This window comes from Mycobacterium basiliense (assembly GCF_900292015.1).
In the GTDB taxonomy this organism is placed as follows: Bacteria; Actinomycetota; Actinomycetes; order Mycobacteriales; family Mycobacteriaceae; genus Mycobacterium; species Mycobacterium basiliense.
In genome coordinates this window covers 402556-517898 of the sequence record NZ_LR130759.1, presented here as the reverse complement: position 1 = coordinate 517898, position 115343 = coordinate 402556, and the positions used below count along the sequence as shown (strand labels likewise).

Genomic DNA, 115343 nt, shown 5'->3' with positions numbered 1-115343 from the left:
ATGACCGCGCCTGTAGGGGGTAACGGCGTCGGCGGGTGCCGGTGGCGTGTAGTCGGCGCAGAATGCGCAGGTGCCGTCAGTGCGGTCTGTCGGGACGGTGCAGAGCGTGCACTCGGTGGTGGTGGTCATGGTGCTGTACGCTACCGGCGAAATATGTTGTGCCACAACCGATTTTGTAGACCGGTCTACACCCAAGTGGCTGTATTGGCTGGTCACGGGCCTACCCAATATGCGACACGCCGCGCGGGCGGTGAGCCTCGGTATCACGTGAGTATCACAACTCGACCTGAACTCACGCCAAACAGATGCGGACACACTTGGACGCACCGAGGATGTTTGCGCAGTTCAACGCTCCTCCCGCCTCGAGTTGCAGGACGGGCATGGACCCGCTTGGACCTATCGAATCGACTTCCCAAGCTGATTACGGGGGTTCGATTCCCGTCGTCGGCTCCACGGACCGTTGGCGTCGACGTACCTTAGCTACCGCATGTCTTCGGAAAGTTCACCGATCGACCGAGTTGCTTCATGCCGGTGCGGTACTGCTCGGTTCCGGGCAGGTCGGTGGTGGCGGCCGACCAGATCGTCGTTGCACACCGGGAGGCGTCGCAGCCGCCCCCAAAGGTCTTGGACGCGCTGTCGGTCACCGTCTGGCACATGCATTGTGCCCGTGCGGGATTCGCGGCATCGACCTCACACACCATGTCCAGGCAATTGGCCCACGGCACTCCCGACGGACAGGACATGATGCCGAAGTTCTCGTTGACGTTGTCGGTGGAGAACGTCGAAATCACCTTCCGGCCCGAAGGCGTGCGCTGATCGCAGGTCGTAAAGCCCATCGAATAGCCGTTCAGCACAACACAATCACAGACCGAGATGCCCGGGTCGGTGTCGGAGCGCACGCACGGCGCCGACGTGCACAGCGCATAGGTCTGATCACATAGCCAGACATCGCCGACCTGAAGCGGGCCACCGGTGGGCGAAGCGCTGGCCTTGTTGGCGGCACCAAACGTGGACGCGACGCCAGGCACCGCAGCGGCCGACGCCAGGCCGGCCATCGCTCGGCCCAGGGCTCGGCGGCGGGTAAACCGCCGTTCGTCGGCAAGGCTGCGCGCTTGGTCAACGAGGGCTCGGATCGCGCCCGCCCCGCGCGCAGGTGCGGCAACCAGTTTTCGTTCGCCGACGATGAGCACCGCGCTGGGGGTGGCGGTGATGCCGTAGCCGGCCAACGTGGCCCGGTACTCGTCGACCAGCACCCTTGACGGGCCCTGCGGGTCGAGTGCGTCGTCTACCGGACCACCGTTGACCACCACGACTGTCAGGAGATCGTCGATGTCACGCTGCCATTCGGCTATCTCGGGCAGCAGGGCATCGCAGGCGCTGCAACCGGTCTGACTGAAAACCAGAACCAGCGGACGCTGCGGCTCTAGTAACGCCTCGAGCGTCCAGGTTCGACCGTCGGTGTCCGGCAGTACAAAGCCCGGAGCCTCAGCGCCCGCTCGCGCGCGCCAGTTCCGCCGCACTCTGGGCCCGATCCACAGCCCCAGCAGCGTGATCGTGAGCACCGAGAACCCCCAACCGAATTGACCTTCCAGCGCCACGAACGCGGCCGCCGCCGCGATGCACCCGTTGCGCGCCACCGTCGTCCACCCGATGGGCGCCGAAGAGAACCGCCCGAAACAGTGACAGGCAGGCCGTCGGTCACGCGCGAGGTTGACCACCACCGCCACGCTGAACGCCGCGGCCAGCACCATTACAGTCAGGGCGCCGACTCGGATAAACGGTCCCACGAGCAGCATCAGTCCGGCAGCCAGCTCCGCCAGTACCAAGGCCCACCCCAGCGGTCCGGCCAGAGCTTGGGGCACGCCGAATCCGGCGACCGCCCGACGATGATCGCCGCGGTCTGCCAGCTTGGTAGCGGCAGCCACAGTGAAGATCACACCCAGAAGCACTCGTGCGACGAAAACCACCAAAGCAGACACCTCCGTTTCGGACGCCAAGGCCGCTGGGTCGCGGACAAGCAAGCGCCAAATCAAGACGAATTGGCGGCCTGCGAAGCGCAATTCGAGGATGTCAAACAGCTAGAAGCCGCGCACGCGTTCCGGGCAAGATCGTCGACGGTGTTCTCCTATGACGTCCCCACGCGTGACGCCACCGAAGATGCTCGGCTTGGCCGGCATCAACGCGACCGCGCCGCTTGTGGCTTTGCGTGCTTGATGCCGACACGCTCGGCTACATCCGAACCCAGACCGGAACGTTGTCGCGGTTGCGCCGAGCCGCTAGGAAATCCAATCCACATGGCGACCGCTTGCTGCGGCCATTCGATCAGGACTGAGCCCGCGGTGCGCAACGCATCGTCTGGCCGTGGACCGAATTAGCCGGCGGGCGCGGTCTAGGATGCCCGCCGCCGGTGGAGGTACCACCACCACTGGAGACCCCACCACCACTGGAGATACCGCCACCACTGGAGACCCCACCACCGCTCGACACACCTCCGCCGCCGATGCCAAAGCCGCCGCCCCCACCGCTCGGGACACCACCGTCACCGCCGAGGCTGGGCGCTCCGCCACCGCCGGTGACACTTCCACCGCCACCGCCAGAGATGCCTCCCCCACCAAGGCTGGCCGATGGCTCCTGCGCCGGCACCGTAACTGTCTGCGGAATCTGGGGCACGGTCAGCGGCAAGTCGGGGGCCGGTGGAGCTTCGATGCCCGGTGAACCAGGAACGGGTGCACCGCCGGAGCCGGTCAGACCAGGAGCAGGTGGAACGTCCAGACCGGGCAAGCCGGCGATCGGCGGCGCATCCAACGCGGGCAAGTCATCCGGGGATTGAGGCTGCACAACGGGGGCCGGTGGCTGCGACACCTCAGCGGGAATAGGTGGGTGTGCTACGGGGACATGCGTCGGCGCCTGCGACACCGGAACCGGCGACGGCGACACCACCACAGGCGACCGCGACACCGGAACCGGCGACGGCGACACCACCACAGGCGACCGCGACACCGGAACCGGAACCGGAACCGGCGACGGCAAAGGCGACACCGGAAGGGGAACCGGCCATGGGAACCCCGAAACACGCGCAGGACGTTGCGGCGTGAGAAGAGCTAGCCAAGACAGCGCCAACGGTGGCGATTCGGTGTGCAGCGCAGGGCTGGTGGCCGGCACGAAGATCGGTACCCAAGAGTCCGGCGCGGGCGCCACTACCGGAACCAGCGCCGGTGGATCGGTCGGAACCGCTGCCGCGGGCGGCAGAGTGGGAGAGAAAGCGTCCACCGTTGAGGGCGTGCCGGCCTGGACCGGCTGACGAACGGGTCTCGGCTGGGGAGCGGAGGCCACAGCCGGTGGCACCGGAACTCGCTGCGTTGGGACGATCAGATGTTGGCCCGGCGTTGGCCACAAAGCGATGCTGCTAGAGCGCATCCCGATCGCCAACGAAATTTCCATCGCGATCACCGCGCTAATGACTGCCACCGCAGCCGCGCTGCCGAACAGCAGCGCGGGCCTGCGCTGCCCGCGCTCACCGTCCGTCGTGTCCATCACCGAGGTGAGGGCGTCGGCGTCCTCGTCCGGTACCGCACTGTAGGCCAGCTCCTCCGCACCGGCCGCGGCACCGGCCGAAGCGGCAACACCGGAATAAACACTGCAATAGCGGGGTGACACCGGGTCGGTCTCGGAATTCTGCAGGTAGGCAAGCGGGGCGGTGGACGAGTTGAACACCGCAGTGTTGGCAGCTGCCAGCGCCGCCCCGCGGGCCAGCGCTGTCTCCGGCTCCTCGGGCGTGCTGATCACAAGCGTTGTCGCGGCCTCCAACTGCGGTTTGCTCGCACCGATGTCGACGCCCGAGCCGATCAAGACCAGCCCATCGGGTCGCGCTTCCAGCCCATCCACGCCCGAGACCAACGCGATCAGCTCAGCTGCGGCGTCGGTACCGCCAAGTGGTTCTTTGTGCACGTCGGCAACAGATCCGTCGATGGCATCGATCATGGCTAGCGTCGCTCTGCCGGGCTCTACCAGAAGCATCGCGATGCGCTCGTAGCCAATAGCTTGTCCGACCGCCTGGGCCATCGCCACCGCCGCCAAGAACGCCGAAACCAGCATGACGTTGTCGACTTTGCGCGCCGCCAATGCCTTCCGCAGCTCGTCCGCATCGAGCTGATCGGTCCAGGTCACCCCGATCGACGTCAGCTGATGACCGGCCTGGTCCGCGCCCTCCCGGGTACCCAGGATGGCGGCCACCAACTGGTCAGTTGCGCTCGGTTTTGCCGCGTCCCCGGTGGGCGTCAGCGTGAAGTCGTCTTCTTCGACGGTGGCACCGTCCGCGCTGTCCCCTTCGACAAGCGGGCCGTCGGCCTGGTTCCGCTGGCGGCGATCACGGTCGCCAAGAAGCCGCCGGCAGCCGAAGCCTACCGCCGGCCCGGTGCCGCACGTGCTACGCCACTACACCGAGGTGCGTGACCTGACCGAGGGGTTTGTTTAGTCGCTGGGAAGCGGTCGGAAGACCGCAAGAATCCGGTATTGCGCTGCGAAGCTGGCTTTTTCGTATCGGTCGCCGACCTCGCCGTCATGGGCGACCACAGTCGGGCCGTCGACTGCGGTGAAACTGAATTCGGGTACCTGCAGTTCATGGTAGAGCGGACTGCGCTCCAATCGCCCCAGCGCCAGCGCGGCCAGTATGCGCGCCTTCGCCAGCCGAGGACCGGTTTCCAGGATGCGCACGTCGATCAGGCCGTCATCCATCCGAGTGCGACGGGATGGAGCGAAGCCGGTCGGCAAGTACACCGAGTTACCCAGAAAAAACAACGACGTCTGCACAGTCTTGTTGTCGTAGCTGATCCGGACCGGCTGGTCCTTGCGCAGCGTCTGCAGCATCGCGTAGATGCTGGCCAGTGGCTTGCCAATGCGTTTCTCCAGCTTTTCTCGCCGCTGGACGAACTTGGGGTATGCACCGATGCTGGCATTGTTGACCACCATCCGACTTTGGTTGAGGCACACCAGGTCAACGCGGGCCACGGTGCCGCGTCGAATCGCTTGGATGGTCTTGGCCACGGTGTCGCAGCCGATGTCCTTGGCGAAATGGTTGAACGTTCCGGCGGGAAAGACGGCCAACGGCAGCCCCGCGTCGGTGGCGACCGCCGCGGCGGTGGACACGGTGCCGTCACCGCCGCCGACCGCGAGCACCTCGGCGCGAGCGGCAACGCCACGTAAGACCTGCTGCGGGTCCTGGTCGGGAGCCAGCTCGACGATCTCCGCCTGGGGCAGCCCTGCACGTACTTCCTCGATGACGCGGGCCCCGTTTCCGCTACCCGACGCCGGGTTGATCACCAGCACCACCCCGGCGCCATTCGGGCGTTGCGGCGTACTTACCCGCAGCGGTTCCGTTGCGGGTAAGTCGGTTTCGACAATGGGCGGTACCAGCCGGCCGCCCAGCACGGCTATGCCGGCACCAATGCCGAATCCGGCGACGACGTCGCCCGGGTAATGCGCACCGGTCGCCACCCGAGACAATCCGACCAAACCTGCCAGCAGCGCCAGTCCGAAGCCCAGCGGCGGACTCTCCAAGCCCACCCCGACCGCGAACGCAGCTGCGCTGGCCGAATGACCGGACGGCAGCGAATTGGAGGTGGGCCGCCGCCGGACCTGCCTGAGCAGCGGAACCGCGTCATATCCGGGACGAGGGCGCTGGCGGATTCGCTTGGCGACCTGGTTGGTTAACAAGCTGGTGACTCCCAGCGTTATCACCCCGCGGATCGCGCCGCGCTGGGCAGAACTCTTCCCCGAGGCGAACAATGCCCCGGCGATGCCGAACCACAGCTTGGAATGGTCGGCCGCTCGAGTCAACGGCGGCATGAAGGTGTCCAGCAACGGCGTCGGGCTCGCAGCGATAGCGTCGAACAGTTCGCGGTCCAGGGAGCCCAGTCCCCGGGTGATCTGTTTAATGCTGCGCGTGCGTTGCCAGCGCCGGCCCTTCATTCGCTCTACCCTAGCCACCGGGCGTCGTTCTCCAGGTCGCCAGCGACTGGGCTGCGAGTTAGTGCAGGCGGATCGGATCGTTGGGATGCGGGCTCAACAGCGTGGTTTCGATGGTCATCCAGCCCGAGAGCGGAAGCGATTCCAGGATCGCCATCAGCTCGCCAGGATCACGGGCTCGCCATAGGCCCAAGGTGCGGGCGTCCGGTCCGTCCGGTAACACCCAAAGCCGCACCAGGTGTCCAGCTTCAGCCAGCTGTCGCGCACGGTGGGCCTCCCGCGTGTTGGCGTCGTCGAGTGCGCGCTCCGAGGTACCTGCCGGCACGGTAACGGTCATGGTGATCAGGAACTCGGGTCCCTTGCCGGGTCGGGGGATGACGCCCGCGCCCGCCGGGTCGTTGGGGTGCGGGCCCAACGCCGTGATCTCGTCAGTACGCCAGCCCCGCAACGGCATCGACTCCAGCACCCGCCGCAGCCGGGCACTGTCATCGGCCGCAAAAAGCCCGAGAGTTCGCCATTCACCCGGCCGCAGGGGCGGACGCCACAGGCGAAGCAGATATCCCTGGGTTGCTAGCTCCCGGGAGTGCGCGGCCTCGCGGGCACGGACTTTGTCGATGTCGTCGTTTGCTGTGCCATCGGGAACGTGGGTGGTCATGTCGACCAAGAACTCCATGCTGCCTCCCGGGGCAAGCCGTCAGACCCGCGCGGCGCAGGCGGCGATCCGGAAGCAGCGCCGCACAGTCCGGAGAGCAGGACCTGCACAACACCGTCTCTCCGTCGGAAAAACGCTTCCCGCTGTGGGAATCGCCCCTAGAAGACGCGCACCCAGTCGACGAGCATCTCCTGCGGGTACGAACCCGCCCCGGGGTCGCCACCACCGGAACCACCAACCGCAAGATTCAGCACCGGGAACACCGTGTATCCGGGGTCATTGAACGGCCATTCGCGAATCGGCTCGTTCAAATCCTCGATGCCGGTGGCGGGAACCGAGAAATACGGTTCCATCCCGTCGGCGTAGTCGAGCCAGAAATACATGCCGCTGGGATTCCACGTGACCCGCCAGTTGTGCCAGGCGCCGTCCACACCGATCGGGCATGTCTCGAATGCGGTACCGTCCGGATTTGCGTGCACCGTGGTGCCCGACGGCCATGTCCCGTTGCCGTACCACTCGATCAAGTCGATTTCGCCGCTGCGACCGGGGTCATCATTGGACAGCCACCAGGCGGGCCACATGCCGGGCGCCAGGCAGTTGAACTTGATTCGGGCCTCCCACGTGGTCCCGATACCGCCCCGCCACAGACCGTGGACTAGGCCGCCGAAGTAGTGATTGCCGTCCCGGGTGGCGCGCAGAACCAAGTTGGAGTTGCCATCGAGGAACACGTTTTGGCGACTGTCGCGGTACTGCCCCCAAAACTCGGGCCGGTCAAACCCGACCGGGTTCCTGATCGGCGTGCGGTGGCTGGACACCTGCCACTTCGACGGGTCTGGAGCCGAGCCGGCCGGACCGTCAAACTCGTCATGCCACAAAAACCCCGGTGTCGCTCCCGCGGGCGGTGCGGCCGGAGCGGGCACCGGGCCCGCCGGCGCGGCCGGTAGGGAGGGGCTAGCTGCGGCTTTAGGTGCCGGGATCGCGGCCGCCAGCGCGCCGAATCCCGCCATCATGATCATTCGGCGACGGTCAATCTCTGGCATAAGCAAGGGACGATAGCAGTTCATGCGGCACTACGTTGACTCCGGCGAGTGCCTCCGCGGTCGCACCAGTTCAGCAGTGGTGGCCGCTCACGGCCCCCCGGGATGCCGCGCTGCGCGTCGCGCTACCCGCTGCCAGGTTCGCTGAGCTTGACCAGCGTCTTGCCGATGTTGGCCCCGGTGAACAATCCGTTGAGCGCGACGACGCACGACTCGATGCCGTCATAGATGGTCTGACGGTGCCGGAGGCGTCCTTCGGCCTCCCATTTGCGCAGGTTGGCGAAGGCCTCGTCGAACCGGCCCCACTGGTCGAGCGCGTTGAATCCCTGCATGAGCGCGGTCTTGGACAGCAGGTTGACGTAATTGGCCGGCCCGGGATGTTCGCCGGTCAGATAGCTGGAGATGACCCCGCACAGCACCACCCGAGCCTTGGGCGCCAGCCGGCCCAGCACGGCGTCGAGGATCGGCCCGCCGACGTTATCGAAGTACACGTCGACGCGCCGGGGACAGTGTGCCTTGAGCGCCGCCGACAGATCGTCGTTTTTGTAGTCGATGCACGCATCGAAACCGAAGTTTTCGACCACAGCCCGGCATTTGTCCGGTCCACCGGCGATGCCGATCACGCGAGCTCCGGCGATTTTGGCGATCTGACCGGCAACCGACCCGGTGGCGCCCGCCGCGGCCGAAACCACCACCGTCTCACCGGGCTGCGGGCGGCCGATGTCGGTCATGCCAAAGTAGGCGGTGGCCCCGGTCGGGCCGTACACCGACATGATCGCCAACTGGTCGTCCTCGCCCGGAATCGGCGTGCTGAACACGTCGTCGCGGATAATCACGTACTCCTGGAAGCCCGTCAGTGTGGTCACCACGTCGCCGACGGCGTAAGCGTCGCAACGTGATTCGACCACCTCACCGATCCCCGCGGCCCGGATAACCTCGCCGAGGCGCACCGGGGGAAGGTAGCCGGGCTGGTCATCGAGCCAGGTCCGGGCGGCGGCATCGATGCCAACGTAGGTGGTACGCAGCAGTGCCTCGCCGTCCGCCGGCTCGGGCGCTTCCATGGCGACCAGCACCGTGTCGTCGGGCTGGACAAGCCCAGTTGGGCGGCGGCGCAACACGATCTGGTGATTCAACAAGTCCGACACGTACCGAAAGTACCTAAGGAACTTGGCCTATTCGGCGCGATTTCGGTATGGGACCATCGGTGCATGAACCCAGAGGACGACCCCGAAGCCCGGATCCGGCAGCTGGAGCAGCCGCTGGCCGACGCGGCGCGCGCCTCCGAGCTAGGGAGTGCACCGGCACCGGGTGGCTTTGATTACCAGCCCTACCCGCCGCCGCCCTCCGGAACCGTGCCGCCGCCACCGCCGGTAGGGCCGCCATCGTATGGGTACCAACCCCCATTTCCCGGGGCAACACCACGATCGTCGACGGGCAACAGGGCGTTTTGGATTGTGGCCGCCTGCTTCGTGGTGGGCATCCTTGCGGTGGTGGGCATCGTCGCTCTCTACGCCGCACGCCACATCTCCCACACGTTAGCCACGCTGTCACCCACGACTTCGGCGATCAGCGTCCCGCACAGCCCGCCTCCCCGGGGCAACCTGACCCAAACGCCGACCGCCGAGGCGCCAGCGACACCCAGCCCACCTGCCGGCAGCAGTCTTAGCGTGGTCGGAGTCAACGAACACAAGACGATTACCTGTAACGACAGCATCGTCAGCGTCAGCGGGGTGTCCAACACGGTTGTCATCAGCGGCCACTGCACAAGCCTCACCGTGTCCGGATTCGACAACAACGTCACGGTCGACTCCGCGGACATCATCGATGCCTCCGGCCTCAACAACGAGGTCACGTATCACTCGGGCTCGCCGAAGGTCAGCAAGTCCGGCAGCGGGAATCAGGTCGGCCAGGGCTAGCCACCGGGAGCGCAAAGTCCGTCTACGCCGGCTCTTCGGACGGATCGTCGAGGACGCTGACCGCGATGCCGTACGGCAAGAATCGGACCCTGCGCTTGGGGTCGGTGTTGTCCTTGTTCGCACGTAGGGCATCGAGTTCGGTTGCATAAACCTGTTCCACCCGGGCACCACCGTCGGTATCGACGGTGTAGATGGCCCATACGCCGTCGCCGGCCTCGCCGGTGGTCTCCGGCGCCGGACGCGTGCGACGCGCCAGGTCGTCGAAAATTATCGACCATCCCGACCGGTCGCCCGGGGCGCTGAAGAACCTGCCGATCCGCTCGAACGCATCGCGCAGACCGTCGCTGCCCTCCCTGATCACCCGATCAAAGTCGTCTGGGTCAAAGCCAAACGCACCATTGTCGCCCACACCATCTCCTCGCAAATCAAGCGTGCTAATGCCCAGTCTGCGCGCAGTCGACCAGATGTGCCACGCCGCTACGGCGCCGGCTCCGGCGGCGGCCCGGCCGGCGGCGGCTCCGGCGGTGGTGGCGGCGGTGGCGGGTTGATCGGAATGGGAATCGAGACGAACGGAAGGTGCAGGTACATCGTCATCGGCGCCTGCGTGGGCATCGCGGGCGCCGGCGTAGCGGGCGCGGGCTCGGCGACCGGTGGTGGAACCGCAGGTGCCGGGGCCTGCACCGGGGTCGGCGCGGGCGCCTGGGGGGTGGGTGCGCGCCGGGGCTGTGTCACCGGCGCCATGTTCTGCGGCGGTGGTTTGGCTACCGTTTGCCGTGGTGCCTGCACCACCGGCGGCGGCTGAACCACCGTGGCCGGGCTGGCGACCTCCACCGGCGCCGCGGGCGGTGGCGAACTCAGCGCCGGCAATTGCACTGGAGCCGTTGTGGCCGGTACCTGAGGCACTTGAGTGGGCGGCTGAACTGGCACTTCGGCGGGGGTGACCACGCCCTGGGGCGGGCTGGGCTGCGCGACGGCCGCCGGCCGGACGTCCGACGTCAGGGAAACCACCAGCAATCCGGCCGCGAAAGCCGCGACCCCCACCATCGCGCTGCCGGCCAGTACCAACGGCCTGCGCCTGCCCTGAGCATCGTCGTCGCCCTCATCGGCTAGGGCGCTGTACGCCAGGGAGCCCTGGCCGCGGTCCGCTCCGACGCAGACGTCGAGGTAGTTCGCGGCGAGCGCGCGGGCATTCATTTCACCGGTGCCCGGATCCAGTGCGTACGCCAGCGCCGAGGTTGATGATGCAAATAGTGGCGCATTGGCCGATGCCAGCGCCGCGCCGCGGGCCAGCGCGCTTTCCGGCTCCTCCGGAGCGCTCACCACCAGCGATGTCGCCGCTTCCAGCACAGGCTTGATCGGCACAATGTCGACCCCACAGCCAATGACGAACACCCCGCCCGGTCGCGATCCGGGCGCATCGAGGGTCGCGACCATCGCCGCAAGCTGGGCATCGCTTGCCCCCTCGCCCAGACCCTGGTCCAGGGACTGCCGGTGCAGATCAACGATCGAACCATCACCGATGTCCACGACCGCCAGCGTCGAACTGCGGGCCTCGACGAACAACATTGCGATGTACTCGTAGTCGAGCGAATAGCCCACCGTCTGCGCCAACGCGGCCGCAGCCAGCAGTGGCGAGACCAGCATGACGCTTCCGGCGTCGCGCGCGGCAAGCTCGGCTCGTAGCGCCGCCACCCGTGACGGGTCGGTCCACGTCACCCCGGTCGATGTCAGGTGGTGGCCAGTTTCAGCCGCACCCTCGCGGGTTCCGATCAGCGCGGCCATCACCTGCGCGGGGGCTCCAGATGTTGCCGGAGCGCCGTCATCAGTGACCTCGAAAGTGGCTTCCTCGACGGTGACACCGTCCGCGTTGACGCCTTCGATCAGCACTAAACGGACAGCCGAGGATTCCATCGATACCCCAAGCACGATGTCCATAGCCCCTCCAAGCCATTTGCTAGCTAGCCATGGGGTCTGGGCGGACAGGCGCACCGCGCGGGCCGCCGTCGACAATTCTCAAATTCTCACGCAAATTAGCTGGCGCTTATGCAGTTCTGCCAGCTCGAAGACTACTCGCGTACGACGGCAGGCGGACCAGTTCTGACCAAGCTCAAATTGGGCTGCTACCCCTGCCACCAGCTCACTGAATGCCCGGGCTGAGAAAAGGGTTCTGTGGGCCCGGATTCTGCGAGACGGGATTCTGCGGAGCCTGACTTGCCGGCACCTGGATCGGAATCGGCACCGGTAGCAGGGGGACGTGCAGCCACTCGGTGGTCATCTTCACCGTCGATGTGGTGGTCACCGGCTCGGTCGTGGTGGCGGCGGGCTGGGTCGTCGTCGGCGTTGTGGTTGTGGTGGTCGTCGGTGTTGTGCTGCTAGGCGCTCGGGTAGTTGTGGTGGTAGTCGCCGCCGGCGCCTTTGTGGTTGTCACCGGAGCAGGCGGTGATGACGGTGATGGCGGCGGCGCCACACTGGTTGGTGTGGGGGCAGCACTGGGCGCCGGAGCCGCGCTGGCGGACGGTCGAACCGAACTGGGCACCACGGGGCTGGGCGCGATGGACTTGGACGGCGCGGGCAGCGGCGCAACACTGGGCACCACCGGGGTGTTTCGCCGCTCGATGGCCGTCAGGGTGAACGCCACACCACCGATTGCGGTCATCGCCACCACCGCAGAAATCCCAATAAGCAACTGCGATACGCGGAATCGCCGCCACGGCGGGTCCTTTGGCGGCTCGACCACGTTCAACCGCATCGACCAGCAGGGACCATCTTCGTTGTAAGAATCGCCGTCAAACCGCGGCAGACCTTCGCTGGGGAAGTCGGTTTGCGACCAGGCCAACTCGCGATCGGTTGCCGCATCCTGGTCGATCACCATCACGTCACCGGCGGGCAGTTCCACCACGCTGGTCCCGGCGGCGGCTGCCGCCGCCATCAACCCGATGGTTGTCCGGTTCCTAAAATCGAGCTCCCGGCCGCGGCCGGCCAACAGCGATGCACCGGTCGCTGCCGCCGTGCCGGGCTGGGCCACGGTCAGTACAGGTAACCGGGTATGAAATGAAAGACGTTGAGTAACAAGCGGAATGCTGGCACCACCACCCACGGTGACCACCGCCGAAAGATCCGCCCAACTCGCCTTGTTGCGAGCAAGCATGTCGTCGAACGCGTAAATGAACCCGGTCAGCTGATCCTGGATCAGGTCTTCGAACTTCTCGCGACTCAGTTGCATCGTCGTGCCGGATCCGGAGAGCTCAGCGGCCAGTTCGGTGACGGCTTCCGTGGACAACCGTTCTTTGGCTTCGCGGCAGTGCTCCCGGAGCAATCCGAGCTGACCGACGGCCGCGGTACTGGCCGTATCAAGGCCATCGTGACCAAGCTCCTCAATGACATACATCAGCAACGCCTGGTCGATCTGATTTCCGGAGAAATCCTCGTAACGCATTGTGGTGCTTACCGGCTCGAAATCCGAAGTGGTCTCCACCAACGTGACGTAGGAGCCGCTACTACCGAAATCGAGCAGGCCGACGACGCCGCCAGCGGCCAGGCCCAACTCCGAATTCGCTGCCGTCATAGCGGCGATGGCATCTGGCACCAGGCGCGGCGCCATACCACTACGCACAAAGCCGACGTGCGTCCGCAAGGCATTTCGCAACGCCTGCACGGCCGTTGGTTTCCAATGCGACGGTACCGCGATCGCGATATCAGACGAACTTGCGTCGGCGCCGCCAGCGACCACCATTGCATCCAAGGCCTCCACCATGAGAAGGTCCGGATCGTGCGCAGACCCGTCGGGGGACACCAGCGCAACCGAGTCACCGATACGCTCCACAAAGCCACTGATCAACATGCCGGGCTCGGCCAGGTTCGGATTCTCACCGAGCACACCAATTTTCGGGGCGCAATGCGGGTACAGGGTGAGCACGGCGCGACGCACGACCGGAGGCTTTCCGGTGGACGCCGCAACCAAGTTCATGGTCCCGATCGACAACCCCAGTGGGTCGTACATAGAACAGATACTTTCGCCGATTGGGTCGATGGCCAGCGTTAACCATAGCGGCGGGCCAACCCTATGTAGCTCGTTCCCAACCTCATTGGTATGCGGTCGAAGCCGTGTCGTCACCAAAAAGGTATCGTCGCCGACTTGACAGCCGGCGCCGGTTCAGACCACCGTGAGCGGTAGCGAACGTCTCGGCTCGAACTGGAACTCAGACCCATGACTTACCTTGGCTACCAACACCTCCGGCAGCTCGTCGGCCGGGTTTTCGGTGGCCAGCAGTTGCGCTGTCCAGTCGGTGTCGGTCCCCGTTACCCGAACCTGAACGTGCGGATCGATGGCGGTGGCAATCGCCTGTAATGGCTGCACCGACTCGGGTGTGCACAGCGAAATCCATGCCCCGTCCTCGTGCGCCGGCGAGCGGTGTACCAGCAGCTGGTCTGCAACCGTCTCGGCCGCAACGTAACCGGCGGGATTAAACAGCGGATGCAGTTCGAATACCCGCAGTACCCCGGCGGCCCCGCCGGGGAGCGCCAGTGCCCGATGAATGCGTTCGGCGGCCAATCCGGCCACGCCGATCAACTGGCGGGTGCCCACGGACTGCGCCAGCTCTGCGTCTGCACCGGCACGCTGACGCACCGCGATGCCGAACGACAGATTGAGCAGGTGCATCTGCAGGCACACCTCGTCGGCCATCCGCACCAGCGCAGAGTGCGAGAAGGCCGTGAAGTCCAGGTCGGAAAGCAGTGGGCCCGAGTAGTCCGCCAGACCGTTCTCAATGCGATCAATTGCACCTAATTGCCAAGTAGCGGCCTTGGTTTTACGGACCATGTCCAGCGCCGGGATGCCTTGTGCCTCGGGATATGACTCGTCGATGATGACCGTCCATGCGCAGTGTGGATGCCGGTCCGCCGGGGTGCGGGGTGGGCGATGAATGGGACGCACCTGAGCACGCGGGTTGGTGGCGATGGCGGTGGCGTCAAACGTCGGGTCTTCGATGGTGTGGCACATGCCGAAGACGTATTCGTCACCCATCGGTTCGACGTCGAGCAGCGCGCCACAGTGGTCCAGATGGAATTCGCCGTGCCAGCGATCGTGGAGGGTATAGCGAAAGTCCATGAACTGTGGCGGAGCCCCGATGTCCAGCTGCAGGCCCTTGAAGATGGTGGGCACGTCGTCGCCCTCGAAGTTGAGTGCCTGTTGCATGCGCTTGGTGTAGATCGGACTGGCGCCCGCCCACTCTTCGATGGCGATCTGCAGCATCTCCTCGCGGCCGAACGCCTGAATACACCAGGCCATCCCCGACCGGTCGATCAACTGGCCGATCAGCAACAACTCGGGTACCAGGATTGCCAGCTCATCGCGGGACAACCCCGCGTACCGGGATTGGCTCATCCCTCAAAGGTAGCCAGTCCGGACTCCAACCGCCGCCCCGGGCCGACCCGGCAGCGGCCCGCCGTTCCGCCGTACCGACGACGCGGCCCGATGTGCTGCAATGGCGTAATGAGCCCTACCGATGTCACCGCCGACATAGCTGCGATCAAACGGGTCAAATACCGGTACCTACGGGCGCTGGACACCAAGCATTGGGACGACTTCGCCGACACGCTGACCGAAGATGTCGTCGGGGACTACGGGGCGTCGGTGGGCGCCGAGCTGCACTTCACCAATCGCACCGATTTGGTGGACTATATGCGCTCAGCGCTGGGGCCGGCCATCATCACCGAACATCGGGTCACCCATCCGGAAATCGCGGTGTCCGGTGATACGGCAACCGGCAGCTGGTATCTGCAGGACCGGGTCATCGTCGCCGAAGCCGACTTCATGCTCATCGGTGCGGCGTTCTACCGCGACCAATACCGGCGTACGCCGGACGGTTGGCGGATCAGCGCCACCGGCTACGACCGCACCTACGAGGCGACGATGTCGTTGGCGAATCTCGGTTTCACGGTGAAACCCGGTCGCGCGCTGGCCGATTGAGAGCGGGTTATTTGGCTATTGCGATCACCGCCCCCGGCCGCAGCCAGCGGATGATCTGCACCAGGGTGGCATCGTCTATGGCCACGCAACCCGCGGTGGGGCCGCCGTCAGTGGTGTGAAAGAAGAACGCGGAGCCACCTCCAGGCACCTTGTTCTTGTTGACGCCCATCACAACCGAGTGTTTGTACTGTGGGATCTGCAGGTTCTCACTCTCGGACGTGTTGAACGGGCACTGAGCCTTCTGACACACCTGCATGCTGTTGAAGGTGGCGCTATGGTCGTCTCCGCTCCACCAATGGTTGGGCCCCACCTGCGTATACGGCAGTCCCCCACCGGGATTCGGCGCGGTGCCGAAGGCCGAGTCGAGGCTATAGACGCCCATCGGCGTGGCCGGGTAGCCGCTCTTGGCCTGTGCCGCCATGCCCGCTGAACCGACATGCGTCGGGATGCCGGTCTTAAGCGGTTGCCAACCCGCCGCGGTGCGCTGATAGATGTCCATTTTCGCGTTGGAGCCACCGGTGGACACCACCGAAACCACCTGCGTCGCATTGCCAACCGAGTTCGCAAACCACGCGTTGCCCGCGGCAGCGGTCAGCGGCGCGAGCCCAACGGCGGCACCGGCCACGCATAGTCCGGCAATCAGTACAGCTCCCAGGCGGTGCACTGTTTCATCGTCGGGGGCCTCAAAGCTCAGGGTCAAGTAAAGCTTTAGTCGCGGTTGGATCACCTCGCCGAGACCAACGAAAACCCCAGCACAATAAGGCCTTACCCAGGACTGGCCACCCGCGCCGGTTCGTCAACGCCCAGCGGTACCGGCCGCAATATCCATAGACAGAACAAGAAATACACGTATCCCAACGCCCAGCCGGCGATCACGTCGGACGGGTGATGAACATTCAATGCGACCCGGGAAGCACCGACGATCACCACACTTAGGGCAGCCACCGCGACGGCCGAGACGCGCATCCACTGGGCCCTCATCATCGGCAGCAGGAACGTCAGCAGCGCCAGCGCACTGGCCGTTAACTCGAGTGCATGCCCGGACGGAAAGGAGGTGGAATACGCGTCGACCAGCCTGGTCACCGGCCGCGGCCGCGCCGCCAGATTCTTCGCGACCAGCGTCACCAACGCGTTGAGTGGCACACAGAACAACACCAACAGCGCCATCCGCATCTTGCGCTGCACGACCGCAATCACCACGACCGCCATGCCCACCACCCTGGTGGGGATCGGGCCCAGCACGAACGACACCACAAACCAGAAATGCACCCAGAAGGGGTGCTTGATCCCAATATCGTGGGCAGAGTTCAGCGACCACCAGTCCATGCTGTGCAACCAGCCCCAGTCCTGGCGGTGCCCCACCCACATCACGACGTAGACGACGATGGCCGCCAGGGCCAGCAGCAGTGCCAGGTTGGTCCGTGGACGGGTCATGCTCAACGGATACCAGCATCGGTGCAGCACCGACGAAACACCCCCATACTGGCGTCATGGCCGTGTTCATTCGCAGGCTGTTCGGTATCGGCAAGCTGCCCACCGACTTGCGGACTCAGATCGACGCCGAAGGCCTCATCTACCTCGAGGAGTACGTGGCGGTCACCAGGCGGTTCACCGGAGCCATCCCGGGTGTACGCGCCTCGCACAGCATCGCCAGCTATCCCGGTGCGCTGGCGTTCAGCACCCAGCGGGTACTGGGCACGCTTTCGTCGCTGCCCAAGCTGGCCGGTCGTGCCATCGACGTGCGCTGGGACGCGCCGCAGGTCGGCGCCGCAAAGGGCGAAATCTCCGCGACAGGTCTACAGCTGGATCTCAATGTTGCCAACGTGGACCCGAGATTTCACGGCGAACTCTCGCTGCACTTCAAGACCGACATCCCCGACGACGTGCTGGCCCGGTTGCCGCTGCGTTCACTGGCCTTCGATGTGCCGCCCGAATACGTCTTCCGGGCGGTCGGCGTCACCTACAGCCCGTGACCCTGGGGTCGCTTACCAGGGTCGCCGACGGGACCTGCACCGGGCGCTCTATTTCCTACGATGAGCGTGTGAACGATCATGCGTATGCCGCACCCGAGCGACAGGCGGTGTATCGCGTTATCTCCGAACGGCGTGACATGCGCCGCTTCATCCCGGGCAGCGTAGTGCCTGAGGATGTGCTGGCACGCCTCCTGCACGCCGCGCACGCCGCGCCCAGCGTCGGTCTGATGCAGCCGTGGCGCTTCATCCGGATCACCGACGAGCTGCTCCGAAAGACAATCCATGCCTTGGTCGACGAGGAGCGCGCGCTGACCGCCCGAGCCCTCGGCGAACGCGCGGAAGAGTTTCTCGCACTCAAGGTCGAGGGCATCCGCGAGTGCGCCGAGCTGATGGTGGTTGCGCTATGCGATGACCGCGACCAGCACATTTTCGGCCGGCGGACGCTGCCGCAGATGGATCTGGCATCGGTGTCCTGCGCCATCCAAAATCTGTGGTTGGCGGCTCGCTCGGAGGGTCTCGGCATGGGCTGGGTGTCCCTCTTCGATCCCCAGCGATTGGCGGATCTGCTGCACATGCCCGCCGGCGCCGAACCGGTGGCAATCCTGTGCCTGGGACCGGTGCCCGAGTTCCCCGACCGGCCGGCGCTGGAGCTAGACGGTTGGGCGGTCGCGCGGCCGCTGCCCGAATTCGTCACCGAGAACCGATGGGGTCGGAATTGAACTTCGCCAGCATCGGCGCAACGGGGTATCGTCGCCGCCGCAAGGATGCTGGAGGTAGCGGACGATGATAGACGGTAAAGACGATGACAGACGGTAAAGACAACGTACTGATCGTGCACTGGCACGACCTGGGGCGCTACCTCGGCGTGTACGGTCACCGTGACGTCGCGAGTCCGCGACTGGACCAGCTTGCCGCCGAGGGCATCCTGCTCACCAGGGCACACGCCACCGCGCCGCTGTGCTCGCCGTCACGCGGATCCTTGTTCACCGGCCGCTACCCGCAGAGCAATGGCCTGGTCGGGTTGGCGCACCACGGCTGGGAGTACCGCACCGGGGTCCGCACACTTCCTCAGGTGCTAGGCGAACAGGGTTGGTACTCGGCTCTTTTCGGGATGCAGCACGAAACGTCCTACCCCGCTCGACTGGGTTTCGACGAGTTCGATGTCTCGAACTCCTACTGCGACTATGTGGTTGACAAAGTTCAGGACTGGCTCCGGAGCAGCGGGCCGGCGCTTGGCGGCCAACCATTTTTACTTACCGCCGGGTTCTTCGAGACCCATCGCCCATACCCGCACGAACGGTACGAACCGGCGGACAGCGCAGCCGTCGAGGTACCCGACTATCTGCCGGACACACCCGAGGTACGTCAGGACTTGGCCGATTTCTACGGGGCCATCACCAGCGCGGATGCGGCCGTAGGCCGTATCTTGGACGCGCTCGGCGAAACCGGATTGGACGCCAGCACCTGGGTGGTGTTTGTGACCGACCATGGTCCGGCGTTCCCACGCGCGAAATCCACGCTCTACGAAGCCGGAACCGGCATAGCGATGATCGTGCGTCCGCCCACCCGCAGATCGGTGGCGCCGCGTGTGTACGACGAACTGTTCAGCGGCGTAGATCTGATGCCGACCCTGCTGGACCTGCTGGGCGTCGCCATCCCGGCAGATATCGAAGGCCTATCGCACGCACACGCCCTGATCGCCCCAGAAGTGCACGGCGAACCGGTCCGCGAGCATGTGTACACCACAAAGACCTATCACGACTCGTTCGACCCGATTCGGGCCGTCCGCACAAAGGAATACAGCTACATCGAGAACTACGTCCCCCGCCCACTGCTGGACCTGCCGTGGGATATCGAAGAAAGCCCGTCCGGGCTGGCGGTGGCACCGTTGGTCACGGAGCCGCGCCCCCAACGAGAGCTATACGATCTGCGCGCCGACCCTACCGAAAGCACGAATCTGCTGACCGGCGACGAAACCGGGACACTGGCCGCAGTCGCTACGGATCTTGCGGTGCAACTGCATGATTGGCGTGAGCGAACCGGCGACGTGATCCCGTCCGACTTCGCCGGTACCCGCATCGCGGAGCGCTATACCGAAACGTATTTGCACATCCACCGGACGCCCCCCAGTAGCAGGTCGGCGAGCGCCGTTGACCGCGGAGTCGCAGAAACGGCCGCTCCGGCTAATCAGTAAAGCTACCCACCGCTGCGGCGGGCCCCACCGACCTCCGCGACGACGAACAACCGCCGGAACGGGAAGACCGTCGTACCGTCGGAGCGGGGTGGGTAGGCGTCTTCCAGCAGCGGGATGAGTTCCTGGCGGAACCGGTCCCAATGCTCGTCATCCAGCCTCTCGCGCACCGGGACGAGCGCGGTGCCGGTGATCCATTCCAGTACCGGGTGCTCTCCGCTGAGCTGGTGCAGATACGTGGTCTCCCAGGCATCGACTTTACATCCGGCATCCATCAACAGATTGGCGTAATGGGCCGGTGAGTGGACCACGGCACCCACCCGAAACGGTATATCGCGCATCAGCTTTGCGTACGGTTCGCGCCGCGCCAGCGCGCGTACAACGGCGTGCGAGGGTGTTTCGAAGTTACCCGGAACCTGAATCGCGAGCCATGAGCCGGCGGGCAACTCATCGACCCACCGGACCAGCAGGTCGGAGTGCTCAGGTACCCAGTGCAGCGCCGCGTTGCTGATCACAACGTCGGTGTCGGGCTGGGGAGTCCAGTTCCGCAAGTCACCGGTGGTGGCGTCAATTCCACGTTCGCGGGCGGCGGCCACCATCTGGGGTGAGCTGTCCCATGCCTCGATGGTGGCACTCGGCCAGCGCCGCGACAGGTGTCGGGTCAGGTTGCCCGGTCCGCAACCGAGATCAACCACCCGGCGCGGCCGATCGGCGCCCACCCGCGACATCAAGTCGTAGAACGGACGGCTCCGATCGTCAGCAAAGGCCAGGTAGACGTCCGGATCCCACATTTCGGTCCTCCCTCAACACCGGCGCAAGTCGGGTGTCATAGGACAAACCTATTACTCATGACGTTCCGAACGCCTTCCCGACGGGCGAAAAATTGACGATACTGTCGAAACCTTCACCGCTCGGTGATATCGCCGGGATACCATCAAAGGGATGTCTGAGATTTCGGGGGTGTCGGGGACGTCGAAAGCCGATCCAATCGATCCACCAGTCCCGATTCCCGATGTGCCCGGCGGCGACGCCGGTACCGAGGGTCTACCGCCAAGCTCTGCGCTATCGTTGCGGCAACGCATAGTCGTGGACGCATCAGCAGTCAGCGATATCGCACTGCGCACCGCGGTGTCATCGGCGCTCTCTACGACGGTGGCACCGGCCGTCGTCGCAACCGCGCTCTGCCGGGTCGACTCCGGCAGCGAACGTAGCAATCTGATGTTTTATGCCGAACTCGGCGCCGAACATGATCCGGCGAAGTCGTTTCCGGCGCCAACCGAATTGCCGCACGTCTCGTCGCGCCCTGCCAGCCCGCTCGCCGAGTGGATCGCCCACGGTACCGTCGACAACATCGCGTTCGCCAGCAGTTTCCGTGCGATCAACCCCGGTATGCGCAAGCGTTGGAGCACACTGACGGCCAACAACATCGTGCGCGCCCAGCACTGGCGCCACCATGACGGGCCACGCCCCACGCTGTGCGTGATCCACGGCTTCATGGGGTCGTCATACCTGCTTAACGGGTTGTTTTTTTCGCTGCCGTGGTATTACCGAGCCGGCTACGACGTCCTGTTGTACACCTTGCCGTTTCACGGCAAACGAGCCGAGAAATTCTCCCCGTTCAGCGGGTACGGCTACTTCTCCAGCGGGTTGAGTGGGTTCGCCGAGTCGATGGCCCAGGCCGTACACGACTTTCGGTCAATTCTGGACTACCTGCAGCACACCGGAGTGCAACGCATCGCGCTGACCGGCATATCGCTGGGCGGCTACACCTCCGCGCTGGTGGCGTCTGTCGAAAACCGGCTCGAAGCCGTCATCCCCAACTGTCCCGTCGTCACCCCCGCGGACCTGTTCGACCAGTGGTTCCCGGCCAGCAAACTCGTCAGGCTGGGCCTGCTGCTTTCGAAGATCAGTCGCGAAGAATTGAACGCCGGGCTGGCCTACCACGGCCCCCTGAACTACCGACCGCTGCTGCCCGTGCAACGCCGGATGATCATCACCGGTCTCGGTGATCGCATGGCACCGCCGGATCACGCCGTTACGCTCTGGGAGCATTGGGACCGTTGCGCTCTGCACTGGTTCCCCGGCAGCCACGTCGTGCACGTGAGCCAGCTGGACTATTTGCGCCGGATGACCGCGTTCCTCAACGGCCTCATGCTTGACTAGCTGCCTGCGTTGCCGCCGAAGTGAGCTGCTCGCGGTGTGCCCCAGCGGCCGGGTTGGGCCACACCACTCGCGTGAGCAGACCTGCCGGCGCATCGGTGTGTCCGTCAAGTCGCTGCGTCGATGATGGCCACAATGCCATGAGCGCCGGCAACTGACTTCCGCGTTGCAGCGTCAGGCCATTCAGCGGTGCCGCCCCATCGGGTGGTGTGTCGGTCCGAAATGCGCACGCCGCCGCCACCGTGTAGCGGGTTCCCGACCGGCTGGGATCAGCGATCTCCAGCGCCGTCCAAGTCTCGAGGGCCGGATTCGACCGGACCTCATCCAGCCTTTCAGCCAACGCATCATCCACGCTAACGCGGTATGCCGCAACAAAATCCGAATCGCCTTGCCGGACCGCGCGCCACGTTTCGCGGGATTCGGCGACAACCACCTGTGGCACGTCATCGGCAGCGACCGTGGTGACCTCCCAGCCGATTTCGCGCAGGTGATCAGCGAGCCGACGGGCGGTCACCTGAGCGGTGTCGTGCAACGGGATGCGTGCTGAGCGTGCCCGCAACGCGGCCAGGTTGTCGGCCGCCGACATGGTCAACCCGATCCAGGTTGAAAGTTCGCCTGATCCGTTGGTACGGCTGGTGATTCGGACCGTGTCGGCCCGGATGCCATAACAATGCAGGTACCGGGCCAGCAACGGCAGCGGAAGCACGTCACGGTCGGAGGCCAACGGCTCGACCCTGAGTACCACCGCGGTGCGCACGTCGGTAGCCGAGCCGGGGGTGGACGGCTTTCGGCGCATCATCGCCAGGCGGCGCCGCAGGATCGTGGTGAAGTACAGTCCGCGCCACCAGCCGAACAACAGGATCGCCACCGCGGCGGCGATGCCGATCAGCCAATAGCTGCGGGCGGAGTGCCACGGATAGGCCATCACCGCCGGTACCACCGCCAGCAACGCCAGGGTGATTCTTCCTGTGCCTGGCCAGGGAATTGATCGATTTGAGCTCACACCGGCTCCTTTCGTCGGCGCACTATCGCCACACTCGCTGCCGTGATCACGACCAATAACGTCAGCGCGGCGGCTCCGGCGAATGCGACAGTTCTTCCGGTGGTGTCCTGCGGTGCCGGCTTCGGCGGAACCGCAACCGGTTTCGCTTGTGCCGCATCAGGATCGGCCCCTGTCTTCGGACCGGGCAACTGCCAGGTGAGTGCGGCCACCGGATCCAGGTTGCCGGCACCGACCACGTTGGACGGGTCCCTGGCACCATTGTGGGCGGTGGCGACGATGCGGTGTACCACCTCGGTCGCGGACAGCTCGGGGTATTTGCTGCGGAGTAGCGCCGCGACGCCGGAGACATAGCCGGCGGCGTAGCTGGTGCCGCTGAGCGGAACCAGCTGCTGGTGATCGTCGGGCAGGCCGTTGGCCAGCCCGCCTCCGTCCGCATTGCTCACCGAAACAATGTTTTCACCGGGTGCAGCGATGCCGACCCAGGGCCCGGCCATGGTGAACTTCGACGGCTGCCCGTCGGGTGTCAGCGAGGCCACCGACAGCACGTAGGGCTGCCACCAGGACGGGATGGAAACCGACGTAACACCCGCCCAGTTTCGTGGATCGTCCGGGTGGCTCAGATCGGTTAGCGGATTGGACTCGCACGAGCCACCGGCGACCGAGCCGGTGGCCCCGCTGTTCCCGGCCGCAGCCACGATCACCGCGTCCTTCTGCACGGCCGCATACCGGATCGCCGCGCCGAGCGCGGTCTGGTCGATGGACCGATCAGCGGGCAGACAGGTTATCGCGGAAATGTTGATCACCCGGGCACCCAGGTCGGCCGCACGCACGACCGCGCGACCCAGCGCGGCGACGTCCACAGATGCCCGCGCCAGCATGGGATCACCACCCGGCGTGCGCGCAGAGAACTTTGCCGAGGTCACCCTGATGGACAGCAACCGCGCCGCGGGCGCAACTCCGGAGAAGCCGTCGTCGCCGGGCTGCCCCGCGACCACCCCGGCGACCAGCGTGCCGTGTCCGTCGCAATCGGTCAGGCCGTCCGTCGAATCCACGAAGTCACCGCCGGGATCGACATTCGGCAACCGCGGACCCGGCTGCACCCCGGTGTCGATGATTGCTACCAGCTGGCCCTCGCCTCTGGAAAAGCGCCATGCTGCAGGCAAATTCAGCATCGCCTGGCTGGGCGACGCCACGTTGGTGTCGGTACCCGCAATGAGTCCGGAAACGCTGCATGCACCGCGTTGCTCCATCGGTTGCACCGGACCCGGTGCTCCGCTCGGCGGTTCTGCGGCATCGTCTACCACCGGTGGGGTGATCGCCAGCGCCGACGGAACCGACCAGCTGGTGCCCGTCCCGAAAGCAGTCAGAGCTGCGGTGAGGCAGGCCGCTACGGCACGGTTCATCGATTGAGCACCCAGCTGAACAGACCGACCAGATAGGCCATGACGGGGATAAGCGACGCGTCCAGGCCGGCGGCGACAAACCCCAGCAGGCGGCGCAGCGGCAACGAATAGCTGTCCGGCGAGGCGATCTGCGGGTTCAGCGCTACCACCACCCAGGCCAGCATGAGCACGACGAGCACCGCCAGCACGCCGAATGCCGCACCGTAGCGTCCGGTGGCAGTGTAGAGCCCCAGCAGCACACCGGTCACCAGGTAGGGCTGAGCAAGCAACCATGCCTTACACGCGGCCGAATCCCAGATCCGGGCCCGTAGCGTGGCGGTGGCCGCCGTGGCCGCCACCACATACCAGCCCGCAGCGCTCAAGGTCTCGGGGCGCAACGCGATGGCCACTGATCCCAAGACACTAAGCAGCACAGCGGCAGCAACGAAGCCGCTTTGATGGGCGTCGCTGACCCGCACCCGGCGCGGCAGGTCTTCGAGCACTCGCAGCGACGGGGCCGACGGAGTGGGATCACCCGGGGCCGGGATCACCGGCAACGGGAACCGCGCCCACAGCGCCGACAACTGAGCCGCCTGAATGGTAACCAGCAAGGCGGCCACAATCAGCCCACAGCCCAGACTCAGTATCGGTAATTGCCAAAGCAATTCGGCACCGGCCGCCAGCAAAATCCCCGCCCCGACCACCGCGGTCGCGGTGAAGAAGGCGACGACGCGCTCTCGTTCCGCGCTGGGCACCATCAGCGAGATCAGCGACCAGGCGGTTACCCCCGCGGCCGCAAGCATCACCTGCGCAGCTCCGAACGTACCGGGAACCGCCAACGCCAACGCGGCGGCGACGGGCGCCAGTGCGGCAATCGACAGTGCGGTGCCCGTTCGTGCCGAACGGGTGGTGGCCAGCAGACCGGCCACCGCCAGCGCGGCCGCGATCGCGCCGACGGTAATCACCCCCGCCAACGCGCCGGTGACCGCTCGATAGGTAACCGCCAGGCCGGACGCCACGAGCGCCACACCGATCACCGCAGCCAGCGCTCCGCGCTGGATATGGGGTGTGTCCCAGGGCTTGAGCCTAGAGCTCGAGAAAATCATGGCGGCATCGGCGATGTCCTCGACGATTCCCGGCGCGGCCGGACCCACGGGCACCGGCTGCAATGCCAGCAGATCACCATCGACGACTCCGACGGTGTCCAGGCTGGCATCCAGGCTGAACGGCGCTCCACCGATTGGCGCCAAGCTCAGGTGCGCGGCCGCACCGAAGTCGGATTCTCCGATATCGCCGCCGTCCGCCGCGGGAATCACCAAACGCTGTACCGCTGGCAGGATTTCACGCAGCGGCAGCCCCGCGGGTAAGGCCATTTCCGTCAACCGGCTCTCCGCGAGAATGGCGACGCGGACGATCGGCATCACAGTGCCCGACATCACTGGACCCTCCAAGCACGCTGGTGCCGTTGCTGGGACATCATGTTCTCTTTCTGGTTGTAATGAGGTCGCTATAAGGATTGTCCGGAGAAGTCCCGGGACAGCCGCTGGTTGGGAAACCATTGCCCATCCGGCAGGTTGGCGGTGAGTTGCTCGATCGCGACCGCCGTCGCAAATGCTGTCCCCGGGCTAAACGTGGACACCCACTCGCCGTCGAATGCCCGCGACGGACTGACGAGCACCCGACCGGCTGTGCTGTCGACAATGCTCAAACCGACCTCGGTGGTGGCGTGCTGACCGTCGCGGTTGCAGCCGGCGACGATCTCGACGTAGCTGCGCGGCCCAGAGAAGACCGCCTCCACCACCGGGCGGGCCGAGGCGGGGATCCCCAAGTAGTCCAGCACCTCCGGTAGCGGCGTACCGGCCCGCAACCGATCATCGGCGCGCGCACCGACCCGCATCGGCATGTTGAACTCCTCGAACTGTGCCGGCGGTCGATGCGAAAGCCCAACGCCAAGAACCGGAACCAGCGCCCTTGGGTCGTCGATATCCATTGCCGTAAAGGTGATCAGCTGGGCGCTGCGCAGCGCAACCACGGTATTGAAGGCCCGGCCAGCATTGCCAGCCGTCCCGGCGCGTTGCGCAACGATGCCCCGCAGCAGATTGTCCGTCCCGTCGGCCGAGCCAGGACCCACGTAACGCAGATCCAGCCATCGGTCGGGGAAGCACACCACCTTGATCCAGTCGGCGACCGCCGCGTTAACGGCACCATCTGGCGACAACAGACCCAGCTGGATCAACTCGTCTCGCTGCCGGTCGAGGAACGCACCTCGTTGTGCACCATCGGAATAGGGTGTGGTGATCGCCAACACCCACGGAAAACTGCCCGCTCCAATGGTTTCGGCGATAAACCAGGCGTTATCGACCGTCAGTTCGACAGCGTTTGGCTCGGAACGCATTTAACGGACTAGCCGCCCCATTTGGCGGCTTCGGCCTGGTCACGTCCCATCATTGCCACCGTGTTGGCTTCATGGGTAGTGGCCATCGACTGATAGGCGCGCACCAAGTCTTCCATGGCCTGGTTCCATTGCGCCTGCCACGCTTGGTATGTCATTCCGGTGTCACCCTGCCAGGCGCTCGACAATGCGGCCTGCTCGGCGGAGATATCTGCGCCTAGCCCCTGCATGGTGCCGGCGTATCCCGCCATGTCTCCGGCGTGCGCCAGCATCGCCGGGTAGTTGTACATAATCTGCGACATCACAAAGCCTTTCGGTTGTCCGTGCGGGTCAGAACGCGGTGTAGGTCGATGCGGCTGCGGAATCGGCGGCGACGTAGGTGCCGGCAGCGTCGCCCAAGTTCGCCTGTGCAATATCCAGCAACGCGTTGACCCTGGCCGCTACCTCCACGAAACGCGCGTGGGAGGCTTGAAAGGCCGCCGACGATTCACCCTGATGAAATGCCTGAGCCGACATCGCCGCCTGCTCGGCCTGGCCGATCGTGTGCCGCATCAGCCCCGCTTTGGCGGCAAACGCCGACTGCGAGGCCACCAATTGCGGAATGTGCGCGTCCAATAGGCTCATAACAAACCCTTTCTCCTTTGATTCGAATTTCGGCTACTCACTGGCATGGTCTGAACCGTCGTCGCCCCCCTCCTGTAGGCCGTCCCAGGTACCCGGCACCATCGGCATCCGTGGACCGCCGCCGAACTCGTCACCGGCCATTGCCGTCAAACCCGCCGCCTGCAACAGGGTTTCGCTGGGTGCGGTCCCGGCAAAACCGAGCCGGCCGGCGCCGTGCGCTGAAGCCTGCGCGCGGTCGTCGGTCGCCGTTGGGCCGATGCCGTTGTCGAAGTCCATATCCAGGTACTCGTCGGCGTAGTCATGGATCTCGGTACGTCGCCGCCGCCGCGCCCGCGCCGAGGCGCGGCTTGCCGTCGCCGCGCCAGCGGCCGGAATTGTTGCCGCCGGCGCCTTGACTCCCGTACGCCCCCCCACCGTCGGGCCCAAGCTGGGTCCCCAATCGCCGCCCCCACCAACGGCATAGGCAACAACGTTTGCGGTAACGGGCGCGGTCGATGCCGGCGCACCGCCGGCCGGAGCACCCGCACCCGCCGATGCCGGTGTCGCTGCGGAGCCAGGCGCGGTGGATGCAATGCTGGCGGCCGGCCAGGAGGATTGCGCGGCGACGGCGGCCACGGCCACCGGCGCTCCCGCAGCCGGCACGGCGGCAACCGCGACCTGGATGGGCGCGAACGCTATGGCACTCAAGCCCAGGCCGAGCGCGGCCGGGAACAAGAACGGCGAACTCAAGACCATGCCCCAGGTGGGCCAACCCACCAGGTTGAAGAACACCTGATAGCCGAGCGCAAACAGCAGTGGCCCGTACGTGATGATCGCCGCCTCCGGGTTGGTAAGGAAGGCGATGATGATCTTTATTGACATGCCGATGGGATCCTGCAGGAACGTCGCTATCTCTTTGAACATCCACCCGTAAAAACCGGTATAGGCATTCCACAGGTCCTGAAGCAACTGCCACAGGAATTGCCACGGATCGAACGTCGCCGCGGCGGCTTGCGCTTGGACTGTGCCGGCGGCGATACCGCCGGGCTCACCGGCACCCGGAATCACAATTGTCGGCGGCGGGGCCGTGCGCGGTGTCGACGCCAGCGCGGCACCGGCTGTCGCCTGGTAAAGACCCATCGTGGTAGCGGCCTGTATCCACATCCGTGCGTAGTCGGCTTCGTTGAGTGCGATCGGAATCGTGTTGATCCCGAAGAAGTTTGTCGCCACCAACACGCCATGTATGACGTGATTGGTGGCGAGTTCGGCCAACGTTGGCATTGCCGCCACTGCCGCCGTATACGCCGCCGCAGCAACCTCATGCTGCGCCGCTATCGCTGCGGCGTCCGCGCTAGCCTGCATCAGCCACGCCACATACGGCAGGTGCGCAACCACATACCGCTCGGCACTTGGCCCTTGCCACGCCCCCTCCTGAACCGACCCCACCAGCCCGGTGAGTTCCGCTGCCGTGGCCGCATATTCGGCGCTGAGCGTGCTCCACGCCCCCGCAGCTCCAAGAAGTGACGCCGGTCCGGACCCACTGCTCAGCAACGCCGAGTGCACCTCCGGCGGCGAAGCAATCCAGATGGGTCCAACAACCATGGTCAGGCGCCTGCGATCCCGTAGGTAGCGGCGGCCGCCGAGTCGCCGGCAAGGTAGCTTGCCCCGGATTCGCCCACCCCAACACCCGCGCGCCCCAGCTCTTCAACACCTTGAGCCGCCACGACTGCGTGTTCTTGGCCTTGGGCGCTGAACCCGGCCGCGGTCTGCAGCGACACGGGATCCGCCGCGGGCGGTACCACTGCGGTGATCATCGGGGCCGCGGCCGCATGTGCGGCCGCCAGCCGCGCCGTTAGCGCCTCGACCGCCGCGCTGGCCGCGGCCAGGCCTTCAGGAACCACTCGCAAGGTCATGACCAACTCCCCTTCTACTGTGTTTCACCAAATGTCGCGGTCTCACCGACGAGCGGGTTGACCAACTGCACATAGGTCGGATATTCACTGTCGCCCAACAACATGGCTCGTCCGGCGGGCAACCGGTCAAAGCGCTGACCCCGAATCTTGCCGCTGTCTTGCGGATTACCCGCCAGCATCAGGGTGGTCGCCTGCAGATCGTTGAAGCGGCGGAGCAGCTGGCTGGTCATCAGTGCATGCGCCGATCCGGAAGCGCGCGCGGTGATGATCACCCGCAGCCCCAAATCTCCCGCCTGAGCAAGCAGACCGATAAGCGGGGTCCATGGTCGCTGCCCGACGTGGGGACCGCTCATCGCCCCCGCATCCGGTATCTGGTCGACGTCATCGATGATCAGGTAGTGGGTGTGGCCCTGGTATGTCCAACGGGCCAATTCGGCAGGAGACAAGCCGGCCGGCGGCCGCCGCGCCTCGATGAGGTTTGCCAGACCGAGCATTGCCGGAATGATCCGATCGATGTTGGCCGTGTATTCGTTGTCCGGGAACAACGGCTCGTCGACGAGATGTAGCCGGCGATCCAACACGGTGAAGGCCACCTGATCGGCGGTGGAGTGCTCGCGGATAGTGCGGATGATGTGGCGCAGCAACGTGGTCTTTCCTGACTTGCTGTCACCGAACACCATCAGCAGCGGGTTCTCGGCAAAGTCCAATACCACTGAGGCCAGGTCTTGTTCGCGCTGACCGATGACCACCTGATCCGGGCCCCGGTACGCTGCGCCAACCGTCTCGGGCGCGAGGTTGGTGGGCAACAACCGCACCGGCGGCGCGGCCAAGCCGGGGTAGCGGGCGTTGATCGCGGGCACCTGGTCCAGTTCTGGGGCCGCGAATAGGAAGTGCTCGGCCGCCATGGTCAATCCACGCCCGGGCTGGTCATACGGGACGGCCTCCGCCGGCCGGCGCAGTGCCCCCACCACACGCACGTTGGAATCCCGCGCGTCGTGCAGTCGCAACTCCAGACGTAACCCGAGGCCGTCTCGCATGGCCAGCGGCACTTCCAGCCAGCTCGGGGTGGTGATGATCACGTGGATGCCGTATGCCAAGCCCACATTGACGAGTTCTGCAACCTTTGCCAGCAAGGGGTTGCGAGTGTTGAACTGGTCGGTGTTGTCGCGGCCAAACGCGTAGAGGTTGTCGATGACGAGGAACACCTCGCCGAAGCCGTCGTCCGGAGCGGAACCGTTACCCTGACCATTTCCTGACCGTTCCCGGAAGACTTCCCGTTGCTGCCGGGACAACAGTAGCTGCTCCAGCTCACCAAAGGTGCGCCGGATGCGCTCGGGCTCCAACGCCGACGCGACGCTGCCGACATGCGCCAGACCCTCCAGCGCGCGCAGTTGTCCACCCCCGTAGTCCAGGCAGTAGAAGGTGACGTCATGCGGTGAGTGCAGGTTGGCGGCCGAAAGGATAAATGTCTGCAAGGCAGTCGATTTACCGGACTTGGGACCGCCATGGATCACCATGTTCCCGGCCGCCGAGGTGGCATCGAACTCCAGCGGATCGCGTCGCATCTCAAACGGCTTATCGATCTCACCAAGCGGCCACCGCCAGTGACGCTGCGGCGTCCCGGCACGGGCCAGCAAGGTGGACAACGGGATCGGTTCGTCCAGCGGCGGCAGCCACAACTGCGGCGCCTGCGGTCCGTACCGAGCCAACTGTTCGCCGATGGTCGCTATCAGCTTGCGCGGCGGACCGGCCGGCGGTTCCTCGTCAGCGTCGAAGATCACCGTGCTCGGGTCGGCTTCTACCGCTGCCGCAGTGAACAATTTCGGCTCCGGAATAGAGTGCAAAACAGCGGCTTTGGGCGTGTGCGGGGGCTCGTATATTCCGTCTACGTAGGTGCTGCGGAACTTGATCGGAGTGGCACCGGGTGCCGGCACCAAGAAGCCGATGCCCTTGTGTTCTTTGCCCGACTCGATGTGATAGGCGTCCTCTACGCCGATGATCTGGCGGGAAACGCTGGGGCTGGCCACTTTCAGCCCAATCCGGTAGGAGGTGTTCTTGTCGATGTCTTTGATCTTGCCGACATCCAGCGTCTGGGATGCGAACAGGATGTGGATGCGGAACGAGCGGCCCTTGCGTGCCACGTAGTCGAACAGCTCCGCATATTCCGGATGGTCGGCCAGCATCAGCGTGAACTCGTCTGCCACTACGAAAAGCGTTGGTATCGGCGGCAGATCAAGGGCAGCCGCCGCGCCCGACTCGCGAGCGTTCTCGTATTCCAGCACCGAATTGAACGCGCTGCCCTGAATGGTGCGGCCGGCTTCACGTAACAACATCTCGCGGCGGGCCACCTCACCACGCAGCGTGTCAGCGAACCGATCGGCCAGCGACTTCTTCTCCGCCATGTTCGAGATCACGGCAACAACCTGCGGGAAGTTCCGGAAGCTGTCGGCACCGGCCTCACCCTTGAAATCGGCATAGATGACGATCAGTCGGTCCGCCGAGTGGGTTGTCAACAGGGACAGCAGAATCGACATCAGGGTCTGCGACTTCCCAGAACCGGTCATGCCGATCATCAGCCCGTGCGGACCCATACCGCCTTCGGCCTCATCTTTGAGGTCGAACATCAGCGGCTCACCGGTGGCGGTAACACCGATCGGGACGCGCAGTTCTTCGTCCCGTCGGCGCCGAGCCCAAACCGCGGGTACATCCAGTCGCGATGCATCCGGAATGCCCAGCAGCGTCGTGAAATTCGCACCGCTGGTGGCCGCGGATCGCAGACCGGCATGCGTCGGGTTGGAATCCCAGCGCGCCAGCCGGCGGGCCAGATGCGCGGCCTCGTCGGTGCCAAATTCGTCCGCTTGGTCGATGTAGGGCTGCCACCCACCGGTCTGCCAGCGTTGGATGGCACCGTCGACGATCCGCAGGATGGGTCGTTCGGGGTCCGAGTACTGTTCGCGGTGCGGTGGCGTGGTCGAGAGATAGACCACTGTGACACCAGCGCGGCCTGCCGCCAGCACCGAGGAATCGATGTCGTATTCGGGATCATCGATGATGATCAATAAGTGCCGCAACGCATCTGCCGCTACGCCGGTGAACGCGGGACGATCCAGGAGGACCGGACCCAGCGATTCGACCAGTGCGTCGGCGTCGGTTGCCAGGTAGCGCGCGGGGCCTACCCCATCAACCTGACCGGGAATATCGACGTGCGGCAACCACTTCAGCCAGGACCAGTCGTCATTCTCCAGCTTGCGGGTCGCCAGCGCCAGTCCGAGCACCGTCGGGTCATGCCAGGTGATCGCCTGAGCAATCCAGGCACGCAACGCGCCCCGGACCTCATCGGGTTCACCGAGCACGGTGATCCGCGCGACCTTGGTCAAATCGATTCCGGTCGGCACATCTCGCACCGTACGTTGAGTATCGAGCACGCCACGTAATGCGCTGTGCGACACAGGTTCCAGGTCGATTTCGGCAGCGGTATCGCTAACCCGCAGCGCGGTTGCCAGTGGCGCGGAATGCCGGCCGGCCCGCAGCACTAGAAAGTCGGGGTCGTGTGGGTCGCGTTCCCACTGGCGACGCGACCCGGGCACGGCGGCCAGGGCTTGTGGTTCGGGATGAGACCACTCGGCGGCGGCGCGCTGCTGCGCGGCCTGGGCCCGGATGTTGTCCCGGACCACCGACAGATAACGCAGATAGTCGGCGCGTTCCGCGTCGACTTCCTCAGTGCGCATCTTGTTGTCGTTGCCGCGATAGAGCGCGGTGGCTGCCAACAGGAGCACGAACGGGAAAAACAGCGTCTGAGGGGAAACCAGCCGCATCCCCGTCGCGACCAGCGCTACGATCATGCCAACAATGAGGATCACGATCAGGTAAGGCATCGCACGTCGCAACAGCGACGGCGGAATCACCCGGGGCAGCTCGGGTGGCGCCTCGATGGTGATGGTGCCCTTGCGCGTGTTCGGCGGTGCAAGCCGTCTACGTGCCTCGAATATCAGTCTGCTCATCGGGGCTCCCCTTCGGCCGTCACCGGACGCCCGGGCCTACGGTCGGGCGGCAGGCTATCGTGCGCGAGCAGCGCATCCGCACGCGACAGCGTCGGACCGGCCGCAAAAAGTGACAGGATTGCCCACGGGATAGGCAGCGGGGGTGCTTGCAGACCCAGGGCCGCAACCGTTTTGCCCTGGCCGGCCGCGTCCGATCTGCCGTCGGACTCGGTGTCGATGCCGTAGCGCACCCCGGTGTCGGAAATCCAAAACAGGGATCCATCCGCGGGCGCGGATGCGCCACCGCTCGCGGTCTGGGTGAAGTAGCCGGTTCCCGGCGCCAGTGCGACCCGGGCCGCCGAGGCGCCTCCCGGCGGCGAGCCACCGCCTACCAGCGCGACGGTGCGCATCCCTTCGGGCACCGGCAGTGCCGCACCTGACAACAGGCTCAGTGAGCTGGTAGCCGCGCCGGCCGGCCGGCTCCAATGCACGCAGGTGATGGGGTTGGGTTCAGCGTCGACCAGGGTCACCCGTTGGGCCGGGTAGCGCGCGGTGTCCAGCAGCCGAGACACGGGCAGTCTGGCAACCTCATCGGCGCCCAGGCGCGGCGGCTGCTGCAGCCCATAGGAGTTGGAATTGCGCAGGATCGCCGCCAGCACGGGCGAAATCGGTTGTAGACCGTCCGACAACACCGCGTAGTACTGAACGGCATTGGCGCTCAGCGGATACGACTCGACCACCGCGCCGATCGGAGCGGACAGCTGGTAGGCCGGCGGGCTACCCGCCTCCGAGATCGCGGGGGCGGCCAACGGTGCCCCTTCTGGGATCGCATTGAACAGCCCGGGTGCGATGGGCCGTGCCGCGGGCACCTCGGTGCCGAGGCCCAGCGCATTAGTAATGGCGTGATCTGCCAGGTCGATCCGGCTACGTTTGCCCTGCCAAAGCAGCCAGTCGCCGGTGCCGTTATCGACCAGAACCGCCTGGCTAGGGCCGAGCGCCGCCGCCCGGGCACCGCCATTGTCGGGCGGACCGCCGATCACCGTGACTCCCATGCTGTGGCTGGCGCGCCCGCCCTGGGACAAGCCACCGACGGTGTCGCACACAATCCAGTCCGAGTCGGGCACGGCGCTTTGCACCATTCGCTCGGGCGCACCTGGGATACCGATCAGGTTCCCGCGCGGAAATCGGTCTAGCTCAGCGCTTTTCACCGTCGTCGGATTTACTGGCCGGCCGACGATCAGCCGGGCCGACGTCAAGTTGAGCACCGGGTGCAGCGCGTCACCAACGCGCACGTACAGCGCGGCCGTGGATCGATCGGCGAGCACCGCGTTATCGCCCGCCTGTCCGTTCGGCCGGATCAGCGAGAACACGAAGCAACCGACCAATCCGGTGATCAGGATGAGCACGCCCATCAGGACCGCCCGCGACTGCGTGCGCAGCGGGTCCACCAACATCCGAGTGTCGTGCAACGCGATGCCGGAGGCGATCCGCCGCATCACGAATCGCCAGCCACTTACCTGGTGGCGCGTGACGAAGCCACGGCGGTATTCCACCTTGTCTGGATTGTCGTTGACCGGCGTACGCGAAGTGAACGAACGCCGCGCCCCCGCCCATTCGCCCTCGGGCTCATTGGTCGTCATGCGGGCACCGAGAGCCCCAAGCCACGCAGCAGCGGCTCAACCGATTTGCCCACGTCACCAGCGGTGATCGTCATCAGCTCCTCATCACTGAATTCGCCATTTCCGGCATGCTCGGAGTGGTCCAGCCGGAATTCACGTTCTTCTTCTGAACGTTCAACGATGTTCCGGACGAACCGGCCGTTGCCCGCTATGTCAAGACTGCGTCGCGAAATTCCGTTGGCATCCGGCGTCGATCCGGCCGCCAATTTGGCGAACAACGCCTCCATGTCCTCAAGGGCAGACCCTTCGAAGATGCTGTCTCGCTGTTCGGCCATCTTGTGCGCGATCTCCACCAACTCGTGCGATGTGTACGACGGAAAGTCGATGCTGCGGGTGAACCGGGAACGCAGGCCCTCGTTGGTATCCAGAAACTTGTCCAGGTCCGCTCGGTAACCGGCGATGATCACGACCAGCCGGTCACGATCGTTTTCCATCCGGGCCAGCAGAGTGTCGATGGCCACCAGCCCAAAGTCATTCTTTGCGCCAGTAGCCACTAGGGCGTAGGCCTCGTCGAGGAACAACACCCCGTCCAGAGCGCTATCGATGATCGCGTTGGTCTTGGCCTCAGTCTCGCCGATGTGTTGGCCGATGAGGTCGGCGCGGTGCACCTCTTTTATGTTCTCGCGCTTCAAAAGCCCTAGACCACAGTAAATTTTGGCCACTACACGAGCAATTGTGGTCTTACCGGTTCCGGGTGGCCCGGCGAAGATGAGGTGGTGCGTGCGCTGCGCTACGGCCAGCCCACGCTGCTTGCGCACCAGTTCCATGGCAACCGAGCTTTTCAGCCGCGATACCTGGTTCTTAACCTCATCGAGTCCGATGAATTCGGCGAGCTGACGTTCGGCCTCATGAAGGAGCACGGCCTTGCGTTCGTGAGCGGCGGGGTCGATGAAATCGTCTGCGCTGGGTTCGGTTTCGGGATCCCACGGATCGGTTCGGGCCTCGATCCGACCAGCTGTGGTGGTGACAATCCCGAAGCTGGTGTCGGACAGGGCGTGCTCGATCTCTTCGTTCTCGGGGTGCGCCGCATACAAATCCTGCAGCACCTCGTTCGCCGATTCTTCATCGACGTGGGCACGCAGCACCAGCGCCTTCGCCAGCGCACCGTCCACCGCAGCGACAGGGACGGGCCCCTCGGGCTCCTCAAGGTAGGACAATGCCGGAGCGAACATGCCCAACCTCGCGAGCGCGGTGCCCAGAGCAATCTTGGCGGCGTGCGAGTAGGTCTCGTCGAGATCGGGGTCGTTGACAATCGGCGTCAGCAACTTGACCACATCCGACCAGCGTTCGGTGCGGTAGTTGAGGACGACGTTGATCCAGCGCGCCTCGCGCCAGCTCGGCCGGCGCTCGGTGATACCCGCGACCAAGTCGTGGGCCGCGGCGGCGGCTCTGACCTCACCCGTTGAAACCAGCGCCGCCGCGTATGCGAGATGGAAATCGTCGGGATCGGTTGCGCGAAAACGCAAGTAAAGGCCAGTGTCATAGTGAAAACCCAACGCACCGGGCGTCAGTTCCACATGGCGCTGCAGCACACCGGCGGTGCCCGCCGTCCGCGAAACGGCCTCCAGCACCCCGATCGACTGGTCACCCGCGGCCGCCAACCCAGTCCACGCGTCGCATTGGTCATCGGCGACGCGGGCGAGTGCGGCAAATCCGGTCCGAGCGGCACTCAGGTCGGCCGGACGTCGACGCTCGTAAACCGCGATGCCGAGCGCCCGGCAACAGGTGGCGAACCGGCTGACAACATCGGCGTCCACCCTGCCATTTACCCGGGATGCGGCGGACTGAGTAGCAAGCATGCTGATGTCACTGCGTTTCACGCTCGCGCCGTCTCCTGAACCTCGCGTTGCCATTGGCTAAATCCGGCCGAAAGTAGCCCCGAAGCTAGCTCTGAAACCAGCCCTGAAGTTAGCATTGCATAAGCTAACTGTCGAGGCGATCGCGAGGGTTGGGTTCATCCCTGAACTCCGTTGCCGATCCCGCTGACCAGGCATTTGTGTGCGCCGACCAAATCGTCGGCGCTACTCGCATTCGCATCACTGGCATCTCTTCCATGAGGAGCTCGCTAAGCAATGTAGCTTAGTGAACATGATTTTCATTATCAAACCGGGGGTGTCATGGACTCGATTCGCCCGCGCCGCGCACCGTCGGGCCGATGGTTCCTCGGCCGATGCTCCCGCAGGCGCCACCGGCTCGGGTCGGTCGTCGGCTACCGGGCCGCACACACAGCAGGTCGCTTAGTAGTCGGGCGGAAGCGGGCGATAGTTCCGGCCCGGGCAACTCAGGCCATCGTCGTGACCTGGGAGCATCGATCAGGGTTTGGTCGCACTCACCAGCGTGTTGCGGGCGAACATCGGAGCGGCCTCGGATTCGGGGCCCGGCACCGGCCGGCCGACCTCGCGTAGGTAATCGGTCAGCGGCGTGCCGATGGCCGTCCAGCCTCGCTCACTGAACCAGTCTGTGGCCGGCGCGCACCGCTCGTTGTACACCAGCTGAAAAAACGGAAGGGCGTCGCCGGCGTCAACGGCCGCGCGTTCCTCGGCCACTTTGGCCGCGAATTCTTCGTCGGGCAGCGGCGCGCCGTCCTCCACGGCGACGTGACTACCAAGACAGGCCAGCTCATTGATGCCCGTGAAAAGCTTCTGCTGCGCGTCGGCCGGCAGATAGATCAGCAGTCCCTCGGCAATCCATGCCGACGGCTCGGCGGCAACAAAACCGCTTTCCTGCAGCGCCGCTGGCCAGTCGTCCCGCAGATCAACGGCGATCTCGCGGCGCTTTGCGATGGGTTGGACGCCGTGCCCGGCAAGGACCTCACGCTTGAAATCGAGGACCTGCGGACGGTCCAGCTCAAAGACGGTCGTCCCGTCCGGCCAGGGCAGCCGGTACGCACGCGAGTCCAGGCCGGCCGCCAGCACCACCACCTGTCGCACACCCACGTCGGCGGCGCGTCCGAAATAGGCGTCGAAATACTTGGTGCGGGCCCCCTGGAAGTTGACGAAATGCTGGCCGAAGTCCTCGCTCGTCAGGTCGTGGTCGGGAGCATTGCCGTCGAGCACGTCGGCCCAGGAACCGCCGACGGCGCGGCAGAACAACTCCGCGTACGGATCAACGGCCAGTGAGTCGGGTTTTTGCGCCTCCAAGGCGCGTGCCGTCGCGACGAACAGGGCCGTCGATCCGACACTTGTGGTGATGTCCCAGGTATCGCCATCGCTACGCACCCCAACGACACTACGCGGCTAGTCGCATGCCGCTTCCGGGTCCGAGTCCCAGGTGCCCGGAAGCAGCGGCATTTGCGCGCCGCCGCCGAACTCATCCGCGGCCAGCGTGGTCAAACCCGTTGCCGCACCAGCCGTTTCCTTGTGCAATGCGCCTGCAAATCCCACCTGCGCCGCACCGTGCTCCGAGGCCACCGTCGGCTGGACCGGATCCTCCGGGGGTGGAGCGCCCCAGTCGGGGTCGACCTCGACATCCATGAACTCCTCGCCGTACCCGCGTAGCGTCTTGCGCCGGCGTCGGCGGCGGCGCGCCTGCTCCCGTGCGGCTGCGGCGGCCGCCGCGGCGGCGGAATCGGGCTCCGGTACCTTCCTCTTGGCGCTGGCGGCGGCGCTGGCGCTCATGCCCTCGCCAAATCCGATGCCGGGACCGCCGCCGACCAAGAACGGGTAGCCAAAGCCCCCGGCGGCCGGGGCCGGTGGCGGCGCCGGTGCGCTGCTAACGACGGTGCTCGCGGTGGAGACGGGCGCAGACGGTGACGCGGGCGCCGCGGCCGACGTGGCGACGGTCGGAGCCATCCCGGCGACCGGCAACATGGGCACCGCCGCAACCGGTGGACCGACCGCGGGGATGACGGCGGGATGAATCCCAGCCAGCCCCGACAACCCGGCAAAGCCGGTCACCGCCCCCAGGTTGGAGATAACACCACCGAGCGCGACCGCCAGCAACTGGGGCGACTGAGCCAGCGCCTGCACGATCTGCGCTATGTGGGTCGGCCAGTCGAACAAGACAAGCTCGACAAGGAACTGAAACGCCTCGACCGGATTGGTAAAAAGATCCTTGACGAAGGTTTGAAAGTCCTGACTCAGTTCGAGAGCGCGAACTAGCCACCAGATCGGTTGGGCCGCATTCGTGTAGTCGTCGTACGGGATTCCGTTGACGGTGCCTTCGGCCGGATCCCAGATCACCCTGCCCCCGGTGATGATGCGCAGGATCTCGGCCACGATGTAGTCGATCGGGCTGGGGTCTCCCCCGTGGTCATGATCGTGGTCATCGCCGACGGCCTCGGCCGCCAGGATTTGCGGTGCGACGGTGGTTTGCGGCGTCGATGCCAGTGCCGCGTCGGACACCGCTTCGTAGGTGGCCATTGTCGTTGCCGCTTGAATCCACATCCGCACGTAGTCGGCCTCGTTGAGCGCGATCGGGATGGTGTTGATCCCGAAGAAGTTGGTCGCTATCAGCACTCCGTGGATGGCGTGGTTGGCGGCCAACTCGGGCAACGTCGGCATGGCCGCCAACGCGGCGGTGTAGGCGGCGGCCGCGGCATCATGCTGGGCGGCCGCTTGCACGCTGGTGGCGCTGGCACGCATCAACCACATCAGGTAAGGCACATGGGCAGTCACGTACCGCTCCGCGGTTGGCCCCTGCCATGCCCCGCCCTGGACCGCGCCCAGCACGGAAATGAGTTCGTCTGCCACCGCCGTGTATTCGGCGCCCAGCGCTGACCATGCCGCGGCCGCCGACAGCAAAGACCCGGGCCCGGGGCCACTACTGAGCAGCGCGGAATGCACCTCAGGCGGGGACGCCATCCATACCGGGGCGACCACGGCTAGCCCCGCCACCAGATGAACATGATTTTCATTATCGACATTTGACACCACCAATGGCCGCATTGCAAGCAGAACCAATGCAGCGCCGGTTCCCGCCGACGCGGCTGCTTGAAAATACCTGGGAGCATTCTGGGAAACTTCACAGATTTCTTGCTCTCGGCGGATATATTCTGTATCATGCCGATTTTTTCCTGGTGACTGGGGACCCCAGGTCGGCCTGACACCGTAGTCATGTCGTTTGGGAGGTCTCTCATGTCGTATGTAATCGTGTCGCCGGACGCGCTGGTGGCGGCGGTAGCGGATCTGGGCAGTCTCGGATCGAATCTCGGCGCCGCTAACTTCGCCGCAGCGGCCAATACCACGCAGCTACTAGCCGCGGGCGCCGACGAAGTATCGGCGGCGATCGCCGGCATGTTCGGCACCTACGGCCAGGCTTATCAGGCGGCGAGTGCGCAGGCGGCTGCGTTCCATGCCCAGTTTGTGCAGGCATTGAGCGCGGGCGGAGGAGCATACGCGGCAGCCGAGGCCGCCGCCCTGTCGGCGCTGCTTGATCCAATAAACGCACAGTTTGTGGCGGCTACCGGGCGCCCATTGATCGGCAACGGCGCAAACGGCGCCCCGGGAACCGGGGCCAATGGCGGCGACGCCGGCTGGTTGATCGGCAACGGCGGCGCCGGTGGATCCGGAGCAATCGGCGCCAGCGGCGGGGCCGGCGGGAACGGCGGCGCCGCTGGGCTCATCGGCAGCGGTGGTGCTGGCGGCGCAGGCGGGGTCGCCACCGCCGCCGCCGGCACCGGCGGCGCCGGCGGGGCCGGCGGCAACGCCGTGCTGATAGGCGCCGGCGGCGCGGGCGGCACCGGCGGGGCATCAACGGAACTCACCGGCGGGAACGCCGGGGCCGGCGGAGCCGGCGGGAACGCCGGCATGCTCTTCGGCGCTGCCGGGCCCGGCGGCGCCGGCGGGTACTCATTCGCCAGCGCGGCCACCGGCGGGGTTGGTGGGGCCGGCGGCGCCGGCGGGCTCTTCGCCGACGGCGGCGTCGGCGGCGTCGGCGGACAAGGCGGAACCGGCGCTGCCGGCGGGGCTGGCGGGGCCGGTGGGCTATTCGGCGCCGGCGGCACGGGTGGGGCCGGCGGCACCGGTGGTTCCACCGGTGGGGTTGGTGGTGCCGGCGGCGCCGGTGGATCCGGTGGGCTGATGGGCGCTGGCGGCACCGGCGGCAGCGGCGGCAGCGGCGGCTCGACCATAGGCCTTGCCGCCGGGAACGGCGGGGACGGCGGGGACGCCGGTCTGCTGTCACTCGGCCAAGCCGGCGGCGCGGGCGGTGCTGGCGGCGAAGGCCTCGGCAAGGCGGCCCCCGGTGGGGCCGGCGGCACCGGCGGCAACGCCGGTATGTTCTTCGGCACCGGCGGGGCCGGTGGGGCCGGCGGCTTTGGCACCGCCGCGGGCGGCGCGGGCGGCGCCGGCGGCAACGCCGGCCTGCTCAACGGGTCCGGCGGCGCTGGCGGCAACGGCGGCGCCGGTGTGACTCTGGGCGGCAGCGGGGGGGTCGGCGGCACTCCCGGCCTGGTCGGCAACGGCGGTAACGGCGGTAACGGCGGCGCCAGCTCCGCCGGTGCCGGCGCCGCTGGCGGCGCTGGCGGCAACGGCGTGCTGATTGGCAACGGCGGCAATGGCGGCAGTGGTGGAATCGGCGTGACCACCGGCAAGGCCGGTGTCGGCGGCATCGGCGCGCTGCTGTTAGGTGCGGACGGATTCAACGCTCCAACCAACATTTCGCCGGTGCACACGCTGCAGCAAGATGTGCTCGCCATCGTGAATGAACCGTTCCAGACACTCACCGGGCGCCCGCTGATCGGTAACGGCGCCAACGGGACTCCCGGGACCGGGACCGCCGGCGGCGACGGTGGGTGGCTGTTCGGTAACGGTGGCAACGGCGGGCACGGGGCGACCAACACCGCCGTCGGCGGCACCGGTGGGGCCGGTGGGGCCGGTGGGGCCGGCGGGATCTTGTTCGGCAGCGGCGGCACCGGGGGAACCGGAGGGATTGCCACCAACACCAACGGCGTCGGCGGGGCTGGCGGCACCGGCGGCAACGCCTTGCTGATCGGCTCCGGCGGCACCGGCGGCACTGGCGGGAACTCCATCACCAGCGGAAAGGGAGGCGCCGGAGGCAATGGCGGCAACGCCGGCCTCTTCTACGGCGCCGCCGGGACCGGTGGCCACGGTGCCGCGCCCGGCAACCCGAATGGCGTCGGCGGCGCCGGCGGCAACGGCGGGCTGTTCTCCAACGGCGGAGTCGGCGGGGCGGGCGGTTTCGGCGCCGGCGGCGGAGCCGGCGGGAATGGCGGCCTGTTTGGGTCCGGCGGTACCGGAGGCGCCGGCGTGTCCGGCGGAGCCGGCGGAGCCGGCGGGAACGGCGGCCTGTTCGGCGCCGGCGGCACCGGCGGCACCGGGGGCTCTGGCGCCAATGTTGGCGGTGCCGGCGGGGCCGGCGGCAGCGCCGGCCTGCTATCCCTCGGCGGCTCCGGTGGTGCCGGCGGCAGCGGCGGTGCGGGCACCCTCACCGGTGGAGCCGGCGGGGCTGGCGGTGGCGCCGGCGCGCTGTTCGGCTCCGGCGGGGCGGGCGGCGCCGGCGGGCACGGCGGCGCGGGTGGGAGTACGACCCAGCAAGGCGGCGCCGGCGGGGCCGGCGGCACCGCCGGCTTGCTCATCGGCTCCGGCGGCGCCGGCGGGGCCGGCGGCACCGGCGCCAACGCAGGAGTGGCGGGCACCGGCGGTAGCGGCGGTATCGGCGGCAAGGCCGGGGTGTTCGGTAACGGCGGTGACGGTGGCGCGGGTGGAAACGCGATCACCACCGGCGGTAACGGCGGTACCGGGGGCAACGCCGTTCTGATCGGCGACGGCGGTAACGGCGGGAACGGCGGCAAGGCCGCGGCCAATGGCACGCCTGGCACCGGCGGCACCGGCGGGCTGCTCATCGGCGAGGACGGTCTGAATGGAGTGATCTAGTCCGCGGGCCCGTGGCAGCGGCGCCACACCAGGACTACACCAAGGGACGCCCGGTTCTCATTCGCCGGTCCAGATCCCAGAGCATCAGGTTGAACGGGAACTGCCGAATGACTCGCGGCATCACCCGATTCACCGCGCCCACTAGGGCCATCAACCGATCGAACCGTCGTTGTTTGTCAGCGTCCCAAGGCAACCGCATCTCGTCGCGAAACCGTTGCGGCAAGAAGCCGGTCGTGATGAGCAGCGCGATCCCCTCCGAGAGGCGCCGCAGCGGTCCGGGCAGGTTGACCCCTCGCACTCGGGACACCGCGATCGGATAGAGGTATTCGCGGACCGTGTCATCGATGTGGATCTTGGCAAGTGACTCCTGCCAATACCGGTCAAAGGCGGCCCGATCGGCCGGCCACAACTCCGGGGGCACCTGCAATGTGGTGCCGATCGACATTCCCTCGCGATAATGGCGATCGGCCTCCTCGTCGTCCATCTCACCGACAAAAGTCCGGTAGACATCGACGCCGCCCTTGTACAGGCAGGCCGCCACCCACAGCTGTAGGTCGACATCGAAAGCGTTGTACTGCACCGGGCTTTCCGGTGTCGAGTACACCTGGGCGTGGACCCGGTTGACGGCCCGCCGGAAGGCCGCCTTCTGCTCATCGCTGCCCGCGGCCGCCACCGCAACGTAGGTGAAGGTGGTCCGCGCCCGCTTGATCGGGTGGCGATCAATTCGCCCACTTTCGACCCGGCTTTCCGCAACGCCGTATCCGACCCCGGGTCGCGCCAGCTCCATGATCACGTTGGCCGGGCCGGCCAGCAGCGCCACCCCCATCAGGCCCTCGACAAAGCCGCCGGACCGGCGCGCTTTGACCGGCCGAGGGGGGTCGGATAGCGGACGCTCGACATGGGGAAGGGGTCGGTCGAGCGCCTCGTGAACGGCCACTGCATTTCCTCCTGGCCCGCTAATTGTGGTAACACGCGTTTCCTGATAGTGTCGCGCTCCTGACCGGGTGTCAAGATGGTGCCGATGACTAGTGACTCCGGGTCGACTTCCGGGTCGACCCACGCCTCCACCGACGCCTCCACCATGCGTCCCTACCGTGGCGTTGAGGCGGCCGCCCGGCTGGCCGCGCGCCGACGGCAGTTGCTGGACGCCGGCCTGGACCTGCTGGGCTCCGACGAACGCGACATCGCCGAACTGACCGTCCGCAGCGTCTGCCGCCGGGCCGGCCTATCTGCCCGCTACTTTTACGAAAGCTTCACCGACAAAGACGAATTCGTTGGTGGGGTGTTCGATTGGGTGGTAGCTGAGCTGGCCGCCACCACCCAGGCCGCGGTGGCAGCGGTACCGCAGCACGAGCAGACCCGCGCCGGGATGGCCAACGTGGTGCGCACCATCGCCGGTGACGCCCGCATCGGACGCCTGCTGTTCAACACACAACTCGCGAACCCGATTGTGGTGCGCAAGCGCGCCGAATCCAGCGCGCTGTTCGCCATGTTGTACGGCCAGCACGCCATTGACATGCTGCGCACGCCGGCAAACGAGCGCGGCAAAGCCGCGGCACACTTCGCCGTAGGTGGTGTCGGACAGACCATCAGCGCCTGGCTGGCCGGCGATATGCGATTGGAACCGGATGAGCTCGTCGATCAGCTGGCTTCACTGCTCGACGAACTTACCGACCCAGCCTTGTACCGTCCCCATACAACGGCAGCAGCGGCAGCTGCCAAAGGCGGGTCCCGGAATCCAGCAGCCAGAGCCGTGCCAAGGTAAGTCGCATGATCCGCTGGGCACCGGTGATCATGATGATCGCCACCGGGAGTTCGAACACCAGCGCGGATATCACCGACCACCAACGCTCGGCGGGCCCGGCGGTCATCAGGTCGAACCACGCATCACAGATCAGCAGCACCCCGGTGGTGAACGCGGTGAGGAGGAGCAGTTGGCGACGCAGGTAGCCGAGCACGGCGGTGGCCGCCATGAAACCGACCAACAGAATGTCGAAGCCGACCCAGGTGGCCGGCCAATTGTGGGCAACATAGTTCGCCGGCAGCGTCCAGGCCAGGAACACCGTCCATGGGATCAGCGCCACTGCCCCGCCCACTATCAAGGCCAGCCGAAGACGCCGAGCGCGCGCGAACGTTGCCGGGTCCAGCAGGTCGGTCAGCGGCCGCTCCAGCCGAACAATCAGATCACGCCGTTGCTCTGGACTTAGCGCCGCGATCTGATCGTCGGTCAAAATGGCGTCAGTCACGATCGTGTTAGCGACCCGCAGTCACCGGAGGCCGCCGGTCCGCAGCGGTCTTCGGCACCGCAGGCGTATCGCTGTCATCGAATTCCTTTACCCAGCAAGCGAATTCCAGCGTGACGCCATCAGGATCCTGGAAGTAGAACGAGCGCACGTACACGCCCGGATGCACCGTCGCGGACACCTGCCGTGCACTTTCGTCATGGTTGAGCACCGGGCCGACCCGCACTCCCTTGTCCTTCAGCCGCTGCCGGTAGGCGTCGAACTTTTCCGCGGGAACATGAAACGCCAAGTGATTCATGCTGCTCACCGCGCTGGTGATGTCGCCAATGCCCGGGATGGCACCGGGCGACGAGATGCCCGGAACCCGATCTGGCGCGTCGGCGAACCAAAAGAACGCGACACAGTCGCCATTTCCGGCGTCGAAGAAGAAGTGTTGCCCCTGCCCGCCGGGTAGGTCGAGCGACTTGATCAGCGGCATACCGAGGATGTTGCTGTAAAAGTCCACGGTGCGAGCCATATCCGAACAGACCAACGCGACGTGGTTGATGCCGCCGAGTTCGAACTCGTCGTTGATGTTGTGCGGCTTGATCATCTTCCGACTCCGATCGGTCCTCGGGTCCATACTCTGGCCGAGATTCGAATCTGAATCTAACATCAGATTCAGATTCGCTCCAGAGGAGGTGCACCAGGTGCCGGAGTTCCCGACGCACCGCGGACGACAGACGCAGGCCGCAATCGACGCCGCCGCGCGAAGGGTCATCGCCCGCAAAGGAATCCTTGCGACAACTATTGCCGACATCGCCGCCGAAGCCGGCCGTTCAGCGGCATCGTTCTACAACTACTACGACTCCAAGCAAGCGATGGTCCGTCAATGGGCGCTGCGGTTCCGTGACGAAGTAAACGAGCGGGCACTGACGGTGACCCAGCACGGTCTCTCCAATCGCGAACGGACGTACGAAGCTGCGGCCGCTCACTGGTACACCTACCGCCACCGACTGGCGGAAATGATCGGCGTGTCGCAGTTGGCGATGATCAACGACGACTTTGCCCAGCACTGGGCCGAAATGTGCGAGTTGCCAATATCTTTTATCAACGAGACGGTCAAGCGTGCTCAATCGCAGGGATACTGCCCGGGCGATGACCCACGGCTGATCGCCGAGGCAATCGTGGCCATGTTCAACCAGTTCTGCTATATCCAGCTCAGCGGACCACGGACCAAGGAACCCGACGATCAGGCCTGCATCCAGACCCTGGCCAACATCTACTATCGCGCCATCTACGGCGAGGAGGTTTGCTGAATTGTCCAATGTCATCCGCGAGTTCGTCGGGCTACCGTCCCCGACTGCCGGTCGCGCCGGCGCCGGCGGACACCCATGCCAGGGCCTCTATCATCGCGCCGCGGACAGCAAACCGCAGATAGCGATGATCGCCACGCACTACCAAATCGATTTCTCCGAGCACTATCTCGCCGACTACCTGGCCGCCCGCGGCATTGGGTTCCTGGGCTGGAACACCAGGTTCCGGGGTTTTGAAAGCAGCTTCCTCCTCGATCACGCATTGGTCGACATCGGCGTCGGGGTACGGTGGCTGCGTGACATTGCAGGCGTGGAAACGGTGGTGTTGCTGGGCAATTCGGGAGGCGGATCATTGATGGCGGCCTATCAATCGCAGGCGGTCGACCCCAACGTCACCCCACTGGCGGGCATGCGTCCAGCAGCCGGCGCCACCGAGTTGCCCACGGCCGACGCATACATCGCCACCGCAGCCCATCCCGGACGTCCCGACGTGTTGACCGCCTGGATGGATGCTGCCGTTATCGACGAAAATGATCCTGTGGCAACCGATCCCGGTCTGGACCTGTTCAACGAAGGCAACGGTCCGCCGTACTCCCCGGAGTTCCTCGGCCGCTACCGAGCGGCTCAGGTAGCACGCAATGAGAGCATCACCGATTGGGCCGAGGAAGAGCTCAAACGTGTTCGCGCAGCCGGATTTTCCGATCGACCGTTCAGTGTGATGAGAACCTGGGCCGATCCCCGCATGGTCGATGCCAGCATCGAACCGACCAAGCGCGAACCCAACCTGTGCTACGCGGGGACACCGGTGAAAGCGAATCGCTCGGCATACGGCATCGCCGCGGCCTGCACGCTGCGCAGCTGGCTGGGCATGTGGAGCCTGCGGGTGGCGCAAACCCGCGCCGAACCGCATCTGGGCCGTATCACCTGCCCGGCGCTGGTGATCAATGCCGACGCCGACACCGGCGTCTTCCCCTCTGACGCGCAACGCATCCACGACGCGCTCGCCAGCACCGACAAGGCACAGGCCTCAGTCGATACCGACCATTACTTCACCACCCCCGGCGCCCGCGACGAGCAGGCCGGCATCATCGCCAACTGGATAGAAAAACGGTTCCGGTGAAGCAGCCACTGAGGGTTCTCGCACATTTTGAGCCCGGCGACCGGGTGCTCGATTCCCTTGCCGGTGAATCGGAGTGGCTTGACATCCGATGGTGCGCCGAGCACGACGACGCGGGCTTCTACCGGGAGCTACCCGAGGCCGAGGTGCTGTGGCATGTGCTTCGTCCGCTATCAGGCGCCGACTTGAAATGCGGCCCACGGCTGCGGCTGGTGCATAAACTCGGCGCCGGAGTGAACACGATCGACGTGGCGACGGCGACGCAACGCGGTATCGCGGTGGCCAACATGCCCGGCGCCAATGCACCGTCGGTGGCCGAGGGCACAGTGCTGCTGATGCTGGCGGCACTGCGGCGGTTACCGGCGCTGGACGCCGCCGTCCGACAGGGACACGGCTGGCCGACCGACCCGCAACTGGGCGAAACGGTACGCGATATCGGCAGCTGCATCGTTGGCCTCATCGGCTACGGCAACGTCGCCAAGCGCGTCGCCGCCATTGTCGGCGCGATGGGCGCCACGGTGCTGCACACCAGCACCCGCGACGATGGACGACCGGGCTGGCGGCCGCTCCCCGAACTGCTTGCCGCCTGCGACATCGTCTCGCTCCACTTGCCGTTGACAACGGACACCCATCATCTCCTCGCCGCCGATGCTCTGGCCCGAATGAGGCCTAATTCATTGCTAGTCAACACCTCTCGCGGAGCCATCATCGACGAAGACGCCCTGGCGGATGCACTGCGCAGCGGACGGCTGGCCGCAGCCGGGCTGGATGTGTTCGCCGTAGAGCCGGTGACCGCCGACAACCCGCTAATCGGTCTGGATAACGTGGTGCTCAGCCCGCACGTCACCTGGTACACCGTCGACACCATGCGGCGCTATTTATCCGAAGCCGTCGACAATTGCCGGCGCTTGCGCCAGGGCCGTCCGCTGGCCAATGTGGTCAACCAACTGACCGGTTGTTAGCTTGGTAGGTGCTTGGCCGAACTGGCTGTCCTGGAAAAGCAATGGAAGGCGACCAATGCCGATCGCGATCAATCCTGAGCATCAAGACTTGGCCGAATCGGTGCGGTCCCTGGTAGCCCGGGTAGCGCCGTCCGAGGTGCTGCACACGGCGATGGAGACCCCGCTCGACAACCCCCCGCCCTACTGGCAGGCAGCGGCCGAGCAAGGCTTGCAGGGCGTCCATCTCACGGAAGCGGTGGGGGGACAGGGATACGGCATCCTCGAGCTGGCGGTGGTGCTGGCCGAGTTCGGCTACGGGGCGGTGCCCGGGCCGTTTGTGCCGTCGGCGATCGCGAGCGCGCTGATCGCGGCGCACGACCCCGAGGCCAAGGTGCTCGCCGAGCTGGCAGCCGGGGCGGCCATCGCAGCCTACGCGCTGGACTCCGGGCTGACGGCTACCCGTCACGGCCTGACGGACGGTGGGGTGCTGGTGATCCGCGGGGAAGTCCGCGCGGTACCCGCGGCGGCGCAGGCGTCGATTCTGGTGCTGCCGGTGGCCATCGACAGCGGCGACGAATGGGTGGTACTGCGGGCCGAGCAGCTGGAAATCGAGCCGGTGCAGAGCCTGGATCCGCTACGGCCCATCGCACACGTACGGGCCAACGCCGTCGAGGTCGGCGACGACGCGGTACTGAGCGACCTGAGCATGACCACTGCCCACGCCCTGATGTCCACGCTGCTGTCCGCCGAGGCCGTTGGGGTCGCTCGCTGGGCCACCGACACCGCGTCGGATTACGCCAAGATTCGGGAGCAGTTCGGCAGGCCGATCGGTCAGTTCCAGGCGATCAAGCACAAATGCGCCGAGATGATCGCCGACACCGAACGCGCCACGGCCGCGGTATGGGACGCCGCGCGCGCCCTCGATGAGGCCGACAAGGGCACTGCGGGCGCCGAGATCGAATTCGCCGCCGCCGTTGCGGCCACGCTGGCGCCAACCGCGGCACAACGCTGCGCGCAGGATTGCATACAGGTACACGGCGGCATCGGCTTCACCTGGGAGCACGACGCGAATGTGTACTACCGGCGGGCACTGATGCTGGCCGCCTGCTTCGGTCGCAGCTCGGAGTATCCGCTGCGAGTGGTGGACACCGCAACCACCACCGGCATGAGGCCGGTGGACATCGATTTAGACCCCGAGACCGACCAGCTGCGAGCCGAGATCCGCGCCGAGGTTGCCGCCCTGAAAGACATGGACCGCGAGGCGCGCAAGGTTGCCATCGCCGAAGCTGGCTGGGTGCTGCCCTATCTGCCCAAGCCGTGGGGGCGAACGGCCAGCCCGGTTGAGCAGATCATCGTCGCCCAGGAGTTCAGCGCGGGCCGGGTCAAGCGGCCCACGGTGGGTATTGCCGCTTGGATCATCCCGTCGATCGTCGCGTTTGGCACCGAGGAGCAAAAACAAAAGTTTCTGCCGCCGACCTTCCGCGGCGAGCTGATCTGGTGTCAGCTGTTTTCCGAGCCCGGCGCCGGTTCGGATCTGGCAGGCCTCACCACCAAAGCCACCCGCGTTGACGGCGGCTGGCGCATCACGGGTCAGAAGATCTGGACCACCGCAGCCCAATATTCACACTGGGGTGCGCTGCTGGCGCGGACAGACCCCTCCGCGCCGAAACACAATGGCATCACCTACTTCTTGCTGGACATGAAAAGCCAAGGCGTGCAGGTGAAGCCGCTGCGTGAACTCACCGGTCACGAGCTGTTCAACACCGTCTACATCGACGACGTTTTTGTGCCCGACGAGTGCGTGCTGGGCGCGGTGAACGAAGGCTGGGAGGTCAGCCGCAACACCCTGACCGCCGAACGGGTGTCGCTTGGGAGCACCGACGCGAACTTCTTGGCCACCCTGCCCCAGTTTGTCGAGTTCGTTCGAGAAGGCCAGTTCGACCAGGTCGCTCGACATCGCGCCGGCCAGTTGATCGCCGAGGGGCACGCCGCCAAGGTGCTCAACCTGCGGTCCACGCTGTTGACGCTGGCCGGCAAAGACGCGATGCCGTCGGCAGCGATATCCAAGCTGTTGTCGATGCGCACCGGTCAGGGCTATGCCGAGTTCGCGGTGTCGTCGTTCGGCACCGATGCCGTTATCGGCGACACCGACCAGTTGCCCGGCAAGTGGGGAGAATACCTGCTGGCCAGCCGGGCCACCACGATCTATGGCGGCACCTCGGAAGTTCAGCTCAACATCATCGCCGAACGGCTCTTGGGCCTGCCCCGCGACCCGTAACCCGCTGGCGAGCAGACACAGAATCGCATGGCGGGCCGTGCCCGCATGCGATTCTGTGTCTGCTCGGCGGAGCGACTACTGGTCGACTTCTATCTCTCGCAGCTCGCGTTTGAGGATCTTGCCGGTCGGATTACGCGGCAGCTCGTCGAGGAAAACCACTTCCCGCGGCACCTTGTAACGAGCAAGGTGGTCACGCACATAGTGCTTGACGGTCTCCTCGTCGAGGTCGGCGTCGGGCTTCTTCACCACGAAGGCGCGCAGCCGAGCCCCCCATTCCTTATCGTCCACACCGATCGCGGTGGCCTCCACAACGTCAGGATGCCCGCTGATCAGATCCTCGACTTCGGCCGGGAACACGTTTTCACCACCGGAAACGATCATCTCGTCATCTCGTCCGCTGACGTAGAGCAGACCATGCTCGTCGAAGTAGCCGACGTCACCCGACGACATCAGACCGTCGATGATCTGCTTGTGACCACCGCCGGTGTAGCCCTCGAACGGAAACGCGTTACCGACGAATATCCGCCCGACCTCACCCTGGGGCAACTCGTTACCGTTGTCGTCGAGGATTTTCACCTTGACGCCCTTGACCACCGGTCCTACCGTCGCGGCGTTGCGTTCCAGATCCTGGGGCCCGGCGATGGTGGCAAACGCGATCTCGGTGGATCCGTACATGTTGTAGATCACCGGACCGAGGTCTTTGAGCGCGCGTGAGGCCAGCTCGGCGCCCAACTGTGAACCCGAAACGAACACGATTTTCAGGCTGGACAAGTTGGGTTTCTTGTCCATCTTTTCGACCGTGTCCAGGATCCGCGACAGCATCACCGGCACCACGACCATCGATGTCGCCCGGTACGTTTCGATGTCTTCCAGGATCAGCGGCGGCTTGAACTTGCGGCGTAGCACCAGCGTCGAGCCCAGGAACATCGCGAGGGTGGCGTGCAGGTAGCCGAGCGCGTGGAACATCGGCGCCGGCAGCGATGTCACCTCGTTGGCCTTGAACGGGACGTGCGACAAAATGCCGCCCACCGGTGCCAGCGTCGGCGGGGTACTGCGGTTAGCGCCCTTCGGGGTGCCGGTGGTGCCGCTGGTGAGGATGATGATCGAAGCGTGCTTGCCGGCCTTGGGGGCCGGCGATGTCGAGCTGCGGGCGATTAGATCGGCCAGCGTCTCGTCGGTGCTGCCGGACGGGCCGTCCGCGTCGGGGTTGACGCCGAGGGCCCGCAGCTTGCCCAACTCCGGCTCGGCCTTGCTAACGGCCTTGGTGTACTCGTCGTCGTAGATGATCAGCCTGGCGCCTTCGCGGGCTGACACCTCTTTGATTTGCGGGCCGGAGAACTCGCTGTTGAGCAGGATGATGCGGGCGCCCGCACGGGCGGCGCCGTAGTTGGCGATGAGGAACCAGCGATGGTTGCGCGCCAGGATGGCCACGCCGTCGCCAGCCCGCACCCCCTTGGCGAGCAGACCGTTGGCCACCGCGTGCGCCGCCTCGTCGAGCTGCCGGTAGCTGAATTCACCCTCTTCGTCGATGCACGCCGCGCGGTCGGGATGACGCCTAGCGTTGAGCGACGGCAGCATGCCGAACTCGCCCCATTTCGCGATCTCGGCGGCCATCGCGGCGTAGTTCAGCGGCGACTCCAACCGGAACGCGCCGGATTCGAAGATCTTGCGCACGTAGTGCAGTTCGGCGGTGCCGCGATCGACGTATTGCTGGATTTTTGCGACCCCGGGCAAGTCACTGAGGTTAGCCATAACCTCACAATATGTGACGGCCGTCGCACCGCGGCAAAAAGCATCCCGGAATTACTATCAACTCCCATGACCGGTCCCGCATCACTGGATGTGGCCGGACACCACGTCACCATCACCCATCCGGACAAAGTCGTATTCCCCGGGCGGGACGGCAAGCCCGGCTCGAAGTCCCACACCAAGCTCGACCTAGTTCGTTACTACCTGGCTGTGGCCGATGGTGCGCTGCGCGCGGTGTCCGGCCGGCCGATGATCCTAAAGCGCTTCGTGAAAGGCATTTCCGCCGAAGCGGTGTTCCAGAAGCGTGCACCGGCAAACCGACCGGATTGGGTCGACGTTGCCGAGCTGCACTATGCGTCCGGCACGTCGGCCAAGGAAGCCGTCATCCATGACGCCGCTGGACTGGCATGGGTGATCAACCTGGGGTGCATCGATCTCAATCCCCACCCGGTGCGGGCCGGCGACCTCGATCATCCCGACGAGTTGCGCGTCGACCTGGACCCCATGCCCGGGGTCGAGTGGCGGCGGATCGTCGAGGTTGCGCTGGTGGCGCGCGAGGTGCTCGAGGACTTCGGGCTCACCGCGTGGCCCAAAACGTCGGGCTCTCGCGGCTTCCATGTCTATGCCCGGATCGCGCCGCGCTGGTCGTTTCGGCAGGTCCGGCTGGCCGCGCAGACGGTGGCGCGGGAGGTCGAGCGGCGGGCGCCCGACTCGGCAACCAGCCGCTGGTGGAAGGAAGAGCGCGAGGGCGTGTTCGTCGACTTCAACCAGAACGCCAAGGACCGCACGGTCGCGTCGGCCTACTCGGTTCGGGCCACCCCCGATGCCCGGGTGTCCACCCCGTTGCACTGGGACGAAGTGGCGGACTGCAATCCGGAAGACTTCACCCTGCAAACCGTTCCCGATCGGTTGGCACAGATAGGAGACCCATGGGTGGGGATCGACGACGCCGTCGGCCAGCTCGACCGGTTGCTGATGCTGGCCGAAGAACTGGGTCCGCCGGAGAAGGCGCCGAAAGGGGCGGGCAAACGAGCCGACGGCCGCCGCCAGTCCACGATGCCGCTGATCGAGGTGGCCCGCACCAAAACCAAAGACGAGGCCATGGCCGCGCTAGACACCTGGCGCAGCCGCTACCCAGCGGTGGCCGAGCTGCTGCAGCCCGCCGACGTGCTGGTCGACGGCATGCGCGGGCCGAGCTCGATCTGGTATCGGATCCGAATCAATCTGCGGCATGTGCCGCCCGAGCTGCGCCCACTACAAGATGAGCTGATCGCCGACTACAGCCCCTGGCCGCACTACCGGCCCCCGCAGAACCCGCCAAAGCGCGCAGACTAGCGGCCCACTCACACCCCCAGCTGCCCCATACGGGTCTTGCTGCGCAGGTAGAAGTACCACGTGACGAAGAGCAGGGCCAGAAAGAAGAACACGTAGAAGCGCAGCGCGGGTTCGATGTTGCCGAACTGCGACTTCGACCAGGCGTAGGCCAGCGGTACGAAAAATCCGCCGAAGGCGCCCACCGCCGAGATGACGCCCAATGCGCCGGCGGCCTGCCGTCGCATGTGGACCATCGTGTCGGGGTCGCCTCCCGCCAGTTCGCCCTTGATCTTGAAAATCCTCGAGATCATCCGATAGGTCGAGCCATTGCCGATACCAGTGGCAACAAACAAGAACATGAAGCTAATAAAGAACAGGGTCAGGTTGACTGCCCGCACAGACCACAACGCCGCGGCCGCACCGGCCGCCAGCATGACGAAACTGAACGCGGTGACCCGGGCGCCCCCGATCCGGTCGGCCAGCTTGCCACCCAGCGGCCGGATGACCGATCCGATGCCGGCGCCCAGGAAGGCCCAAGCCAACGCGATGTCGCCGCGGCCAAAGACGGTCTTGAGTAGCGTCGGAAACGCCGCGGAGTATCCGATGAAGGATCCGAACGTACCGATGTACAACAGCGCCAGGATCCAGGTGTCGGCGTGGCGCAACGACTGCCATACCGGCTTCACGTCGGCCTTCGCCTCGGCGAGGTTGTTCATGAACAGGAACGCGCATACCGCCGCGACCACGGCCAACGGGACGAAGAACAGACCCGCACGCGCCAACGCCACCCCGCCCCCGGCGACCACGATCGCCGGAATGATCTTCTGCACCACCGCCACACCGATGTTGCCGCCGGCGGCGTTGAGACCCAGCGCCCACCCTTTGTCCTTCTCCGGGTAGAAGAACGAGATGTTGGCCATCGATGATGCGAAGTTGCCGCCACCCACACCTGCGGTCGCGGCGATCAACGTCAAGAGCGCGAACGGGATGTTGGGGTGGCTCACCGCCCAGGACAGCAGCAGACAGGGAATCACCAACAGGCTGGCCGAGATGGTCGTCCAGTTGCGGCCACCGAAGATCGGGATCGCGAAGGTGTACGGCAACCGCAGAAACGCGCCGACACCGCTGGGAATGGCTACCAGGCATAGAGCCTGGCTAGCGGAGAGGGCCCAACCGGAGGGACCGGGCTGCCCATGCGGGCCGGCCGTCATATGGACGACGACGATGCTCCATAGCATCCACACGCTGAACCCGACGTGCTCGGCGAAGATGGAGAAGATCAGGTTGCGGCGGGCGATCGGTCTGCCGACCGTTTCCCAAAACTCCGGGTCCTCAGGGCGCCAGTCATGGATCCAGTGACCTCCGACATGGGGCTCGGGGGGCGGAGCGTGCTGGATTACCTGGGTGGTGGTCATCTGAGTCTCCTGTGAACAAGCGGACGAATCCCGGCCGGATCAGGCCCGTGATGCGCAAGGACGACTCGACGCTAACGACGCGCTGTTACCGAACTACGTGGCCGCAGTTACGCCGTCGAAACGCAATAATCACATCGGTCTTGACCGCTCTGTAAGAAAAATTGCAGACCGGCCGGCCACCCAAAGACCCGCACGCGCCACGGCCCGGCAGCTGAGCCGCGCACCGCGACGCAGTCGAGGGGCGACGGCGTGGCGGCGCGACAAGCCGGCACGCGATAGTCTCACGCGATGCAACAGGGATGGAGTCGGCGTGGATTCCTGCAGGTCGCTGGTGCCGCAGGGCTACTCGCCGGGGTTGCCGAATTTTCCGGCGGGTGCTCGTCACCCAAGCCAGCGCCGGGCACTCGCGGCGGCGGGGCCGTGACGATAACCCACCTGTTCGGGGAGACCGTCATCCCGGCGCCGCCCAAGCGTGTGGTGAGCGCCGGCTATACCGAGCAGGATGACTTGCTCGCCGTCGGGGTGGTGCCGATAGCGGTGACGAACTGGTTCGGCGACCAGCCATTCGCAGTGTGGCCGTGGGCCCAGCCACAATTGGGCTCAGCGCAGCCGGTGGTGTTGAACCTCGACAACGGCATTCAGGTCGACCGGATCGCGGACCTCAAACCGGATCTCATCGTGGCCATCAACGCTGGACTCGACATCGACACCTATAAGAAGTTGTCCGCAATCGCGCCCACCATCGCCCAGGCAAACGGTGATGCCTTCTTCGAACCATGGAAGACTCAAGCCTTTACGGTCGGCCAAGCCGTCTTCCAAGCTGACCAGATGAAGTCGCTTGTGGATGCCGTCGACCACAAATTCGCCTCGGTGGCGCAGCGGTATCCGCAGTGGGTGGGCAAGAAGGCCCTGCTATTGCACGGCAAGCTCTGGCAAGGCATGGTCGTCGCGACCATGGCCGGCTGGCAGACCGACTTTCTCAACGACATGGGCCTGGTCGTCTCCGACAGCATCAAGCCCTATTCCGACAGCCACGGCGCCATCCCCCGCGATCACATCAAAGCGGTGCTCGACTCCGCCGACGTGTTGATCTGGTTGACCGAGAGCGCAGAGGACGAACAGGCGTTGCTGGCCGACCCGGAGATCGCGGCCTCCCAGGCGACGGCGCAGAAGCGCCACCTTTTCACCACCAAGGAACAGGCCGGAGCGATCGCGTTTGCGTCGCCGCTGAGTTATCCCTTGGTGGCCGACCAACTGCCCCCGCTGATCAGTAAGATTCTCGGCTGAATCCGCGGCGCGCGGCACCGCCCGCCCCGCCCGCATGAGCGTTTGCTAAGGCCCCTCTGGCAGTGCTCGAAAATTCCTCGCCGGACCCCCGATCTCGGGACTACCGTCAAAGAATGAGTGTGACGGACATCGCAGACCACCTCGCGCCGGGCGTGGTTGTGCGCACGGTTTTCGATTACGGCGATCAAGCGCTGATGCTGCAATGCGACAGCACCGCCGATGTATTGGCGTGGACGCAGGCGCTGCGGTCCGCCGTCCTGCCCGGCGTCATCGACGTTGTTCCCGCTTCCCGCACCGTGTTGGTCAAGCTGTCCGAGCCCCGTTTCCAGGGGGTCACCCGTCAGCGATTGCGGCGGCTGGTGGTCAACCCTGACCCGTTCCCCATGGATCGCTCGCGCGAAGCGCTGCCCGACCACGTGATCGATGTCGTGTACGACGGCCCGGACCTTGCCGATGTAGCCCGACACACGGGCCTGACCACCGCGCAAGTGATCAACGCCCACACCGCGACCCAGTGGCGGGTGGGATTTGGCGGCTTCGCCCCCGGCTTCGCTTACCTCATCGGCGGCGACCCCCGATTGCAGGTGCCGCGCAAGTCCGAACCACGGACATCGGTACCCGCCGGGTCGGTCGCCCTCGCCGGCGAATTCAGCGCAATCTATCCGCGGCAATCGCCCGGCGGGTGGCAGATCATCGGCCACACCGACGCGGTCCTGTGGGATCTCGACCGACCCGACCCCGCACTGCTGACGCAGGGCATGTGGGTCCAGTTCCGGGCGGCGTAGCTAAGGAGGACGCATCGTGATGACTTTGGAAGTCCTGCGTAGCGGACCGCTGGCGATCGTCGAGGATCTCGGTCGGGCCGGGCTGGCCCACCTCGGTGTCGGGCGCTCCGGGGCCGCCGACCGCGGCTCACATACGCTAGCCAACCGACTGGTAGCCAATCCCGACGATTGGGCCACCGTCGAGGTCACCTTTGGCGGGTTCGCAGCCCGGGTTCGCGGCGGCGACGTCGACATCGCGGTGACCGGCGCCGACACCGACCCGACGGTCAACGGAACGATGTTCGGCACCAACAGCATTCACCATGTTCGCGATGGCGAGGTGATCTCGCTGGGCACGCCGCGCGCCGGATTACGAACCTATCTGGCGGTGCGCGGCGGCATCGGCGTCACCCCGGTACTGGGCTCGCGCAGCTACGACGTCATGTCGGCAATCGGTCCCGCACCCTTGCAGGCCGGAGACGTGTTGCCGGTGGGCGAACACACCGACGACTACCCCGAACTCGACCAAGCCCCAGTGGCGGCGATCACGGACAGCGTGGTCGAACTGCGGGCGATACCCGGGCCGCGCGACACCTGGTTCGTCGATCCGGACGCCCTGGTCCACACCGACTGGGTGGTCTCCGACCACAGCGATCGAGTGGGAACGCGCTTGATCGGGCACCCGTTGCAATACCGCAACCCGGAGCGGCAGCTACCCAGCGAAGGCACCACACGTGGCGCAATCCAGGTGCCGCCCAACGGTTTACCGGTAATCTTGGGTCCTGATCATCCGATCACCGGCGGCTACCCGGTGGTGGGTGTGGTGATCGACGCGGATATCGACAAGCTCGCGCAGGCACGACCGGGCCAGCACCTGCGCCTGCATTGGGCTCGGCCCCGTTCGTAACATCTGATGCCGCGAGAAGCTCCCGCTGGGCAGGGCTGGTAAACAGACAACGTGCACCCGCAGATCCATACCGCGCGCTTGGTCCACACCGCCGATCTCGACACCGAAACGCGGCAGCGCATCTACCAGATGGTGACCGAAGCTTTCGCCGGTGACTTCTCCAAGAACGATTGGGAACACGCATTGGGCGGCATGCACGCGGTGATCTGGCATCACGGCGCGATCATCGCCCATGCCGCTGTGGTACAGCGACGGCTGATCTACCAAGGCACCGCCCTACGCTGCGGATACGTAGAAGGTGTTGCCGTGCACGATGATTGGCGCGGCCAAGGACTTGCGCACGCATTGCTGGATGCCGCCGAACAGGTGATCCGTGGCGCCTACCAGCTGGGTGCGCTCAGCTCCACACCGCGCGCTCGCATGCTGTACGCGACACGGGGCTGGCTGCCCTGGCACGGGCCGACATCGGCGCTGACGCCCACCGGCCCAGTTCGTACGCCAGACGACGATGCCGCAGTCTTCGTGCTACCGGTGGACGTCAGCCTCGACACGTCCGAGGAGCTGATGTGCGACTGGCGCGTGGGAGACGTCTGGTAGTCGAGGCATTACCCGCCGCCGGCCATGCCGTCCGGGAACAGTGCTGGGCAGCGGTGCTTTTCCTAATCACGCCGTCCTTGAATTGCCGACGCGGCAAACGAAACACGCTGCGGCAGCGCATCGCCCGTGGCCCGCAAGCTGTTAACACGGTGTAACGCGAATTGACTCCACTGCCAGTGATTTGCCAGACAACTGGGATTCAACTTTCAGCCGATATCCAACCAATCGAGTTGACTCGCTTACATACTCAGTGTGAGCATCGAATGAGACGGCGGCGCAAGCCTCGTGCCACGGGGTGCCTGCGGCTTGACGCCAGCCAGAATGAGCGAAGGTGGGAACGCTCGATCGAGAGGGGTTTCGGCGCAGACCTTTTGGAATGCCGCCGCACATGGGTATCCGCATAGCCGCGTGGCCATCGTCGCACCGCCAAGTCTGATCGGAGCTCGGACGCAACACCGTCCACGAAAGGTGAAGACCGCATGGGCCGTAACCAGCGAATCACGGAGTGGGATCCCGAAGACGACACGGCTTGGGAAGCCGGCAACAAGGCGGTGGCCCGTCGCAACCTGCTGTGGATCGTCGCCTGCGACCACATCGCCTTCGGCGTTTGGACCCTGTGGCCGGTGATGGTGTTGTTCATGCCGGAAGACGTGTACGGCTTTTCGGCGGCCAACAAATTCCTGCTCGGCGCGACCGCCACCTTCGTCGCCGCGTGTCTGCGGATTCCCTACTCGCTAGGCATTGCCACCTTTGGGGGCCGCAACTGGACGGTGTTTTCCACAGTGGTGCTCTTTGTTCCCACCCTTGGCACCATCTGGCTGCTGGCTCACCCCGGGCTGCCGCTCTGGCCCTACCTCGCCTGTGCGGCGCTGACCGGGTGCGGCGGCGCCAACTATGCCGCGTCGATGACCAACACCAATGCCTTCTACCCGCATCGACGCAAAGGCTTTGCACTCGGGTTCAACGCCGGCGCCGGCAACCTTGGAGTGCCGATGATCCAGTTGGTGGGGTTGTTGGTGCTGGCGGTCGCGGGCCACCGGCAGCCGTACTGGGTGTGCGGACTGTATTTGGTGCTGCTGACGGGGGTCGCCCTGGGCGCGGCGCGATATCTGGACAACCTCGATCACGCCACCTACGACGTTGGCCACTTGCGCTCGATCTTGTTCGAACGTGATACCTGGGTCCTCGCATTGCTCTATCTGGGCACCTTCGGGTCGTGGATCGGGTTCTCGTTCGCCTTCGGCCAGGTTCTACAGATCAATTTCGCCGATAGCGGGCAAAGCCACGGCCAGGCGGCGCTACACGCCGCCGAGTTCACGTTCGTCGGGCCGGCGCTGGGCTCGCTGGCCCGAATCTACGGCGGCAGGCTGGCCGACCGCGTCGGCGGCAGCCGGGTCACGCTGGCCGTGTTCGCAGCCATGGCGCTGGCCACCGGGTTTCTGGTAGCCATCAGCACCCACGACGACTACACACCGGGCCCAACGACTGTAGCCACCACGATCGGGTACATCAGCGGCTTCATGACCCTCTTCGTCCTGGCCGGCCTGGGTAACGGGTCGGTATACAAGATGATCCCTTCCGTCTTCGAGGCGCGCAGCCACCGGCTGGACGTCAGCGAGACTGACCGTCGCCGCTGGTCGCAAGCCACCTCGGGGGCGGTGATCGGATTCGTCGCCGCGTTCGGCGCCCTCGGCGGCGTGGGCATCAACCTCGCGCTGCGACAGTCCTACCTGAGCACCGGTACGGACACGGCCGCGTACTGGGTTTTCCTGGCGTTTTATATCGCCGCTGCGAGCCTGACCTGGATGAAATACGCACGCCGGCCGGCCTCGATTAACCGAACCCCAGGTGCCACGACCGAATCCCAGCTCGCACGAGTGTGATTGGTGTCCCAGGAGGGGGCAATGCGGCAGCAATTGCCTGGTAACGCAACCGAAACCTCACACGCATACACACTTCTTATGGCCCAGCAAAATCCTGAGCCACTTAGGGGCTATCGGATCGCGGTGACCTCGGCTCGCCGTGCCGAGGAACTGTGCGCACTCCTGCGCCGCCAAGGCGCAGTGGTTTGTCGCGCTCCGGCGATCGATATGATCGCGCTCCCCGAGGACGACGAACTACACAGCAACACCGAGGCGCTGATCGCCAATCCGCCCGACGTTTTGGTCGCACATACCGGTATCGGCTTTCGGGGTTGGGTAGCGGCGGCCGAGGGGTGGGGCCTGGCCAGCCAGCTCATTGATGCGTTGTCGTCATCTCGGGTCATCTCCCGGGGGCCGAAGGCCACCGGGGAGCTGCGCGCCGCCGGGTTGCGCGAGGAGTGGTCTCCGGAGTCGGAATCCTCGCAGGAGGTTCTCGAATACCTACTCAAATGCGGGGTGTCCGGTGAGCGGATCGCCGTCCAGCTGCACGGTGCGGCTGACGCCTGGGATCCCTTTCCCGAGTTTCTTGGTGGCTTGCGTTCGGAGGGCGCCGAGGTGGTGCCAATCCGCGTTTACCGCTGGAAGCCAACGCCATTGGGCGGTGAGTTCGACCAGTTGGTCACCGGGATCGCGCGACGGCAATTCGATGCGGTTAGTTTCACGTCTGCACCCGCGGCGGCGGCAGTGCTGGAGCGTAGTCGCGAGCTGGATCTCGAAGACCAACTATTGGAGGCGCTGCGCACCGACGTGCACGCCATGTGCGTCGGCCCGGTCACCTCCCGCCCATTGATCCGCAAAGGCATCCCCACCTCGTCCCCCGAACGAATGCGGTTGGGGGCCTTGGCCCGGCATATTGCCGAGGAACTGCCCTTGCTAGGTTCGTGCACCGTGAAAGCGGCGGGCCACGTGGTCGATATCCGCGGGACCTGCGTGCTGGTCGATGGTTCCATCAAGACCCTGTCGGGCTCGGGAATGGCCATATTGCGCGCGTTGGCGCATCGTCCCGGTGACGTCGTTAGCCGTGCTGAGCTGCTGAATGTGCTGCCCGGCAACGGCGACGACACCCACGCGGTGGATACCGCAGTGCTGCGGCTACGAACGGCGCTGGGCGACAAGAACATCATTGCGACGGTGGTCAAGCGTGGGTATCGACTCGCCCTCGATACCCAGGACGGGGCGCCATGAGTCTGATCCTGACGGCACACGGCACCCGCCGACCGACTGGTGTCGCAATGATCGGTGACCTCGCCGCGCAGGTGGGCGTCCTCATCGGGCACACGGTGCACGTTGCCTTTGTCGACGTGCTGGGACCCACGCCCAGCGAAGTGCTCTCCGGCCTGTCCGTGACGTCGCCCCGGCCGGCGATTGTGGTGCCGGCGTTCCTGTCTCGTGGATACCACGTCCGTGCCGACCTGCCGGCGCACGTCGCGGCCAGCGGCCATCCCAATGTCACCGTCGCCCCTGCCTTGGGGCCAAGCCGGGAGCTCACCCGCATCCTTGCCCAGCAACTGGTTGAATCCGGTTGGCGTCCGGGCGATTCGGTGATCCTGGCGGCAGCGGGCACGTCGGATCGGCGAGCCCTCGCCGATCTGCACCAGGCGCGGACATTCCTATCGACACTGACCGGATCACCGGTAGACCTCGGGTTTGCCGCGACCCTTGCTCCTGACGTGCAGACTGTGGTCGCCAACGCCCGTCGGCGGGGGGCGCGCCGGGTCGTGGTGGTCTCATATCTGCTGGCCGAAGGTCTTTTTCAGGAGCGACTGCGCGCCAGCGGCGCCGATCTGGTCACGCCGCCGTTGGGCAACCATCCCGGATTGGGCCAGCTAATTGCGGACCGCTTCCGCAACGCAATGCGGCGCTCATGCGCCAGCCATCGAATGCAGCACGTACCGAATTACATGGAACACAATGCATTGCCAGCGGGGCGCGCCGACAGCGCCGACTCTTGATCTTTGATCACATCCGGGTGATCCTGGCAACATGGCCCGGCACGAAGAACCCGCACGCGGGCTCCTTGACCCGGTGGCCAAGATGCTGCGTTTGCCATTCGCCACACCGGAGTTCATCGACCGAATCGTCACCGGAAGCGTCAACCAAGTGGGCCGCCGGACGCTCTACATGCTGATTACCACCTGGGATGCTGCCGGCGGTGGCCCGTTTGCGGCCAGCGCTATTGCATCGACGGGGCTGGCGAAGACGGCTGAGATCGTGCAGTCGATGTTCATCGGCCCGGTCTTCAACCCCCTGCTCAAGATGCTGGGCGCGGACAAGATCGCCATCCGGGCGTCGTTATGCGCCTCTCAGCTGGTCGGCTTGGGGATCATGCGCTATGGGGTCCGATCCGAGCCCCTGCATTCAATGCCGGTGGATGCGTTGGTGGACGCCATCGGCCCGACGATGCAGCGTTACCTGGTCGGCGACATCGACCGGGGCTAGCCCCGGCGCGTCCGTCGGATCAGGCCGCCACCCGCGCGACCTGAATGTGCCCCTCGGGTGTCACCCGTGCCGGGTACACCGGTACCGACACTCGCGGATCGTCGAGGCAGCTACCGTCGTCTAGGGCGAATGCCTGCTTGAGAATGGGCGATTGAACAGCGGCCCGGCCGCCTCGATCGCCGACGATCCCCCGGGACAGCACGGCCGCACCCGAGAACGGGTCGACGTTTCCCACGGCGTGCACTGAGCCGTCGTCCAGACGGAACAGCGCCGCCTGAGTGCCATCGTCGAGCAGTACACCCACCCCACGACCGGGGATGAGATGGTCGTAGGCACAGGCGGTCGTCCACACCTGAATGTCGTTGAGAAGTGTCACAGTTCCTCCCTGCTATCGCCATAACCGCTCATGATCGAACCCGCGGAATACCAATGGGCACAGGCACTTTGCGCCCAGCTCGCTCGGTGAATGTCACGGTCGGGTCGGCCGCGTCGGGGGCGTTGACGAAGGAAACGAACCGCGACAGCTTGTCCGGGTCCTCCAGCACCCCTTTCCATTCGCACTGGTAGGTCGCCACATGCCGCTCCATCGCGGCCTCGAACTCGTCGGCCAAACCCAATGAGTCTTCGCATACGACCTCGCGCACGTGATCAAGGCCGCCCTCAAGCGATTCCACCCACGGCGCAGTACGTTGCAGCCGATCGGCCGTGCGGATGTAGTACATCAGGAACCGGTCGATATAGCGGGTCAGCGTTTCGGTGTCGAGGTCGCTGGCCACCAACTGAGCGTGCTTGGGAGACATGCCGCCATTGCCACCGACATAGAGGTTCCAGCCCTTTTCGGTGGCGATGACGCCGACATCCTTGCTGCGCGCCTCGGCGCACTCTCGGGCGCACCCCGACACTCCTAGCTTGATTTTGTGTGGCGCCCGCAAGCCCCGGTAGCGCAGTTCCAAGTCGATGGCCAGCTGCACCGAATCCTGTTGACCGTAGCGGCACCAGTCACTACCCACACAGCTTTTCACCGTGCGCAATGCCTTGCCGTAGGCGTGGCCCGATTCCATGCCGGCATCGACCAACCGCTTCCAGATCTGTGGCAGCTGGTCCACGCGCGCGCCGAACATGTCGATCCGCTGGCCGCCGGTGATCTTTGTGTAGAGCCCGAATTCTTGCGCGATCTGCCCGATCAGAATTAGGTGTTCCGGCTTGATATCGCCGCCGGGCACCCGCGGCACCACCGAGTAGCTACCGTTCTTCTGAATGTTGGCCAAAAAGTGGTCGTTGGAATCCTGCAACGACGCCTGCTCGCCGTCCAGAATGTGGTCCGAGCCGGTAGACGCCAAAATAGAGGCGACCACCGGCTTGCAGATGTCGCAACCCTTTCCGCGACCGAAACGCTCCAGCAGCCCGGAGAAGGTCCGGATCTCGGTGGCCGAAATGATTTGGAACAGCTCCGCACGCGATTGGCTGAAGTGCTCGCACAGCGCCTTCGACTGTTCCACGCCTTCGGCTTCCAGCAGCTGCTTCAGCAAGGGCACGCACGACCCGCATGAGGTGCCAGCCGCGGTGCACGCCTTGAGCGCCGGAACATCGCCGCAACCGTCGGCGATCGCGCATTTCAGATCGCCCTTGGTGACGTTGTTGCAGGAGCAGATCTGCGCCGAATCCGGCAGTGCACCAATCCCCAACGCACCTGCGCCATCTCCCGATCCGGCCGGTGCGATCAACGCCAGCGGATCCCCGGGCAACTCGCTGCCGACCATGGGCCGCAAGACCCCGTAAGACGAGGCGTCGCCCACCAGCACGCCACCCAACAGCGTCTTGGCGTCATCGGAGAGCACCAGTTTGGCGTAGGTACGGTTCACCGCATCGTTGATAGCGACCTCGAGGCAATTCTCGGTTGCACCCATCGCATCACCGAAGCTGGCCACGTCCACACCGAGCAACTTGAGCTTTGTCGACAGGTCAGCTTCGGGGAACTCCGCGACGCCCTCTAGCAGTCGGTCGGCAACCACCTCAGCGCTGGTGTAACCGGGACCGACCAGGCCGTAGCACCGCCCCTCGATGGCCGCCACCTCACCGACCGCATAGATATCGGGATCACTTGTCCGACAAGCCAAGTCGGTCAATACACCACCCCGTTCGGCGATCGCTAGTCCCGCCGCCCTGGCTAGCCCGTCCCGCGGCCGGACGCCAGCGGCGAATATCACGACGCCCGCGTCCAACACCTCGCCGCCGTCGAGCCGCAGCTGCAGCGAAGTCGAGCCGTCGGGATGCTCGACGGACTCGATCGACTGGGTACCGGTTCCGACGTGGACGGAGATTCCGAGATCGGAGACCATCCGCGCCAGCAACGCGCCACCGGCCTCGTCGATCTGCTGGGCCATCAACCGCGGCATCATCTCAACAACATGCGTCTGCAATCCGAACTGCCGCAGCGCATTGGCGGCTTCGAGCCCCAGCAGGCCACCGCCGATGACCACCCCGCCATTGGTGTGACCAGCGTCCAGCGCGCGCTGAGCGCAGGCGCGGATGGCGTCGAGGTCATCAAGGGTGCGGTAGACGTGGCATCCGGACAGGTCGTGCCCCGGCACCGGCGGCACGAAGGCGTAGGACCCGGTGGCCAGCACCAGGGCGTCGTAGCTGTAACTTTCGCCGTCGGCAGTGAACACCGTCTTTGTCGCGCGGTCGATGCCCGTCACCGGCGTGTTGAGCAGTAAGCGAACCCACTCATCACCCGCATAATCGTTGCCCGGCAATGCCAGCAGATCGCGGTCCCAGCTTTCGGTATAGGAAGTCAGGCCGACGCGGTCGTAGGCGGCGTCGGCCTCTTCGGCCAGGACCGTGATCCGCCAGCATCCGCTCGTGTCACGCGCACGCAGCGCCTCTACCAGGCGGTGCCCCACCATGCCGTGCCCAACCACGATGACGTGACGGGCCGCGCCCGGCGCGCGCGGGTTCTCGGCTGGAGCCATGCACTAGAGGTTAGGGACGCGATATTGCCGAAATGTCGCGGAATGTGAAGCCCTTATGACGACGTCCTCACGCCTGAGAAAGGCCTGTGTGACACCCGTTCGCCGCCGGCGAACATCCAGCTGGAACTTTAGCGTGGTCGACTCATGTTTGTAAGGATAGCGGGCCGGTGACGTGCCGGCCACAGCAAACTCACAAGTAAATGTAAGGAGACATTCATGAGCAACCTGGCACTGTGGTCCCGCCCGGCTTGGGACACCGACCGCTGGCTGCGCGACTTCTTCGGCCCCGCCGCCACGCACGACTGGTTTCGGCCAATAAACAGCGACTTTAGCCCAGCCGCCGAGATCGTAAAGGATGGCGAGGACGCAGTAGTCCGCCTGGAGCTACCTGGGGTTGATGTCGAGAAGGACGTCAACGTCGAGCTCGACCGCGACCGTCTGGTAATCCACGGCGAACACCGAGACGAGTACACGCAGGAGGCCAATGACGACGCCCGCCGCGCACTACGTGAGATCCGCTACGGTTCGTTCCGTCGGTCGTTCCAGCTGCCCGCACACGTGACAAGCGAGGCCATTACCGCCTCCTATGACGCCGGCGTGTTGACCGTCCGAGTCCGCGGTGCATACCAAGACCCGGCCGAAAAGCAGGCACAACGCATCGCGATCACCACGTAAGGGGCTCAAGGGTGGCCCGGCGGAGCCAATGGCGCCGCCGGGCCAGCCGCAACCGATCAGCGCCAGCGGGCCAGCAACTCGGTGGTCCGGCCGGACAGCGCGGCCTGCAGAAACGGACCGAAGCTGATCCGGCCAACGCCCAGCGAACCGAACGAGGCCAGGTCGTCGTGGTCCGGCAAGGCGATCGCATTGATCGGGAGCGGCAATTCGGCTGCTAACCGCCGCAAGGTATCCGGATCGTGTCGTCCGACTGGATAGAGAACGTCGGCACCCGCGGCGGCGGCCTCGATCAACCGCGCTATGGCTCGCTCGACGCGATCGGAGTCGGCACCGTCACGGCGTAGGAAAAGATCCGTACGGGCGTTGACCACGACGTGGACCCCAGTGGCGTCGGCGGCCGACCGCAACGCGTGCACGAACTCGGCGTGTTCGCTGGCCGACCGCAGCCGACTGCCGTGCGAGTGCACGGTGTCTTCGATATTCAGCCCGACGGCTCCCACCCCCAACAAACCCTCGATCAGGCGCGGCGCCGGCAGCCCATAGCCCGATTCGATGTCAACCGATACCGGGATCTCGACCGCCGCGGTGATCTGGGCGACCCGAGTGAGCACATCGTCGAACGACATCCCTTCGTTGTCGGCCTTGCCGATCGAATCGGCCAGGGGATGGCTGCCGACCGTAAGCGCGGCGAATCCGGCATCGGCGGCCAGCCGCGCCGACCACGCATCCCACACCGTCGGCAGGACAACGGGGTTGCCGGGTTGATGCAAATCCAGCAGCGCCCTGGCACGTTCGGCCGGGGTGCTCTGACCTGGCTGGGACGGCATGGGCAGCTCTCTTCCTCGGGGCTACCTGGAAAGCGCGATACGTCTTGGCCGACGTCGGGCTCGAACTTGGATAGTATCGGTTGACGTACTGTGATCCTTAACACCATCGGCCCCCAGGGAGCACGCGTTGTCCACCTCTACCGAAATCGCCGAACTGCACGACCTCATCGGCGGTCTGCGGCGCTGTGTGACCTCGCTGAAGTCGCGATACGGCGACAACCCGGCGACGCGCCGCATCGTCATCGACGCCGATCGAATCCTGACCGACATCGAATTGCTCGACACCGATATATCCGAATTGGACCTGGATCGGGCCACCGTGCAGCAATCCGCCGAGAAGATTGCCATCCCCGACACCGATTACGACCGCGATTTCTGGCGCGATGTCGATGACGAAGGTGTCGGAGGTCACAGCAGATACTGACAACCAAGCCCCGCCGAAAACAGGGTCCTTTATCTGTGTACCCTTCGACCAGATACCAGTCGAAGAGGATCAAGGTAGATGAGCGCACCCACGGCGAACCGCACCGAAACCGGTGTTTTCTCACCCACTCGCGCACAAATCCCACAGCGGACGCTTCGCACCGACCTGTGGTGGTGGGCACCGTTAGTCACCAACGTCGGGTTTCTCGCGTTCATCGTCTACGCCACCACCCGGGCGTTCTGGGGCGGCGCTTACTGGGTGGAGAAATACCACTACCTGACACCGTTCTACTCGCCATGCGTCAGCGCGTCCTGCGCGCCTGGCGCTAGTCACCTCGGCGTGTGGTTTGGACACTTTCCCTGGTGGATTCCGTTGGGAAGTCTCGTATTACCGTTCCTGCTCGGGTTCCGGCTCACCTGCTATTACTACCGCAAGGCCTACTATCGGTCGGTCTGGCAATCACCGACCGGCTGCGCTGTACCTGAGCCGCGGGCGCATTACACGGGCGAAACTCGGCTTCCGCTGATCATTCAGAACAGTCACCGATACTTTTTCTACGTCGCTATGGTGGTTTCCCTGATCAACACCTATGACGCGATAATGGCATTCCACTCACCAACCGGTTTTGGATTTGGTTTGGGCAATGTCATTTTGGTGATCAATGTGCTCTTGCTGTGGGCGTACACCATTTCGTGCCATTCGTGTCGGCACGCCACCGGTGGTCGACTCAAGCATTTTTCCAAACATCCAGTGAGATATTGGATCTGGACGCAGGTTAGCAAGCTGAACACCCGGCATATGCTGTTCGCCTGGATCACGTTGGGCACCCTATCGCTGACCGACTTCTACATCATGCTGGTGTCCAGCGGCACGATCGCTGACTTCAGATTTATTGGCTGACAAGCCATCTAAGGATTATTAGGAATAGCTGAGCGAGGTTTTCAATGGTTGAGGTCGAACGGCACTCCTACGACGTGGTCGTGATCGGTGCCGGCGGCGCGGGTTTGCGTGCGGTGATCGAGGCGCGTGAACGCGGCCTGAAGGTCGCCGTGGTCTGCAAATCCCTGTTCGGCAAGGCTCACACGGTGATGGCCGAGGGCGGCTGCGCCGCCGCGATGGGCAACACCAACCCCAAAGACAACTGGGAAACCCACTTCGGCGACACGATGCGCGGTGGGAAGTTCCTGAACAACTGGCGGATGGCCGAGCTGCACGCCAAGGAGGCACCGGACCGGGTTTGGGAACTGGAGACCTACGGAGCCCTATTCGATCGCCTCGATGACGGCAAGATCAGCCAGCGCAACTTTGGCGGGCACACCTATCCGCGGCTGGCACACGTCGGCGACCGCACCGGCCTGGAACTGATCCGCACCATGCAGCAAAAAATCGTCTCGCTGCAGCAGGAGGACTACGCCGAGCTCGGCGACTACGAGGCGCGGATCAAGGTGTTCGCCGAATGCACAATCACCGAACTACTCAAAGACGGTGGCTCAATTGCCGGCGCCTTCGGCTATTGGCGCGAAAGTGGCCGGTTCGTGGTGTTCGAGGCCCCCGCGGTGGTCATGGCCACCGGCGGAATCGGCAAGTCGTTCAAGGTGACGTCCAACTCCTGGGAATACACCGGAGACGGTCATGCCCTGGCGCTGCGGGCCGGCGCAACGCTGATCAACATGGAATTCGTCCAGTTTCACCCGACCGGCATGGTGTGGCCGCCCAGCGTTAAGGGGATCCTGGTCACCGAGGGCGTGCGCGGCGATGGCGGCGTGCTGAAGAATTCCGACAACACTCGGTTCATGTTCGACTACATCCCGCCGGTGTTCAAAGGTCAGTACGCCGAATCGGAACAAGAAGCCGATCAGTGGCTCAAGGACAACGACTCGGCCCGTCGCACTCCCGACCTGCTGCCACGTGACGAGGTGGCGCGCGCGATCAACTCGGAGGTCAAAGCGGGCCGCGGCACCCCGCATGGCGGGGTCTACCTCGACATCGCGTCCCGGCTAACCGCCGACGACATCAAACGGCGCCTGCCGTCGATGTACCACCAGTTCATGGAGCTGGCCGGCGTCGACATCACCAAAGAGCCAATGGAAGTCGGTCCGACGTGCCACTACGTGATGGGCGGTATCGAAGTCGACGCCGATACCGGCGCGGCCACCGTCCCCGGGCTGTTCGCCGCCGGCGAATGCTCCGGCGGCATGCACGGTTCCAACCGACTGGGAGGCAACTCGCTGTCAGACCTGCTGGTGTTCGGTCGGCGGGCGGGCCTTGGCGCCGCCGACTACGTTCGCGCGTTGGCCAGCCGTCCGAGCATCTCGGCCGAGGCCGTCGAGACCGCGGCCAAGCAGGCCGTCAGGCCCTTTGAGGGCCCGACCGACGGCTCGGCACCCGAAAACCCGTACGCGCTGCAGATGGACCTGCAGTACCTGATGAATGATCTGGTCGGCATCATCCGCAAGGCCGACGAGATCGCCAAGGCGTTGACCCTGCTGGACGAGCTGTGGAAGCGGTACCAGAACGTGCAAGTGGAGGGCCACCGTCAGTACAACCCGGGTTGGAACTTGGCCATCGACCTGCACAACATGTTGATGGTCAGCGAATGCGTCGCCCGCGCGGCGCTGGAACGTACCGAGAGCCGGGGCGGCCACACGCGCGACGACCACCCCGGCATGGACCCCAGCTGGCGCAATACTTTGCTGGTCTGTCGCGCCGCGGCAACCAATGGAGATACCGCCGACGGTCCGCACATCACTATCACCCGGCAGCCGCAGGTCCCAATGCGACCGGATCTGCTGGAGCTCTTCGATATTTCCGAGCTGGAGAAGTACTACTCAGCCGAAGAGTTGGCCGACCATCCGGGACGGAGAACGTAATGGGTTACAACGCTAGCCTGCGAGTTTGGCGCGGCGACGAGAGCAGCGGCGAACTGCGCGATTTCACTGTCGAGGTCAACGAGGGTGAGGTCGTGCTCGACGTCATTCATCGTCTGCAGCAGACCCAGACGCCAGACCTGGCGGTGCGCTGGAACTGCAAGGCGGGCAAATGCGGTTCCTGCTCGGCGGAGATCAACGGTAAGCCGCGGCTGATGTGCATGACGCGGATGTCGACATTCGCCGAGAACGAGACCGTTACCGTCACTCCGCTGCGAACCTTCCCGGTCATTCGGGATCTGGTCACCGACGTCTCGTTCAACTACGAAAAGGCACGCGAGATACCATCTTTCACGCCTCCCAAGGAGCTGCAACCGGGTGAGTACCGGATGGCGCAGGTCGATGTCGCGCGCTCGCAGGAGTTCCGTAAGTGCATCGAGTGCTTCCTGTGCCAAAACGTCTGCCACGTCATCCGTGATCACGAAGAAAACAAAAAAGCGTTCGCCGGACCGCGGTTCCTGATGCGGATCGCCGAACTCGAAATGCATCCGCTGGACACCCTGGACCGACGCAACCAAGCACAAGAAGCCCACGGCCTGGGCTACTGCAACATCACCAAGTGCTGCACCGAGGTGTGCCCCGAAAACATCAAGATCACCGACAACGCGCTGATCCCGATGAAAGAGCGGGTCGTCGACCGCAAGTACGACCCGATTGTGTGGCTGGGCAACAAGCTGTTCCGGCGGTGAATCGGCCGTCCTGCGTTAGCTAGTTAGACCCGGATCTGCGCTGGGTACCCGGTGGTCATGCGAAAAGCGACGAGCACCAGCGACATCCGAACCGCGATCCGCGAGCTGACCGTGCGCGCCGAACTCGCGCGCAAGGAAGGCCGACTCGATGACGCCGCCGAGATCGAGCGGCGCATCGCGGGCTACCGAAACAAACTCGGGGACCGTCCGTAAGGGAAAATCGCGGTGGTGACGCACTGTTGCGCGCCGGCCACGGCGTCGTCAGTTGGCGGGAGCCAGTCGTCTCGCCGAGTGCGCCGCCACCACATTGAGCAGCAGCACGATCACCACGGGCCACACCACATCGTGAAACTGGGCGAACATGCCCAGCAACGAACTCAGACCCACCAAGCCAATACTGATCACGAGTTGCCCGAAGGCGATAAGGGAAACGCGCAGCGCCGGGTCGGCATCGTGGGCAATCCAGAGTTGACCCGCCGTGAACACGCTTTGATTGGCGATCGATGCCAGGGCGATCACCAGGCTGATGGCCACGATGTTGGGCCAGGATCCGGCCAACTGGAATCCGATCGCCACCGCTGCGGCGACGATGCTGACAATCGCGCTACCCACAAACAAACCAACCAGGCCGAACCTCTGGCGGGTCCGATTCCACAACCGAATCCCACCCAGAAGTCCCACGCAGACGAACAGCACAACCACGACAACGTGGTCATGCTCGTCCCCCGGTGCCGCGGCAACACGGATGCTGTAAAACGAGGACCCAATTACCACCGATCCGAACAGCAGCTGGACGGCCAGGTAACGGCGATACCAGCCATCACTTCGCACAGTCGCCCAACCAACGTGCACGACTTTGTGCAGGCCGGGCGCCGCGTGGATGTGGGGCACGATCCGGTGCGGCACACCCAGGCACATCAGCCCTGAAATGGCCATCGCAGCGGTTGCCGTCCACAACAGACGAGTGTTGTTCGTCAATGCGTCGTCGTGCGGCACGAATGACAATGCCACCGTTACCACCGCCGTCAGGCCTGCGCCCACTCCTGCCTCGGTAAGCAGAACCTGGGCTCTATCGGTTCCTGACGGCATCGCTGCCACCAAATCTGCGAACGCAACGAAAGAAAAAGCCGACACCGCCCCGATCAGAACCACATTTACTAGAAAGACGATTCCGGCTTCGTTTCCGTCGCCGATGGTGGCGCACAATGCATTGACGCCAGCGAGGACGGCCAAACCGAGCACGATAATTACCAGTCGACCACGTCGTGGGACGGCAGCAAGCACGGCCGGTGCGATCATATTCCCAATTGCCGTACCGGCTGTGAATGACGGAAAAATTAGGGCGGCCATCCACAACTCGGCATGGAGCTCGGCCACCACAAACGGCAAAACGATCGGGATATTTCCGAGCTGAAGTGCGGTGCGGTAGAAGCCACTCTGCGTGATTATCAACCATAAAACGCGCTTGCTCGTGCCATCGACGTGGCCCGCCGAACTCGCCGCTTCGACCACCCCCGGCTACCTGTTGGCCAATAGGGTTGCCTTCACAACGGGCGGGATCGGAAAGGAGCGGGAGAACTTTGGAGAGTTCTTCCGCAATGCTGGCGATCCGATCAATTCGCTCATACTCTGAGCGCGTATATCTCCGAGAATAATGGTCGAAAGACTGCCCGAATCGAATGTGTAGACTTCACCGTTAGCCGAGATAAAGAAATGCGTCCGCGCCCGTCGGCTAACGTCCTGACTCCAGATTCCCAGGCTCGGGTAGGCCAGGCTCAGCCGCAAGGTTCGTTCACGAAAACGGTCTCGCTCTACATGCATTCGCTCTCGCAACGCCGGAGTTCTCCGCAGATCCCACCACTGAAACAGCGACCAGCTCACGACCGCCTCATATTGACAAAGCAGCTGCGCCACATCTTCCAAGTCATCAATGTTGCCCTTGGTCACCGTCGTGTTCACTTTTACGGGGATCCCAAATTCACCGCAGAGTTCAAGAGCACCCCGAACACGCACCAGCAGATCGTTCTTGCCCTTGCGGAAGTCCGCAATCATGTCCTGGCCCGATCCATCGACCGGCAGGCCCAGATAGGAGACCTTGCCGCTGAGGGCAGCGGCCGTGGCTGCGGTGAAGCTATAGCCGACCGTGTCGAGAGCGACGTCGAGTCCGCAGTCATACGCATGATCGACAAAGGGGAGAATTCCTTCCCATTCGAGCGGATCGCCACCGGATATCACCAATTCCTCCACACCGGCGCGGGCCAGCTTCTCTACCGACGCCTTGGCCTCCCGCAGCGAAAGTTGGTCGGAATTGAAGATGTTGTAGCAGCCCACGCACACCAAAGGGCAGCGGTTATAGATCCCCCAATTGACCTGAGCTAGCCGGCCACTACTTGGCGATTCCGATTCGAGAAGCATTGACCGAACGCTGCGCTGGACGTCTCGGGCCGCCGCTCGCAGACTCGGCGGAAGATCGTTGCCCCGACCCGTCGCACCAGCGAGCAGCTCCTCCGCACGCGCCAAGGAATGCTGGTCGGGCATGCATTGCGCTAAGACGGTCGCGAGCTGATACCGGGCGGTGTCCGTCGGCGAACGTCGAAGCTCATCTTCCAGATCGGCCCGCAATTCCTTGAAACCGGCGATCGTGAAATTTTCGAACAGAAGTCGTCGCTCAAAACGGTTTTCGCTATCCATGGCGGGCCTAAGCCAATCCACTGGCCGCAGCAGCAATCTGGACGAATTTTCCCCTCCCGACGACCTATTCGAGCGCCAAGGTCTGACATCGTCGGTGCCGCGGGGAGTCGGGTCGGTGTCGCCCCGATCGAATCCCATCGGCACCTCCCACATGGCACGACGCAAAGTAGGATAGTAATGCGCGCAGGCGTGATTGGTCTCGATAACTTGTCATTTCCCGGCCGACTCCGGTCCGCGTTGGCCGAAAGTAGCCCCTTTCGGGATCGGCAGGATGAGCTCAAGATCGGTGCTCCGAAACGTGCCGTAATGTCACCCAATCGCTGATCCGCACGCCGCAAGGCGAACACGGAAGATCAAACTTGAGTCCGACTGTTCAGACGCCTAGACGGCGAAAGACGCTTCGGTGAAATACGATCGGCGCCACCTCGGCATCCACGGTGACCTGATTGACCCGCAGCACCACGATGGTGTGGTCTCCGGCAGGAATTAGCTGTTCAATTGCACTTTCCAGCCACAAGCTGGTGCCTTTGATGAAGACGGCACCGCTGTCGCTGGAAACCGTCTCCAAACCGGCGAATCGGTCCCCCGTCTTCGCGGCCAGGGTGCGCGCAGCCTCGTCATGGGCTTCGCCGAGCACGCTGATGCCCAGCATTGGGGCGCCTTTGAGTTTGGGCCAGGTCGTCGAAATGTTCTGCACACAAAAGGAAACCAGCGGCGGGTCCAACGAGACGGGAACAAAGGTGCTGGCCGCGAGGCCTTCGCGAATGCCGTTGATCTGCGCGGCGATCGCCACCACGCCGGATGGAAAGTGGCCAAATGCATCGCGCAGCGATGACGGTGTCAGGTTGCTCTGTGGATTCACCAGACTGCAAGCGCCCCTTGAGCCGAGGTCAATTTCTCGACACCGACCCTACTCGGCGGATATCCGCGGGCAGCGGTCACACCGGCACGAAACCGGGCAATCCGTCTCCGGGCGCACTGAGGCCTGCACCGAGTAGGCGAATCCTGGCCACGCGCCAATGCCAATCCGACGCCAGATCTGCCGCCACCGATCCTCCCGATCAACCGCCGTCGATCAGGCCGATCACAGAGCAAGCCGGCCTCTTCATGGCCGTCACGGGATGCCGCGGGTCGGGGCCGACCACCGGACCCACCCGCGGTGGCATGGTGCCGATCCCCACGATGTGTCACCATCACCGCAGCTAGGACGGCCGCGAACCAGCCGGGAAGCACGATCCCAACCGGTTGGTTGGTTAGCACGTGCAATGTAGCTCACACTGACTTGCATACAACCGTCAAGCCGAGATAGTTTATCGGTGTTACTGGTGGGTAACTTAGACCTTAGTACCCAACCATCAGGTGGCATTCTCAACGAGGAGGACTGTAGTGAGCCACTACAAGAGCAACGTCCGCGACCAGGTATTCAACTTGTTCGAAGTGTTGGGCGTTGACAAGGCTCTGGGCGAAGGCGAGTTCAGCGATCTGGACGCCGATACCGCCCGCGAAATGCTGACCGAGGTCAGCCGACTGGCCGAGGGCCCGGTCGCCGCATCGTTTATCGAGGGCGACCGCAACCCGCCGGTGTTCGACCCGAAGACGTTTTCGGTGACGCTACCGGAGTCGTTCAAGGATTCCGTGCGAGCGGTCGGCGAGGCCGGCTGGGACAAGGCGGGCATCGATGAGGCTCTCGGCGGCATGCCGATGCCCAAGTCATTGGTGTGGGCCCTGCACGAGCACATCCTCGGCGCCAACCCGGCGGTGTGGATGTACGCAGGCGGCGCCGGTTTCGCCAACATCTTCTACCACCTCGGCACCGAGGAGCAGAAGAAGTGGGCCGTGCTGGCCGCCGAGCGCAACTGGGGTTCGACCATGGTGCTGACCGAACCGGACGCGGGTTCGGACGTCGGCGCCGGCCGGACCAAGGCCATTCAGCAAGAGGATGGGTCCTGGCACATCGACGGTGTCAAGAGGTTCATCACCTCTGGCGACTCCGGCGACCTGTTCGAGAACATCTTCCACCTGGTGCTGGCGCGCCCCGAGGGCGCCGGACCCGGCACCAAGGGTCTGTCGTTGTTCTTTGTCCCTAAGTTCCTGTTCGACTTCGAAACCGGCGAGCTGGGCGAGCGTAATGGCGTGTTCGTCACCAATGTCGAGCACAAGATGGGTCTGAAGGTCTCCGCGACCTGCGAGCTGTCCCTGGGCCAGCACGGCGTGCCCGCCAAGGGTTGGCTGGTCGGCGAGGTGCACGACGGCATCGCGCAGATGTTCGAGGTCATCGAGCAGGCCCGCATGATGGTTGGCACCAAGGCGATCGCCACCCTGTCGACCGGTTACCTGAACGCCCTCGAGTACGCCAAGTCGCGCGTTCAGGGTGCCGACCTGACCCAGATGACCGACAAGACGGCACCCCGGGTGACCATCACACACCACCCCGACGTGCGCCGGTCGCTGATGACCCAGAAGGCCTACGCCGAGGGCCTGCGTGCCCTGTACCTCTACACCGCCACGTTCCAGGACTCGGCAGTCGCCGAAGCGGTACACGGGGTGGACGCCAAGCTGGCGGTCAAGGTCAACGACCTGTTACTGCCGGTGGTCAAGGGAGTGGGTTCCGAGCAGGCATACGCGAAGCTCACCGAGAGCCTGCAGACCCTCGGCGGGTCCGGGTTCCTGCAGGACTACCCGATCGAGCAGTACATCCGCGACGCCAAGATCGACTCGCTGTACGAAGGCACCACCGCCATCCAGGCGCAGGACTTCTTCTTCCGCAAGATTGTCCGCGACAAGGGTGTGGCGCTGGCCCACGTCTCGAGCCAGATTCAGGAGTTCGTCGACAGCGAGTCCGGCAACGGCAGGTTGAAGACCGAACGCGCGCTGCTGGCCAAGGCGCTCACCGATGTGCAGGCGATGGCCGCGACCCTGACCGGCTACCTGATGGCCGCGCAGCAGGACGTCACCAGCCTCTACAAGGTTGGTCTGGGCTCCGTGCGCTTCCTGATGAGCGTCGGCGACCTGATCATCGGCTGGTTGCTGCAGCGTCAGGCCGCGGTAGCGGTGGCGGCGCTCGATGCCGGTGCCACCGGCGACGAGCGGTCCTTCTACGAGGGCAAGGTCGCAGTGGCATCGTTCTTTGCGAAGAACTTCCTGCCCCTGTTGACCAGCACCCGCGAGGTGATCGAGACGCTGGACAACGACATCATGGAGCTCGACGAAGCCGCCTTCTAGAACCATCGGCTTACTACCGCTAGATCCCCCGTTCTCCGGTTTGGAACGGGGGATCTAGCCGCATCTGGACCAAAAAGACCGCCGCTGGTTCCCCTCGTCCCAGCGGCGGCCCTTTTCGCACGCCCGTCATAAGCCTCGACCGGCGGGTGTTTCGGGGATCGCCCCGCGTTACCGTCGGGGTCGGGAATCAGACCGCAACGCGGGGCTATCCGCCCAGTAATTACCCACCCCGTCCGCAGATAAAACCGCCGTGCAACAAGGTTTTCTTCATTCGACGTTGATCGCTTGGTGGTGGCCTCAGGCTTCCAAAATCGCGGCCACACCCTGGCCGCCCGCGGCGCAGATCGAGATCAGCGCGCGAACGGGTTTACCCTTGCCACCTTTGGGTTTGGCTGCCAGTTGCTTGGCGGTCTGGGCCAGAATCCGCCCACCAGTGGCCGCGAACGGGTGCCCGGCGGCCAGCGAGGAACCGTTGACGTTGAGTTTGGACCGGTCGATCGAGCCGAGCGCGGCGTCAAGGCCCAACCGCTGCTTGCAGTACTCCGCAGACTCCCACGCCCGCAAGTGGGCTAGCACTACCGAGGCGAAGGCTTCGTGAATCTCGTAAAAGTCGAAATCCTGCAGGCTCAGCCCATTTCGCGCCAACAGACGGGGCACGGCGTAGGTGGGCGCCATCAGCAAGCCATCGTTTCCGCTGACATAGTCGACCGCGGCGGTTTCCGCGTCGACCAGGTACGCCAGCGGCGACAACGAATGGTCGGCGGCCCACTGCTCACTGGACAGCAACACCACCGAGGCGCCATCTGTCAGCGGAGTCGAATTCCCCGCAGTCATGGTCGCGTCACCGGCCTTCACCCCGAAAACCGGGCGCAGCTTGGCCAGCTTCTCCACGCTGGAGTCGGGCCGCAGATTGTCGTCGCGATACAGACCCAAAAACGGAGTGACCAAGTCGTCGAAGAACCCGCGATCATAGGCGTCCGCCATGTTGCGATGGCTGGCGGCGGCCAGTTCGTCCTGGTCGACGCGCTTGATGCCCATCTGCTTGGCGGTAATAGCGGCGTGCTCTCCCATCGACAGCCCGGTCCGCGGCTCACTGTTTGCCGGAATCTCCACGCCCAGGTGGGCCGGCAACGTGCCCACCAACTTCAGTCTCTGCACATTCGACCGCGACCGGCGCAGCTTGAGCAGGGTGCGGCGTAGATCGTCTCCCAGGCCGATCGGCGGGTCAGATGTGGTGTCTACGCCACCGGCGGCCGCGACGTCGTAGCGACCCGCCGCGATCCCGTCGGCGGCTGCGATCGCCGCCTGCAGACCGGTGCCGCATGCCTGCTGCAGGTCGACCGCCGGCGTATCGGGCGACAGCTCGGACCCGAGCACACACTCGCGCATCAGGTTGAAGTCGCGGCTGTGCTTGAGCACGGCACCGCCGGCAACCATGCCCAGACGTTCACCACGCAGGCTGAAACGGTCGACCAACCCGGCCAGCGCCGCAGTGAACATGTCCTGGTTGGACGCCTCGGCGTAAGCTCCGTCGGACCTCGCGAACGGGATGCGATTGCCACCCAGAACGGCGACTCGTCGACCGGCCTGGGAATTGTTCTCGGCAGCAGGGGCCACTTTTCTCTCCGTGTGTGTCTGCGGGTTCATCTACTGGAATGCTTGCGGGGATTTGAGGGGATCAGCGGTCGGGGGCCATACTACCCACTGTTCTTACTCTGAAGTAAGTTCGACCTCGATACGGTTGCTTATGCAGCGCATACCCCACACGGAAGGCAACTCAGTGGCCCCCAAGCTCTCGCCCGATCTGTTCTCGCAGGTTGTCAACTCCGGCCCCGGATCTTTTGTGGCCAAGCAACTTGGCGTTCCGCAGCCCGAGACGCTGCGCCGGTATCGAGCGGGCGACCCGCCGCTGGCCGGATCGCTGCTAATCGGCGGCGCGGGCCGGGTGGCCGAGCCACTACGCGCAGCACTGGACGCCGATTACGACCTGGTGAGCAACAACCTGGGCGGCCGCTGGGCCGATTCGTTCGGCGGGCTGGTCTTCGACGCCACCGACATAACCGAGCCGGCCGGGCTCAAGGCACTACACGAATTCTTCACGCCCGTGCTGCGCAATCTCGGCGCCAGCGCACGGGTGGCCGTGGTCGGCACCACCCCCGAAGCGATCGCCAACACCCACGAACGGATCGCGCAGCGCGCTTTGGAGGGCTTTACCCGGTCGCTGGCCAAGGAGCTGCGCCGCGGCGGCACCGCGGCGCTGGTCTACCTGTCGCCGGATGCCAAACCGGCTGCCACCGGTCTGGAATCAACCATGCGGTTCATCCTGTCGGCCAAATCCGCGTACGTCGACGGGCAGGTGTTCTACGTCGGCGCGGCCGACGCCAAGCCGCCAGCCAATTGGGACCTGCCGCTGGACGGAAAGGTTGCCATCGTGACCGGCGCCGCGCGCGGCATCGGTAAAACAATCGCCGAGGTGTTCGCACGCGACGGCGCCCGGGTGGTCGCGATCGATGTGGAGTCCGCCGCAGACGCCCTGGCCGAAACCGCCAGCAGTGTGGGTGGCACCCCCCTGTGGCTCGACGTGACCGCCGACGATGCCATTGACAAGATCACCGAGCACCTGCGCGACCACCACGGTGGGAAGGCCGACATCCTGGTCAACAACGCCGGTATCACCCGTGACAAGTTGCTGGCCAATATGGATGACGCCCGGTGGGATGCGGTTATCGCTGTCAACCTGCTGGCGCCCCTGCGGCTTACCGAAGGGCTGGTCGGCAACGGCAGCATCGGTCCGGGTGGCAGGGTGATCGGGCTGTCGTCGATCGCCGGCATCGCGGGCAACCGCGGCCAAACCAACTACGGCACCACCAAGGCCGGCATGATCGGCATAACCCAGGCGCTGGCGCCGAGACTGGCCGAAAAAGACATCACGATCAACGCCGTCGCGCCGGGCTTCATCGAGACCAAGATGACCGCCGCCATCCCGCTGGCGACCCGCGAGGTAGGCCGCCGACTGAACTCGTTGTTACAGGGCGGCCAGCCCGTCGACGTCGCCGAGACCATCGCCTACTTTGCCAGTCCCGCTTCGAATGCCGTGACCGGCAACGTCGTTCGTGTCTGCGGCCAAGCGATGATCGGCGCTTAGGTAGGAGTACCAATGAATCAACCAAGCGGCCTGCGAAACATGCTGCGCGCGGCGGCCGGGGCATTGCCTATGGTGCCGCGCTCGGACCGGCTACCCAACCGCACGGTGAGTGTCGAGGAGCTTCCCATCGACCACACCAACGTGGCCGGCTACGCGGCGGTCACCGGCCTGCGTTACGGCACCAACGTGCCGTTGACCTACCCGTTCGCGCTGACGTTTCCGTCGGTGATGTCGTTGGTGACGGGTTTCGACTTTCCGTTCTCGGCGATGGGCGCGGTGCACACCGAAAACCACATCACGCAATACCGGCCGATCGCGGTAACCGACACGGTGGGTGTGCGGGTGCACGCCGAGAACCTGCGAGAGCACCGCAAGGGGCTGCTGGTCGACCTGGTGACCGACATCAGCGTCGGTAACGAGCTGGCGTGGCACCAGGTGACGACCTTCCTGCATCAGCAACGCACCAGTTTGTCCGGTGAACCCAAGCCCCCGCCGCAGAAGCAAGCCAAGCTACCCCCGCCACCGACCGTCCTACGGGTCACGCCCGCCCAAATCCGCCGGTACGCGGCCGTCGGCGGCGATCACAACCCCATCCACACCAACCCGGTCGCGGCGAAGCTGTTCGGCTTCCCCACCGTGATTGCGCACGGAATGTTCAGCGCTGCAGCGATTTTGGCGAATATCGAGGCCAGAATTCCCGACGCGGTACGGTATTCTGTGCGCTTCGCCAAGCCGGTGCTGCTACCGGCCACCGCGGGACTCTACGTCGACGAGGCCGAGGGCGGGTGGGACCTATCGATGCGCAATCTATCGAAGGGCTACCCGCACCTGACCGCCACCATACGACCGCTCTAGCTCGGGCACGCTGCGCTCACCGCTGGTCAGCGACACCGTGTTACCGCCAAAGTTTGGTGACATAAACGGCGGCGGTGCTGGGGTCGATCGCCGCAGCGAACGGTAGGGCGCCGCCACCACCCCCGGTCACTGCCCGCACCGCCGTCACCGCCGTCACCGGCCGTAGTGGCAAAGAACCCTGGACGATCCAGGAGCCTGCTAGCTTGGGCTGCGGGTTCGGGCTAGCCGGCGCGATGGTCCAGCAACGGCGGGCGCCGCCCCATGGCGAGCGTCTTGAGTCCATGTGCGCCGACCGCGGTGACCACGAAAACGATCAGCAGCCAAATCGGTGGCCGGGCGAGCTCCCAAACGAACACCGCCGCCCAGATGGGCGAGCCCTGGGTGACCGCGAGCACACCGGCCGCGGCGGTCAGCGAAATCACCGGTACCTGTAGGTGCGTCCCCGCCACCGCATCGATCGCCAACGCCAGCAACGAACCAGCCGCCGCCCCGGTGGCCAACGACGGAGTCAACATGCCGCCCGCACCCCCGGCACGTAGGAACAACGCGGTGAGCAAGGGCTTCAACACCAAAATCACGGCCGCCGACCACAGCGTCATACCACTGGCCAGGCTGACCGTCAGAATGCTCTTGCCATTGCCCGGCAGTTCGGGCCACCAATGCGAGGAGATCCCAATCAGCAGGCCGGCGGCAGCCAGAGCGGGGATCAGCAGTGGGGTCCGTATCAGGCTGGCGGGACGAGCCGCCGCCATGATCCGGTTGAACGCCACCCCGACCACGAAGGCCACCGGCGCCAGCGCCAACGCGTGCGCGCTCAACAGATACGTCGACTCGGCGCTGGGCCAGTCCAGCTCGGGATGGTCGTGGGTGATCGCCGACCCGACCGCGACGGCCAGACTGGACGTGACCAACGCGGCACCGACCGCCCGCGGATGCCACGTGTTCAGCATGATCCGCAGCGCAAAGAGCGCACCGGCCAACGGCACGGCGTACACGGCGCCCAACCCCGCCCCGGCCGCACACGACAACAGGATTTCCCGATCGCGGGGCGATAGCCGCCGCAGCCATCCGCTAGCGGCATCACTTAAGACGGCGGCGAATTGACGGGGGGCGCCCTCGCGGCCCAGCGACGCGCCGGAGCCCACCAGCACCACTTGAAGCACCGCGTCGATGCTCCATGACAGGTGCGGTACCCGTTCATGACCGGCGATGGTTCCGGCCAACGGCGGCACCTGCGTTTTGCGCCGCAGCATCCACCAGCCCAATCCCGCCAACGCGGCACCGAGCATCGGACCCAGCGCGCGGCGAACCGGACTGCTGCCGGTAATCCCCTCCAGCAGGGAGCCGAAAGTGTAGTGGTACGTGAGATGTTCGACGAAGCGCAACACCAGCGTGGTCGACAACCCGGCGACCCCGGACAGCAGGCCGACGATGATCACCGCGCAGAAGAAGTCCAGCTTGCGGTTGATTGCGAGCCTTCGGGGCACCGCACGAATTTATCCTGTGGCGGACTTCGAACCGATTTCTCGATTCACCGGCGCGCCCTTGAGACCGCGCCAGAACAGATCGATCATCATCTCGGCCGCCTCGTCGACATTGGTGTCGCCGGTGCTGAGCCGGGTGGCCACCGCCTCGCCCGCGCCGACCAACGCGGCCGCCATCATGTCGATTTCGGCGTCTGACCGAGGGCTGCGGCTACCCGCGCGCAGCATGCCGGCCACGAGTTCGACGATCTGTTCGCGCCCCTCGCGCACCGTCTGAGCGAACGCTTGCGAGCTGGTGGCCTGGGTGTACATCACGATCCACGACGCGCGGTTGGTGTCGATGTAGCGCAGGAAGGACACAATCGTGTTACGCAGCAAGTCCTTCGGGCTCTGTTTCAGGTCGATGTCCTCGCGCACCGCATCGATAAACCGGCTCATCTCACGGTTCAGGCAGGCGCCGAAGAGATCCTCTTTCGACCCGTAGTACAGGTACAACATCGGCTTGGAGATTTCCGCGGCCGCGGCGATGGTGTCCATCGAGGTCTCGTGATAGCCGTTGAGGGAGAACATCTGCACAGCGGCGTCGAGCATCTGCTGCTCGCGAACGGCACGCGGTAGCCGCTTGGTACCACCTGCCATTGCATCCCCTTTTGGCCTAAGTCAGGCCTCTCTAGCTTGTCTATCTGACCCTAGAGTAAGCAATGCCACCGACGCGCACACCCGCTAATGGCCGCAGTCCGGGGTGACGTTCTTCATCCGTGCCACCCGCACCACCGATTGGTCGATCACCGGCATTTGCAGTTCCCCAGCGGCCAAAGCCTGTTCCAACCGATCCAGCACGGCGGGCACCTCTTTGGTGGTTACCCACAGCGCAATGTCGGTGCCGGCCTGCAGGCTGCGCAGCACCGCCTCGGTGACGCCGTACCGGTCGGAGATGGCGGCCATGCTGGATAGGTCGTCGCTGAACACCGGGCCGTCAAAGGGCGGACCACCATATCCCGCGCCTCCGCGCAGCAGGTCCACCGCGGCCCTGCTCAGGCTCGCCGGTTCGTCGCCGGTGAGCCCCGGAACCTGCAGATGGCCAAGCATCACCCCGACCGGAGCTTGAGTCACCAATGTCCGATAGGGCACCAGATCACTGTGCTGCAAGTCGCTCAACGGCGGGGTGACGACGCCTCCGGTGTGTGAATCGCCCGAGGCACGGCCGTGGCCGGGAAAGTGCTTAAGCACCGGCAGCAACCCAGCGTCGCGCAGTCCTCGCGCGTAGGCACCGGCGTACTGGGTGACCGTTTCCGCATTCGCGCCAAACGACCGGTCGCCGATCACGGTGTCGGCCGGGGCGTCCGTGACATCTACCACCGGGGCTAGGTCGACGGTGAAGCCCAGCTCGTGCATCTGCCGGCCACGCTGCAGTGCGATCTGGTAGACCTGATCGGCCGACTCGGTCTGCGCCAGCTCCCTCGCCGACGGTCCTCTGCCCCCCAGCAGTGAGTTCAGCCGCGACACCCGGCCACCTTCCTCGTCGACGCTCACCGCCAACGGCAGCGGGCCGGCGCTGGCGGCCAACTCCTTGAGTGCGCCGTTGGTCAGCATCGACAGGTCGGTGTCGCTGCCGACCAGGATGCCCCCGACGCGGTAGTTGGCGACCACCGCCCTGGCGTCGTCGGCATCGCGCACACCGACCATCAATAGCTGGGCCAGCTTGTCTCGAATCGGCAGCACCGCCGGTACGGCCGCGGGATCGGCACACACGCGCGGCGCCGGTGCGGCCACCGGGGGCGGGCTGCCGGGTGCGGGATTACTCGTCGCCGACGAGGTGCCGGTCCGGGTGCCGCCGTGGCTGCAGGCCGCCACCAGCGCTGACGCGGCGGCGAGCACCGCCAGGGTGCGGGGAAAAGCCATCCGGACATGCTGTCACGCTGGTGTTTCATCGTGCGGTTTGGGGGGCAACCCCTGTTACGTTTTCTTCTTTAGCGACGTTCTTTAGCGACCTTCCTTGTCGACGTTCTTTGTCGACGCCGACCGACCCCCTACGAAGCAGGGACAAGGTGTAGATGCCCGGGTTCGCACTGGCCGCGATGGCCACTATTGCGGCCGGCCTGTCCATCGGTGCCGCCGCCACCGTCGGCTTAACGCTCGTCGTCCAGGGCGGCAGCATGACGCCCACCCACAGCGTGCCCGCTCCCGCCGTGAACACCGTGGTGCAGTACGGCGACCGCTGCTTCGATGACTACTGCCCGCCGCCGTGCGGAGAGACAACCCCGTGTTTGAACACCCGGCCCCGGCCCCACGAGCGCTCTCGGCAGCCGTGACTGCTTGTTCTGCTAGGTTGGCGGCTAGGCTTTGCACGCCAAGACCTGACGCCTCAAGGAGCAATCGATGAATCGGATCATCGCGCCCGCCGCCGCGAGCGTGGTGGTTGGTCTGTTGCTGGGCGCCGCCGCAATCTTCGGGGTCACCCTGATGGTGCAGCAAGACACGAAACCGCCACTCCCCGGGGGCGATCCGTCGTCATCAGTGCTCAACCGGGTCGAATACGGCAACCGTAGCTAACCCGGCGGCGCGGGCGCCAGCCGCACACAGGGCATCACGCCCGCCGGTAACGCCGCTATCCCGGCGGTGGCTGCTGCTCGTCGCGGCGCTTTCCCTTACGTTGACCCTCGCACAGTCCCCCGGTCGGGTGTCCCCCGACACCAAACTGGATCTCACCGCCAACCCGATGCGGTTCCTGGCCCGCGCGACCAACCTGTGGAACAGCGAGCTGCCGTTCGGCCAATCACAAAACCAGGCCTACGGCTACCTCTTCCCGCACGGCACCTTCTTCCTCATCGGCCATCTGCTGGGCGTGCCCGCGTGGATCACCCAACGGCTGTGGTGGGCCGTGCTGCTCACAGTCGGCTTCTGGGGCCTGCTGCGGGTCGCCGAGGCGTTGGGGATCGGCAGCCCGGCATCGCGGGTGATCGGGGCGGCGGCGTTCGCGCTGTCGCCGCGGGTGTTGACCACGTTGGGCTCGATCTCCTCGGAAACCCTGCCGATGATGCTGGCGCCGTGGGTGCTGCTGCCCACCATCCTGGCGCTACGAGGCACTTCGGGTCGGTCGGTGCGGGCGCTGGCCGCCCAAGCCGGGCTGGCCGTGGCGTTAATGGGAGCCGTGAACGCCATAGCGACGCTGGCGGGTTGTCTGCCCGCGGTGATCTGGTTGGCCTGTCACCGACCCAACCGGTTGTGGTGGCGTTACACCGCCTGGTGGTTGTTGGCGCTGGCGGTGGCGACGCTGTGGTGGCTGGTGGCGCTGATGCAGCTGCGCGGTGTCAGTCCACCCTTCCTGGACTTCATCGAATCCTCGGGCGTGACCACCCAATGGTCCTCGCTGGTGGAGATGCTGCGCGGCACCGATAGCTGGACACCGTTCGTGGCCCCCGACGCGACCGCCGGCACGCCGCTGGTCACCGGATCGGTCGCGATTTTGGGCACCTGTCTGGTGGCGGCGACCGGGCTGGCCGGCCTGACCAGCCGTGACCTGCCGGCCCGGGGTCGGCTGGTGACCATGCTGCTGGTCGGGGTGGTGCTGCTGGCGCTCGGTTACGGCGGCGGATTGGGTTCGCCACTGGCCCATCAGGTTCAGGCCTTCCTGGACGCCGCCGGCACCCCGCTGCGCAATGTACACAAGCTGGGCCCGGTGCTCAGGCTTCCACTGGTACTGGGTTTGGCGGAGGTGTTAGGCCGGATCCCGCTGCCCGGCAACGCACCGAAAGCGGTGTGGTTGCGCGCGTTTGCCCACCCCGAGCGGGACAAACGGGTCGCGGTCGGGATCATTGCCCTGACGGCGCTGCTGGTCAGCACGTCGCTGGCCTGGACCGGTCGACTTACCCCACCCGGCACCTTCCGCGCGATTCCACCGTATTGGCACCAGGCCGCCGACTGGCTCAGCGAACACAACACCGCAACGCCGATCCCGGGGCGGGTGCTGGTGGTACCAGGCGCACCGTTCGCCACCCAGGTGTGGGGCACCAGCCACGACGAGCCGCTACAAGTGCTCGGCGACAGCCCGTGGGGGGTGCGCGACTCGATCCCGTTGATCCCGCCGCCGGCGATCCGGGCACTGGATTCTGTCCAGCGCCTGTTCGCCGCGGGGCGCCCGTCGGCAGGTCTGGCCGATACCCTTGCTCGCCAAGGGATTTCCTATCTGGTACTGCGCAATGATCTCGATCCCGAGTCGTCGCGGTCGGCACGCCCGATCCTGGTGCACCGGGCCATCGCGGGCTCACCGGGGCTGGCAAAGGTGGCCGAGTTCGGCGAACCGGTGGGCCCGGGTTCACTCGCGGGCTTCGTCAACGACAGCGGACTGCGGCCGCGCTATCCGGCGGTGGAGATCTACCGAGTGGGTCAGCCGGCGGATGTCGCCGTTGCTCCCGGCGCGCCCTATTGGACCGACACCGACCGCTTGGCACGCATCGACGGCGGGCCGGAAGTGTTACTGCGGCTGGATGAGCGGCGCCGCCTGCTGGGCCAGCCGGCGCTGGGGCCGGTGTTGCTGACGTCGGATGCGCTGGCCGGCCAGCTCCCGGCACCCGTCGTTACCGTCACCGACACCCCGGTCGCGCGCGAAACCGACTACGGCCGCGTCGACCAGCACTCGTCGGCGATCCGCGCGGACGGCGACGCCCGGCACACCTACAACAGGGTGCCCGACTATCCGGTACCCGGGGCCCCGACGGTGTACGGCGGGTGGACCGGCGGCCGCATTACGGCGTCGAGCTCGTCGTCGGACTCCACCGCCATGCCTGACGTCGCCCCCGCGACCTCACCAGCCGCCGCGATCGACGGCGATCCCGCGACAGCGTGGGTCTCCAACGCGCTGCAGGCCGCCGTCGGGCAGTGGTTGCGGGTGGACTTCGACCACCCGGTAACCAATGCCGTCATTACCGTGACACCCAGCGCGACCGCCGTCGGCGCCCAGATCCGGCGCATCCTGGTGGAGACCGTCAACGGCAGCACCACCTTGCGGTTCGACGAGCCGGGAGAACCACTGACCGCGGCGCTACCCTACGGCGAGACTCCCTGGGTGCGGATCACCGCGGCCGCCACCGACGACGGGTCGGCGGGCGTGCAGTTCGGGATCACCGACCTGGCGGTCACCCAGTACGACGCTTCCGGGTTTGCCCACCCGGTGCAGCTACGGCACACGGTGCTGGTGCCCGGGCCGCCGCCGGATTCGGCGATCGCGGGGTGGGACCTGGGCTCGGAGCTGTTAGGCAGGCCGGGTTGCGCCCAAGCACCCGACACCGTGCGCTGCGCCGCGGCAATGGCGCTGGCGCCCGAAGAGCCGGCCAACCTCAGCCGGACACTGACCGTGCCGCACCCGATGACGGTGACTCCGAAGGTATGGGTGCGGCCACGACAGGGACCCCGGCTGGCCGATTTGATCGCCCAGCCCAACACCACGCGTGCCCGCGGCGATGCCGATGTGCTGGATGTCCTCGGCTCGGCATACGCGGCCACCGACGGCGATCCGAGCACCGCATGGATTGCGCCGCAGCGGGTGGTGCAGCACAAGACCCCGCCGACGCTGACCCTGACCCTGCCGCGGCCCACCGAAGTAGCCGGCTTACGCCTAGTCCCCAGCCGCTCCACGCTGCCCGCGCATCCGACGATGGTGGCCGTCGACCTCGGTGACGGCCCGCAGGTCCGCAGCATGAATCGCGACGGTAAGCCGCAGGTGTTATCGCTGGCACCGCGCATCACCGACACCGTCACGGTCAGTCTGCTCGACTGGGAAGACGTCATTGACCGCAATGCGCTCGGCTTCGACCAGCTCAAGCCCCCGGGGCTGGCCGAGGTGGCGCCGCTGGCGCCCGACGGCAGTGCCATCGCGCCCGCCGATGCGGCCGGCAACCGCGCACGGGAGATCACCATCGACTGCGACTACGGCCCGGTTATCGCGGTCGCGGGCCGCTTCGTGCACATGTCAGTCCGGACCACCGTGGGCGCGTTGCTGACTGGAGAACCGGTTGCGGCGCATCCCTGCGAGTCCGACCCGATCGCGTTGCCGGCGGGGCAGCAGGAACTGCTGATCAGCCCCGGCGCCGAGTTCATCGTCGACGGAGCACAGCTGACCACCCCGCAAGCCGTCGAATTGCCCAGCGCCGCAAAGGTTCCCGTAGCCACCGGAGCGTGGGGAGCGGCCCGGCGGGAAGTCCGAGCGCCGGCCTCGGCAAGCTCGCGGATCCTGGTCATACCGGAGAGCATCAACCCGGGCTGGGTAGCGCGCACCGGCGCTGGAGCCCGGTTGACACCCATCGCCGTCAACGGTTGGCAACAGGGTTGGGTGGTGCCCGCCGGGGATCCCGGCACCATCACGCTGACCTTTGTCGACAACTCGCTGTACCGAGCGGGCCTGGCGTTCGGGCTGGCCCTGCTGCCGCTGCTGGCCATGCTCGCCCGGTGGCGACGGGGGCGGAGCGGTCCGCACGATCCGTCGGCGCGACCATGGGCACCCGGACCTGTGGCGGCGGTCGCGTCGCTGGGCGCCGGCGCGCTGATTGCCGGAGCGGCTGGGGTAGTGGTGATGGGAGCCGCCTTCGCCGTGCGGTACGCGTTGCGCCGCCACGAGCGATGGCAGCACCGGGCCACGGTAGGCCTGAGCACCGGTGGACTGGTCCTGGCCGGCGCGGTGCTATCTCGCAATCCCTGGCGTTCGGTGGATGGCTACGCAGGCCATTCTGCGACTGTCCAACTGCTGGCGTTGATTTCGCTCGCCGCTTTGACCGCATCGGCGGTGGCGTGGGACCCGGTGCGTCGCGCGCGCTGAGCGCTACCTGCCGATCGGCTGCACCGAGCCGTCCAGCGCCATGAGCCACGTCTCGACATCGATACCCGGGTGGCGCCGGAGCGCTTCCTGTCGGAAGGTGCCGAGGATGCGTTCGTGGGTGGCGGTCTCGCGTTCCGGGGTGGAGATCACGTCGTCACCGTAGGCGATCTGCACCGCGCCGCAATCTCGGTGGTTGACGACGATCACTCCATTGATCGAGTGCAGTTCCATCGACGCGGCAAGGTTGTCCCAGAACGTGTTGTGCCAAACCGCCCAGTGCTGCGAGACGGCTCCGGCGGCAGCTCCGGCCAGCGCGAACTGGCTGTAGCGATCGATCAGACCGCGTTGCTCCATGTATTGGTTGGTGGGGTGCACGAAACGGGGGTCGATGCACATCAACAGCAAGGCCTCGTAGCCCTCGGGCGGCGGGTCCGTCGTAGCGGAACTCGGCGCAGCTTTTGCCAGTGCACCCAGACCGAGCGCGCCGGCGCCCAACGCCAGCAACCGGCGGCGACCCACGTTGCGTGCCACCCACTCCAAGCCGTGCACGTGCAGCCTCCATCACTTCGGCACAGATCCTGAACACCCCGAGCAACCGCAACCATAGCCGCACCTTCGCCGGCACGTCGGCCCGGTCAACGGATGTCCCGCCCCACCGCCTGCGTTGATTTCACTCACCGTGTCAACCGGGTACGGAATACTTGGCCGATGAACGATCGGCACGCACGAAACATGGAGTTTCTGCGCAGCGGCGGGCGGATCGCGATGGCGCACCGCGGCTTCACCTCATTCACGTTGCCGAAGAACAGCATGGGGGCGTTCAACGAGGCGGTGAAGCTCGGATTTCGGTATATCGAAACCGACGTGCGGGCCAGTCGCGACGGTATCGCCGTGATCCTGCACGACCGCAAGCTCCCCCCCGGCTCGGGTGTCTCCGGCGCGGTCGACCGGTTGTCCTGGCGGGATATCAGCACAGCGGATCTTGGTGCCGGAGAACCGATCCCGACCCTCGAGGAACTGTTTGTCGCGCTGCCAGACGTGCGCGTCAATATCGATATCAAGGCCGAGTCCGCCATCGAACCGACCGTCGATGTCATCGAGCGCCTCAGCGTGCACGACCGTGTGCTGATCACTTCGTTCTCCGATCGCCGCCGACAGCGGGCCCTGCGTCTGCTGTCCAAACGGGTCGCCAGTGCCGCGGGCACCGGGGCATTTGTATCGTTCCTGGCGGCCAGAACGGTCGGTGGTCGCGCGTATGCGTTACGGATGTTGCGCGACAGCGACTGCCTACAGTTGCCGCCACGGCTTGGTGGCGTGCAGGTGATTACGCCCACGCTGGTGCAGACGCTGCACGCCGCCGACCGTCAGGTTCACGCCTGGACGATCGACGACCCCGCCACCATGCATGCGCTGCTGGATATCAACGTGGACGGGATCATCACCGACCGCGCGGACATACTGCGCGACGTACTTGCCGCCCGGGGTGAATGGTAAACCGGGCCGAGTTCGCCGGGCGGGCGACCGTGCCGAGCGTGCATGCTGTTGGCCATCTGTTTGCTGGCTGCTTAACTGGATACGCGGTCACCGTTCGAGGAGTAGTGCCATGGAATGGTTTTCGGCGCCCGGATACTGGCTTGGCCGACTTGTGCTCGAGCGCGGCGTCGCGGCGATCTACCTGACCGCGTTCGTCGCGTCCGCGCTGCAGTTTCGCGCGCTTATCGGCGAGCATGGGATGCTGCCGGTGCCAGGGTATCTGGCCGGCAAATCGTTCTGGAGAGCGCCCAGCGTTTTTCACTTCCATTATTCCGACCGGTTGTTCGCCGGGGTCTGTTGGTCCGGCGCGGTGCTGGCGGCGGCCATCGTGGTCGGCGCCGCCGATTGGGTACCGCTCTGGGCCGCCATGCCGATGTGGTTGACGCTATGGGTGCTCTATCTGTCGATCGTCAATGTCGGACAACTGTGGTACGGATTTGGCTGGGAGTCGTTGCTGCTGGAGACCGGATTTCTGATGATCTTTCTCGGCAACGGACGAGTTGCCCCGCCGATACTGACCCTATGGTTGGTGCGCTGGCTGCTGTTTCGAGTCGAGTTCGGCGCGGGATTGATCAAGATGCGCGGTGACCCATGCTGGCGCGATCTGACATGCCTCTATTATCACCATGAGACACAGCCGATGCCGGGGCCGCTGAGCTGGTTTTTCCACCGCATGCCAAAGCCGCTGCACCGTATCGAAGTGGCCGGCAACCATTTCGCCCAACTCGTGGTGCCGTTCGGACTGTTTGCCCCGCAACCGATCGCCAGCATTGCCGCCCTGATCATCATCACCACCCAGCTGTGGTTGGTGCTCTCGGGCAACTTCTCCTGGCTCAACTGGCTGACGATCATGCTGGCATTCAGTGCGCTCGGCGGATCGTTCGTGGCTTCGCTGGTAACGACGCCCATGCCGCCGACGCTGGCCGGACCACCCACATGGTTCGCCGGTATCGTGATAGTCCTTGCGGCAGCGGTGCTATTCCTCAGCTACTGGCCCACTCGCAACATGCTGTCTCCTGGTCAGCGAATGAATATGTCGTTCAACCCATTTCACTTGGTGAACACCTACGGCGCATTCGGCAGCATCTGTCGCACCCGCCGCGAGGTGGTGATCGAAGGCACCCAGGACACCGAACTCACCGGGCAGACCGTATGGCAGGAGTACGAGTTCAAAGGCAAGCCCGGTTCTGTGCATCGACTGCCCCGACAATGGGCGCCCTACCATCTGCGCCTGGATTGGCTGATGTGGTTCGCCGCGATTTCCCCCGGCTACGGGTTGCCGTGGATGACGCCGTTGTTGACGCGGCTACTACGCAACGATCCGCCGACACTACGGCTGCTGCGTCACAATCCCTTTCCGGATTCCCCGCCGAGATTTGTGCGTGCCCAGCTCTACCAGTATCGCTTCACCACACCCCAGGAGCTACGACGAGATCGGGCCTGGTGGCACCGGCAGCTCATCGGAAGATATGTCGCGCCGATCTCGCTGCGATGATCCCGGTGGCAGTCACAACCCGTCGTCGAGTTCGCCCAGCCGGTCGGTCAGCCGCAGGTTTTCCGAATAGTCAACCGAGCAAGAGATCACCGACACACCGTCGCCGTCAAGCGCGGTCTGTAGCGTTGGCAGCAACTCGTCCGCACTAGCAACCCGATATCCTTTGGCCCCAAAGCTCTCAGCGTATTTCACCACATCGGGATTGCCGAACTTCACGTAATAGTGCTCGCCGAGTTCGAGATCCATCTTCCACTCAATCAGGCCGTAGCCGCCGTCCTCCCAAATCAGCACCACCAACGGTATTCGCTCGCGCACCGCGGTCTCGATCTCTTGCGAGTTCATCAGGAATGCGCCGTCGCCAACCACCGCCAGCACCCGGGCCTCCGGCCTGGCCAGCTTGACACCCAACGCTCCAGGAAGAGAAAATCCCATGGAGGACAGTCCATTTGAGACCAAACAGGTGTTTTGCTCGTAGGTCGGATACAACCTGGCCATCCACATTTTCGTTGCTCCGGTATCCACCAGCACCACGTCGCTGCGACCCAAGGCGGCGCGGATGTCGGCCACCACTCGCTGCGGAGCCAGCGGAAACCGGGAATCGTGTTGTCCTCTAGCAAATTCCTCGGCGAGCAGGCCCACTCCGGGAACATCGGCCGTGCCCACGAAGCGACGAGCACCGAGCGCGTCGGACAGCGCGTCCAGAGAGGCGCTGATGTCACCGATAATCCCCACGTCGACCGAATAGTGCGCGTCGACCTCGGCAGGGAAACGATGGATATGTATGATTTTTTTGTCGCCCTGCGGATTGATTCGGACCGGGTCGAATTCCTGTAGCTCGTAACCAACCGCAATGATGACGTCGGCATGGTCGAACCCGAAATTGACGTAGTCGCGTCGCATGAACCCCAACGTCCCGATGCTGCTGGGATGGTCGTCGGGTATGACACCTTTGCCGTGGAAAGTGTTGGCCACCTGAATTCCATGCTGCTCGGCGAACTTGACCAGCGCACCGCTGGCGGCGTTGCGGGCCGCTCCGTGCCCGGCCAACACCACCGGTCGCTGCGCACCGCGCAGGACGTCGGCGGCACGGGCTACCTGACCCGGCGCCGGCGCGTCGGCGCGGACAACGTTGCGTGGCAACGGTGTCAGCTCGGGATAGTCGACGACATCGGCATCGATGTGCTCGGGCACTGCCAGGTAAACGGCCGCCGGCCGTTCCGTCTCGGCGAGCTTGAACGCTTTGCGAAACATCTCCGGTATAGCTCTCGCGGTGGGGACGCCCGCCGCCCAGCGGGTGATCGGGGCGAACATGGACACCAGGTCCACATACTGATGGGACTCTTTGTACTCACGGTTCTGGCCGACCTGGGCCGAAATTGCGACCATGGGTGTGCTGTTAGTGGTGGCGTCGGCGACGCCGAGTTGCATGTTGATCGCACCCGGTCCCAGGGTGGCCGAGACCACCGCGGCGCGGCCGGTGACCCGCCCGTACATCTCCGCCATGAACGCCGCCCCCTGCTCGTGACGGGTCAGCACATAACGGATGTTGGAGGCGGCCAGCGCCTCAACCAGACGGATGTTCTCCTCACCGGGCACCCCGAAGATCACGGATACCCCTTCGTTCTCCAAGCAATTCACCATAAGTTGAGCGGCAGTACTCATCCGGCACCCCTCCGTGCGCGCGATAGTGGCAGGCTGGATACTGGCTCGACCCAGAAACCAACCCAGCGATAAGGATGTCAGCGTGCCCATCGCCACGACCAACCCGGCCACCGGGGAGACAGTCAAGACTTTCACTGCGGCATCCAACGAGGAAGTCGAGGCAGCGATAGCCCGCGCTTACCAGCGGTTCGCAGACTACCGCCGCAACACCACCTTCGCCCAGCGCGCCGAGTGGGCACACGCCACCGCCGACCTGTTGGAGGCCGAGGCTGACCAGACCGCCGCCCTGATGACGCTCGAGATGGGCAAGACGATCGCTTCGGCCAAGGCCGAAGTACTCAAGTGCGCGAAGGGCTTTCGCTACTACGCGGACAACACCGCGGCCTTGCTCGCCGACGAGCCCGCGGACGCCGCCAAGGTCGGCGCATCCAAGGCGTACAGCCGATACCAGCCGCTCGGCGTGGTGCTGGCCGTCATGCCGTGGAATTTCCCGTTATGGCAAGCGGTCCGGTTCGCCGCTCCGGCCCTGATGGCCGGCAACGTCGGCCTGTTGAAGCACGCGTCGAACGTGCCGCAGTGTGCGCTGTATCTCGCAGACGTCATTACCCGCGGCGGCTTCCCGGACGGCTGCTTCCAGACGCTGCTGGTTTCCGCCAGCGTGGTGGAAAGCATCCTGCGGGATCCCCGCGTCGCGGCGGCCACCCTCACCGGCAGCGAACCAGCGGGTCAATCGGTCGGGGCGATCGCCGGCGACGAGATCAAACCCACCGTACTCGAGCTGGGCGGCAGCGACCCGTTCATCGTGATGCCGTCGGCGGACCTGGACTCCGCGGTCAGCACCGCGGTCACCGGCCGGGTGCAGAACAACGGCCAATCCTGCATCGCGGCTAAGAGATTCATTGCCCACGCCGACATTTACGACGAGTTCGTGGAGAAGTTCGTCGCGCAAATGTCGGCGCTGAGAGTAGGCGACCCGACCGACCCCCAGACTCAAGTCGGTCCGCTGGCCACCGAGCAGGGCCGCGACGAGATCGCCAAACAGGTCGATGACGCCGCCGCGGCGGGCGCCGTGATCCGCTGCGGCGGCAAACCGCTGGACCGGCCGGGGTGGTTCTACCCACCCACGGTGATCACCGACATCACCAGGGAAATGGCGCTCTATACCGAGGAGATCTTCGGGCCGGTCGCCTCGGTGTACCGTGCCGCCGACATCGACGAGGCCATCGAGATCGCCAACGCGACGACGTTCGGGCTGGGTTCCAACGCGTGGACCCAGGACGAGGCTGAGCAGCGGCGGTTCATCGATGACATCGAAGCGGGACAGGTGTTCATCAACGGGATGACGGTGTCCTACCCCGAGCTGCCGTTCGGCGGTGTTAAGCGCTCCGGCTACGGCCGGGAACTTTCGGCCCACGGGATCCGCGAATTCTGCAATATCAAGACCGTTTGGGTCGGCTAGACGCGGGCCGAGGTCTGTGAGTGCCCGCAGGCAGCTGCGGAAAACCTCGTACTTGGCCGAGGCAGGTGGTAACCCGCGGCCAGACCAAGTCCTTGGCTCTGCCCATAGGTCACCGCAACGAGTTGCAGGGCAACGCACGGTATGCACGTCTCGTGTCTTTTCCGGGGAGTGTCCTGATGGGTCGGCTCCGATTGCAAGGCCGGCGCATGGCAGGTTGGCGATCGACATATCCGGGCGCATGTGAATCTATTTGCGCTGCGCGACGACGGTTCGAATCGGCGGCCACCCGTTCCGCGTAGCGTACCTTCCGGTTGCTGGGCAAGGAGGCCTTGCTGCCGCGACAGCAGCCGGCACCATCTGGTGTAGACGCTCACCGATTTGCCAACCGAAATCTCCGCATACGGTCGGCCAACCCGGGTACTGAGGCTGCGCGGATCAGGTCAGCCAGGTCGGAATCTCGTGAATCTATTTGCGCTGCGCGAGAAAAGTGAGATCGTGCATCAACAGGAACGCGTGCGACTTGCTCGGCGATCGAACTGACAACGTTAGGCCAGTCAGCGCGGGCGGCAATCTGGCTGATAAAGCCGTACTGCAACGCTGCGGGTGTCTTGAAGATGTCGCCGGTCGCTTGGAGGCGCCGGGCGCGTTCTGCACCCACTCGCCCCGCGAGGCGACGCGTACCGAGCACAACACCAAAAGCAAGTCCCGGCAACCTGAATTCGGCGCACGGGTCCGCAATACGCACACCACACGCACACAACAGGTCCGCTCCGGCTCCGTAGCTTGCCCCGTGAGCCAAGCCTAGCGTTGGCACCGGCAAGTGGTGGAGTGTCTGGAGCATCATTTCTATTCGCACAAACCGGTAGCAAAGTTCGGCGTCGTTAGCGGTGTCGATGCCTGAGAAGTCGAATCCCGCGCTGAAGGCGCATCCCGCCCCCTGCAGGACGACCAGGTCCGTTCGTGCTGGATCAACTGCGGAGAGCGCACCCAGCAGTCCTTCCACCATCGTCGCGGACAACGCGTTGCGCTTCTCACCGCGATTGAGAGTGATGTTGAGTACACGCTCATGGCAGCCAACAACAAGATCGGCCACTAGAGGACGCGTTCGATCTCGGCGCGGATCTCACTGTTGTGCTCACCCAGCAGTGGGGGTTGACGATATATCGCGGGCCTTTCGCCGCAGAAGCGAATAGGCGACCCGAAGGTCTTCGTTACCACCCCAGTGGGCAGATGCAGATTCTGAACCCAACCCATGTGCTCGACTTGAGGGTCCGATAACGCCTGGGAGTAGGTATTAATAGGGGCACACGGAATACCCGCTTTACGGAACACCTCAAGAAGCTCGTCCACTCTGCGTGAACTGAATATCTCGTCAAGGATCCCGCTGAGCTGCTGCTGATTTTGAGCGCGCAAAGCAGTGGAGGCAAATCTGGGGCTATCACGTAGGTCTTCTCGCCCGAGGACAGCGCACATCGCCTGCCACAAACTGTCATTACCCGCCGCGATGGCAAACGGTCCGTCGGACGCACAGAATGTCTGGTAAGGGGCGTTGCGCGGATGCTTGGACCCTATTGCGGTCGGATCGATGCCACGCCCGAAGTACTCGCTCGTTTGCAGTGCGGCGATCGCCAGAGACGAGCCAAACATCGAGACATCGATATGGGTACCGTGGCCGCTCGTCGCGGCCTCACGAAGTGCGGCGCTGATGCTAAACGCCGCGTACAAGCCGGTTGCAAAGTCCGATAGCGGTACGCCGCACTTGACCGGCCCGCGGCCAGGTTCACCCGTCACACTCATGATGCCGCTTGCCGCCTGAAGTGTGAGATCAAAGCCGCCCTCGCGCGATCTCGGTCCAGACTGTCCGTAGGCGGAGATAGACGCATACACAACGCGAGGGTTGACACGCCGAACGCTGCTGTAGTCCAGTCCAAGTTTCTCCATCACGCCAGGACGCGAATTTTCCAGCACCACAGCAGCTTTGGAGAGCAACTTGCGCGCCACGGCATTATCGTCGGGGTCTTTGAGATTCAGCTCTATCGAACGCTTGTTTCGGTTCAGCGATGCAAAATTCTCGCTATAGCCACATGTCAGCGGAGGCCATGCCCGCATTGAGTCGCCCGTCCCCGGCATCTCGACTTTGATCACGTCAGCTCCGAAGTCGGCAAGCAGCATCCCACAAAACGGGCCAGAAGCAACTGTGCAGAATTCGATTACCCGAACTCCATCAAGCGGTTTCAACACTGCATCTCCTTGTTAGATGAGGACGGTTCGCCGCCAATAGCTAGCTGCCGGAAGCATGCACATAGCCGAGTGCACGCGAGATGGCCTGCGCTGCAGCGACTACCGCATCTCGAAACTCGTCATGGTGTCTTGTCACGCGCTCGATGGGACCAGAGATCCCGATCGCCGCCACCGCAGCACCAGACGCCTCAGACACCGACGCCGCGATACCACCGACGTCGGCGCGCCATTCGCCTCGATTGTCTGCGTAACCTCGGTCTCGTATCTTCGCCAATTCAACCTTCAGCGACTGCATTGTCGGTATCGTTCGCCCAGTCCACCTCGGCAAATCTTCACCCGGCAGCGCGGATGCCAGCTGGTCCATCGACAGCGCGGAGAGAAGAGCTTTGCCAGAAGCGACGCAGTGTGCCGGCGCCCGCCCCCCCACCGAAGAGTAGGCGCGCACAGGCTGCGGGCTTTCAACCTTGTCGAGGTACACAACCTCGGCACCGCGCAGCACTGCGAGATGGACGGTCTCCTGCGTCTGGATACCAAGCGTTTGCATGAATGGACGCGCCGCAGACTTGACTTCGATCCCCTCCGCCACGCGGCTGCCTAGTTCGAACAGCCGCAAGGTGCACGTGTACCTATGCGACTGGGGATCGACGTCGACGTAGCCGGCCTCAACAAGAGTTGCCAGCGTGCGATGAACATTGCTGCGGGCTAGCTCCAATTCGCGGGCGACATCAGTCACCCTCCTCGGCTCCCCGCTGCGCGCCAAACACTCAAGCACACGGAGGCCCTTTAGTAGCGTGGAGTCCATTTGTTCTATTATACAGAACAAGGTTGTCGTATGGCGCATTGCGCTAGCATCCAACGTTATTCCAGCTAAATCAAGGTAAGATCTGTCACGTCGCGCGTGAGGCCAACCGGCATCGTGTGTAGATTACTAGATAATAGGAGCAGTGTTCGGATAGTGGAACGGATGGGACTTGGCACGATACGGGCTTGACCAGTTCATTGCAGACACCAAACTTCGAGTGGCGCAGCAGCTTCCGGAAGACTCCTTGACTGCGCACGTTGCCGCAGATCTGCGACGGCTCCTCGCTGACGGCCTTCAGCTCACCGACCAGCAACAAGCAGCCGACCCCGATCACTACGTGTTGCGTCCACTGTTCGTAGCTCCGGACGGTTCGTTCTGCATCGCGGTTGCAGTGTGGAACGTCGGGCAACGTACACCGGTCCACGGACACGAAACTTGGGGCGTCGTCGGTATCTACTCGGGCGTCGAACATGAAACTCGGTACAGGAAGCCATCTCGACCAAACGAACCGCTCGTTCAACTGGACCCGCAGAGCTGGCATCCCGGAGAAGTCGCGGTGTGTTGCACGACCGATGATGACGTCCATTCCGTGAACTGTGGTACCGATGCCCCTTGCGTGGGCATACACGTCTACGGGGCGGATATCGGCACACTGCCACGACGAAGATACGAGCCCGATACCGGCGCTCAGGCGTGGTTTGTTTCCACGTGGGCATGACCCCCAGTGCGGTGGGCACCAGTTACCCGCTAGCCCAGAATGGAATGCGAGTCCGGCGAACTCAGGTTTTCGCCGACGGATTTGAACTAGCGCTGTTCGCGACCGTCACCCGTTCTCGCCAACCGACTTGCCATCTCACCGGAGAAATCAATATTGACCGGATCCCAGAATTTCACGTGGCGCCGGCAGACAGCTTGCGAGCGAGCCCGAACGCCTGCGTGTCATCTGACCCCACGAATATCCATGTTGAGGTTCGGCGAGAACGCCGCCGCCAGCACTGCGACCAGCCGACGCACGGCCAGCGCCGGCTGTTCGGGTGTGGGTTCGTCAAGCCCGAGAATGGGGTCCAATCCGCGCATGTACGGAGCCAGCGCCAGGTGCGGAAAAATCATCAACAGCAGCGACAGCAGCGCATCGGTGTCGGCATCCGGGCGCAGGTCTTCGCGGGTCAACGCGTCGCGCACCAACGGCCGCAGCACCTCTAGGTAGTGGCGATGAATGACGCTTCGCACGCTGATGCGGGCGTCGGTGTCGACCTCCAGGGTCGCCGCGGCGTGCAGGGCTCGATCCCGCGGATGCTCGGCGAAATAGGCCACCCAGCCGTCGAGTAGGTCGGTGAGAAATTCGAAGAATGGCCGGCTCGGATCCAACTCACGGATGAGATCCTCCATATAGGAGCGCACTCGCTGGCTAGCGATGTCGGCTATGTACGAATACAGGTCGCGTTTGTCCGCGAAGTACTGGAAGAGGCTGCCTTTGGCGACCCGCGCGCGCCGGGCAATGACATTCAGGCTGCCCTGGGAGAAGCCATGGGCGCCGAACTCGGCTTCCGCGGCTTCCACAATGGCTGCTCGACGTGCCGGATCGGCCCGAGCCCAAGTCACCGTCGGCATGGCGCCTCCTTGCGTCGATGACCACTGGTCATTTTAGTGTGAGCTATCCCACAGACAAGGATGGCACCGCAGCGACGAAATTGCCGCCAGGGTCGTGGTCGAACAGCAATTCACCGCCCTAACGGGCAAGCTCGACGAGCGGCCAAGGCTAGCTGCCTCACGGGCGCATTTGATAGGCGCCGTTGAGCGGCAGCACGTGCTCCTTCCAGACCTGCTCATAGCGGGACGCGTCATGCGCGGGGCGGCGGATCATCCGCATCGCGAAACGGGCCTGTGCGTCCGTCGTGGCGGACTTGTCGTGGAGCTCGACGGCGTAGCTGTTGAAGTCCCGGATCAGCAGGCCGAAGATCTCATCAATCAACGCTTCGTCCACCCCAGACAGCGGAGCTTCCTCGAGGATGAGCTGCGCGTAGGGCACCAACGCGAAGATCTGCCCCACACCGAAGGCAAAGTCGATGTCCTTTTGTTGCGTCGCATCCGGGGTGGCGCTGGCCAACATCTCGGCCAGCACGTCGATCTGCTCGCGCAGCAACGCCACATTGGGCAGGTGGCCGTAGCTGTCAAAGGGCGCCCGCCAGTCGTGGAACCGCACCTTGCCCAGCCCGCCGGTGGGTCCCTGGTTGAACAGGAAGGTGTCGTCGGCCGCGTCGTCGCGGCGACCAACCTGCGGCAGCGCGGCGTCGGGGGCGAACAGGAAGTTGGGCATGAACTTGGCCAGCAACCCGATATTGATGTGGACGGTGCCCTCCAGCCGGGGCAGCATGCCGATCTCGCGGGCCACGGTTTCGAAGAAGGTGTCCTTCTCGACGCCCTTGGCGGCGATGACATCGAACAACGCGGTAATAACGCGCTCGCCCTCGCTGGTCACCTTGGCTTTGGTCAGCGGGCTGTACAGCAGGTAGCGCCGGTCGTCGGCCGACGCGCTGCGCATGTAGTCGCTGGCTCGGGTAGCCACCAACCGCATCGCGACCAGCCGCGTGTAGGCGTCGGTAAGCAGCCGACGCACGTGGCTGAAGTCGGTGACCACGGTGCCATACAGGTGACGGTTGGCCGCGTGCGTGATGGCCTCGTACAAGGCGTGGGTGCACATCCCGACCGCGCCCCAGCCCAGGTTGTACTTGCAAACGTTGACGGTGTTCAGCGCGGCGTGGAAAGCGCCGATCCCGCGGTGCAGCAGGTCGGCTTCGGTGACCGGGTAGTCGTGCAGCGCGTAATTCGCCACGTAGTTCTGCGAGTTGACCACATTCTTCTTCAGCTCATACCGGTCGTGCTGGGAGTCGGCGGCGAAGAAGACGTATTCCGGTTCCTTGGACGAGTCGACGATCTTGCCGAACGTCGACACCATGCGAGCGACGTTGGCGTTGCCGATGTAGTACTTTTCGCCCTCGGCCGTCCAGCCGTGCCCAACGTCTTTGGAGGGCGTCAGGATCATGTCTGTCTGGTACACGTCGGCGCCGTGGGCCTGTTCGGACAGGCCGAAGGCGAACACCTCGCCCTGCTCGAGCTGGGCGGCGGCCTTGCGCTTGGCGTCCTCGTTGTCGCTCATCCAGATCGGGCCCAGGCCCAGGGCCGTCACCTGGAAGGGGTACCAGTAGCTCAGCCCATAAAAGCCGATGATCTCGGCGAACTCGCTGATCCGGTAGGTGTCCCAGCGGCAAGCCAACGCCGGGTCCGCGCCGTACTCGGCCGGGGTCAGCAGGGAGGCAAAGATGCGATTCTGAGCGATGTGGGCAAGAAAGTCGGAGTACCACGCGCGTTCGTGGTCATCCTGCTTGAGCTTTGCCTTACCCCGGGACTCGAAGAAGTCCACCGTGGCCTGCATGATCTCCGCCGAGCGCGCGTCTGGATATTTACGTTGCAGGCGGTTCGGGTTGAGCAGCATCAGATGCTCCCATGACTTGACTTCGGAATCGGACGAGCCTAGACGGTACGCCACGGACCTCGCAGCGACGGCGGCGGTCCGTCAACACGCCTCCGCGTGCTGCGCGCCGGCCAGCACCACGTCTTTCGGTACTTGGCTTTTCTGTCCGGCGGCAAAGATTGCCAGACTCGCCGGCACGATGAGCAAGCCGAGCAACAACGAAGCCCCACTCACCGGTCTGCCAGCGGCCAACTCAACGAGCAGCGCGATCACCGGTATCAATGCCAGTGCCGCCGTCACCAACACCGGCGACAACCGCTGAATGGCGTACTGCATCAAAAAGAAGGGCACCACCAACGAGGCGAACGCCGCTCCGATCGACATGCTCAGCGACATCTTGGGCGCGGCTAGCAATCCGGACGGGACTAGCACCAGCAATGCGACGGCGGCCACCACCACGGTGGCGTAATAGCGGTGAGCCATTACCTGCCACACACCGACCCCGCTGCGGCCCAAGCTGCGGGAAACGACGGCCACCCCGCCCGCGGCGATGCCGTCGATGACGCCCAGCACACCGGCCACCAGCAGTGGGACGATGCCGCGGGAATTCGACCAGGCCATCGTGGCCACCAGCGAGGTGCCCAGCGCCGCCAAGAGCACCACCGCCCGCCATTGAGCGCTGCTTGGGGGGCTCGAATCGTGTCCGTGTTGGGCCCGAATGCTCGACCACGCGGTCACCGCAACGGGAGCAAACGAAGCTCCCAGCGTGAAGACAACTGCCGCGTCGTAGACCGCCACACCTAGGAAGAAGGCGGTGAACGTTACCGCGGTCCACAAATTCAACCAGCCAAGGTTTCGGACGGTGGACGGGCACGTCGGCGAAACGGAGTGGTTTCGCCGGGCCGTCGCGGCTCCGAGCAGCGCAGACGCGGCCGCGGCGATCGCCAAAATCCGCAGACTGTCGGCGGCGGTGATCATCGACAGTCCCAACAACGCGGTGATCACCGCGTGCAAGCCGTTGCCAGTGATCAATGCCAACCAGGGCATTTAGTCGATCACGCTTCGCTAGTCGGGATGTACATGGGAATAACGGTGCCGCCAAGACGCGGTGATGTCTGTCGACCACGTGGCCAATAACACGGATGAATTGCACATCCACCGATCGATGGACGGGCAATTTTGAAATACCGGCACGAGACGACGATGTCCCCCAATCGGATGAACGAAAATTCATCGTTTGCCGAACCGATAGGAGGAGGTCAACGCATTCGGCTCTAGATACCGTTCAAGCTATGCAACCGAGGCGATCGGGCCTCGGTAAAACGCCATTCCCTTCTGCGTCGCTCGAACGCACTCTTAAGGAGATCCTTTTGACGGGATTCAAGGTGCAGTCCGAGACGCACCGGTTTCGCAACAACGCCAAGGCCGTCGACGTCGGCAATCCGACGTGGCAGGCCGCGGCGGACAACCACCTGTTGGACAACAGCGTCCGCTATATCGGAAACGACCGGCTGGAGCGGCTGCGCGACGGTCACCGCTTCATCAACCTGGTTTCGTGCTCCTACCTGGGACTTCATTCCCATCCTTGGGTCCTGCAAGGGGTGCATTCGGCAACCGAGTCGGAACAAACATTCGCATTGCCGGTTTCGCGTTTGCGTATCCGGTTCTCCATCCTCGACGAGCTCGAATCCGGACTCTCGGCCTTGTTTGGAGCCCGCTGCGTCGCCGCGATTTCCGCATCGGTGGCCAGCGCCGCCGTCTTGCCGCTGATCGCTTCCGGACACCTGACCGATGACGGCAAGCCGCGCGTCATGGTGTTCGACAAGCTCAGCCACTTCTCGCTCAACTACATCAAGCCCATCTGCGCCGACGAAGCGCCCGTCCTGACCTGCCCGCACAACGACCTCAACTACCTAGAAGACATGTGCAAGAAGCACCAGCGGGTGGCCTACGTCGCGGACGGCGCCTACTCGCTGGGCGGGGTCGCACCGGTGAAAGAACTCCTGGAGTTGCAGGACCGCTACGGGCTGTTCCTGTTTTTCGACGACTCCCACTCGCTATCGATGTACGGCACCCATGGCGAGGGCATTGTGCGATCCCTGATGCCGGAGGAACTCAACCCCCTGACCATCATCGTCGCCTCGCTCGGCAAGGCTTTCGGCGCCACCGGCGGGGTCATCATGTTGGGTCCCGAAAAGCACCATGACGTGCTGATGCGCTTCGGCGGCCCGCTAGCGTGGTCCCAGCCGCAGAACGCACCGACCATCGGCGGTTGCCTGGGATCGTTGCGAGTACACAATTCACCTGAGCTGGGTCAGCGACAGCGGCAACTGCGCGACAACGCGGCTCTCTTCGACAGCCTGATCAGCACGCCTCAAGCCGGTCTGAACACCGCGATTCGACTGATCGCGATCGGCGCGGAAGCCAAGGCGATCGCTCTGTCCAGTCAAATCCTCGAACGCGGTTTCTACACCTCGGCGGTCTTCTTCCCAGTTACCGCCAAAGGCCAGGCTGGACTGCGAATCATGCTGCGGGCCGACAACGATCCCGACGATATCCGCCGCTTCTGCCAGACCGTCACCGACTTGGCGACGCCGGAATCACAAGACTTGGTTGCGGTTTAGCGTGAATCACTCAATGCTTAACCAGCCGTGGGTGTTTCGCACCATGCTGATGACCAGTGCGCTCAATCCGCGCCAGTATCGTTCAGCCCTGCGATCCGGCGCCGACGTATGCACCCTGGATCTGGAGGACTCGGTGCCCGCCGCCCGGCGCGACGAAGCGCGCAACCGCGCATCTTCAATGTTCGAAGGACCGCGCACCGGCTGCGTTCGCGCCCTGAGGATCAATAGCCTGCGCACCACCGACGGTCTACGCGACATCCTCGCCCTCGCCTGCGGCGCAATACAACCCGACGCATTGCTGGTGCCGAAAGTCAACTGCGCGCATGATCTGCGGATCCTCGAGGACATGCTCGGCGATCAGGCCGGGAACATGCCATTTCTGGCCACGATCGAAACCCCGGCCGGCCTCTCAGCCGTCGAAGAGATCGCCACCGCCACGCCCCGGGTCCGTGCGCTGGTGTTCGGAGCCGCCGACTTCACCTCCGAGCTGGGCATTGCAATGGACTGGGAGCCACTACTTTTCGCCCGCTCACGTATCGTCGCGGCGGCCGCCTCGGCCGGCATCCCGGCAATCGACTCTCCTACGTTCGATCTCGGTGCCGAACTCGCGCTCAAGATAGACGTGAACCGATCACGCGAACTTGGCTTTCAAGGCAAGGCGGCGATTCACCCCCGGCAGGTGGCGGTGATCAATGACACCTTTACGCCATTGCCTGCCGAGGTGGAGCATGCGCGCCGCGTCATCGACCTCGTGCACAGCAGGGCCGGGCAGATCAGCGTCCTGGACGGACAAATGCTTGGTCCGCCCATGGTTGCCGCGGCGCAGCGCCTGCTGCGGCGTGTGAAAGCGCTTGGATGAGATTGACCATGGATCACGTGCGTGCGTACAAAAAGGTTGGCGATCGACGGTGGCGGGAGTCACGTGGTCTCCTGTTCGACGACATTGAGGTCGGGGCAATCATCGAGCACCGGCCAGGCCGCACACTCAGCGAAGCCGACAACACTTGGATGTCGCTGTTGGCACTTAACCTGCACCCGTTGCACATTGACAGCGCCTACTGCGAAAACACCGAGTGGAAGCGTCCTTTGGTTTCCAGCCTGGTCACGTTGTCGATCGTCTCCGGCATGAGTGTCCAAAGCACCAGCGCCAAAGGCCTGGCCAACCTCGGCTGGGACAACATCCGCCTTGTCGCCCCGGTGTTCATCGGGGACACCATCTACGCAGAGACCGAATATCTGGACAAGCGCCTGTCCGAATCCCGGCCGAACCAAGGGATAGTCAGTTGCGCTACCCGCGGGATCAAGGCCGACGGCACAGTGTTCCTGACGTGTCAGCGGTCATTCCTGCTACCAACCCGCGAGCATGATCTCGAAGACCTGGCGGCCTACTGAACGAGGAGAGCGACGTGCACGACAGCGCACGACACGTCGTTTTGGTTGACAGCTACGGCGCCGTCGGAACTGAACTGGCCCAAGGCTTCCGAAACGCGGGGTACACCCCACTACGTGTTCAGAGCACCCCAGAGGTGCCACCAGGTCTACGTGGTCAACCGGACCGATACCCCTACCAGGTCGACATCGCGCACTGCGGTGACCTAGCCAAGACAATGGCCACCCTGACCCCGTTCCGTCCCGTCGCAGTGGTCGCCGGGACCGAACCGGGAGTGGAACTGGCCGATGCCCTAAGCGAGGCGTTCCATCCGATCACCGGCGCACCGACCAACGGCACCGCACTGAGCGCCGCCCGGCGCAACAAGTACCTGATGATCGAGCGGATCAAACAGCTCGGCCTGTCGGGCGCCCGACAGATCGTGGTGGCGGACGAAGATCAGCTCCGCGACTGGCACACGGAGATTGGCAGCACCATCGTCCTCAAACCATTGCGCAGCGCCGCCAGCGATGGCGTCACCTGGTGTCGTAGCGCCGACGATGCCATAGCGGCCTTCCGGCGGCTCAACGGACGCAACAACATACTCTCGCAATCGAATGACGGCGTCGTGGCGCAGGAGTGCCTGGTAGGTGCCGAGTACACCGTCGACACCGTCAGCCGCGACGGCGGGCACCACGTCTGTGACATCTGGGAGACACATCGCATCAACGCAAATGGTGTTCCTGACCTGCTGGTCGCCTGGCGGCTGCTGCCAGCGACGGGCACCGTACAGGACGAGCTGGTCGCCTACGCGTTCGACGTCCTCGATGCCCTCGGTATCCGACACGGCGCGGCCCACGCCGAGATCAAGATGACACCCGATGGTCCGCGCCTGATCGAGGTGGGAGCGCGAATTGCCGGCGCCTGCCTGCCTGAGGGCGCACGGTTGGGCACCGGTCGGTCGCAGATCGACTGGACGGTGGACGCCTACGTGCGACCCGAGCGATTTACCACGCGCAGCCGACGGCCGTACCGGCTCCGCCAACATGTCGCGCGCAGCGTGATGGTCGCCCCGCGTAGCGGCACGCTGGTCTCCTACCAGAGCCTGGAAGCCATCAAAGAACTGGACAGCTTCCACGACATGCAGGTGCGCGTGAGTCCCGGCCAACACCTGCCGTTGACCATCGACGACCTGAGCTACCCCATCTTCGTCACGCTCTCACATGAGGTTGGCGAAGTCGTGGCACGTGATCTTTGGACACTGCGCTACATCGATGGCGTGGGCTTCTACGAGCTGGCCTAGAAAGGACGAATTGCCATGGCGCAGTGTTACTGTCAAGCCGACACGGGCGCGGCGCGGACGGCCGACGGCAGCCTCATCGAGCTCTATCGCAGAATGCCGCCGACGGGCGAACCCGAGCAGATCCACGCCTTGCTACGACCGCAGAGCTCCGTGCTGGAACTCGGCGCCGGCACGGGCCGGATCGCCGATCCGCTGGTCACGCTCGGCCACCACGTCACCGCCGTCGACGACTCCGACGACATGCTGGCCGAAGTGTGCCATGCCCGACCCGTGCGCGCCCGCATCGAGGACCTGCGGCTGTCAGAGCGATTCGATGCGGTCTTGTTGGCGACCAACTTGATTCACTACCGGGGCACGGATCTGCGGCGGGCGGTGCTGGCCACCATCGCCTACCACCTCAAGCCGGAGGGCAAGGCCATCATCCAGTGGAAGCCGCCGCCCTATTGGGCCGCCCGGACCTCGGGCTGGACAGAGAGCAAGGCAATCGGCGACGTGACGGCCCGCGTGATCATCTACAGTTCGCTCAAAGGCGTCGTCGACGGCGAATATGCATTGGTCGCCGACGGATCCGAATTGCGCCAGTGCTTTCATCTGGAGGCGCTGACGGTCGCGAAGCTACGACGCGAACTGCACCGCAGCGGGCTGCAATTGACAAATGCCGATCCCGAATCGACGGAATGGCTCGAAGTCGTGCCGTCGTTGCGTTGATCCCGTTTCCGGGGTCAACCCGCGGAGCCTAGCCAGCAAAACTCCTCTGTTGGCTCATCCGTTCTCGACCTAGCATCGCTTATGTGTCAGAACTAAATACCGCTCGCGGACCCATCGACACCGCCGATCTGGGCGTCACGCTCATGCACGAGCACGTGTTCATCATGACCACCGAGATCGCACAGAACTATCCCGAAGCGTGGGGTGACGAGGAAAAGCGGGTGGCGGACGCCATCACTCGGCTCAACGAATTGAAATCGCGCGGTGTGCACACCATCGTCGACCTGACGGTGATCGGTCTGGGCCGCTATATCCCGCGCATTGCCCGGGTCGCCGCGGCCACCGAGCTGAACATCGTCGTCGCGACGGGCCTGTACACCTACAACGACGTCCCGTTCCGGTTCCACTACCAAGGCCCCGGCTGCATGCTGGAAGGCCCGGAAATCATGACCGACATGTTCGTCCGCGATATCGAGCAGGGCATCGCCGACACCGGCGTCAAGGCCGGCATCCTCAAGTGCGCGACCGACGAGCCTGGCCTCACCCCCGGTGTCGAACGGGTGCTGCGCGCGGTCGCCCAGGCGCACAAGCGCACCGGGGTGCCGATCTCCACCCACACCCACGCCGGGCTGCGCCGTGGGCTCGAGCAGCAGCGCGTCTTCGCCGAAGAGGGCGTCGACTTGAGCCGGGTGATCATCGGCCATTCCGGCGACAGCACCGACGTCGGCTACCTCGAGGAACTCATTGCGGCCGGCTCCTATCTCGGGATGGATCGGTTCGGAATCGACCTAATCCTGCCGTTCGAGGATCGAGTCAACATCGTGGCGACGATGTGCGAACGGGGACACGCCGACAAGATGGTGCTCTCCCACGACGCCAATTGTTATTTCGACGCGCTCCCCGAGGAGCTAGTACCGGTGGCCACACCGAACTGGCATTACCTACACATCCACAACGATGTGATCCCGGCGCTCAAAGAACGCGGGGTGACCGACGAACAGGTGCACACCATGCTCGTCGACAATCCGCGGCGAATCTTCGAGAGACAGGGCGGCTACTAGCCAGAGACCGGCCAGATCCGGTGACAAAGTTGGTTTTCCCGTCCAAGCCGCCATCCGCTAGCGATACCCTGAATCCGCGGCGGATTCCTGGCCGCTGCCTGCGCGTTTCTGCCTTTCGATGACGGGGGTAACGCATGTCCTTCGTGTTCGCGATTCCGGAGTACGTGGCGGATGCGGCCAGCGGTCTGGCCGGCATCGGATCGGCGATTGTCGCGGCAAATGCGGCCGCGGCGCCCACTACCACCGCGGTTTTGGCCGCCGGTACCGATGAAGTGTCGGCGGCCATTGCCGCATTCTTCGGCTCACACGGGCAGGGTTATCAGTCGCTGGGCGCCCACGCGGCAGCGTTTCACGAGCAATTCATGCAGGCATTGAGAGCCGGCGGTGGTGCGTACGCGACCTCCGAGGCGGCCAACGTCGAGGTCACCCTGCTCAACGCGATCAATGCGCCCACCCAGGCGTTGCTGGGACGACCGCTGTTCGGCAATGGCACCAACGCCGCCCCAGGGTCGGGGGCCGACGGCGGGGCCGCCGGCATCTTGTACGGAAACGGCGGCGCCGGCGGATCCGGCGCGGCCGTCGGCCAGAAGGGGGGCAATGGCGGGGCGGCGGGCCTGATCGGCAATGGCGGGGCCGGCGGGGCCGGCGCCCCCGGGACACCCGTGAATGGCGGCGTCGGCGGGGCCGGCGGCGCCGGCGGCATGCTGCTCGGCAACGGCGGAGCCGGCGGTGCCGGCGGAGGCTTGGCCGCCGGCGGTGCTGGCGGCGCCGGCGGCCTGCTATTCGGCAGCGGCGGCATGGGTGGCTCCGGCGGCCCCGGGTTCGGCGGTAGCGGCGGCGCCGGGGGAGCCGGCGGCCCCGGAGGCCTGATATTCGGTACCGGCGGAACCGGCGGCCCGGGTGGCGGCGGCGGGTCAGGAGGCAGCGGCGGCACAGGCGGTGCGGGTGGAATGGGTGGATTCCTATTCGGCAGCGGCGGCCCCGGCGGCGACGGCGGCGCCGGCGATCACGTCGGGGGCGCCGGTGGGGCTGGCGGAATCGGTGGAGCGGGCTACTTGGGCAACGGGGGTACCGGCGGGGGCGGAGGGGCCAGCATCACCACCGCAGGTGCCGGCGGGGTTGGGGGGCAAGCCGGCCTGCTGATCGGCAACGGCGGTGCCGGCGGGGACGGTGGCGCCGGGTTATCCACTACCGGCAGCGGCGGTGCCGGCGCGAGCGGTGGTAACGCGGGCAGCCTGTTCGGCAACGGCGGCAACGGGGGCGACGGCGGGGACGGCACTGTGAACGGAGCCACCGGCGGGGCGGGCGGCAACGCCGTCGGAATCGTCGGCAGCGGCGGCGACGGCGGGCGCGGCGGGTCAGGTTCTGATCTCGGAGGTGCCGGCGGAGCCGGCGGAGCCGCCGCCGCGCTCATCGGTGACGGCGGCAACGGCGGGACCGGCGGACTGGGCGTTGCGATGGCCGCCGGTAAGGGTGGGCCCGGAGGTAGCGCCGGACTGATCGGTAGCGGCGGCACCGGTGGCGTTGGCGGAGCAAGCGTCGGCGGGGACGGCGGCGACGGCGGCAACGGCGGCAACGCCAAGTTAGCCGGCAATGGCGGCGATGGCGGCAACGGCGGGGTGGGCGCGAACCCAGCCACGGGCGGCACCGGTGGCGCCGGTGGCCGGCTGTTCGGCCAACCGGGGCAGCACGGCATTGCCTGACGGTCGTACCCGGGCAAAGCGGCACGCTGCGGCGCACCCGATGGGCTGCGTTGACGTCAACGCCACTGAGCTGAACCGCCGAAAGCGGAAGACGGATCGCGATACGCTGCGCGTCCCATTCCTCGACCCACTGACCAGGCGACGGCCGGTGAGCCGACGAGGACTAGCCCGTGTCGCTTGTTCCCATCATCCCTGAGCAGCCGGCCACCGCGGCGACAGATCTGGCGAGCATCGGTTGGACCATTCTCCGGAACCGGCGGCAAAGGCGGCTGCGGCGTAGCGCCGTGTTGATCGGCGACGGCGGCAACGGCGGTAACGGTGAGACCGGCGCAACAGCTCGTGTTGGTGGCGCCGCCGGCACGAACGCCTTCCTGTCCGGCCGCGACGGGATGAACGGGATGCCGCAGCCGCCCAGCCCTCAGGGCGCGATCGCGTCCGCCTCCCGGTCGATGTCGAGCGGCTCGCGACGTGTGGCGCGGTTCTCCCAACGACGCAACGCCTCTCGGCACGACGATTCGACCAGCGCATAACTCACCGCGGCGATCGCAAAGCCAAAGACCAACGTCAACACCAACACCGTCGGCATCCGCCCGGTGAAGGGAAACACCCCGATCACCGGGAACACCATGTCCAACGCGGCCAGGTGCCAAATGAACAGCCCATAGGACCAACGGCCCAAGGTCACCATGACGGCGGTGCCCAGCAGCCGGTGCGGCATGTCGGGCCGGTCCAGCACCAGCGGGGCCACCAGCGCGAAAGCCACCACGGCACCCATGGCGGTTTTCACCGCAAATTGCGTCGCCGTGCCCTGGACCAGGCCGGCCGGCCCGGCCAGTGGGGAGGCCGCCACCAGGTAGGCCGCCACCGCCACCGTGCCGATCAGGATCCGCCGTCGAGCCAACCGGTGCGGCCACCCGATCGGGCCGTGGATCCACTCGGCCAGCAACATGCCCGCGGCGAACCAGGAGAAAAATGCTGGTGGCCAGTTCAGCGGATTCATCCCGGCCCCGGATGCCACCGGCAGCCACGCCCAGACCCAGCTGAGCACTGCCAATGTGGCAATCACCGGCACCCGAGCACGGGTCGGGAGCCGGCGGGCAAGCAACGCGAAGAGCGGCAACGCCATGTAGAAACCGACCTCGACCGACAGGCTCCACATCTGGGTCAGGCCGCCGGTCAGGGTCAGCGGCACGTAGATCTGGGTCAGCGTCAAATTCGCCAGCCACACCGTCAGGCTGGCGTGGTCCGCGTCGGGTAGCAGGGTCAGGATCACGACTACCGCCACCACGTAGGCGGGCATGATTCGGACCACCCGAGATCGCAGGTAGCGGCCCGTCCGAGGGCGCGGCGTCAGGCCGCGCGCGGCCGCGGCATGTCCACGCCACAGCAGGAATCCCGACAACGCAAAAAACACCGAAACCGCCAGATCGAAGCGGCCGAACAGCCTGCCGACCGCCCCGCTGGAGTGGCCGGTCTGGAAAGCGACGTGCGTGACGACCACGCCCATTGCCGCGCAGGCGCGCATACCCTCCACCGCGGGCAGAAAGCTGCGTGTTCCGCCCACCTGCTGGCCGTCGTCGGTCACGATCACAGTCTGCCCCCGATGTGTTCGCTGGCGAATCGGGGTACACGGGCAAAGTGGAGGCAGGTTCGCACACCGGGGCCATACGTTCTGCTGTTAGGGTCAAACGGGTTTTGCCTCGCTGCTTGGTCAGGTCGGAGCGGGTCGCGACCGACGAATCCGTGGTCTGAGAAGGAGGGCACAGCAACGTGAACCGAGCAGTCATGTTGCGCATCGCCGCATTGGGAACGATCGGGCTCGGAGCCGCCCTGTTGATTGCCGCGCTGCTGCTGTCGACCTACACCAGCGGCAAGATCACCAAGATCCCGCTCGACATCGACGCCACCTTGATCAGCGAGGGTTCGGGAACCGCACTGGACTCGGGGTCGCTATCCGGTGAGCACATCGTGATCAACCAGAATGTGCCCCTGGTGTCTCAGCAGCAGGTCACGGTCGAATCGCCCGCCAACGCAGACGTCGTCACGCTTCAGGTAGGCACCTCGGTCCGCCGTACCGACAAGCAGAAGGACACCGGTCTCCTGCTGGCCATCGTCGACACGGTCACCCTCAATCGGGAGACGGCGATGGCCGTTTCGGACGACACTCACACCGGTGGCGCCGTTCAGAAGCCGCGAAACTTCAAAGATGAAAGCCCGCCGACCGCCATCCCGCTGCGGCACGAGGGATTGGCCTACCGCTTCCCATTCCACACCGAGAAGAAGTCCTACCCCTACTTCGATCCGATCGCGCAAAAGGCGTTCGATGTCAACTACGAAGGTGAAGACGACGTCAACGGCTTGACCACATTCCGCTTCACGCAGAACGTCGGCTACAACTCCGATGGCAAGCTCGTTGCGCCGGTCACATACCCGTCGTTGTACGCCGGCGACGAGGACGGCAAGGTCACCACGTCCGCGGCGATGTGGGGCGTTCCGGGAGAGCCCGACGAGCAGATCACCATGACCCGCTACTACGCCGCCCAACGAACCTTTTGGGTGGACCCGGTCACCGGCACCATCGTCAAGGAAACCGAACACGCCAACCACTACTTCGCCCGCGACGCTCTCAAGCCAGAGGTGACGCTGGCCGATTACAAGGTCAGTTCCACCGAAGAAACGGTTGAAACCCAGGTCAACGCGGCCCGTGACGAGCGTGACCGGCTGGCACTGTGGTCGCGGGTGCTGCCGATCACGTTCACCGCCACCGGCCTGATTGCGCTGATCGGCGGTGGGGTCCTGGCATCGTTTAGCCTGCGGACCGAGAGCGCGCTGATCGATCCCAGCTTGGACCGCGCCGACACCGACTACTTGCGACGAGCCGGGCTCGAGCCACCCGTCCCGGGAGCCGAAGCCGAGACCGAGAAACTGCCCACGCAGCGCGGTGAGCTGCCGGACGATCCGAACTCTCCCTCCGACAAACCCCAATCCGGCTCGGCCGACCCGCCCTCGGCGGCGGACTCCGGGTCAGCTGAGCCGCCCGATCCGACCGAACGGTCTTAGCGGCGACAATGCGGGCCAAAACGGCCCGGGAGGACGGCGGGCGTCCACGCTCGTTCAGCGCCGCACGCTGGTTGCGGCCTGGGTACGCCCTGCTGCTGGCGCTGCTGGTGGTTGGGCCGCTTTTGGGACCTGGCTACCTGCTGCTGCGCGATGCGGTGTCTACGCCGCGCTCGTATCTGTCCGCCGGGGCGCTGGGGTTGACCGCTGCGCCCCGAGCCACACCCCAGGACTTCGCAATGGCGCTGGCCTCGCACGTGGTGGACGGCGGGTTGGTGGTTAAGGCGTTCTTGGTACTGGGGCTATGGCTGGCCGGCTGGGGCGCGGCCCAGCTAGTAGCGACAACGCTGCCCGCGGCGGGGGCCGGGGGCCAGTTCGTCGCAATCACCCTTGCTGTCTGGAATCCCTATGTCGCTGAACGGCTTTTGCAAGGCCATTGGAGCCTGTTGTTGGGATATGGCTGTTTGCCATGGGTGGCGACCACGATGCTGCAGCTCCGGATGGTTGGCAGCGGATGCGCGGCTGGGCTTTTCGGCCTGGCTTTCTGGGTAGCGCTGGCCGGATTGACCCCAACCGGCTTGATCCTCGCCGCGGCCGTGGCACTGACCTGTGTGGCGACTCCCGGTGACGGACGGCCGCGATGGCTGTGTGCCGCAGCGGCAGTGAGTGCCGCGCTGGTGGGAGCGCTGCCGTGGTTGACGGCGTCGGCGCTGGGTTCATCGTTGACAACCCACTCGATGAGCAGCGGGCTCGGGATTACCGCATTCGCACCGCGGGCCGAGCCCGGCCTGGGCACGCTGGTCAGCTTGGCTAGCCTTGGCGGCATCTGGAATGGCCAGGCGGTGCCCGACTCTCGGACCACGCTTTTTGCGTTGTCGTCGGCCGCCGTTCTGCTGGGCGTGGTGGCGGCAGGCCTCCCGGTAGTGGCGCGACGGCCGGCGGCGGCGCCGCTGCTGGTGCTGGCCGCGGTAGCCGTGCTGCTGCCGGCGGGGTTGGCGACCGGCCCGGGCCTGCGCGCGTTGGCTGCCGTGGTCGACGCCGCGCCGGGCTTGGGCGTGTTGCGTGACGGCCAAAAATGGGTGGCGCTGGCGATGCCGGGCTATGCGGTATCCGGTGCGGGTGCGGCGGTGACACTGGGCCGGTGGCTGCGGCCCCTGACGCCCGCGGCGACGGCAACGGTGTGCTGCCTGGCGCTGGTGTTGGCCCTGCCCGACCT

The 115343-nt window shown here is 65.1% G+C and carries 95 protein-coding genes and 1 pseudogene (1 of these 96 running past the window's edge); 46 read left to right on the top strand and 50 right to left on the bottom strand.

All coding sequences use genetic code 11. The features are described 5' to 3' along the window. Positions 1-476: 476 nt before the first annotated feature. Both MB901379_RS02330 and MB901379_RS02325 read right to left on the bottom strand, forming a co-directional pair. A complete protein-coding gene (locus MB901379_RS02330) occupies positions 477-1967 on the bottom strand; it encodes a MauE/DoxX family redox-associated membrane protein (RefSeq protein ID WP_158015183.1) in 1491 nt (496 codons plus the stop codon). 355 nt (positions 1968-2322) lie between these two features. Continuing rightward, positions 2323-4281: a DUF7159 family protein gene (locus MB901379_RS02325; protein ID WP_456319948.1), complete on the bottom strand. Its 1959-nt coding sequence runs from the start codon at positions 4279-4281 to the stop codon at positions 2323-2325. On the opposite strand from MB901379_RS02325, the gene MB901379_RS02320 reads away from it, so the two are divergent. Further along, positions 4186-4452, top strand: a complete 267-nt coding sequence (locus tag MB901379_RS02320) for a hypothetical protein (protein WP_158015181.1) — start codon at positions 4186-4188, stop codon at positions 4450-4452. The genes MB901379_RS02325 and MB901379_RS02320 overlap by 96 nt on opposite strands. 18 nt (positions 4453-4470) lie before the next feature. Here the strand turns inward: MB901379_RS02320 and MB901379_RS02315 are convergent, their stop codons facing one another. From MB901379_RS02315 to MB901379_RS02300, 4 genes are all read right to left on the bottom strand, one after another. Next, on the bottom strand, positions 4471-5967 hold the full coding sequence (locus MB901379_RS02315) for a bifunctional phosphatase PAP2/diacylglycerol kinase family protein (RefSeq protein WP_158015180.1): 1497 nt from the start codon (positions 5965-5967) through the stop codon (positions 4471-4473). Positions 5968-6025: 58 nt separating this feature from the next. Further along, positions 6026-6637 carry a muconolactone Delta-isomerase family protein gene (locus MB901379_RS02310; protein ID WP_158015179.1) on the bottom strand — a complete coding sequence of 204 codons (612 nt, stop codon included), beginning with the start codon at positions 6635-6637 and terminating at the stop codon, positions 6026-6028. Between the two features lie 137 nt (positions 6638-6774). After that, positions 6775-7662: a glycoside hydrolase family 16 protein gene (locus MB901379_RS02305; protein WP_158018886.1), complete on the bottom strand. Its 888-nt coding sequence runs from the start codon at positions 7660-7662 to the stop codon at positions 6775-6777. 116 nt (positions 7663-7778) lie between these two features. Then, on the bottom strand, positions 7779-8798 hold the full coding sequence (locus tag MB901379_RS02300) for an NADP-dependent oxidoreductase (RefSeq protein WP_158015177.1): 1020 nt from the start codon (positions 8796-8798) through the stop codon (positions 7779-7781). Between the two features lie 63 nt (positions 8799-8861). Between MB901379_RS02300 and MB901379_RS02295 the strand changes: the two genes are divergently transcribed. Next, positions 8862-9569: a DUF3060 domain-containing protein gene (locus MB901379_RS02295; RefSeq protein ID WP_158015175.1), complete on the top strand. Its 708-nt coding sequence runs from the start codon at positions 8862-8864 to the stop codon at positions 9567-9569. A gap of 22 nt (positions 9570-9591) precedes the next feature. Here MB901379_RS02295 and MB901379_RS02290 read toward each other — a convergent pair whose 3' ends face one another. From MB901379_RS02290 to MB901379_RS02275, 4 genes are all read right to left on the bottom strand, one after another. Then, positions 9592-9978, bottom strand: coding sequence for a hypothetical protein (locus MB901379_RS02290; RefSeq protein WP_158015173.1), 387 nt, complete (start codon positions 9976-9978; stop codon positions 9592-9594). A 68-nt stretch (positions 9979-10046) separates the two neighbouring features. Continuing rightward, positions 10047-11504 (bottom strand): DUF7159 family protein, encoded by a 1458-nt coding sequence (locus tag MB901379_RS02285; RefSeq protein ID WP_158015172.1) that lies wholly within the window; start codon positions 11502-11504, stop codon positions 10047-10049. Between the two features lie 202 nt (positions 11505-11706). Next, on the bottom strand, positions 11707-13569 hold the full coding sequence (locus tag MB901379_RS02280) for an Hsp70 family protein (RefSeq protein ID WP_158015170.1): 1863 nt from the start codon (positions 13567-13569) through the stop codon (positions 11707-11709). Between the two features lie 153 nt (positions 13570-13722). Next, positions 13723-14952: a hypothetical protein gene (locus MB901379_RS02275; protein ID WP_158015168.1), complete on the bottom strand. Its 1230-nt coding sequence runs from the start codon at positions 14950-14952 to the stop codon at positions 13723-13725. Between the two features lie 90 nt (positions 14953-15042). Here MB901379_RS02275 and MB901379_RS02270 point away from each other — a divergent pair, with 90 nt between their 5' ends. After that, the gene (locus tag MB901379_RS02270) at positions 15043-15537 is read left to right on the top strand and encodes a nuclear transport factor 2 family protein (RefSeq protein WP_158015166.1); all 495 of its coding nucleotides are present in this window, start codon (positions 15043-15045) and stop codon (positions 15535-15537) included. Between the two features lie 7 nt (positions 15538-15544). On the opposite strand, the gene MB901379_RS02265 is transcribed toward MB901379_RS02270, so the two are convergent. Both MB901379_RS02265 and MB901379_RS02260 read right to left on the bottom strand, forming a co-directional pair. Next, complete coding sequence (locus MB901379_RS02265) at positions 15545-16201, bottom strand: L,D-transpeptidase family protein (RefSeq protein ID WP_158018885.1); 657 nt, start codon at positions 16199-16201, stop codon at positions 15545-15547. A gap of 101 nt (positions 16202-16302) precedes the next feature. After that, a complete protein-coding gene (locus MB901379_RS02260; protein ID WP_158015165.1) occupies positions 16303-16971 on the bottom strand; it encodes a phosphatase PAP2 family protein in 669 nt (222 codons plus the stop codon). A gap of 56 nt (positions 16972-17027) precedes the next feature. Between MB901379_RS02260 and MB901379_RS02255 the strand changes: the two genes are divergently transcribed. The 3 genes from MB901379_RS02255 to MB901379_RS02245 all read left to right on the top strand — a co-directional run bounded on the left by MB901379_RS02255 (position 17028) and on the right by MB901379_RS02245 (position 19704). Next, entirely contained in the window at positions 17028-17510 is a 483-nt protein-coding gene (locus MB901379_RS02255; protein ID WP_158015163.1) for a hypothetical protein, read from the top strand. A gap of 68 nt (positions 17511-17578) precedes the next feature. After that, positions 17579-18229 carry a 5,6-dimethylbenzimidazole synthase gene (gene bluB, locus MB901379_RS02250; protein WP_158015161.1) on the top strand — a complete coding sequence of 217 codons (651 nt, stop codon included), beginning with the start codon at positions 17579-17581 and terminating at the stop codon, positions 18227-18229. 83 nt (positions 18230-18312) lie between these two features. Then, complete coding sequence (locus MB901379_RS02245) at positions 18313-19704, top strand: sulfatase family protein (protein WP_158015159.1); 1392 nt, start codon at positions 18313-18315, stop codon at positions 19702-19704. A gap of 2 nt (positions 19705-19706) precedes the next feature. Here the strand turns inward: MB901379_RS02245 and MB901379_RS02240 are convergent, their stop codons facing one another. Further along, on the bottom strand, positions 19707-20492 hold the full coding sequence (locus tag MB901379_RS02240) for a trans-aconitate 2-methyltransferase (RefSeq protein ID WP_158015157.1): 786 nt from the start codon (positions 20490-20492) through the stop codon (positions 19707-19709). Between the two features lie 169 nt (positions 20493-20661). Here MB901379_RS02240 and MB901379_RS02235 point away from each other — a divergent pair, with 169 nt between their 5' ends. After that, positions 20662-21864: an alpha/beta hydrolase gene (locus tag MB901379_RS02235; protein ID WP_158018884.1), complete on the top strand. Its 1203-nt coding sequence runs from the start codon at positions 20662-20664 to the stop codon at positions 21862-21864. On the opposite strand, the gene eccE is transcribed toward MB901379_RS02235, so the two are convergent. The 13 genes from eccE to MB901379_RS02170 form a co-directional block, all read right to left on the bottom strand. Next, entirely contained in the window at positions 21851-22864 is a 1014-nt protein-coding gene (gene eccE, locus MB901379_RS02230) for a type VII secretion protein EccE (protein WP_158015156.1), read from the bottom strand. The genes MB901379_RS02235 and eccE overlap by 14 nt on opposite strands. Continuing rightward, positions 22861-24267: a type VII secretion-associated serine protease mycosin gene (mycP, locus tag MB901379_RS02225; protein WP_158015154.1), complete on the bottom strand. Its 1407-nt coding sequence runs from the start codon at positions 24265-24267 to the stop codon at positions 22861-22863. Before mycP ends, eccE begins: the two co-directional genes overlap by 4 nt. Continuing rightward, positions 24264-25682 (bottom strand): type VII secretion integral membrane protein EccD, encoded by a 1419-nt coding sequence (eccD, locus tag MB901379_RS02220; protein WP_158015152.1) that lies wholly within the window; start codon positions 25680-25682, stop codon positions 24264-24266. The genes mycP and eccD overlap by 4 nt, the downstream gene beginning before the upstream one ends. Positions 25683-25753: 71 nt before the next feature. Beyond that, positions 25754-26641 (bottom strand): ESX secretion-associated protein EspG, encoded by an 888-nt coding sequence (locus tag MB901379_RS02215; RefSeq protein WP_158015150.1) that lies wholly within the window; start codon positions 26639-26641, stop codon positions 25754-25756. An 8-nt stretch (positions 26642-26649) separates the two neighbouring features. Then, positions 26650-26940, bottom strand: coding sequence for a WXG100 family type VII secretion target (locus tag MB901379_RS02210; protein ID WP_158015148.1), 291 nt, complete (start codon positions 26938-26940; stop codon positions 26650-26652). A 28-nt stretch (positions 26941-26968) separates the two neighbouring features. Continuing rightward, the gene (gene esxG, locus MB901379_RS02205; protein ID WP_158015146.1) at positions 26969-27262 is read right to left on the bottom strand and encodes a type VII secretion system protein EsxG; all 294 of its coding nucleotides are present in this window, start codon (positions 27260-27262) and stop codon (positions 26969-26971) included. A 33-nt stretch (positions 27263-27295) separates the two neighbouring features. After that, positions 27296-28843: a PPE family protein gene (locus MB901379_RS02200; protein WP_158015144.1), complete on the bottom strand. Its 1548-nt coding sequence runs from the start codon at positions 28841-28843 to the stop codon at positions 27296-27298. A gap of 2 nt (positions 28844-28845) precedes the next feature. After that, a complete protein-coding gene (locus tag MB901379_RS02195) occupies positions 28846-29154 on the bottom strand; it encodes a PE family protein (protein ID WP_158015142.1) in 309 nt (102 codons plus the stop codon). Between the two features lie 14 nt (positions 29155-29168). Then, the gene (gene eccCa, locus MB901379_RS02190; protein ID WP_158015141.1) at positions 29169-33155 is read right to left on the bottom strand and encodes a type VII secretion protein EccCa; all 3987 of its coding nucleotides are present in this window, start codon (positions 33153-33155) and stop codon (positions 29169-29171) included. Continuing rightward, a complete protein-coding gene (gene eccB, locus MB901379_RS02185) occupies positions 33152-34774 on the bottom strand; it encodes a type VII secretion protein EccB (protein WP_158015140.1) in 1623 nt (540 codons plus the stop codon). Before eccB ends, eccCa begins: the two co-directional genes overlap by 4 nt. Then, positions 34771-36633, bottom strand: a complete 1863-nt coding sequence (eccA, locus tag MB901379_RS02180) for a type VII secretion AAA-ATPase EccA (protein WP_232021965.1) — start codon at positions 36631-36633, stop codon at positions 34771-34773. The genes eccB and eccA overlap by 4 nt, the downstream gene beginning before the upstream one ends. A gap of 492 nt (positions 36634-37125) precedes the next feature. After that, positions 37126-38031, bottom strand: a complete 906-nt coding sequence (locus tag MB901379_RS02175) for a class I SAM-dependent methyltransferase (RefSeq protein ID WP_158015138.1) — start codon at positions 38029-38031, stop codon at positions 37126-37128. Between the two features lie 18 nt (positions 38032-38049). After that, positions 38050-39615 (bottom strand): PPE family protein, encoded by a 1566-nt coding sequence (locus MB901379_RS02170; RefSeq protein WP_162334429.1) that lies wholly within the window; start codon positions 39613-39615, stop codon positions 38050-38052. A 273-nt stretch (positions 39616-39888) separates the two neighbouring features. Between MB901379_RS02170 and MB901379_RS25235 the strand changes: the two are divergent. Continuing rightward, positions 39889-41616 (top strand): annotated as a pseudogene (locus MB901379_RS25235) (PE family protein); the annotation flags it as partial. Between the two features lie 1066 nt (positions 41617-42682). On the opposite strand, the gene MB901379_RS02160 reads toward MB901379_RS25235, so the two are convergent. Then, the gene (locus tag MB901379_RS02160) at positions 42683-43585 is read right to left on the bottom strand and encodes an oxygenase MpaB family protein (protein WP_158015135.1); all 903 of its coding nucleotides are present in this window, start codon (positions 43583-43585) and stop codon (positions 42683-42685) included. A 144-nt stretch (positions 43586-43729) separates the two neighbouring features. Between MB901379_RS02160 and MB901379_RS02155 the strand changes: the two genes are divergently transcribed. Next, a complete protein-coding gene (locus MB901379_RS02155; protein ID WP_158018883.1) occupies positions 43730-44413 on the top strand; it encodes a TetR/AcrR family transcriptional regulator in 684 nt (227 codons plus the stop codon). Here the strand turns inward: MB901379_RS02155 and MB901379_RS02150 are convergent. Both MB901379_RS02150 and MB901379_RS02145 read right to left on the bottom strand, forming a co-directional pair. Continuing rightward, positions 44316-44894 (bottom strand): hypothetical protein, encoded by a 579-nt coding sequence (locus MB901379_RS02150; RefSeq protein ID WP_158015134.1) that lies wholly within the window; start codon positions 44892-44894, stop codon positions 44316-44318. The genes MB901379_RS02155 and MB901379_RS02150 overlap by 98 nt on opposite strands. Before the next feature lie 7 nt (positions 44895-44901). After that, complete coding sequence (locus MB901379_RS02145; protein WP_158015132.1) at positions 44902-45483, bottom strand: VOC family protein; 582 nt, start codon at positions 45481-45483, stop codon at positions 44902-44904. A gap of 97 nt (positions 45484-45580) precedes the next feature. Between MB901379_RS02145 and MB901379_RS02140 the strand changes: the two genes are divergently transcribed. The 4 genes from MB901379_RS02140 to MB901379_RS02125 are packed head-to-tail and all read left to right on the top strand — an operon-like array spanning position 45581 to position 50522. Next, a complete protein-coding gene (locus MB901379_RS02140) occupies positions 45581-46189 on the top strand; it encodes a TetR/AcrR family transcriptional regulator (RefSeq protein ID WP_158015131.1) in 609 nt (202 codons plus the stop codon). Continuing rightward, positions 46158-47306: an alpha/beta hydrolase gene (locus tag MB901379_RS02135; RefSeq protein ID WP_408632349.1), complete on the top strand. Its 1149-nt coding sequence runs from the start codon at positions 46158-46160 to the stop codon at positions 47304-47306. Before MB901379_RS02140 ends, MB901379_RS02135 begins: the two co-directional genes overlap by 32 nt. Beyond that, the gene (locus MB901379_RS02130; RefSeq protein WP_158015129.1) at positions 47303-48265 is read left to right on the top strand and encodes a 2-hydroxyacid dehydrogenase; all 963 of its coding nucleotides are present in this window, start codon (positions 47303-47305) and stop codon (positions 48263-48265) included. Before MB901379_RS02135 ends, MB901379_RS02130 begins: the two co-directional genes overlap by 4 nt. A gap of 55 nt (positions 48266-48320) precedes the next feature. Continuing rightward, a complete protein-coding gene (locus tag MB901379_RS02125; RefSeq protein ID WP_158015128.1) occupies positions 48321-50522 on the top strand; it encodes an acyl-CoA dehydrogenase in 2202 nt (733 codons plus the stop codon). Between the two features lie 75 nt (positions 50523-50597). On the opposite strand, the gene fadD2 is transcribed toward MB901379_RS02125, so the two are convergent. Further along, entirely contained in the window at positions 50598-52274 is a 1677-nt protein-coding gene (gene fadD2 / locus MB901379_RS02120) for a long-chain-fatty-acid--CoA ligase FadD2 (RefSeq protein ID WP_158015127.1), read from the bottom strand. A 66-nt stretch (positions 52275-52340) separates the two neighbouring features. On the opposite strand from fadD2, the gene MB901379_RS02115 reads away from it, so the two are divergent. Beyond that, positions 52341-53606, top strand: coding sequence for a DNA polymerase domain-containing protein (locus tag MB901379_RS02115; protein WP_158015126.1), 1266 nt, complete (start codon positions 52341-52343; stop codon positions 53604-53606). An 8-nt stretch (positions 53607-53614) separates the two neighbouring features. Here the strand turns inward: MB901379_RS02115 and MB901379_RS02110 are convergent, their stop codons facing one another. After that, the gene (locus MB901379_RS02110) at positions 53615-55000 is read right to left on the bottom strand and encodes an MFS transporter (RefSeq protein ID WP_158015125.1); all 1386 of its coding nucleotides are present in this window, start codon (positions 54998-55000) and stop codon (positions 53615-53617) included. Between the two features lie 288 nt (positions 55001-55288). On the opposite strand from MB901379_RS02110, the gene MB901379_RS02105 reads away from it, so the two are divergent. From MB901379_RS02105 to MB901379_RS02070, 8 genes are all read left to right on the top strand, one after another. After that, positions 55289-56287, top strand: coding sequence for an ABC transporter substrate-binding protein (locus tag MB901379_RS02105; protein WP_158015123.1), 999 nt, complete (start codon positions 55289-55291; stop codon positions 56285-56287). 113 nt (positions 56288-56400) lie between these two features. After that, a complete protein-coding gene (locus tag MB901379_RS02100) occupies positions 56401-57072 on the top strand; it encodes a 5-oxoprolinase subunit B family protein (RefSeq protein ID WP_158015121.1) in 672 nt (223 codons plus the stop codon). A gap of 16 nt (positions 57073-57088) precedes the next feature. Next, a complete protein-coding gene (locus MB901379_RS02095) occupies positions 57089-57958 on the top strand; it encodes a 5-oxoprolinase/urea amidolyase family protein (RefSeq protein ID WP_158015119.1) in 870 nt (289 codons plus the stop codon). Between the two features lie 51 nt (positions 57959-58009). Continuing rightward, positions 58010-58555: a GNAT family N-acetyltransferase gene (locus MB901379_RS02090; RefSeq protein WP_158015118.1), complete on the top strand. Its 546-nt coding sequence runs from the start codon at positions 58010-58012 to the stop codon at positions 58553-58555. 479 nt (positions 58556-59034) lie between these two features. Next, a complete protein-coding gene (locus MB901379_RS02085) occupies positions 59035-60438 on the top strand; it encodes a nitrate/nitrite transporter (protein ID WP_158015116.1) in 1404 nt (467 codons plus the stop codon). Positions 60439-60516: 78 nt separating this feature from the next. Further along, positions 60517-61662, top strand: coding sequence for a uroporphyrinogen-III synthase (locus tag MB901379_RS02080; RefSeq protein WP_158015114.1), 1146 nt, complete (start codon positions 60517-60519; stop codon positions 61660-61662). Continuing rightward, positions 61659-62429, top strand: coding sequence for a sirohydrochlorin chelatase (locus MB901379_RS02075; RefSeq protein ID WP_158015113.1), 771 nt, complete (start codon positions 61659-61661; stop codon positions 62427-62429). Before MB901379_RS02080 ends, MB901379_RS02075 begins: the two co-directional genes overlap by 4 nt. A 31-nt stretch (positions 62430-62460) precedes the next feature. Further along, on the top strand, positions 62461-62916 hold the full coding sequence (locus MB901379_RS02070) for a TetR/AcrR family transcriptional regulator (RefSeq protein WP_158015111.1): 456 nt from the start codon (positions 62461-62463) through the stop codon (positions 62914-62916). 19 nt (positions 62917-62935) lie between these two features. Here the strand turns inward: MB901379_RS02070 and nirD are convergent, their stop codons facing one another. Together nirD and nirB are read right to left on the bottom strand one after the other, a co-directional pair. Next, positions 62936-63292: a nitrite reductase small subunit NirD gene (gene nirD / locus MB901379_RS02065; RefSeq protein WP_158015109.1), complete on the bottom strand. Its 357-nt coding sequence runs from the start codon at positions 63290-63292 to the stop codon at positions 62936-62938. A 28-nt stretch (positions 63293-63320) separates the two neighbouring features. Continuing rightward, a complete protein-coding gene (nirB, locus tag MB901379_RS02060) occupies positions 63321-65888 on the bottom strand; it encodes a nitrite reductase large subunit NirB (RefSeq protein WP_158015108.1) in 2568 nt (855 codons plus the stop codon). Positions 65889-66104: 216 nt separating this feature from the next. On the opposite strand from nirB, the gene MB901379_RS02055 reads away from it, so the two are divergent. Then, positions 66105-66563 carry an Hsp20/alpha crystallin family protein gene (locus MB901379_RS02055; protein ID WP_158015106.1) on the top strand — a complete coding sequence of 153 codons (459 nt, stop codon included), beginning with the start codon at positions 66105-66107 and terminating at the stop codon, positions 66561-66563. Between the two features lie 56 nt (positions 66564-66619). On the opposite strand, the gene MB901379_RS02050 is transcribed toward MB901379_RS02055, so the two are convergent. After that, positions 66620-67390: an isocitrate lyase/PEP mutase family protein gene (locus MB901379_RS02050; RefSeq protein WP_158015104.1), complete on the bottom strand. Its 771-nt coding sequence runs from the start codon at positions 67388-67390 to the stop codon at positions 66620-66622. Between the two features lie 127 nt (positions 67391-67517). On the opposite strand from MB901379_RS02050, the gene MB901379_RS02045 reads away from it, so the two are divergent. The 5 genes from MB901379_RS02045 (at position 67518) to MB901379_RS23945 (ending at position 71643) form a co-directional block, all read left to right on the top strand. Then, positions 67518-67814, top strand: coding sequence for a hypothetical protein (locus MB901379_RS02045; RefSeq protein WP_158015102.1), 297 nt, complete (start codon positions 67518-67520; stop codon positions 67812-67814). Between the two features lie 78 nt (positions 67815-67892). Further along, a complete protein-coding gene (locus MB901379_RS02040; protein ID WP_158015101.1) occupies positions 67893-68714 on the top strand; it encodes a hypothetical protein in 822 nt (273 codons plus the stop codon). Positions 68715-68758: 44 nt separating this feature from the next. Then, positions 68759-70684, top strand: coding sequence for a fumarate reductase/succinate dehydrogenase flavoprotein subunit (locus MB901379_RS02035; protein WP_158015099.1), 1926 nt, complete (start codon positions 68759-68761; stop codon positions 70682-70684). Beyond that, on the top strand, positions 70684-71430 hold the full coding sequence (locus MB901379_RS02030; RefSeq protein ID WP_158015097.1) for a succinate dehydrogenase/fumarate reductase iron-sulfur subunit: 747 nt from the start codon (positions 70684-70686) through the stop codon (positions 71428-71430). The genes MB901379_RS02035 and MB901379_RS02030 overlap by 1 nt, the downstream gene beginning before the upstream one ends. Positions 71431-71487: 57 nt before the next feature. After that, the gene (locus MB901379_RS23945; RefSeq protein WP_174236963.1) at positions 71488-71643 is read left to right on the top strand and encodes a hypothetical protein; all 156 of its coding nucleotides are present in this window, start codon (positions 71488-71490) and stop codon (positions 71641-71643) included. Positions 71644-71691: 48 nt separating this feature from the next. Here the strand turns inward: MB901379_RS23945 and MB901379_RS02025 are convergent, their stop codons facing one another. From MB901379_RS02025 to MB901379_RS02015, 3 genes are all read right to left on the bottom strand, one after another. Beyond that, positions 71692-72942 carry a hypothetical protein gene (locus MB901379_RS02025; RefSeq protein WP_158015096.1) on the bottom strand — a complete coding sequence of 417 codons (1251 nt, stop codon included), beginning with the start codon at positions 72940-72942 and terminating at the stop codon, positions 71692-71694. 6 nt (positions 72943-72948) lie between these two features. Continuing rightward, entirely contained in the window at positions 72949-74121 is a 1173-nt protein-coding gene (locus tag MB901379_RS02020) for a radical SAM/SPASM domain-containing protein (RefSeq protein ID WP_158015094.1), read from the bottom strand. 373 nt (positions 74122-74494) lie between these two features. Further along, positions 74495-74983 (bottom strand): flavin reductase family protein, encoded by a 489-nt coding sequence (locus tag MB901379_RS02015; protein ID WP_158015093.1) that lies wholly within the window; start codon positions 74981-74983, stop codon positions 74495-74497. Positions 74984-75507: 524 nt separating this feature from the next. Between MB901379_RS02015 and MB901379_RS02010 the strand changes: the two genes are divergently transcribed. After that, the gene (locus tag MB901379_RS02010; RefSeq protein ID WP_158015091.1) at positions 75508-77343 is read left to right on the top strand and encodes an acyl-CoA dehydrogenase; all 1836 of its coding nucleotides are present in this window, start codon (positions 75508-75510) and stop codon (positions 77341-77343) included. 297 nt (positions 77344-77640) lie between these two features. Here MB901379_RS02010 and MB901379_RS02005 read toward each other — a convergent pair whose 3' ends face one another. After that, complete coding sequence (locus MB901379_RS02005) at positions 77641-78960, bottom strand: acetyl-CoA C-acetyltransferase (RefSeq protein WP_158015090.1); 1320 nt, start codon at positions 78958-78960, stop codon at positions 77641-77643. 163 nt (positions 78961-79123) lie between these two features. Between MB901379_RS02005 and MB901379_RS02000 the strand changes: the two genes are divergently transcribed. After that, the gene (locus tag MB901379_RS02000) at positions 79124-80488 is read left to right on the top strand and encodes a 3-oxoacyl-ACP reductase (protein WP_158015088.1); all 1365 of its coding nucleotides are present in this window, start codon (positions 79124-79126) and stop codon (positions 80486-80488) included. Positions 80489-80500: 12 nt separating this feature from the next. Continuing rightward, positions 80501-81343 carry a MaoC/PaaZ C-terminal domain-containing protein gene (locus tag MB901379_RS01995; RefSeq protein WP_158015086.1) on the top strand — a complete coding sequence of 281 codons (843 nt, stop codon included), beginning with the start codon at positions 80501-80503 and terminating at the stop codon, positions 81341-81343. A 221-nt stretch (positions 81344-81564) separates the two neighbouring features. Here MB901379_RS01995 and MB901379_RS01990 read toward each other — a convergent pair whose 3' ends face one another. From MB901379_RS01990 to MB901379_RS01980, 3 genes are all read right to left on the bottom strand, one after another. Next, the gene (locus MB901379_RS01990; RefSeq protein WP_158015084.1) at positions 81565-82830 is read right to left on the bottom strand and encodes a chloride channel protein; all 1266 of its coding nucleotides are present in this window, start codon (positions 82828-82830) and stop codon (positions 81565-81567) included. Positions 82831-82839: 9 nt separating this feature from the next. Beyond that, entirely contained in the window at positions 82840-83466 is a 627-nt protein-coding gene (locus MB901379_RS01985) for a TetR/AcrR family transcriptional regulator (RefSeq protein WP_158015082.1), read from the bottom strand. Between the two features lie 84 nt (positions 83467-83550). Next, a complete protein-coding gene (locus MB901379_RS01980) occupies positions 83551-84729 on the bottom strand; it encodes a glycoside hydrolase family 3 N-terminal domain-containing protein (RefSeq protein ID WP_158015080.1) in 1179 nt (392 codons plus the stop codon). Positions 84730-84881: 152 nt separating this feature from the next. On the opposite strand from MB901379_RS01980, the gene MB901379_RS01975 reads away from it, so the two are divergent. The 3 genes from MB901379_RS01975 (at position 84882) to MB901379_RS01965 (ending at position 89638) form a co-directional block, all read left to right on the top strand. Further along, positions 84882-85139 carry a DUF2613 family protein gene (locus MB901379_RS01975; protein ID WP_158015078.1) on the top strand — a complete coding sequence of 86 codons (258 nt, stop codon included), beginning with the start codon at positions 84882-84884 and terminating at the stop codon, positions 85137-85139. A gap of 67 nt (positions 85140-85206) precedes the next feature. After that, positions 85207-85380, top strand: a complete 174-nt coding sequence (locus MB901379_RS01970) for a DUF2613 domain-containing protein (RefSeq protein WP_067239410.1) — start codon at positions 85207-85209, stop codon at positions 85378-85380. Positions 85381-85450: 70 nt separating this feature from the next. Continuing rightward, on the top strand, positions 85451-89638 hold the full coding sequence (locus tag MB901379_RS01965; RefSeq protein WP_158018882.1) for an alpha-(1->3)-arabinofuranosyltransferase: 4188 nt from the start codon (positions 85451-85453) through the stop codon (positions 89636-89638). Positions 89639-89641: 3 nt separating this feature from the next. On the opposite strand, the gene MB901379_RS01960 is transcribed toward MB901379_RS01965, so the two are convergent. Beyond that, entirely contained in the window at positions 89642-90187 is a 546-nt protein-coding gene (locus tag MB901379_RS01960; RefSeq protein WP_158015076.1) for a carbonic anhydrase, read from the bottom strand. A gap of 183 nt (positions 90188-90370) precedes the next feature. On the opposite strand from MB901379_RS01960, the gene MB901379_RS01955 reads away from it, so the two are divergent. Both MB901379_RS01955 and MB901379_RS01950 read left to right on the top strand, forming a co-directional pair. Next, positions 90371-91132, top strand: coding sequence for a glycerophosphodiester phosphodiesterase family protein (locus MB901379_RS01955; protein ID WP_158018881.1), 762 nt, complete (start codon positions 90371-90373; stop codon positions 91130-91132). Positions 91133-91241: 109 nt separating this feature from the next. Further along, a complete protein-coding gene (locus tag MB901379_RS01950; RefSeq protein WP_158015075.1) occupies positions 91242-92666 on the top strand; it encodes a lipase maturation factor family protein in 1425 nt (474 codons plus the stop codon). Positions 92667-92678: 12 nt separating this feature from the next. On the opposite strand, the gene MB901379_RS01945 is transcribed toward MB901379_RS01950, so the two are convergent. Further along, positions 92679-94328 (bottom strand): acetolactate synthase large subunit, encoded by a 1650-nt coding sequence (locus MB901379_RS01945; protein ID WP_158015073.1) that lies wholly within the window; start codon positions 94326-94328, stop codon positions 92679-92681. Positions 94329-94410: 82 nt separating this feature from the next. Between MB901379_RS01945 and MB901379_RS01940 the strand changes: the two genes are divergently transcribed. Then, positions 94411-95787 carry an NADP-dependent succinic semialdehyde dehydrogenase gene (locus MB901379_RS01940; RefSeq protein WP_158015072.1) on the top strand — a complete coding sequence of 459 codons (1377 nt, stop codon included), beginning with the start codon at positions 94411-94413 and terminating at the stop codon, positions 95785-95787. Positions 95788-96157: 370 nt separating this feature from the next. Here MB901379_RS01940 and MB901379_RS01935 read toward each other — a convergent pair whose 3' ends face one another. From MB901379_RS01935 to MB901379_RS01905, 6 genes are all read right to left on the bottom strand, one after another. Then, entirely contained in the window at positions 96158-96880 is a 723-nt protein-coding gene (locus MB901379_RS01935) for an enoyl-CoA hydratase/isomerase family protein (RefSeq protein ID WP_158015070.1), read from the bottom strand. After that, positions 96880-98028 (bottom strand): CaiB/BaiF CoA transferase family protein, encoded by a 1149-nt coding sequence (locus MB901379_RS01930; protein WP_197717852.1) that lies wholly within the window; start codon positions 98026-98028, stop codon positions 96880-96882. The genes MB901379_RS01935 and MB901379_RS01930 overlap by 1 nt, the downstream gene beginning before the upstream one ends. 40 nt (positions 98029-98068) lie before the next feature. Continuing rightward, positions 98069-98830, bottom strand: coding sequence for an IclR family transcriptional regulator (locus MB901379_RS01925; RefSeq protein ID WP_162334300.1), 762 nt, complete (start codon positions 98828-98830; stop codon positions 98069-98071). Between the two features lie 939 nt (positions 98831-99769). Then, positions 99770-100441: a TetR/AcrR family transcriptional regulator gene (locus tag MB901379_RS01915; protein WP_158015068.1), complete on the bottom strand. Its 672-nt coding sequence runs from the start codon at positions 100439-100441 to the stop codon at positions 99770-99772. Positions 100442-100598: 157 nt separating this feature from the next. After that, positions 100599-102323 (bottom strand): acyl-CoA dehydrogenase family protein, encoded by a 1725-nt coding sequence (locus MB901379_RS01910; RefSeq protein ID WP_158018878.1) that lies wholly within the window; start codon positions 102321-102323, stop codon positions 100599-100601. A gap of 81 nt (positions 102324-102404) precedes the next feature. Further along, positions 102405-103340, bottom strand: coding sequence for a hypothetical protein (locus MB901379_RS01905; protein WP_232021964.1), 936 nt, complete (start codon positions 103338-103340; stop codon positions 102405-102407). Positions 103341-103672: 332 nt separating this feature from the next. On the opposite strand from MB901379_RS01905, the gene MB901379_RS01900 reads away from it, so the two are divergent. The 7 genes from MB901379_RS01900 to MB901379_RS01870 all read left to right on the top strand — a co-directional run bounded on the left by MB901379_RS01900 (position 103673) and on the right by MB901379_RS01870 (position 111070). After that, entirely contained in the window at positions 103673-104926 is a 1254-nt protein-coding gene (locus tag MB901379_RS01900) for an 8-amino-7-oxononanoate synthase family protein (protein ID WP_197717850.1), read from the top strand. A gap of 43 nt (positions 104927-104969) precedes the next feature. Continuing rightward, a complete protein-coding gene (locus MB901379_RS01895) occupies positions 104970-105785 on the top strand; it encodes an HpcH/HpaI aldolase/citrate lyase family protein (RefSeq protein WP_232021963.1) in 816 nt (271 codons plus the stop codon). A gap of 8 nt (positions 105786-105793) precedes the next feature. Then, positions 105794-106318: a MaoC/PaaZ C-terminal domain-containing protein gene (locus tag MB901379_RS01890; RefSeq protein WP_158015064.1), complete on the top strand. Its 525-nt coding sequence runs from the start codon at positions 105794-105796 to the stop codon at positions 106316-106318. Positions 106319-106332: 14 nt separating this feature from the next. Beyond that, positions 106333-107598: an ATP-grasp domain-containing protein gene (locus tag MB901379_RS01885; RefSeq protein WP_158015063.1), complete on the top strand. Its 1266-nt coding sequence runs from the start codon at positions 106333-106335 to the stop codon at positions 107596-107598. A gap of 15 nt (positions 107599-107613) precedes the next feature. Continuing rightward, entirely contained in the window at positions 107614-108306 is a 693-nt protein-coding gene (locus tag MB901379_RS01880) for a class I SAM-dependent methyltransferase (RefSeq protein WP_158015062.1), read from the top strand. A gap of 83 nt (positions 108307-108389) precedes the next feature. Beyond that, the gene (locus tag MB901379_RS01875; protein WP_158015061.1) at positions 108390-109367 is read left to right on the top strand and encodes a phosphotriesterase family protein; all 978 of its coding nucleotides are present in this window, start codon (positions 108390-108392) and stop codon (positions 109365-109367) included. Between the two features lie 134 nt (positions 109368-109501). Then, positions 109502-111070 (top strand): PE family protein, encoded by a 1569-nt coding sequence (locus tag MB901379_RS01870; RefSeq protein ID WP_158015060.1) that lies wholly within the window; start codon positions 109502-109504, stop codon positions 111068-111070. A 418-nt stretch (positions 111071-111488) separates the two neighbouring features. Here the strand turns inward: MB901379_RS01870 and MB901379_RS01865 are convergent, their stop codons facing one another. Then, complete coding sequence (locus MB901379_RS01865) at positions 111489-112595, bottom strand: acyltransferase family protein (RefSeq protein ID WP_408632348.1); 1107 nt, start codon at positions 112593-112595, stop codon at positions 111489-111491. A gap of 245 nt (positions 112596-112840) precedes the next feature. On the opposite strand from MB901379_RS01865, the gene MB901379_RS01860 reads away from it, so the two are divergent. Together MB901379_RS01860 and MB901379_RS01855 are read left to right on the top strand one after the other, a co-directional pair. Next, positions 112841-114130 (top strand): porin PorA family protein, encoded by a 1290-nt coding sequence (locus tag MB901379_RS01860; RefSeq protein WP_158015059.1) that lies wholly within the window; start codon positions 112841-112843, stop codon positions 114128-114130. A gap of 8 nt (positions 114131-114138) precedes the next feature. Beyond that, positions 114139-115343, top strand: partial view of a hypothetical protein gene (locus tag MB901379_RS01855; protein WP_158015058.1) — the 5' portion only. The gene runs 571 nt beyond the window's last position; 1205 of the gene's 1776 nt are visible here — the first part of the coding sequence; the start codon lies at positions 114139-114141; its stop codon lies beyond the right edge, outside the window.

What these genes read in the sequence shown, in the direction of transcription:
- MB901379_RS01870 (WP_158015060.1), top strand. Translation starts at nt 109,502, where the DNA reads ATGTCCTTCGTGTTCGCGATTCCGGAGTACGTGGCGGATGCGGCCAGC.
- MB901379_RS02215 (WP_158015150.1), bottom strand. Translation starts at nt 26,641, where the DNA reads ATGCGTTCCGAGCCAAACGCTGTCGAACTGACGGTCGATAACGCCTGG.
- MB901379_RS02285 (WP_158015172.1), bottom strand. Translation starts at nt 11,504, where the DNA reads ATGGACATCGTGCTTGGGGTATCGATGGAATCCTCGGCTGTCCGTTTA.
- eccCa (WP_158015141.1), bottom strand. Translation starts at nt 33,155, where the DNA reads ATGAGCAGACTGATATTCGAGGCACGTAGACGGCTTGCACCGCCGAAC.
- MB901379_RS02100 (WP_158015121.1), top strand. Translation starts at nt 56,401, where the DNA reads ATGAGTGTGACGGACATCGCAGACCACCTCGCGCCGGGCGTGGTTGTG.
- MB901379_RS01895 (WP_232021963.1), top strand. Translation starts at nt 104,970, where the DNA reads ATGCTGATGACCAGTGCGCTCAATCCGCGCCAGTATCGTTCAGCCCTG.
- MB901379_RS02280 (WP_158015170.1), bottom strand. Translation starts at nt 13,569, where the DNA reads ATGTACGACCCACTGGGGTTGTCGATCGGGACCATGAACTTGGTTGCG.
- MB901379_RS01890 (WP_158015064.1), top strand. Translation starts at nt 105,794, where the DNA reads ATGGATCACGTGCGTGCGTACAAAAAGGTTGGCGATCGACGGTGGCGG.
- MB901379_RS02195 (WP_158015142.1), bottom strand. Translation starts at nt 29,154, where the DNA reads ATGACCTTGCGAGTGGTTCCTGAAGGCCTGGCCGCGGCCAGCGCGGCG.
- MB901379_RS02105 (WP_158015123.1), top strand. Translation starts at nt 55,289, where the DNA reads ATGCAACAGGGATGGAGTCGGCGTGGATTCCTGCAGGTCGCTGGTGCC.
- MB901379_RS02320 (WP_158015181.1), top strand. Translation starts at nt 4,186, where the DNA reads ATGACCGGCCTGGTCCGCGCCCTCCCGGGTACCCAGGATGGCGGCCAC.
- MB901379_RS02030 (WP_158015097.1), top strand. Translation starts at nt 70,684, where the DNA reads ATGGGTTACAACGCTAGCCTGCGAGTTTGGCGCGGCGACGAGAGCAGC.
- MB901379_RS02020 (WP_158015094.1), bottom strand. Translation starts at nt 74,121, where the DNA reads ATGGATAGCGAAAACCGTTTTGAGCGACGACTTCTGTTCGAAAATTTC.
- MB901379_RS02260 (WP_158015165.1), bottom strand. Translation starts at nt 16,971, where the DNA reads ATGACCCGTCCACGGACCAACCTGGCACTGCTGCTGGCCCTGGCGGCC.
- MB901379_RS02115 (WP_158015126.1), top strand. Translation starts at nt 52,341, where the DNA reads ATGACCGGTCCCGCATCACTGGATGTGGCCGGACACCACGTCACCATC.
- MB901379_RS01955 (WP_158018881.1), top strand. Translation starts at nt 90,371, where the DNA reads ATGGAGTTTCTGCGCAGCGGCGGGCGGATCGCGATGGCGCACCGCGGC.
- MB901379_RS01915 (WP_158015068.1), bottom strand. Translation starts at nt 100,441, where the DNA reads ATGCCGACGGTGACTTGGGCTCGGGCCGATCCGGCACGTCGAGCAGCC.
- MB901379_RS02255 (WP_158015163.1), top strand. Translation starts at nt 17,028, where the DNA reads ATGGCCGTGTTCATTCGCAGGCTGTTCGGTATCGGCAAGCTGCCCACC.
- MB901379_RS02075 (WP_158015113.1), top strand. Translation starts at nt 61,659, where the DNA reads ATGAGTCTGATCCTGACGGCACACGGCACCCGCCGACCGACTGGTGTC.
- MB901379_RS02200 (WP_158015144.1), bottom strand. Translation starts at nt 28,843, where the DNA reads ATGGTTGTTGGACCCATCTGGATTGCTTCGCCGCCGGAGGTGCACTCG.
- MB901379_RS01980 (WP_158015080.1), bottom strand. Translation starts at nt 84,729, where the DNA reads ATGGCTTTTCCCCGCACCCTGGCGGTGCTCGCCGCCGCGTCAGCGCTG.
- MB901379_RS02125 (WP_158015128.1), top strand. Translation starts at nt 48,321, where the DNA reads ATGCCGATCGCGATCAATCCTGAGCATCAAGACTTGGCCGAATCGGTG.
- MB901379_RS02080 (WP_158015114.1), top strand. Translation starts at nt 60,517, where the DNA reads ATGGCCCAGCAAAATCCTGAGCCACTTAGGGGCTATCGGATCGCGGTG.
- MB901379_RS02170 (WP_162334429.1), bottom strand. Translation starts at nt 39,615, where the DNA reads ATGGCGTCCCCGCCTGAGGTGCATTCCGCGCTGCTCAGTAGTGGCCCC.
- MB901379_RS01880 (WP_158015062.1), top strand. Translation starts at nt 107,614, where the DNA reads ATGGCGCAGTGTTACTGTCAAGCCGACACGGGCGCGGCGCGGACGGCC.
- MB901379_RS01975 (WP_158015078.1), top strand. Translation starts at nt 84,882, where the DNA reads ATGCCCGGGTTCGCACTGGCCGCGATGGCCACTATTGCGGCCGGCCTG.
- MB901379_RS02240 (WP_158015157.1), bottom strand. Translation starts at nt 20,492, where the DNA reads ATGTGGGATCCGGACGTCTACCTGGCCTTTGCTGACGATCGGAGCCGT.
- MB901379_RS02110 (WP_158015125.1), bottom strand. Translation starts at nt 55,000, where the DNA reads ATGACCACCACCCAGGTAATCCAGCACGCTCCGCCCCCCGAGCCCCAT.
- MB901379_RS02070 (WP_158015111.1), top strand. Translation starts at nt 62,461, where the DNA reads ATGGCCCGGCACGAAGAACCCGCACGCGGGCTCCTTGACCCGGTGGCC.
- MB901379_RS01995 (WP_158015086.1), top strand. Translation starts at nt 80,501, where the DNA reads ATGAATCAACCAAGCGGCCTGCGAAACATGCTGCGCGCGGCGGCCGGG.
- esxG (WP_158015146.1), bottom strand. Translation starts at nt 27,262, where the DNA reads ATGAGCCTATTGGACGCGCACATTCCGCAATTGGTGGCCTCGCAGTCG.
- MB901379_RS02315 (WP_158015180.1), bottom strand. Translation starts at nt 5,967, where the DNA reads ATGAAGGGCCGGCGCTGGCAACGCACGCGCAGCATTAAACAGATCACC.
- MB901379_RS23945 (WP_174236963.1), top strand. Translation starts at nt 71,488, where the DNA reads ATGCGAAAAGCGACGAGCACCAGCGACATCCGAACCGCGATCCGCGAG.
- MB901379_RS01910 (WP_158018878.1), bottom strand. Translation starts at nt 102,323, where the DNA reads ATGCTGCTCAACCCGAACCGCCTGCAACGTAAATATCCAGACGCGCGC.
- MB901379_RS02275 (WP_158015168.1), bottom strand. Translation starts at nt 14,952, where the DNA reads ATGAGCCAATCCCGGTACGCGGGGTTGTCCCGCGATGAGCTGGCAATC.
- eccD (WP_158015152.1), bottom strand. Translation starts at nt 25,682, where the DNA reads ATGTCGGGCACTGTGATGCCGATCGTCCGCGTCGCCATTCTCGCGGAG.
- MB901379_RS02245 (WP_158015159.1), top strand. Translation starts at nt 18,313, where the DNA reads ATGACAGACGGTAAAGACAACGTACTGATCGTGCACTGGCACGACCTG.
- mycP (WP_158015154.1), bottom strand. Translation starts at nt 24,267, where the DNA reads ATGAACCGTGCCGTAGCGGCCTGCCTCACCGCAGCTCTGACTGCTTTC.
- MB901379_RS02310 (WP_158015179.1), bottom strand. Translation starts at nt 6,637, where the DNA reads ATGGAGTTCTTGGTCGACATGACCACCCACGTTCCCGATGGCACAGCA.
- eccB (WP_158015140.1), bottom strand. Translation starts at nt 34,774, where the DNA reads ATGACGACCAATGAGCCCGAGGGCGAATGGGCGGGGGCGCGGCGTTCG.
- MB901379_RS01985 (WP_158015082.1), bottom strand. Translation starts at nt 83,466, where the DNA reads ATGGCAGGTGGTACCAAGCGGCTACCGCGTGCCGTTCGCGAGCAGCAG.
- MB901379_RS02155 (WP_158018883.1), top strand. Translation starts at nt 43,730, where the DNA reads ATGCGTCCCTACCGTGGCGTTGAGGCGGCCGCCCGGCTGGCCGCGCGC.
- MB901379_RS02210 (WP_158015148.1), bottom strand. Translation starts at nt 26,940, where the DNA reads ATGTCGCAGATTATGTACAACTACCCGGCGATGCTGGCGCACGCCGGA.
- MB901379_RS01950 (WP_158015075.1), top strand. Translation starts at nt 91,242, where the DNA reads ATGGAATGGTTTTCGGCGCCCGGATACTGGCTTGGCCGACTTGTGCTC.
- MB901379_RS02035 (WP_158015099.1), top strand. Translation starts at nt 68,759, where the DNA reads ATGGTTGAGGTCGAACGGCACTCCTACGACGTGGTCGTGATCGGTGCC.
- MB901379_RS02270 (WP_158015166.1), top strand. Translation starts at nt 15,043, where the DNA reads ATGTGCTGCAATGGCGTAATGAGCCCTACCGATGTCACCGCCGACATA.
- MB901379_RS01865 (WP_408632348.1), bottom strand. Translation starts at nt 112,595, where the DNA reads ATGCGCGCCTGCGCGGCAATGGGCGTGGTCGTCACGCACGTCGCTTTC.
- MB901379_RS02085 (WP_158015116.1), top strand. Translation starts at nt 59,035, where the DNA reads ATGGGCCGTAACCAGCGAATCACGGAGTGGGATCCCGAAGACGACACG.
- MB901379_RS01945 (WP_158015073.1), bottom strand. Translation starts at nt 94,328, where the DNA reads ATGAGTACTGCCGCTCAACTTATGGTGAATTGCTTGGAGAACGAAGGG.
- nirB (WP_158015108.1), bottom strand. Translation starts at nt 65,888, where the DNA reads ATGGCTCCAGCCGAGAACCCGCGCGCGCCGGGCGCGGCCCGTCACGTC.
- MB901379_RS02050 (WP_158015104.1), bottom strand. Translation starts at nt 67,390, where the DNA reads ATGCCGTCCCAGCCAGGTCAGAGCACCCCGGCCGAACGTGCCAGGGCG.
- MB901379_RS01970 (WP_067239410.1), top strand. Translation starts at nt 85,207, where the DNA reads ATGAATCGGATCATCGCGCCCGCCGCCGCGAGCGTGGTGGTTGGTCTG.
- MB901379_RS02295 (WP_158015175.1), top strand. Translation starts at nt 8,862, where the DNA reads ATGAACCCAGAGGACGACCCCGAAGCCCGGATCCGGCAGCTGGAGCAG.
- fadD2 (WP_158015127.1), bottom strand. Translation starts at nt 52,274, where the DNA reads ATGGCTAACCTCAGTGACTTGCCCGGGGTCGCAAAAATCCAGCAATAC.
- MB901379_RS02145 (WP_158015132.1), bottom strand. Translation starts at nt 45,483, where the DNA reads ATGATCAAGCCGCACAACATCAACGACGAGTTCGAACTCGGCGGCATC.
- MB901379_RS01925 (WP_162334300.1), bottom strand. Translation starts at nt 98,830, where the DNA reads ATGGACTCCACGCTACTAAAGGGCCTCCGTGTGCTTGAGTGTTTGGCG.
- MB901379_RS02040 (WP_158015101.1), top strand. Translation starts at nt 67,893, where the DNA reads ATGAGCGCACCCACGGCGAACCGCACCGAAACCGGTGTTTTCTCACCC.
- MB901379_RS02055 (WP_158015106.1), top strand. Translation starts at nt 66,105, where the DNA reads ATGAGCAACCTGGCACTGTGGTCCCGCCCGGCTTGGGACACCGACCGC.